General features: G+C 60.1%; 74 protein-coding genes and 1 pseudogene. 39 read left to right on the top strand and 36 right to left on the bottom strand.

The features are described 5' to 3' along the window. Positions 1 to 562 precede the first annotated feature (562 nt). Together VNV36_RS24005 and VNV36_RS24000 are read right to left on the bottom strand one after the other, a co-directional pair. Positions 563 to 936, bottom strand: a pseudogene (locus VNV36_RS24005) (DUF6124 family protein). Positions 937 to 1,325: 389 nt separating this feature from the next. After that, positions 1,326 to 2,294 (bottom strand): LysR family transcriptional regulator, encoded by a 969-nt coding sequence (locus tag VNV36_RS24000; protein ID WP_325721256.1) that lies wholly within the window; start codon positions 2,292 to 2,294, stop codon positions 1,326 to 1,328. A gap of 280 nt (positions 2,295 to 2,574) precedes the next feature. Here VNV36_RS24000 and VNV36_RS23995 point away from each other — a divergent pair, with 280 nt between their 5' ends. The 4 genes from VNV36_RS23995 (at position 2,575) to VNV36_RS23980 (ending at position 7,472) form a co-directional block, all read left to right on the top strand. Next, a complete protein-coding gene (locus tag VNV36_RS23995) occupies positions 2,575 to 4,074 on the top strand; it encodes an efflux transporter outer membrane subunit (protein WP_325721255.1) in 1,500 nt (499 codons plus the stop codon). A 138-nt stretch (positions 4,075 to 4,212) separates the two neighbouring features. After that, a complete protein-coding gene (locus VNV36_RS23990) occupies positions 4,213 to 6,405 on the top strand; it encodes an FUSC family protein (protein ID WP_325721254.1) in 2,193 nt (730 codons plus the stop codon). After that, positions 6,395 to 6,595: a DUF1656 domain-containing protein gene (locus VNV36_RS23985; RefSeq protein ID WP_039759248.1), complete on the top strand. Its 201-nt coding sequence runs from the start codon at positions 6,395 to 6,397 to the stop codon at positions 6,593 to 6,595. Before VNV36_RS23990 ends, VNV36_RS23985 begins: the two co-directional genes overlap by 11 nt. Positions 6,596 to 6,605: 10 nt before the next feature. Then, positions 6,606 to 7,472 (top strand): efflux RND transporter periplasmic adaptor subunit, encoded by an 867-nt coding sequence (locus VNV36_RS23980; protein WP_325721249.1) that lies wholly within the window; start codon positions 6,606 to 6,608, stop codon positions 7,470 to 7,472. A 107-nt stretch (positions 7,473 to 7,579) separates the two neighbouring features. Here VNV36_RS23980 and VNV36_RS23975 read toward each other — a convergent pair whose 3' ends face one another. Beyond that, positions 7,580 to 8,404 carry an SDR family oxidoreductase gene (locus tag VNV36_RS23975; protein ID WP_325721247.1) on the bottom strand — a complete coding sequence of 275 codons (825 nt, stop codon included), beginning with the start codon at positions 8,402 to 8,404 and terminating at the stop codon, positions 7,580 to 7,582. A 37-nt stretch (positions 8,405 to 8,441) separates the two neighbouring features. After that, positions 8,442 to 8,906, bottom strand: coding sequence for a multidrug transporter (locus VNV36_RS23970; protein ID WP_325721246.1), 465 nt, complete (start codon positions 8,904 to 8,906; stop codon positions 8,442 to 8,444). 165 nt (positions 8,907 to 9,071) lie between these two features. Between VNV36_RS23970 and VNV36_RS23965 the strand changes: the two genes are divergently transcribed. After that, entirely contained in the window at positions 9,072 to 11,903 is a 2,832-nt protein-coding gene (locus VNV36_RS23965; protein WP_325721244.1) for an RHS repeat domain-containing protein, read from the top strand. A gap of 177 nt (positions 11,904 to 12,080) precedes the next feature. Here the strand turns inward: VNV36_RS23965 and VNV36_RS23960 are convergent, their stop codons facing one another. The 13 genes from VNV36_RS23960 to yaaA all read right to left on the bottom strand — a co-directional run bounded on the left by VNV36_RS23960 (position 12,081) and on the right by yaaA (position 30,393). Beyond that, complete coding sequence (locus VNV36_RS23960; protein ID WP_325721242.1) at positions 12,081 to 13,532, bottom strand: mannose-1-phosphate guanylyltransferase/mannose-6-phosphate isomerase; 1,452 nt, start codon at positions 13,530 to 13,532, stop codon at positions 12,081 to 12,083. A 208-nt stretch (positions 13,533 to 13,740) separates the two neighbouring features. Beyond that, positions 13,741 to 14,397, bottom strand: coding sequence for an alginate O-acetyltransferase AlgF (locus tag VNV36_RS23955; RefSeq protein ID WP_325721240.1), 657 nt, complete (start codon positions 14,395 to 14,397; stop codon positions 13,741 to 13,743). 15 nt (positions 14,398 to 14,412) lie between these two features. Then, the gene (locus VNV36_RS23950) at positions 14,413 to 15,585 is read right to left on the bottom strand and encodes an alginate O-acetyltransferase (protein WP_325721239.1); all 1,173 of its coding nucleotides are present in this window, start codon (positions 15,583 to 15,585) and stop codon (positions 14,413 to 14,415) included. Between the two features lie 10 nt (positions 15,586 to 15,595). Then, positions 15,596 to 17,161, bottom strand: a complete 1,566-nt coding sequence (locus tag VNV36_RS23945; protein ID WP_325721238.1) for an MBOAT family O-acyltransferase — start codon at positions 17,159 to 17,161, stop codon at positions 15,596 to 15,598. A gap of 209 nt (positions 17,162 to 17,370) precedes the next feature. After that, on the bottom strand, positions 17,371 to 18,495 hold the full coding sequence (locus tag VNV36_RS23940) for a mannuronate-specific alginate lyase (protein ID WP_325721236.1): 1,125 nt from the start codon (positions 18,493 to 18,495) through the stop codon (positions 17,371 to 17,373). Between the two features lie 8 nt (positions 18,496 to 18,503). Then, complete coding sequence (locus VNV36_RS23935; RefSeq protein WP_325721234.1) at positions 18,504 to 19,970, bottom strand: alginate O-acetyltransferase; 1,467 nt, start codon at positions 19,968 to 19,970, stop codon at positions 18,504 to 18,506. Between the two features lie 11 nt (positions 19,971 to 19,981). After that, positions 19,982 to 21,553: a mannuronan 5-epimerase AlgG gene (gene algG, locus VNV36_RS23930; protein WP_325721232.1), complete on the bottom strand. Its 1,572-nt coding sequence runs from the start codon at positions 21,551 to 21,553 to the stop codon at positions 19,982 to 19,984. Positions 21,554 to 21,579: 26 nt separating this feature from the next. Next, positions 21,580 to 23,061, bottom strand: coding sequence for an alginate export family protein (locus VNV36_RS23925; protein ID WP_325721230.1), 1,482 nt, complete (start codon positions 23,059 to 23,061; stop codon positions 21,580 to 21,582). After that, complete coding sequence (gene algK, locus VNV36_RS23920) at positions 23,058 to 24,563, bottom strand: alginate biosynthesis TPR repeat lipoprotein AlgK (protein WP_325721227.1); 1,506 nt, start codon at positions 24,561 to 24,563, stop codon at positions 23,058 to 23,060. Before algK ends, VNV36_RS23925 begins: the two co-directional genes overlap by 4 nt. Positions 24,564 to 24,572: 9 nt before the next feature. Beyond that, on the bottom strand, positions 24,573 to 25,742 hold the full coding sequence (locus tag VNV36_RS23915; protein WP_325721225.1) for a PilZ domain-containing protein: 1,170 nt from the start codon (positions 25,740 to 25,742) through the stop codon (positions 24,573 to 24,575). 35 nt (positions 25,743 to 25,777) lie between these two features. After that, positions 25,778 to 27,259: a mannuronan synthase gene (gene alg8 / locus VNV36_RS23910; RefSeq protein WP_414705540.1), complete on the bottom strand. Its 1,482-nt coding sequence runs from the start codon at positions 27,257 to 27,259 to the stop codon at positions 25,778 to 25,780. Positions 27,260 to 27,487: 228 nt separating this feature from the next. After that, positions 27,488 to 28,804, bottom strand: a complete 1,317-nt coding sequence (locus VNV36_RS23905) for a nucleotide sugar dehydrogenase (protein ID WP_325721223.1) — start codon at positions 28,802 to 28,804, stop codon at positions 27,488 to 27,490. 809 nt (positions 28,805 to 29,613) lie between these two features. Next, entirely contained in the window at positions 29,614 to 30,393 is a 780-nt protein-coding gene (gene yaaA / locus VNV36_RS23900; RefSeq protein ID WP_325721221.1) for a peroxide stress protein YaaA, read from the bottom strand. A 231-nt stretch (positions 30,394 to 30,624) separates the two neighbouring features. Here yaaA and VNV36_RS23895 point away from each other — a divergent pair, with 231 nt between their 5' ends. The 6 genes from VNV36_RS23895 to aotJ all read left to right on the top strand — a co-directional run bounded on the left by VNV36_RS23895 (position 30,625) and on the right by aotJ (position 35,891). Continuing rightward, positions 30,625 to 31,749: a polysaccharide deacetylase family protein gene (locus VNV36_RS23895; protein WP_325721219.1), complete on the top strand. Its 1,125-nt coding sequence runs from the start codon at positions 30,625 to 30,627 to the stop codon at positions 31,747 to 31,749. Between the two features lie 339 nt (positions 31,750 to 32,088). Then, complete coding sequence (locus tag VNV36_RS23890; protein WP_042607708.1) at positions 32,089 to 33,483, top strand: PhoH family protein; 1,395 nt, start codon at positions 32,089 to 32,091, stop codon at positions 33,481 to 33,483. Between the two features lie 225 nt (positions 33,484 to 33,708). Beyond that, a complete protein-coding gene (gene moaC, locus VNV36_RS23885; protein WP_325721216.1) occupies positions 33,709 to 34,182 on the top strand; it encodes a cyclic pyranopterin monophosphate synthase MoaC in 474 nt (157 codons plus the stop codon). Beyond that, positions 34,179 to 34,421 (top strand): molybdopterin converting factor subunit 1, encoded by a 243-nt coding sequence (gene moaD, locus VNV36_RS23880; protein ID WP_325721215.1) that lies wholly within the window; start codon positions 34,179 to 34,181, stop codon positions 34,419 to 34,421. The genes moaC and moaD overlap by 4 nt, the downstream gene beginning before the upstream one ends. 2 nt (positions 34,422 to 34,423) lie before the next feature. Next, positions 34,424 to 34,876: a molybdopterin synthase catalytic subunit MoaE gene (gene moaE / locus VNV36_RS23875; protein WP_325721213.1), complete on the top strand. Its 453-nt coding sequence runs from the start codon at positions 34,424 to 34,426 to the stop codon at positions 34,874 to 34,876. 238 nt (positions 34,877 to 35,114) lie between these two features. Beyond that, positions 35,115 to 35,891 carry an L-arginine-binding protein AotJ gene (gene aotJ / locus VNV36_RS23870; RefSeq protein ID WP_325721211.1) on the top strand — a complete coding sequence of 259 codons (777 nt, stop codon included), beginning with the start codon at positions 35,115 to 35,117 and terminating at the stop codon, positions 35,889 to 35,891. Between the two features lie 83 nt (positions 35,892 to 35,974). On the opposite strand, the gene VNV36_RS23865 is transcribed toward aotJ, so the two are convergent. The 5 genes from VNV36_RS23865 to VNV36_RS23845 form a co-directional block, all read right to left on the bottom strand. After that, the gene (locus VNV36_RS23865; protein WP_325721209.1) at positions 35,975 to 36,601 is read right to left on the bottom strand and encodes a helix-turn-helix transcriptional regulator; all 627 of its coding nucleotides are present in this window, start codon (positions 36,599 to 36,601) and stop codon (positions 35,975 to 35,977) included. A 91-nt stretch (positions 36,602 to 36,692) separates the two neighbouring features. Further along, positions 36,693 to 37,820, bottom strand: a complete 1,128-nt coding sequence (locus tag VNV36_RS23860) for an NAD(P)/FAD-dependent oxidoreductase (protein ID WP_325721207.1) — start codon at positions 37,818 to 37,820, stop codon at positions 36,693 to 36,695. Positions 37,821 to 37,955: 135 nt separating this feature from the next. Next, complete coding sequence (locus VNV36_RS23855) at positions 37,956 to 38,900, bottom strand: ornithine cyclodeaminase family protein (protein WP_325721205.1); 945 nt, start codon at positions 38,898 to 38,900, stop codon at positions 37,956 to 37,958. Positions 38,901 to 39,017: 117 nt separating this feature from the next. Continuing rightward, entirely contained in the window at positions 39,018 to 40,508 is a 1,491-nt protein-coding gene (gene rhlB, locus VNV36_RS23850) for an ATP-dependent RNA helicase RhlB (RefSeq protein WP_325721203.1), read from the bottom strand. A gap of 96 nt (positions 40,509 to 40,604) precedes the next feature. Beyond that, positions 40,605 to 41,261, bottom strand: a complete 657-nt coding sequence (locus VNV36_RS23845; RefSeq protein ID WP_325721201.1) for an alpha/beta hydrolase — start codon at positions 41,259 to 41,261, stop codon at positions 40,605 to 40,607. A 468-nt stretch (positions 41,262 to 41,729) separates the two neighbouring features. Here VNV36_RS23845 and VNV36_RS23840 point away from each other — a divergent pair, with 468 nt between their 5' ends. The 4 genes from VNV36_RS23840 to VNV36_RS23825 all read left to right on the top strand — a co-directional run bounded on the left by VNV36_RS23840 (position 41,730) and on the right by VNV36_RS23825 (position 45,892). Next, entirely contained in the window at positions 41,730 to 42,761 is a 1,032-nt protein-coding gene (locus VNV36_RS23840; RefSeq protein ID WP_325721199.1) for an amino acid ABC transporter substrate-binding protein, read from the top strand. A gap of 66 nt (positions 42,762 to 42,827) precedes the next feature. Beyond that, the gene (locus VNV36_RS23835; RefSeq protein WP_325721197.1) at positions 42,828 to 44,009 is read left to right on the top strand and encodes an amino acid ABC transporter permease; all 1,182 of its coding nucleotides are present in this window, start codon (positions 42,828 to 42,830) and stop codon (positions 44,007 to 44,009) included. A 10-nt stretch (positions 44,010 to 44,019) separates the two neighbouring features. Then, positions 44,020 to 45,114: an amino acid ABC transporter permease gene (locus VNV36_RS23830; protein ID WP_325721194.1), complete on the top strand. Its 1,095-nt coding sequence runs from the start codon at positions 44,020 to 44,022 to the stop codon at positions 45,112 to 45,114. A gap of 13 nt (positions 45,115 to 45,127) precedes the next feature. Then, the gene (locus VNV36_RS23825; RefSeq protein ID WP_007957337.1) at positions 45,128 to 45,892 is read left to right on the top strand and encodes an amino acid ABC transporter ATP-binding protein; all 765 of its coding nucleotides are present in this window, start codon (positions 45,128 to 45,130) and stop codon (positions 45,890 to 45,892) included. 55 nt (positions 45,893 to 45,947) lie between these two features. Here VNV36_RS23825 and VNV36_RS23820 read toward each other — a convergent pair whose 3' ends face one another. Together VNV36_RS23820 and VNV36_RS23815 are read right to left on the bottom strand one after the other, a co-directional pair. After that, positions 45,948 to 46,436 carry a type II toxin-antitoxin system MqsA family antitoxin gene (locus VNV36_RS23820; RefSeq protein ID WP_325721190.1) on the bottom strand — a complete coding sequence of 163 codons (489 nt, stop codon included), beginning with the start codon at positions 46,434 to 46,436 and terminating at the stop codon, positions 45,948 to 45,950. Continuing rightward, positions 46,433 to 46,744 (bottom strand): type II toxin-antitoxin system MqsR family toxin, encoded by a 312-nt coding sequence (locus VNV36_RS23815; protein ID WP_325721188.1) that lies wholly within the window; start codon positions 46,742 to 46,744, stop codon positions 46,433 to 46,435. Before VNV36_RS23815 ends, VNV36_RS23820 begins: the two co-directional genes overlap by 4 nt. A 166-nt stretch (positions 46,745 to 46,910) precedes the next feature. Here VNV36_RS23815 and VNV36_RS23810 point away from each other — a divergent pair, with 166 nt between their 5' ends. From VNV36_RS23810 to VNV36_RS23790, 5 genes are all read left to right on the top strand, one after another. Continuing rightward, positions 46,911 to 47,570, top strand: a complete 660-nt coding sequence (locus tag VNV36_RS23810) for a FadR/GntR family transcriptional regulator (protein ID WP_325721185.1) — start codon at positions 46,911 to 46,913, stop codon at positions 47,568 to 47,570. Beyond that, positions 47,560 to 48,864 (top strand): CynX/NimT family MFS transporter, encoded by a 1,305-nt coding sequence (locus VNV36_RS23805; RefSeq protein ID WP_325721183.1) that lies wholly within the window; start codon positions 47,560 to 47,562, stop codon positions 48,862 to 48,864. The genes VNV36_RS23810 and VNV36_RS23805 overlap by 11 nt, the downstream gene beginning before the upstream one ends. 190 nt (positions 48,865 to 49,054) lie before the next feature. Beyond that, positions 49,055 to 49,525, top strand: a complete 471-nt coding sequence (locus tag VNV36_RS23800; protein ID WP_325721181.1) for a nuclear transport factor 2 family protein — start codon at positions 49,055 to 49,057, stop codon at positions 49,523 to 49,525. A gap of 40 nt (positions 49,526 to 49,565) precedes the next feature. Continuing rightward, positions 49,566 to 49,868 (top strand): GIY-YIG nuclease family protein, encoded by a 303-nt coding sequence (locus VNV36_RS23795; RefSeq protein WP_325721179.1) that lies wholly within the window; start codon positions 49,566 to 49,568, stop codon positions 49,866 to 49,868. An 84-nt stretch (positions 49,869 to 49,952) separates the two neighbouring features. Continuing rightward, entirely contained in the window at positions 49,953 to 50,888 is a 936-nt protein-coding gene (locus VNV36_RS23790) for a glutathione S-transferase family protein (protein WP_325721178.1), read from the top strand. Positions 50,889 to 51,057: 169 nt separating this feature from the next. Here the strand turns inward: VNV36_RS23790 and yejK are convergent, their stop codons facing one another. Then, the gene (yejK, locus tag VNV36_RS23785) at positions 51,058 to 52,062 is read right to left on the bottom strand and encodes a nucleoid-associated protein YejK (RefSeq protein ID WP_016771572.1); all 1,005 of its coding nucleotides are present in this window, start codon (positions 52,060 to 52,062) and stop codon (positions 51,058 to 51,060) included. Between the two features lie 395 nt (positions 52,063 to 52,457). On the opposite strand from yejK, the gene VNV36_RS23780 reads away from it, so the two are divergent. Continuing rightward, positions 52,458 to 52,739, top strand: coding sequence for an HU family DNA-binding protein (locus tag VNV36_RS23780; protein ID WP_003221909.1), 282 nt, complete (start codon positions 52,458 to 52,460; stop codon positions 52,737 to 52,739). 191 nt (positions 52,740 to 52,930) lie between these two features. Here the strand turns inward: VNV36_RS23780 and rlmF are convergent, their stop codons facing one another. From rlmF to VNV36_RS23755, 5 genes are all read right to left on the bottom strand, one after another. After that, complete coding sequence (gene rlmF / locus VNV36_RS23775; protein WP_325721175.1) at positions 52,931 to 53,950, bottom strand: 23S rRNA (adenine(1618)-N(6))-methyltransferase RlmF; 1,020 nt, start codon at positions 53,948 to 53,950, stop codon at positions 52,931 to 52,933. A 224-nt stretch (positions 53,951 to 54,174) separates the two neighbouring features. Beyond that, a complete protein-coding gene (locus tag VNV36_RS23770; RefSeq protein ID WP_325721173.1) occupies positions 54,175 to 57,021 on the bottom strand; it encodes a valine--tRNA ligase in 2,847 nt (948 codons plus the stop codon). A 196-nt stretch (positions 57,022 to 57,217) separates the two neighbouring features. Further along, positions 57,218 to 57,607, bottom strand: a complete 390-nt coding sequence (locus VNV36_RS23765) for a DNA polymerase III subunit chi (RefSeq protein ID WP_325721171.1) — start codon at positions 57,605 to 57,607, stop codon at positions 57,218 to 57,220. An 8-nt stretch (positions 57,608 to 57,615) separates the two neighbouring features. Further along, on the bottom strand, positions 57,616 to 58,044 hold the full coding sequence (locus VNV36_RS23760; protein WP_325721169.1) for a DNA polymerase III subunit chi: 429 nt from the start codon (positions 58,042 to 58,044) through the stop codon (positions 57,616 to 57,618). A gap of 58 nt (positions 58,045 to 58,102) precedes the next feature. Further along, a complete protein-coding gene (locus VNV36_RS23755; protein ID WP_325721167.1) occupies positions 58,103 to 59,593 on the bottom strand; it encodes a leucyl aminopeptidase in 1,491 nt (496 codons plus the stop codon). A 576-nt stretch (positions 59,594 to 60,169) separates the two neighbouring features. Between VNV36_RS23755 and lptF the strand changes: the two genes are divergently transcribed. From lptF to pdxJ, 8 genes are all read left to right on the top strand, one after another. Continuing rightward, positions 60,170 to 61,291, top strand: a complete 1,122-nt coding sequence (gene lptF, locus VNV36_RS23750; protein ID WP_101159337.1) for an LPS export ABC transporter permease LptF — start codon at positions 60,170 to 60,172, stop codon at positions 61,289 to 61,291. Then, entirely contained in the window at positions 61,284 to 62,345 is a 1,062-nt protein-coding gene (gene lptG, locus VNV36_RS23745; RefSeq protein WP_325721164.1) for an LPS export ABC transporter permease LptG, read from the top strand. Before lptF ends, lptG begins: the two co-directional genes overlap by 8 nt. A 173-nt stretch (positions 62,346 to 62,518) precedes the next feature. Then, positions 62,519 to 64,315 carry a translation elongation factor 4 gene (lepA, locus tag VNV36_RS23740; RefSeq protein ID WP_016771564.1) on the top strand — a complete coding sequence of 599 codons (1,797 nt, stop codon included), beginning with the start codon at positions 62,519 to 62,521 and terminating at the stop codon, positions 64,313 to 64,315. Positions 64,316 to 64,324: 9 nt separating this feature from the next. Next, the gene (gene lepB, locus VNV36_RS23735; protein ID WP_325721160.1) at positions 64,325 to 65,179 is read left to right on the top strand and encodes a signal peptidase I; all 855 of its coding nucleotides are present in this window, start codon (positions 64,325 to 64,327) and stop codon (positions 65,177 to 65,179) included. A 169-nt stretch (positions 65,180 to 65,348) separates the two neighbouring features. Continuing rightward, positions 65,349 to 66,038: a ribonuclease III gene (rnc, locus tag VNV36_RS23730; protein ID WP_024011703.1), complete on the top strand. Its 690-nt coding sequence runs from the start codon at positions 65,349 to 65,351 to the stop codon at positions 66,036 to 66,038. After that, positions 66,031 to 66,933, top strand: a complete 903-nt coding sequence (gene era / locus VNV36_RS23725) for a GTPase Era (RefSeq protein ID WP_016771562.1) — start codon at positions 66,031 to 66,033, stop codon at positions 66,931 to 66,933. Before rnc ends, era begins: the two co-directional genes overlap by 8 nt. A 118-nt stretch (positions 66,934 to 67,051) precedes the next feature. Next, positions 67,052 to 67,741 carry a DNA repair protein RecO gene (gene recO / locus VNV36_RS23720; protein ID WP_325721157.1) on the top strand — a complete coding sequence of 230 codons (690 nt, stop codon included), beginning with the start codon at positions 67,052 to 67,054 and terminating at the stop codon, positions 67,739 to 67,741. A gap of 39 nt (positions 67,742 to 67,780) precedes the next feature. Further along, positions 67,781 to 68,527 carry a pyridoxine 5'-phosphate synthase gene (pdxJ, locus tag VNV36_RS23715; protein WP_325721155.1) on the top strand — a complete coding sequence of 249 codons (747 nt, stop codon included), beginning with the start codon at positions 67,781 to 67,783 and terminating at the stop codon, positions 68,525 to 68,527. Positions 68,528 to 68,607: 80 nt separating this feature from the next. Here the strand turns inward: pdxJ and mltF are convergent, their stop codons facing one another. Then, positions 68,608 to 70,068 carry a membrane-bound lytic murein transglycosylase MltF gene (gene mltF / locus VNV36_RS23710; RefSeq protein WP_325721153.1) on the bottom strand — a complete coding sequence of 487 codons (1,461 nt, stop codon included), beginning with the start codon at positions 70,066 to 70,068 and terminating at the stop codon, positions 68,608 to 68,610. Positions 70,069 to 70,353: 285 nt separating this feature from the next. On the opposite strand from mltF, the gene purL reads away from it, so the two are divergent. Beyond that, complete coding sequence (purL, locus tag VNV36_RS23705) at positions 70,354 to 74,253, top strand: phosphoribosylformylglycinamidine synthase (RefSeq protein ID WP_325721151.1); 3,900 nt, start codon at positions 70,354 to 70,356, stop codon at positions 74,251 to 74,253. A gap of 6 nt (positions 74,254 to 74,259) precedes the next feature. Next, on the top strand, positions 74,260 to 74,571 hold the full coding sequence (locus VNV36_RS23700; protein ID WP_172610866.1) for a YqfO family protein: 312 nt from the start codon (positions 74,260 to 74,262) through the stop codon (positions 74,569 to 74,571). A gap of 54 nt (positions 74,572 to 74,625) precedes the next feature. On the opposite strand, the gene VNV36_RS23695 is transcribed toward VNV36_RS23700, so the two are convergent. After that, a complete protein-coding gene (locus VNV36_RS23695; protein ID WP_325721148.1) occupies positions 74,626 to 75,189 on the bottom strand; it encodes a L,D-transpeptidase family protein in 564 nt (187 codons plus the stop codon). Positions 75,190 to 75,239: 50 nt separating this feature from the next. Then, positions 75,240 to 75,791 (bottom strand): NUDIX hydrolase, encoded by a 552-nt coding sequence (locus VNV36_RS23690; RefSeq protein WP_172610868.1) that lies wholly within the window; start codon positions 75,789 to 75,791, stop codon positions 75,240 to 75,242. Between the two features lie 154 nt (positions 75,792 to 75,945). On the opposite strand from VNV36_RS23690, the gene VNV36_RS23685 reads away from it, so the two are divergent. From VNV36_RS23685 to purT, 4 genes are all read left to right on the top strand, one after another. Beyond that, positions 75,946 to 76,557: a CoA pyrophosphatase gene (locus VNV36_RS23685; RefSeq protein ID WP_172610869.1), complete on the top strand. Its 612-nt coding sequence runs from the start codon at positions 75,946 to 75,948 to the stop codon at positions 76,555 to 76,557. 48 nt (positions 76,558 to 76,605) lie between these two features. Then, positions 76,606 to 77,130: a gamma carbonic anhydrase family protein gene (locus VNV36_RS23680; RefSeq protein ID WP_325721144.1), complete on the top strand. Its 525-nt coding sequence runs from the start codon at positions 76,606 to 76,608 to the stop codon at positions 77,128 to 77,130. Then, positions 77,130 to 77,393: a DUF1289 domain-containing protein gene (locus tag VNV36_RS23675; RefSeq protein ID WP_325721142.1), complete on the top strand. Its 264-nt coding sequence runs from the start codon at positions 77,130 to 77,132 to the stop codon at positions 77,391 to 77,393. Before VNV36_RS23680 ends, VNV36_RS23675 begins: the two co-directional genes overlap by 1 nt. A 117-nt stretch (positions 77,394 to 77,510) precedes the next feature. Continuing rightward, a complete protein-coding gene (gene purT / locus VNV36_RS23670; RefSeq protein ID WP_172610874.1) occupies positions 77,511 to 78,692 on the top strand; it encodes a formate-dependent phosphoribosylglycinamide formyltransferase in 1,182 nt (393 codons plus the stop codon). 80 nt (positions 78,693 to 78,772) lie between these two features. On the opposite strand, the gene VNV36_RS23665 is transcribed toward purT, so the two are convergent. The 3 genes from VNV36_RS23665 to VNV36_RS23655 form a co-directional block, all read right to left on the bottom strand. Beyond that, positions 78,773 to 80,095 (bottom strand): MFS transporter, encoded by a 1,323-nt coding sequence (locus tag VNV36_RS23665; RefSeq protein WP_325721140.1) that lies wholly within the window; start codon positions 80,093 to 80,095, stop codon positions 78,773 to 78,775. Positions 80,096 to 80,396: 301 nt separating this feature from the next. Continuing rightward, positions 80,397 to 81,635: a CNNM domain-containing protein gene (locus tag VNV36_RS23660; protein WP_325721139.1), complete on the bottom strand. Its 1,239-nt coding sequence runs from the start codon at positions 81,633 to 81,635 to the stop codon at positions 80,397 to 80,399. 12 nt (positions 81,636 to 81,647) lie between these two features. Beyond that, positions 81,648 to 82,460 carry a cytochrome C assembly family protein gene (locus VNV36_RS23655; RefSeq protein WP_122623423.1) on the bottom strand — a complete coding sequence of 271 codons (813 nt, stop codon included), beginning with the start codon at positions 82,458 to 82,460 and terminating at the stop codon, positions 81,648 to 81,650. Between the two features lie 290 nt (positions 82,461 to 82,750). On the opposite strand from VNV36_RS23655, the gene ffh reads away from it, so the two are divergent. The 4 genes from ffh to trmD form a co-directional block, all read left to right on the top strand. Then, complete coding sequence (ffh, locus tag VNV36_RS23650; RefSeq protein ID WP_172610879.1) at positions 82,751 to 84,127, top strand: signal recognition particle protein; 1,377 nt, start codon at positions 82,751 to 82,753, stop codon at positions 84,125 to 84,127. Positions 84,128 to 84,373: 246 nt separating this feature from the next. Next, positions 84,374 to 84,625, top strand: a complete 252-nt coding sequence (rpsP, locus tag VNV36_RS23645) for a 30S ribosomal protein S16 (RefSeq protein WP_325721133.1) — start codon at positions 84,374 to 84,376, stop codon at positions 84,623 to 84,625. A gap of 5 nt (positions 84,626 to 84,630) precedes the next feature. Continuing rightward, positions 84,631 to 85,167, top strand: coding sequence for a ribosome maturation factor RimM (rimM, locus tag VNV36_RS23640; RefSeq protein ID WP_037012440.1), 537 nt, complete (start codon positions 84,631 to 84,633; stop codon positions 85,165 to 85,167). 3 nt (positions 85,168 to 85,170) lie between these two features. After that, on the top strand, positions 85,171 to 85,648 hold a 478-nt coding region (gene trmD / locus VNV36_RS23635; RefSeq protein WP_325721130.1), incomplete at its 3' end, for a tRNA (guanosine(37)-N1)-methyltransferase TrmD.

Here is an 85,648-nt window from a genome sequence, read left to right as displayed (position 1 = left end):
ACCAAAAAGGCTTTGCCCCGGCGTACGGCCCGCTCGCTGGGGCTCGGGGTACCTTCGTTACGGGACCGATCCGGGCGCAGCGGCTCCGGTTGGCTTCGCTGCACCTACACTCGCTGTGTACGACTGCGTCGTACGGTCGCTACGCTCCCACGCCCGGATCAATCCCTCCGCTCAGCCTTCCGACGTCGCCGGTGGATCAAGATCAAAATCAAAAGCACTCGAGCTTGCGCTCATTGTGGAGTGGGGCGGCTTCGCCGCGGGCAGCTGCGCTGCTTTGCGTTTCTGTGCGAGCCTGCTCGCGAAGGCGGCCCGCTAGTCAACAAATTACTATCGAATTCACGCGATCCAACGGTAGGAGCTGCCGAAGGCTGCGATCTTTTGATCTTGCTTTTGCTTTTCTGTGGGGCTGGTTTGCCAGCGAAAGCGGCCTGACAGCCGACCTGTTTCTCACTGGTGCACGCATTCCAACTGTGGGAGCGAGCTTGCTCGCGAAAGCGGTTTATCTGACACCTCGAATGTTGAATGTGCCGAAACCTTCGCGAGCAGGCTCGCTCCCACGGGGTCAGCTGTGTGTCGGGGATTGGTGGATTTCGTAATTATCCAGCACCCGGTTCACCGCCAGTTCCGCCAGCATGATCACCTGCTGGATGGCCAATATCGTGTGCCGCTGGGGGCTGTCGACGCAGGCGGCGATGTCGCTGCTCATGATGCTGGCCGAGGCGAGGGATTCGCAGGCGTGAGCCAGCAGGCTTTCATTGTCCTGGTCGGGGGCGACCTGGAACATGGTGCTGGGTCTGTGGCTTTGCTGCACGGTGGCGGGCGGTTTGAGGTAGTGGTTCAGCGCACGCTCGGCGGCGTCATGGAGTTTTTTGGAATCGGGGGATTGGTAGGGTGAGGTGCTTGCGGATTCGGGGGATTGGGTGTGGGTTTGAACATGGTGAAACTCCATTCTGGAAGTGGAGTTCGCCACTGACTGCGACCAAGCAATCGGGTGGCGAACCGTACGCGGGTTGGTCGACCAGGGAATGGAAAGCCGGCAGGGCCAAAGCCCTCCCACGCACAGCTCGCCATTAAGCAAGCTTGAAAATGTGCGCCATTCTAAACCCGGACGACCAAGTCCGGTCGCTGATTCGTCAGCAACCACCAGATCCTAGCCAGCGCACTTCCGACGGACAACCTGCAAAACCTGTCGGAAAGTTCCTTGTAAACGCGTCCATGTAGGAGCTGCCGTAGGCTGCGATCCGTTGATTTTTAAACAGCAAGATCAAAAGATCGCAGCCTCGTTGCACTCGTCAGCTCCTACACGAAGTCAGCGGTGTTTAAAGTCAGGTCGCAACGCGGACGCCTGCCAGGCTCCCGGTCAGTTCATACGCGACCAATTCCGCCTGATGCGCTGCCAGTATCTCCGGCAACGATCCGCGCAAGTACTCCACCCAGGTTTTGATCTTCGCATCCAGGTATTGCCGCGACGGGTAGATCGCGTACAGGTTGAGTTCCTGCGAGCGGTAGTTCGGCATCACGCGCACCAGGGTGCCGTTGCGCAGGCCTTCGATGGCGGCGTAGACCGGCAGGACACCGACGCCCATGCCGCTGGTGATCGCGGTTTTCATGGCGTCGGCGGAGTTCACCAGAAAAGGTGAGCTGTTGATGGTGACCATTTCCTGACCGTCCGGGCCGTCGAAGGTCCATTTCTCCAGCGGGATCACCGGGCTGACCAGGCGCAGGCAGGCGTGGTTGAGCAGGTCGCTGGGTTTCTGCGCGGCGCCGTTGGCTTTCACGTAGGCCGGCGAGGCGCAGACGATGCTGTAGGTGATCCCCAGGCGCTGCGAGACGAAACCGGAATCGGGCAGTTCACTGGCCAGCACAATAGACACGTCGTAACCCTCGTCGAGCAGATCCGGCACGCGGTTGGCCAGGGTCAGGTCGAAGGTCACGTCGGGGTGAGTCTTGCGGTAGCGGGCGATGGCGTCGATGACGAAGTGCTGACCGATGCCGGTCATGGTGTGCACTTTCAGCTGCCCGGCCGGGCGCGCATGGGCGTCGCTGGCTTCCGCTTCGGCTTCTTCAACGTAGGCGAGGATCTGCTCGCAGCGCAGTAGATAGCGTTTGCCGGCCTCGGTCAGGGCGATACGCCGGGTCGTGCGATTGAGCAGGCGGGTTTGCAGGTGGGCTTCCAGGTTGGAGACCGCGCGCGAGACGTTGGCCGTGGTGGTGTCGAGTTGCACGGCGGCGGCGGTGAAGCTGCCTGCTTCGGCAACACAACTGAAGGCGCGCATGTTTTGCAAAGTGTCCATGGGGTGCTCTCAAGGGAGATGGCAAATTGTGACACGAAGTTTCAAGGGCTGAGACCCCCGACCAAGGGATTATCTCGTTAACCGTAACAAAGATTCACAGAAATCCCAGCTTATCGTCGCAAAGGCAGCTCCATAGAATTGCGCCGGTCCCTGTAGGAGCTGCCGAAGGCTGCGATCTGTTGATTTTGTTTTAAGGGAAGCAAGATCAAAAGATCGCAGCCTTCGGCAGCTCCTAAAGGGACCCCGACCCGCCTTATCCTCTTCTCAGGAATTCGCAGCTGTGCCGCGTCGCATCAACAGAGCGCTTTTGCCGCTCAGTGTTCTGGCTTTTACCCTGGCTCTCGGCGGCTGCATCTCAACCCAAGGCATTGCCCCTCACGGCGAGGCGCTGCAGGTCAATTCACTGGCCACCGACGCCGCCATCGCCGAGGCCGCCAGAGACGCCCACTGGCCCTCTGCACAATGGTGGAAGGCATTTGGCGATACCCAACTCGATCGCTGGATCGACCTCGCCGTGCAAGGCAGCCCGAGCATGGCCATGGCCGCCGCACGCGTGCGTCAGGCCAAAGCCATGGCCGGTGTCACCGAAGCGGCCGAGTCGTTGCAGATCAATGGCGAGTCGACGCTCAAGCGCCACAACTGGCCGACCGATCAGTTCTACGGCCCTGGCGATCTGGCCAACACCACCACTTGGGACAACAACGCTGCGCTGGGTTTCAGCTACGCCCTGGACCTCTGGGGCCGCGAGCGCAATGCCAGTGAACGCGCGGTGGATCTGGCGCATGTGAGTGTCGCCGAAGCGCGACTGGCGCAGCTGGAGTTGCAGAGCAATATCGTCCGTGCCTACATCGAGCTGTCGCTGCATTACGCCCAGCGCGACATCGTCGCGGCAACGCTCAGGCAGCAAGAGCAGATTCTCGAACTGGCGCAGAAACGCCTGAATGGTGGCATCGGCACGCACTTTGAAGTCAGTCAGGCACAAACGCCCCTCCCGGAAACCCACAGGCAACTCGACGCGCTCGACGAAGAAATCGCCCTGAGCCGCAACCAGATCGCCGCGCTTGCCGGCAAAGGGCCGGGCGCTGGTGCGCAGTTGCAACGCCCGACACTATCGCTCGACGCGCCGTTGAAGTTGCCCTCGGCCTTGCCCGCCGATCTGCTCGGGCAGCGTCCGGACGTGGTCGCCAGTCGCTGGCAAGTGGCGGCGCAGGCACGCGGAATCGATGTGGCCCACGGCGGTTTCTACCCCAACGTCGATCTGGTCGGCAGCCTCGGCTACATGGCCACCGGCGGCGGTGCGCTGGAGTTTTTGACCGGCAGGAAACTCAACTACAACGTCGGCCCGGCGATCTCGTTGCCGATCTTCGACGGCGGCCGACTGCGTAGCGAATTGGGCGAAGCGTCGGCCGGTTATGACATTGCCGTGGCGCATTACAACCAGACGCTGATCAATGCGCTGAAGAACATTTCCGATCAGTTGATCCGCCGCGAATCGATGGACAAGCAACAAGCGTTCGCCAGCGAATCCGTAGCGGCGGCACAGAAGACTTACGACATCGCGATGATCGCCTATCAACGCGGACTCACCGATTACCTCAACGTGCTGAATGCGCAGACCTTGCTGTTCAGGCAGCAGCAGGTGCAGCAACAGGTCCAGGCGGCGCGGCTGAGTGCGCATGCCGATCTGGTGGCGGCGCTGGGTGGCGGCCTCGGCGCCGGCAATGACGTGCCGACTTCTGAGCAGACCCAAGCCCCGAAAACCCCGGCGCTGTTGAAGTGAACCCATAACCAATGTGGGAGCGAGCTTGCTCGCGAAGAAGGTGTGTCAGCCAGCGAACAGGTTGACTGACACACCGCATTCGCGAGCAAGCTCGCTCCCACAGGATTGCTGTCCGACCCGACCTTTTGAGCAGAATTCATGACCTCCTTGCCCGCCCCACTGCGCTGGCTCCACTCCCTGGAATGGCGTCGCGGCTTCTTCGACTGGGCACGCAGTGACGGCGTGACCTGGGTGTATATCTTCAAGGTGTTGCTCGCTGCGTTCCTCACGCTGTGGCTGGCGATGCGTCTGGAGTTGCCGCAGCCGCGAACCGCGATGATCACCGTGTTCATCGTCATGCAGCCGCAGAGCGGCCAGGTGTTTGCCAAGAGTTTCTATCGCTTGCTCGGCACCCTGGCCGGGTCGGCGATGATGGTCACGCTGATCGCCTTGTTCGCGCAGAACACCGAGCTGTTTCTCGGCTCGCTGGCGATCTGGGTGGGTCTCTGCTCGGCCGGTGCCGCGCGTAGCCGCAACTTTCGCGCCTACGGTTTCGTCCTCGCCGGTTACACCGCAGCGATGGTGGGTTTACCGGCACTGGCGCACCCGGACGGTGCTTTCATGGCGGCGGTGTGGCGGGTGCTGGAGATCTCGCTGGGAATTCTCTGCTCGACGCTGATCAGCGCCGCGATCCTGCCGCAGACCGCCAGCGCGGCGATGCGCAACGCCTTGTATCAGCGCTTCGGCGTATTTGCCTTGTTCGTGACTGATGGCTTGCGCGGACGCAGCAAAACCGAGGCGTTCGAAGCCAGCAACGTGCGCTTCATCGCTGAAGCGGTGGGCCTGGAAGGGCTGCGCAGCGTCACCGTGTTCGAAGACCCGCACATGCGTCGGCGCAACGGTCGCTTGAGCCGCTTGAACAGCGAGTTCATGGGCATCACCACGCGCTTCAACGCCTTGCATCAGTTGCTTGAGCGCCTGCGCGGCAACGGCGAAGAACACGTCGTGGCAGCGATCAGACCGGGTCTGCAGGATCTCGCCGAAGTGCTGGACGGCTTCAGCGGCCGCGCCCTGACCAGCCCCGATGCCGACCGTTTGGCCACGGCGCTCTCGACCTACAAGGAAGGCTTACCGGCACGTGTTCGAACCCTGCGCGGGATCTTCCAGGAAACTGATCCGAGCGATGTCGAACAGCTGGATTTCCACACCGCGTACGAATTGCTCTATCGCTTCGTCGACGACCTGCACAGTTATGCCCAGACCCACGCCTCGCTGACCGATCACCGTCACGAACGCGAGCGCTGGGACGAGCCCTTCACCCCGCAAACCAACTGGTGGGCGGCGGCCGCTTCGGGGATTCGAGCCTCGTTCATTCTGATCGTGCTGGGCAGCTATTGGGTCGCCACCGCATGGCCAAGCGGGGCGACGATGACCCTGATTGCCGCCGCCACCGTGGGCCTTTCCGCGGCCACACCGAACCCGAAACGCATGGCCTTTCAAATGGCCTGCGGGACTTTTCTTGGCGCGTTGATCGGCTTCGTCGAGATGTTTTTCATCTACCCGTGGATCGACGGTTTTCCGTTGTTGTGCGTGATGCTCGCACCGGTGATCGTGCTCGGTTCGTTCCTTGCCTCTCGACCGCAATTCGCCGGTGTCGGATTGGGCCTGCTGATTTTTTTCAGCACCGGTTCAGTGCCGGACAACCTGACGATCTATAACCCCTACGCCTTCATCAACGACTACATCGCCATGGTCATGGGCATGCTCGTGTGTGCTGCCGCGGGGGCGATTATTCTGCCGCCGAACAGTCGCTGGTTATGGCAGCGTCTGGAGCAGGACCTGCGCGGGCAAGTGGTCTACGCAATCAGTGCCAGGCTCAAAGGTCTGGCCTCGAGTTTCGAAAGCCGCACCCGCGATCTGCTGCATCAAGCGTACGGTCTCGCCACAGGGCAGCCGAAGGTGCAGAAGAATCTGCTGCGCTGGATGTTCGTGGTGCTCGAAGTCGGCCACGCGATCATCGAGTTGCGCAAGGAACAGGCGATCCTGCCGGTGCATCCGGCGTATGCCGAATCGCAGCCGTGGCGCCAGGCAATCCGTGTGATGGGCCGGGCGCTGGTGCGACTGTTTCTGCAGCCCAACGCGAGCAATCTGGAGCGCGCACTGGTCGCGGTCGATCACGCCATCAGCCGCGTCGCCGCCACCGATGAACCGTTTGCGCCGCATTTCGACACCTCCGCGTTGCGGCGGGTGAAAAGCTATCTGCACTTCATCCGCACCTCGCTGCTCGACCCGCAATCACCACTCGCCCAATTCGCTCCAGCCAGGCCCGAAGGACTTGCCCATGCCTCGTGAAATCGCCTTCCACGGCGTGTACATGCCGACCATGACCCTGATGTTCTTCATTGCTGCGGGGTTGGCCTGGGCGCTGGATCGCTTCCTCTCGGGCTTTGATTTGTACCGCTTTTTCTGGCATCCGGCGCTGCTGCGTCTGAGCCTGTTTACCTGTCTGTTCGGCGCCATGGCGCTGACTGTCTACCGTTGAGAACATCCTGATGAAAAAGTTTTTCAGCCTGCTCGCGACCTTGCTGGTGCTGGCCCTGGCATTGTGGATCGGCCGTACTTTGTGGGAGCACTACATGAACACGCCGTGGACTCGCGATGGTCGCGTGCGTGCCGACATCATCAACGTCGCCGCCGACGTCACGGGCGAAGTGGTCGAGGTGCCAGTGCGTGACAATCAGTTGGTGAAGAAGGGCGATCTGCTGATGCGCATCGACCCCGAGCACTACCGCATCGCGGTCAAGCAGGCGCAGTCGCTGGTCGCTTCGCGCAGGTCGACCTGGGAAATGCGCAAGGTCAATGCCCATCGCCGCGCCGACCTCGACAACCTGGTGATCTCCAAAGAGAACCGCGACGACGCCAGCAACATCGCCGACGCGGCACTGGCCGATTACCAGCAAGCCCAGGCGCAACTGGAAGCCGCCGAGCTCAACCTCAAACGCACCGAAGTGCGCGCAGCGGTGGACGGCTACGTGACCAACCTCAATGTGCATCGCGGCGACTACGCGCGCATCGGGGAGGCGAAGATGGCCGTGGTCGACATGAACTCATTCTGGGTCTATGGCTTCTTTGAAGAGACCAAGCTGCCGCATGTGCGCGTTGGAGACACGGCTGATATGCAATTGATGAGCGGCGAAGTGCTCAAGGGCCATGTGGAAAGTATTTCCCGTGGCATCTACGACCGCGACAACCCGGAAAGCCGCGAGCTGATCGCCGATGTCAACCCGACGTTCAACTGGGTGCGCCTGGCCCAGCGGGTGCCGGTGCGCATTCATATTGATGAAGTGCCGGAGGGGGTGTTGCTGGCGGCGGGGATTACTTGCACGGTGGTGGTGAGCCCGACCGCGGCGAACCTCTGACAGACCGCGTCGTCCCCTTCGCGAGCAGGCTCGCTCCCACAGGGATCTTCGGTGTGACGCAGAACCAGTGTGGGAGCGAGCCTGCTCGCGAAGGGCGCGACTCGGTCTTACAGTTTTGCGCGCAGGCCGAAGCGCTTCATCAACGTTGATTCCAGCAACCCTTTCGGCAACAACGCAGCCAGCAACGGCAACGCCCGGCTGCCATTGCCAATGCGAATCAGCCGGGGCGGCTTGCTTTGTTGCACAGCCTTCAACAACTGGACGGCAAACTCGCGGGCCGGCGTCGGTTTGTCCTGCGACGCTCTGGCCCGTGCACGAATGCCTTCGCGCAACGGAAACCACGGCGACTGGTCGTTGATCAACTGCTCGGCCTGATGCCCGGCGTTCTTCGCGAAGCTCGACTCGATGGCGCCGGGCTGGGCTTCCATTACGCGGATGCCGAACGGTGCCAGTTCCATGCGCAGAGCATCGCTCACGGCATGCACCGCCGCTTTCGAAGCGCAGTAGGCACCGGCGAATGGCGTGACCAGTACGCCTGAAACACTGCCGATGTTGACCACCAGTCCCTTGGCCCGGCGCAGCGCCGGGAACAGTGCGCGAGTGACGCCGACTATCGAAAACACATTGGTTTCAAACTGGCGCTGCATGGCGGGTACGCCGCCGTCCAGGAGCGGTCCCATCGCACCGTACCCGGCGTTGTTGATCAGCACGTCGAGGCCTGCGTGTTGCTGGTTGAGGCGCTCGCCGAGTTGCTGCAGCGCGTTGACATCGTTGACATCCAGCTCGATCGCGGTGAAACCGGCGGCACTGAGTGCGGCCACATCTTCCACCTTGCGTGCGCTGGCCCATACTTCGTAGCCGGCCGCTTTGAACGCATCGGCGAGGGCGCGGCCGATGCCGCTGGAACAACCGGTAATCAACGCAACGGGCATGGCGCATTCCTTGTGCAAGAAAAAAGAGGGGAGGGCATCAGTCGGAGAAACTACCCTGCAAATGCTCGGCGCGAAACTCCAGGGTTTGCGGGCGATAGCCGGGCCTTAGCGGTGGCAGTGGCAAGCAGTCTTCCCATGTCGCGCCGGCCTGCAGTTCGCCGGGGCCGCGATAGCGTGGCGCGGTGTATTGATTGTCGGCCAGGTTGACCGTATCGCCCGGCGCATAGGCTGCAATGCGCCAACGCAGTTCGGTCAGCGGCACAGCGTTGCCGTTGTTCATTTTCAAATGCAGCGGACGGTCGGCCGGGCATTGCTCGGGCGCGTAGGCAATGCGCAACTCCAAGCGCGCCAGTTGCTTGATCTCGCGGTTGTCGAGCCAGAGCACCCACATCGCCACAAATCCCAAGCCGATCGCAGCGGCCACCGACACCGGCAGGGCCTTGGCCGGGTAGCGCACGAGCAGGATCAGCCACGTGATGACCAGCAAAACGCCAATGAACATGCGTGAACGCTCCATGGGTGAATGTGCCCCATCCTACCGAAGGCGTCGCCCAATGGATATTCGTGGCGCCGATACACCGTTGGTCGGGACTGTAATTTCTGACAGTGGCCATCCGGCCTTTCTCTTGCTCAGATGAACAGAAACACACACGGACGTTGACTGACCATGAGCATCCACTGCAAAACGCCAACGCTTGCGGTGAACGATCCGCGCGGCCTGGCCATTCGCACAGTCAATTACTGGCGGGCTGATGCTCGGGCAGCTGAGCCGCGCATCGAGCGAACTCTTCGCGACGCTGACGGGCGTGCGGTCAAACACTGGGATGCTCGACTCTGGACGCTGCAAGCGACTGATCCGCAGACGCCTGCCAGTCTCACGAGTGTCCATGCCCTGAACGATATCCTGCTGCGCTCGGACAGCACCGATGCGGGAATTCAAGTCCAGCTGCCGGGGTTGGCTGGCGAGAGGCTGTTCGACTGGGATGACCGGGGCACATGTCGCGAGCTTGAGTACGATGACTTGCTGCGGCCGGTCGCCGTGTTCGAAGAGGGCAGCGATGTGCCTCGCCGGTGTGCCGAGCGTTTTGCCTATGGCCGCCCCGACGCAGGCGACCCGCTGCGCAATCAGCTGGGCCAGTTGATCCGTCATGACGATCCGGCCGGCAGCGTCCTGTTGGAGCAGTTCGCAATCACCGGGCAGTGCAACCAGAATACCCGGCACTTCACGCTGGAGCCGGTTGCCCCGGATTGGCCGAAAGCCCGTGTTGATCGGCACAAACTGCTCGAACCGGGCGCTGGCGCAACCACGCAATGGCGCTATGCCCCGCTGGGAGCCGTGCTCGAACAGCTCGACGCCGGTGGCCATCAGCAGGCGTTCGCACTGACCCTGGATGGCCGGTTACGCGGGGTTGATCTGCGGATCAGGCTTCAGACGGAGTGCCACCCCGTAGTCAGCGATATTCGCTACAACGCCGAAGGGCAGATCACCCAGGAACTGGCGGGCAACGGTGTGTTGACAACGTTGAGCTACTGTCGCGAAGACGGTCGACTGGTCACTCGGCATGCCCGGGATCGGCTGGGTACTGTTTTGCAACATCTGCTGTATGACTACGACCGGATGGGCAATGTACTGAGTATCGAAGACAAGGCATTACCCGTACGCTGGTTCGCCAATCAACGCATCGATCCGATCAGTCGTTTCACCTACGACAGCTGTTATCAGTTGAGGAGCGCAACCGGCTGGGAGGCGGGCACTGCGAGCCAAGGGCCAGCGTCCATCGATCGTGTCGATCCGGCGGCGGTGACCAACTACAGCCAGACCTACCGCTACGACGAATCCGGCAATCTGCTTGAATTGACCCATGTGGGCGCGCGCAATGGCCGCAGGCTGAAAGCCGCTCGGTTCAGCAATCGCTGTCTGCCCTACTTCGATGACGTACCGCCCACTGAAGAGGCAATCGCGGCGGCATTCGATCCCAGAGGCAACTTGCGGGCGCTGAAGGGGGGACGGGCACTGATGTGGAATCTGCGAAATCAACTGCAGTCGGTGGCTCCCGTGGTGCGGGTTGATGGGGGCAATGACGTTGAGCAGTACTGTTACGACGGCGCCGGCCTGCGTGTGCGCAAGACTTGCTCAATGCAGACAAACAGCCGTGGCCTGGTTAACGACGTGCACTATTTGCCAAGGCTGGAACTGCGCAGCTACACCGGCACCGCAGAACAGTTGCAAGTGATCATCGCCGATGGCGGGCTCAACAGTGTGCGCGTGCTGCATTGGGAGAGTGCACCGCCCAGCGGTTCCAATGACCAGTACCGATACACCCTCTGCGATCATTTGGAATCGACCAGTCTGGAACTGGGCGAGGATGCCCGGATCATCAGTCAGGAAACATTTCTCCCGTTCGGTGAAACGGCGTGGAGCAAGGACACTGAAGTCAGTTACAAAACCATTCGTTATTCGGGCAAGGAACGGGATGCGACAGGGCTGTACTACTACGGTTATCGCTGTTACCTGCCCGACTTGCAGAGATGGCTTAACCCGGATCCGGCGGGTGCCATCGACGGTCTTAATCTGTACCGGATGGTTCGCAACAATCCGATGACTTATCTGGATGCGGACGGGGCTGAAACCCGAAAGAAACAGGCCAACGGTTTATGGACGCCTGTGCTCGCGGTAGGCGCGGATCGGGACATTCCGGGTGCTGTTCCTGTTGATGCAGGGAAGCCGCACAACAGCGTGCCGTTCACCGCTAAAGCAACCGATATTCGCGCGGCGTTGACGGTACCCCAGTTCAGTCAACAGACGATCAATACTGACTTGTTCATGCCTCAAAAGACTGGGTATTCCAGGGAGATCACGTCGCAACTCGCGAACAGGCAGGGTGGCGGCAGCTTCATATTCTCCATGCTGCGAGTGAGTTACAGCGGCTCTGTACGCGGTGAGTTCAATGCGATCAAGGTTGTCGATATTCCTGGCGGGGAAATACCTGACCAATCCAGCTCCGTGTCAGGTTACTGGGCGGCTCAGGGTGGTTATGTCGACATACCGATGCATCCCAAGGGTACAGAGCCCGAATACGTTTTCACGCCCGGGTTCAGTGGTTGCTCGCTGACCGTCGATCAGCTGAATGACAACGTTCTGAGGGTCAGGCATGTCGAGGGTAATAAAGAGGCAGATCAATACAATCGGTTGCCGTCAGCCGAACATGGAATGGGTATGAGTGTGGCCATGGAATTCGTGGATTACGGCTTCGATGACGAAGGTGGCAAGGTTGTAAATCAATTGACCGGTTTCGCTTTCATGAAGTACGAACACAAGACCAAGACTTGGGATATCCACTATCAGAGCAATCAGGGGGCGGCAACGATCGGGGTTTATTCCAAAGAGCGAAAACTGTTCGGAGGATCGAAATCCTTTGCCAGTGTGATGGAGAAACCGAAGGTTCGAAGGACGATGAGCAAGCGAGCGGTTACCGTCTCCGCACGTCCACACGGTTAATAACTGTCCGCATTGCTGCGGACAGGGTACGCAACGGGGGTGGCGAGGTGCCTGAGGAATCATTCCGGCCAATACTGACCTGACAACATTCGTTCAGTTGAAAAAAAGCCCCCGCCCGGCCCGCTGCGGATAGGGGACGCAACGGGCCGGACGAGGGCTTCTTGTTTCAGCGAGCGATCACTGCGCGATGGTTTTCACCGACACGCCGCGTTCGATCGGGGTGGAGCGCCCGTAGATATCTTCGAAGCGCTCGATATCGTCCTCACCCAGATACGAACCGGATTGCACTTCGATGATTTCCAGCGGGATCTTGCCCGGGTTGCGCAGGCGATGCACCGAGGCGATCGGGATGTAGGTCGACTGGTTTTCGGTGAGCAGGAACACGTTCTCGTCGCAGGTCACTTCGGCGGTGCCGCTGACCACGATCCAGTGCTCGGCGCGGTGGTGGTGCATCTGCAGCGACAGGCACGCGCCCGGCTTGACCGAGATGTGCTTGACCTGGAAACGCCCGCCCATGTCCACCGAGTCGTACGAGCCCCACGGACGATAGACTTCGCAGTGGTTCTGGGTTTCGCTGCGACCCTGGGCATTGAGGGTGTTGACCATCTGCTTGACGCCCTGGACCTTGTCCTTGTGAGCAATCATCATCGCGTCCTTGGTTTCGACCACGACGATGTTTTCCAGACCGATCACCGACACCAGTTTGCCGTTGCCGTGGATCATGCAGTTCTTGCTGTCCTGGATCACCACATCGCCTTTGCTGACGTTGCCGTTGGCGTCTTTTTCGTTGACTTCCCACAGCGACGACCAGCAACCGACATCGCTCCAGCCTGCAGTCAGCGGCACTACGCAGGCGCGCTGGGTTTTTTCCATCACCGAGTAGTCGATGGAGTTGTCCGGGCAGCAGGCGAAAGTGGCTTCGTCCAGAGTCACGGTGTCGGCATCCTGCTGGCTGCGCTCGAGGGTCAGCAGGCAGGTGTCGTAGATGTCCGGATCATGCTTTTTCAGCTCTTCGAGGAAGCGGCTGGCGCGGAACAGGAACATGCCGCTGTTCCAGTAGTAACCGCCGGACTCGACGTATTCGGTAGCGCGCTGGACGTCAGGTTTTTCGACGAAATGCGAGACGCGGCTGACGCCTTCGGGCAGCAGCGAGTCAGCGGTGGATTTGATATAGCCGTAACCGGTTTCCGGTTTGGTCGCCGGTACACCGAACAGCACCATTTCGCCGTTTTCCGCAGCGACAGTGGCCAGGGCCAGTGCGCGTTGCAGGGCTTTCTGGTCTTCCAGCACGTGGTCGGCCGGCAGTACCAGCATCAGTTCGTCACGGCCTTCGTTGACCAGCATCATCGCGGTCAGGGCCACCGCCGGCGAAGTGTTGCGGCCGAACGGTTCCATCAGGATGCGCTGGCATTCCAGATTGCGCGCGGCCAGTTGCTCGTTGACGATGAAGCGATGTTCCTTGTTGCAGACCACGATCGGCGTGTCCATGCCTTCGAACACCAGGCGCTCGAGGGTTTGCTGGAACAGCGTGTGTTCGCCGGTCAGGGCGAGGAATTGCTTGGGGAACTGCTTGCGCGAAAGAGGCCACAGACGCGAACCGCTACCACCTGACAAGATCACCGGAATCATAGTTTTTACTCCATAAAATCAATTTGGTTAGAGCAACGAACGTTGTGTCGTTTCACTCTTGTTTTTGTCTCGTGTGCGAAGACGCCGCATCCCCTGTAGGAGCTGCCGAAGGCTGCGATCTGTTGATCTTGATCTTCAGAATCAAAAGATCGCAGCCTCGTTTCACTCGACAGCTCCTACAGGGATCAGCGTCTCTGCGGAAAATGGATTAGCGAGTCGACACCGGGCGTTTCACCCAGACTGGCGACAGGTTGCTGCCGTTGCCGGTGACGTACAGCACCGCTGCCTCACCACGCTCCAGCGCGACCGGTTTGACGTCGCCGACTTTCTTGTCGCCTTCGTACAGTGCCAGGCTGACTTTCACCGGGTTGATTTCACGTTCGCCACGACCCTTGGCCGCGACGTTCGGCACCACGTCGGTCTTGCCGTCGGCGGTTTTCAGGGTCAGCGATTTGTCGCTGAGGTTCTGCACGCGCACCAGGGATTTCTGCTTGTTCTTGAACGGTGGTTCTTCGATGAGTTGCGGCGCGCCGGAAGCGTTGTTGACCAGGGTGTAGTAGTGATCACCGGCCAGTTTCACCGGCAGGGTCTGGCTGCCGACTTTGGCGCTGTAGTCGCCGCCCGGCATGAAGCTGAAGTCGCTGCTGGCCAGTGGCGCAATGTCGCTCAGGCTGGTGCTGCCGACCGTGGCGCTGACTTCAGCGTTGCTGGCGTTGTAGACACGCACAAAGGTCGAGCCTTTCGGTGCGGTCGGGCCGTACAGCGCGGCGTCGCCGCCGGCGAAGGCCGGGACGGAAAGGACGCTGAGGCCAGCAACCAGTGCGAAGCTTTTAGCGAGACGACGAGGAGTTGTAGTGAAAGTCATGGTGTTACCTCTCTTTCAGTTTTGCGCCCGATCGGGCGTCTCGGATTTAGTGTTGATGGCTACGTTTTGTTGGCGGGCGCCGGCTTGTTTGAGCTCTGCGACCCACTGCGGGTCGGCGTCGCCGATTTCGTTGTTCACAGGCAGATATCGTTCAGGAAACTCCCAGATCAGCACCTGTGGCGGGCTGTTCTTGAAGTCGTCGCTTTTCAGGTAGCTGAGCATTGGCAGAATCGGGCCGTGGCCGTCTTCGGCGTAGTTGACGACGTCGCTGTGCAGGGCTTGCTTGAGCGCACCGACGAAGTTCCAGTTGGGGTTGGCGCTGTAGCTGGTGCCGATCAGCGCGACCGGCACTTCGCTGTTGGCGAACAGGGCGTCGTCACCGGCAGGTTGCTCGGCGGCCACGGTGTTGCGTTTGAGCAGTGGTTCAGGTGCCGGCATCATGTTTTCGAACAGCGGATCCAGCGGCAGGAACAGACGCAGATCGCCCTTGTGCGTGACCTTCTCCGCAGGCGTGGTGACGAAGCGCTGTGGCTCGCCGCTCAGCGGGAATTTCTCGGCAATGGTTTTCGCCAGGGTGTTGGCCGCGATCTCGGCGCCTTCCGGAGTCCAGTGGGTGTCGGTGCGCAGGAACACTTGCTGACCGTTCTGCTTGGCCTGTTGCAGCGGGCCGAGCAGGTCAGGGGCGAGGATCTTGTCGGCGGCGACACGGGCGTGGAAATCCTGGTAAAGGTTCTGGTGAATGCTCGAAGGCTTCACCTCATCCAGATGCTCCGGGTACAGACGCACCTTGGCCGGCACGATCGCCATCACCAGTTTCACGCCTTTCTCTTTCAGGGTCTGGCGCACGCCTTCGACCAGCGCGTAGTTGCCTTGCAGGTTCTGCTCTTCGTTGACGATCGGGTTGAATTCCTCATCGCTGTACAACCACTGGTCGCGGCCGAGCACGACGCCCGGACGACCTTCGTTGAACAGTTTGAAATCCAGCGCGGCCCAGAGATTGGTACCCAGACGCTTGATCGGGAATTGATCGTCGTAATGGGTTTCCACAGCCTTGGTCCAGCGGCCGTTGAGCACCGTCGCGTCGGCGTTGGTGCTGAAGCCGAAGAAGCTGCGAACCGACCACAGACCCAGGACCAACAGCGTCACCAGGAACAGGGCGATGTAGAAGATGCGTAATGAGCGGGTCATGTCAGATCCCTCAGAACTGGAAGTAAAGGAACGGCGAGAAGCTTTGCGCCGAGAGTTTGAGAATCGAGGCGATGAACAGCAGCAGAATCAGCCCGCGCATCACGTAGCGCGACCAGTCTGCGGTCCAGTAGGCCGGTTGCACCTGGGCTTCGACGCCAACGGTGTAGCCAGGTTCATGGATGCTCGCCGGATTTTCACCAGGCGCCGCCTTGATCATTCCTGGGGTCGCGGTGGCAGGGCCATCGGCCTCGACGTTGACTTCAGGTTTGGTCTTGGCTGGCGGCTGATTGGTGTACAGATCACGCAGGCCGAAGAACGCCAGGGTCACGTAGGCCACCACCAGAGTTGCCACTTGCAGACCGGTGAGGCTGGCCTGATTGAGTTCCGACAGCGACCAGTCACCGAAGCTGAACATTGCGCCGTACATACGCCCGGCGACGTGCAGGTTCTCGGCCCGGAAGATCACCCAGCCCATCACCACCAGCAGGAAGGTCAGTGCCCAGCGGATCGGGTTGAGGCTGCGCGGCGAGGTGTTCAGGCCGAGCATCTTCTCGATCGCCAGCCACATGCCGTGCCAGGCGCCCCAGACGATGTAGGTGATGTTCGCGCCGTGCCACAGACCACCCAGAAGCATGGTCAGGAACAGGTTGCGATAGGTCATCAGCGTGCCTTTACGGTTGCCGCCGAGGGTGATGTACAGGTAGTCACGCAGCCAGGTCGACAGGCTGATGTGCCAGCGACGCCAGAACTCGGTGATCGATTGGCTGATGTACGGCTGCTTGAAGTTTTCCATGAAGCGGAAACCCATCATCAAGCCCAGGCCGATGGCCATGTCGCTGTAGCCGGAGAAGTCGAAATACAACTGCGCGGTATACGCCAGCGCGCCGAGCCAGGCATCGCCGGTGGTCGGGTTCTGCAGGGCGAAGCAGTGGTCGGCAACGACGGCGAGGGTGTCGGCGATAAAGACCTTTTTGATGAAACCCTGCATGAACCGCGTGCAGCCCTCGGAGAACTTGTCGAGGGTGTGGGTGCGATTGTTGAACTGATCGGCGAGGTCGCGGAAACGCAGAACCGGGCCGGCAATCAGGTGCGGGAAGATCGCCACGAACGCTGCAAAGTCGATCAGGTTGCGCGTCGCCGGAGTGTCGCCACGGTACACGTCGATGATGTAGCTGATCGATTCGAAGATGTAGAACGAAATGCCGATCGGCAGCAGCACGTGAGTCAGGATGAACGGCTCGAGACCGAACGAGGTCATGATCGCGTTGATGCTGTCCACGCCGAAGTTGGCGTACTTGAAGTAGCCGAGGATGCACAGGTCGACAGCCACGCCGAGCAGCAGCCAGCGCTGCGCCGGTTTGGTGCGAACGCCGGCGGCACCGACTTTCAGGCCGATCCAGTAGTTCCACAGCGTGACCGCTGCGAACAGCGCAAGGAAGTCCACCCGCCACCAGGCGTAGAACACGTAGCTGGCGATCAGCAGCAGCAGGTTGCGATAGCGTTGCCCGCTCAAGTAATACAAGCCGAGAAAGATCGGCAAGAACAGAAACAGGAACACGTTGGATGAAAATACCATCCCGATCTCTCCATGTTTGAATCAACAGTCAAGGGCCAAAGCCCCCCCAAACCCCCCACGAAAAACCGGAGGGCCAACTCACAAATCTCACACCTGACACCGATCCCTGGAGGAGCTGCCGAAGGCTGCGATCTGTCGATCTTGATCTTCAAAAACCAGATCAAAAGATCGCAGCCTTCGGCAGCTCCTACAGGGTTTCGCGCTCGTTCTTACGAACCCTTGTTACCCTTTTCATGCGACGGGTCGTAGACCTTGGTCAGATCCCCGCCGAGGCGGAAGGTCTTGAACGGTTGCATGTCGCGCTTCTTCTCAATCACATCAGGAGCGCAGGTGTAGAGCGTGCAGAACGGTTCGAGCCAGGCGAATTTCATGTCCTCTTTAAGGTCGGTCATGTCCTGCTCTTTGCCGTTCTTCTTCTCGAATTCGTCCGGGTCTTTGACCCCCGACAACACCCGGTCAGCCAGGCGCTTGAGCGCGCCGTTGTTTTCCTGACGCAGATCCACACCGTTGACCTGGGCGAAACTGGCGATCATCGCCAGCGGCGGCAGGGCATAGTTGTGATAGGCGAGGGCGCGTTGCTGGCGCTTGAGTTCGTTGGGCAGGAAGCCGTCGGCGTCGACTTGATTGACGCCGACCTTGTATTCCTTCACCGCCCAGTCGAACAGGTCGCGGCGGTTGGTGGCGACGGCGGTGGCCATTACCGACCAGGCAGCCCAGTACGAGTGGTTGTTGGTTTTTTCCAGTGGCAGGTTGTCCCAGTCGCTGACCACCTGATCGGCCATCTTGCTGAACCAGGCCTCGATCAACTGCGCTTGCTGCTGGTGTTGGGCCAGTGGATGCGAGTCGGAAAACTTCAGGCGAATGTACGACGAGGCCATGCTGCCCAGCGCCCATTTGCGCATCGACTTGCCGGTATGGTTGAAGTCTTTCGACATCAGCGCATCGGCCTTGGCCCACGCGGTCAGCCAGTTGAGCGTGCATTCGAGCTGCTCCGGGCGACCGTCGCGCATGAACTGCATGACGCGCTTGGCGGTGCCGCGCTCCAGCGTGGTGATGTCCTTGGTGGTGTCGCGAAAGGCTTTTTCCGATTGCACGTTCAGCGTCGCGCGGGCCTTGTCCGATCCTTCGTACTTGCTGCGAAATTGCAGCGGGCCGGTGTACGGCGCCGGCATCGCATCGCAGCCTTCACTCTTGTCGCCCGTCTTGAATTTATCCACCGGCGCAAAGTAGCCCTGCGGTGGACGCAGTGGCGCGGCGGCCTGGGTGGCGCCAGCGAACATCGCCAGGCTCAGGAGCGTCGGTGCCAACAGATTTTTCAATTTCGGATTTCGCATAGCAGACCTCATTGCCCGAGTTGCGCGGTCTGTTGACCAGCGCCCGGGAATACGTTGCGTTTGCAGATTTTCGCTTCGACTTTTTGTGGCGCGGCGCCAGGTCCGGCTTCAGGGCCCTGGACCTCAACGGCCAGCAGGTTTTGCGAGGCCCAGTCTTCGTCCGTGCGCAGTTCAAAGGCGAAACGACCGTCGGTGTCGGAGGTTTCCGGTTTCTCGATCTTGATGTCCTCGTGGCGACCGTTCATGTACCAGAGGGTGGCCTGCAGGGTTTTCACCGAGGTGTCGGCGAAGCGGATGTCGACCTGATGGCTGGCGTTCTGCAGGTTCAGGTTCTTGCTGTTGACCAGCAGTTCCTGCTTGCTGCCCGGCTTGAGCGTGGTGCTGGCGGACATTTGCGCGTCTTTGCCTTCGCAACCGTTATCGAGCAGCGCCATCATCTGGCGATAGATGGTTTCCTGATCGAGGCGATACAGCGGCGAGAATTCCCAGATGAGAATCTTCGGCGGGGTTTTCTGGAATTCTTCGCTGCCCAGATACTGCAGCATCGAACCTTCGAAACCGCCGCCGGGGAAGGCCACGTTGAGAATGTCGGCGCCGATGGCTTCTTCGAGGAAACCGGCAAAGTTGTAGTTCTTGCCGCTGTGCGACGTACCGACCAGGGTGATCTGCGGATTGCCGGAATCGCCGAACAGATCGCCGTCGCCTGCCTCGCCTTTCGGTTCGGTGGTGAACTGGTCCATGTACTGGATCGCGTAGCTGGTGCCGCACAGCTGCCCGGCCATGTTGTGCAGGGTTCCGGTCTTGCCCATGCGCCCGGAGCGCTTGGTTTCGAATTCACGCTTGGGAATGTCGGCGAAGGCCGGGATCTGCTTGACCTTCTCGGCGACGATTTTCGCTGTGCGCTGGGCGCCGTATGGCGTCCAGTGCTGGTCGCCACGGAAGTAGAAATCGTGCGCGGGCAGAGTCTCCGGCAGCGATTCGTTGGTCAGCGGCGACAGGTCTGGCACCACGTAGCCCATCTTGGCGAAACGGCCGAGCATGGTCTTGTAGTTGCCCAGCGCTTTCTCGTAATCGAACGCGGCTTTTTCCTGCGGGTTGAGCTTGTTGCGGTTCACCAGGCCACGGGTCGGCTGATAGACGATCACCAGCTCCACGCCTTTGCTCTTGAACGCATCGTGCAACTGTTGCAGGCGTTTGTAGCCGGCCGGCGTGGTGTTGAATTCGGTGCGCAAATCTTCCTGAGTACGGAACAGCCAGTCGCCCTGCGCCTGCACCAGGGTGGTGAAGTTCTGCTGGTAACGCGTGGTGTAGTTCTTCGCGTCATGGGCAGCGGGGCACAGGTTGCAGCACGGCTCGGCGGTGAATTTCGGTGGAGTCGCAGCGGCACCGTCGGCGTCGGCGCGGGCGTTGCCGGCAGCGAGAATGCCGAGGGTCAGGGCCGAGAGGCTGAGCAGTTTGATCATGTGTGGGTGCATAAAAATTATCCTCAGTCCTGCAATTCGGTCTGGCGTTCGACAGGGTCGATCAGCACGGCTTTCTGCTGGCGCACCAGCAGGTCGAGAATTTCATCCTGGCGCTCGCCGAGGATGCCGTTGAAGCTGATACCACTGGATTTGGTCGGCGCCAGCATCGACACGCGATACAGCTCGACACTCAGCGGCGAGTCGATCGACAGCGGGCCGCTGCCGTTGGCCGCCAGTTCACCGCCAACCACGATCAGCGACACCTGGGCATCGAACGGGTCGAGCTTGATGTCCCGGTCGGTGTCGGTCAGGTCCTTGATGTGGCCGTAGATGCCGGTCAGGCCGTTGGTCATGGCAACGTTTTCGTAGAGGCGGATGTTCACGCTGTTACGAATACGAATGCCGTGACGGGTATTGCTGATGACCTTGTTGCCCCACAGCAGGTTGTCGGCGGACTCGTAAAGCGTGATGCCGTCGGTGTGGTTCTTGTAGATCTCGTTGTAGGCAATGATGTTGTTGACGCTGTTACGGTCGATCACCAGGCCCGACAACTTGTTGTCGAAACTCTTGTTGTTGAAGATGAAGCTGTCGTTGACCTCACGGGAAATAATGATCCCGTGCTTCTTCTTCGTGCCGTAGACGGTGTTCTCGGCAATGATCAGACGGTGCGAGCGGTCATGCGGGTCGATGCCGTAGACGATGTTGTCTTTGTAGGTGTTGCCCTTGACCACGAAGTCGCGGGTTTCGTAGCAGTAGAAGCCGTACCACATGTCCGAGAACTCGGAGCCGACGATCCAGCCGGTCGGCTCGGGACGCTTGAGCACCTTGGCCATGTTCGGCGTGTACTGGGAAATACTCACCCCGTACGACTTACTGTTGGCGTAACCGAAACTGGCCATCTTGCTGTTGACGATGTAGGTCTCGGTGCCACCCCAGGCGAGCAGGAACGGACGGAATTCCTTCGGCGAACGGAAGGTTGCCGGGCCGTTGTCCTTCTCGCGCCAGCCAGTGACTTTGGTGTCACGCACAAACAACTGGCCATCGTTGACCAGGAACGAACCGGCCTCTTGCGACAGGCGCAGTTCCTGGGTCTGACCGTCGATTTCGAGGATGCCCTTCTCGCCGACCACGATCGGCAATTTGGCCAGGTACACGCCCGGGGCGGTCTCGCTGAAATACTGCTTGGGCAGTTTTTTCGCCAGATCCTTGAGGTTCATGTAGCCGTCGTCGATGAAGATCGCCTGCGGGATGCCGTGCTGACGCACCACCCATTCAGCCATCTTGTTATCGCCGCCGATGAAGTCCTTCAGAGCGTTTTCCTGCATCATCCGCCGCACGCTGATCTTGCCCGGCTTGCTGCGCACGATCTTCGCGGCAGCGGCTTCGGCGGTGAAGCCGGAGAGGTCGGGCAGTTTCGGCTTGGCCAGTTGCAGCGCCTCGGTCGGCGCGCTGCTGACGGTGTAGGTCTTGGCCTGTTGCAGTTCCTTGGCCACGGTCGCAGGTTTCGCCGGTTCAACATTGGCGAAGGCGCCGGCGCTGGCCAGCAGCATCGCGCCGGCCAGCAGGCTGAGTGAGCCTGTTCTGGTGCTGATCATGTCGGGCACTCCCTTGGCGGTTTGCATCAGAAGCGCCAGATCACGTCAATGAATGCGCGGTGCATGTAAGAATCAACCTGGCTGCCGTAGGCATCGCCCGGTTTGAACACACCGCCACGGAAACGCACCAGTGCCGAAGGCTCGTCGATCGACTGACTCAACGCCGCCGGCAACAGACCTTGCTTGAAGTACTTGGTGACCACCAGGTCCATCTCCTGACCCAGATCCTTATTGCCATCTTCAAGCGGCAAGGAGGTGCTGGAGAGGATCGCGCCGGTGACGTCGTCGGTGTTGTTCTCCACGGCATTGATGCCGTTACTGCCGACCGGCTTGTTGCCGTCGACACGCCAGAACTTGTGGTAGATCAGGCTGGCGTCGTACTCGTCGTTGACCATCCACGAACCGAACAGGGTAGCGGTCTGCATGTTGTTCATTTCGCCACGGAACGCTTCGCCGAAACGGTGCACGCGCGAACGGGTGCCGGTGTAGTTGGAGCGGTTGCTCTCCAGACCGTTCTGTTCGTAATCGGCACTGGCGCGGGCGTAGGCACCGCCGACTTGCCATTGCGGATCGAGGCGCAGACGCACGCCGATATCGGCAGCCCAGCCACTGATGTCGTCGCTGCGCTTGGCTTGTGTCGGACGCGTGCCATCGGCGTTCAGCGCGTTGACCGTGTCGCGGTCGCCGCTCATGCCGGTGATGCTGCCCCAGTAGTTGACGGTGTTGGTGTTGCGCCAGTTGTAGGCGTCGCTGTCGGCGGTCAGGCCGATCCAGCTGATGTCGCCGTTCTGGGTCTTGTCCAGCGAATCGCGCGGGACGCCCGGCTCGGCGTAATCGAGTTTGCCGTCATCGTGAGCGTGGTGACCGCGAATACCGACCCACTGCCCCGGTGTCCACTGGTAGGCGGCATCGGCGTAGGCGTGCAGGCGATCCTTGTCTTTGGGCGCCAGCTCTTTGAGGTCGGTGCGGTACTCGCTGAAGCGCTCGGCGACACCGGCGTTGGCCCGCAGCAAGGTGGTGTCGAAGGTCCAGTTCAACGCTTCGATGTTGGTGTCGCGCCATTGGCCGTCATCATTGCGCAGACGCTGGCGACCGAACTTGAGGATCTCGCCAGGGTAGGGCGTGAAGCCGCTGTAGCCGACCCAGAATTCGCGCATCGCCAGGTAGTTTTTCTTGGTTTCGCGATCGCCGCTGTCGGTGGTCTGTGCACCGTCGGACTGCTGCAGGGTGTCGGTCTCGATGATGTCGGTCGAGGTCACTGCCTGACCCATGGCGTAGGCGCTCCACGCACCGCTTTCACCGTAGATCCACGGACGCAGGTCAAGGCCGACGCCGTTGACGTCGCCGCCACCGGCGGTGCCGAGGTCGCGGTCGTCTTCGGACTGGCCGGTGAGTTTCACTTCCAGGCCGAAGTTCTTGCTTTCAGTCATCGCAGCCAGTGTCGGGCAAGACCAGATCAGCGCGAAGGTGAGGCCAATACCGGCCTTCACGAATGGGTTCAACTTCATAATTTTTCCTCGCCGTCTTCTTCTTGCAGGGCGTGCAGTTGCAGCGTGTTCGAGTTCAGGGCGCCACGGCTGGCCTGTTCCTGTTGCAACAGGCGGCGGGCTTCGGGCAGGCGCTCGGGCGGCAATTGCGCCTCGAGGGTCGCTGCCAGTTCATCGGCTTGCGGGGTGTTTTGCGCCTTGGCCAGCTGGCTGAATACGTAGGCATTCAGCGGGTCGGGCTTGGTGCCCTTGCCTTGGGAAAACAGCTGGGCGATGGCGAAGTCGGCACTGTTCTGGCCGTTGCGCGCAGCGGTCAGCAGGTGGTCGAGGGCCTTCTGCGGATAGACCTTGCCCAGGTAGCCACGGCGATAGATCTGCCCGAGGTAGTAATCGGCGGCGACTTCGCGGCCAACGGCTTTCTGGAAATGCTCCTCGGCAACTTTCGCGTCGGCCGGAACCAGTTTGCCTTCGTAGTAAACCTTGCCCAGCAGCAGCTCGGCGCGCGGCTGGTCGGCGGCGCGGCCGTTGTCCAGGTACTTCATCATCTGATCGACGTCGCCCAGTTCAGGGAAGTCGTAAAGCAGTTGGGCGAGGGTGACCCACGACGCCGGATAGCCCGGAGCGATCGGCTCGAGCAGCGCCTGCGCGGTTTTTTCGTCGGTCTTGCCCAGGGTCGAATCGGCCAGCACGCGGGCCACCGAGTCGACGCGCTGGGCGGTGACGGTGCCACGGCTGTAACCGGCCTGCATCTGCTTGATCAGCTCGGCCTGTTGGTCCGCCTGGCCACGTTTCTGGTAAACGGTAGCCAGTTCGACGTAGCAGATGTCAGTGGTGTTGAGCGCGGCCTTGCAGATTTTCTCCACGTCATCCAGATGCTGGTCGTAAGTGCCCTGGGTGCGATACAGCAGCACCTGCGCCAGACCGGCTTCCGGGTAACCCGACTTGCGCCACTGATCGATCTGCTGCTGAGCGTTGATATTCGGGAAGCTGTGCGGGTATTGCAGGTAGAGCATCGCCAGCGGGATCAACGTATTGCCTTCGCCATTGGCGGCGGCTTTTTTCAGCAGGGTTTCGGCTTCATGATGCTCGGCTTCGGTGGAGCCCGGCTTGGCCACCAGCAGGCGACCGAGACGTGCCTGGGCACGCGGCGAAACGCTGGCCGCTGCGCGGTAAGTCGCCTCGGCCTGTTTCATCTGCGCCGGGTCGCGGCTGTCGACCTGGATATCGGCCAGGCCGACTTGCGCCTCGCTGTAACCCAGATCGGCCAGTTGCTGGTAATTCTGCGCAGCGGTGGCGGTGTCGCCACGCTTGAGCGCTTCGTTGGCCAGACGCTGATCGGGCAGCCCGGCGCAACCGGCCAGACTCACCGCCAATGCCAGGGCACACACTGTTCCCATGTAGGAGTGAGCCTGCTCGCGAAGCAGTCGACTCGGTACTTCAGACAGACCGCGCTGGCCCTTTCGCGAGCAGGCTCGCTCCCACAGGGTCGGCGGTGTGTTCAAGTTATGCGTAGTCACAGGCATGTCCTCGACTTAAAGACCGGCAGCCATGGCTTTGTCGATCAGCCAGTTCAGGTTCGGGCCACGGTCGCTGTTCACTTCCACCGGGCGGCCGGCCAGGCTGCTGTCGAGCGGCTCGTCAGGCTGGATCTGGACGCGGATGTCGGAGGACAGGTCGGCGCTCTTCAGGCTGGTGCTGCTGACGATCTTGCCGGTGCGGGTCTTGTCTTCGCCGGCGATCTGGAAGCTGACCGGAGTACCCGGACGCACGTCGCCGAACTGGCGATAGGAGAAGCGCGCATCAACGGTGGCCTGGGTGTTGCGCGGCACCAGTTGGAAGATCACATCGCCCTTGCTCGCGTACTGACCGTCAGCCACCAGTTGCTGGGCCACGGTGCAGTCGCACGGCGAAGTCAGGGTGCCGGTCATTTGCTTGCCGAACAGTTCTTCAACCTTGGCCGGGGCCAGTTGATCTTCGGCCAGATGGCCCTTGAGCACGTCGAGCATGCTGGTGCTGAAGGTCGCCAGCGGTGCGCCCTTGGCGGCGACGCCGTCGGACTTGACCAGGCTCTGCACGGTACCGTCGCGCGGCATGGTGATGTTCATCCCCGGCACGCTGACCAGACCGGCCTGGGCGTGGCTGACGAAGTACATGCCGTACACCGATTTGAAAATGAAGCCCGCAGCAACCAGACCGACGGCGAAGATGCCGGCGCTGAAGGTTACGGCTTTCAGACGGCCGAACGGGGTCATGCCGGTGTCGTTGGTCTTGTTCTTGCGCGCCTTGGTGAAGTTGTCGCGCTGCAGGGTCGCCAGCACCTCGCCGATGCTGACGATGTCGCCGGCCAGGTGCGAAGTGATCAGGTGGCGCAGGGTGGAAATGTCCTGCGGCTCAAGGTTCTGGAACTGGCAGCCAGCGCGGCCGGTGGCGCGATCGAAGGAACGCACCTGCAGTTCGACGTCCATGGCCAGGCCGAGGTTGTCGATGACAAATTGCAGGCGCGCCTTGTACACCTCGCCGATGGTCAGCGGCATCTGTCCGGCGTTGAACGCCAGACCGCCAGCGGACAGGTCCAGGACCCGCGCTTCGAGCGGAGTCCGGTCAGGGCCGAAGAAACGCAGCTTGGCCGGGATTTTCACGCGAGCGTGCTGGCGCTGGGCTTCGGATTCATGCACTACGTTGACGTTGACGGCGGTATTCATAGGGGCGATTTCCTTGTTAATTCAATAGGGGCGGGTCAGACCATCATCAGCAGCACGGCGACAAAGATGCTGCCGGCGGAGAAGGTCATGGTCCGAGACGACCAAGTGTTGAACCAACGTTGAAAGCTGGCGAGATCACGGGTCAGGGAAGTGGGCTGGCGAGTCCAGGATTGTTGGTCGAGGCGGAAGAACACGTAGATCTTCACCAGGGCGCCAACGATCTGGTTGTAATACAGGATCGCCGGGTAAGCCGGGCCGATGCGGTGGCCGGAACACGACAGCAACAGCGTCAGGATCAGGCGAGTGATGCCGATCCACAGCAGGTACACCAGGATGAATGCGGTGCCGTACTTGAAGCTGGCGATCAGTGCCACGGTCAGGCCGAGCAGCGAGGTCCACATCGACACGCGCTGGTCGAACAGCACCACCGAAGTGAACGCGCCGAGGCGGCGGATACCCAGACCTAAAGCACGCGAGTTCTGGCGCAGGTTGTTGCCGTACCAGCGGAACATCAGCTTGCGGCTGGCCTTGATGAAGCTCTTTTCCGGCGGGTGCTCAACGGTGTTGATCGCAGCGTCCGGCACGTAGAAGGTGTCGTAACCCAAGCGCATCAGGCTGAACCAGCTCGACTTGTCGTCACCGGTCAGGAACTTGAAGCGGCCCAGACGCCAGTGCTGCAGCGAGTCGCTCTCAACGTCGGCGATGAATTCCGGATTGGTCACCACGGAGGCTTTGAACACCGACATCCGCCCGGTCATGGTCAGTACGCGCTTGGACAGGGCCATGGAGCACATGTTGATGTGACGCTGGGCGAAACGCAGCTTGTGCCATTCGCTCATGATGTAGCCGCCGCGCACTTCGCAGAACTCGTTGGTGGTCAGGCCGCCGACATTGCCGAACAGCTGGAACCACGGCACGGTCTTGCGCACGACGCCTTCGCCAAGCACGGTGTCGCCGTCGATCACGGCCACTACGGCGCGGTCGTCCGGCAGGTGACGGGAGATCGCGCGGAAACCGAACGCCAGACCATCGCGTTTGCCGGTGCCGGGAATGCGCACGAAGTCGAGCTTGACCCGATCCGGCGGATTCATCCGCGCCCACAGCGCCTTGACCAGCAACTCGTCGGACATTTCCACGATCGAGCAGACAATGGTGGTCGGCAGTTCGCAGTCGATGGCTTCGCGGATCACCGAGCTGTAGACCTGCGCGGTTGTCAGCGCGTCAATACGAAAGCTGGTGACCATCAGAAACACATGCGACGGGTCGGCCGCTTTACCCAGCTTGCGTACTTTGCGACGCAGGTGCGGGTAAACGATGTAGAGAAAAATCATGCCGCGCACGAAGTGCGTTGCACCCATCGAGTAGCGCCAGATACCCACGGCGCCAATCAGGAAAATGAAGTCCTTCGACTCGGAGTCGAATGTGGACGTGGGCAGCATCAAGGCCAGGCCCATCAACAAACTTAGGTAAAACAGCCAACCGGCGGCCTGAAGTAGGCCGTGTTTTAGCCTGTGCATAATCTGCATCCGTCTCTATCTCGGGCTGGGCCCGATGGGGTTAAGGCAGGCTCGTCAATGGCCCGCTGTAGGAGCTGCCGAAGGCTGCGAACTTTTGATCTTTGGGTGTTCACTCGGGACTCAAGTGAGCCGGTAAAGATCGCAGCCTCGTTTCACTCGTCAGCTCCTACAATGGGTTCACACAGTTGGTGCGCGGTGCCGCGTTTGCGGTACCGCGCACTGACTGTGTTACCAGCAGATCCCTTCGGTGCGGCTACCGGCGCTGGTGGCCTTGGACATGAAGCCCACCAGGTCGATGACTTGCTTGCCCTGCGGCGCTTCCTGGGCCAGCGAACGGAATTTCTCGTCGCGGTTGCCGAGGATGATCACGTCGGAGTTGTTGATCACCGAGTCGAAGTCCGAGTTGAGCAGGGACGACACGTGTGGAATCTTCGATTCGATGTAGTCCTTGTTCGCACCGTGGACACGGGCGTACTCGACGTTGCTGTCGTAGATGCTCAGGTCGTAACCCTTGCCGATCAGCATTTCCGCCAGTTCTACCAGTGGGCTTTCGCGCAGGTCGTCGGTGCCGGCCTTGAAGCTCAGACCGAGCAGGGCGACTTTGCGTTTGTCGTGGCTTTCAACGATGTCGAAAGCGTTCTGCACTTGCGATTCGTTACTGCGCATCAGCGAGTTGAGCAGCGGCGCTTCGACGTCCAGGGAACCAGCGCGGTAGGTCAGCGCACGCACGTCTTTTGGCAGGCACGAACCGCCGAAGGCGAAGCCCGGGCGCATGTAGTACTGGGACAGGTTCAGTGTCTTGTCCTGGCAGACCACGTCCATCACTTCACGGCCATCGACGCCGACCGCTTTGGCAATGTTGCCGATCTCGTTGGCGAAGGTCACTTTGGTCGCGTGCCAGACGTTGCAGGTGTACTTGATCATCTCGGCAACGGCGATGTCCTTGCGGATGATCGGTGCGTCGAGTTCTTCGTACAGCGATTGCAGAACGTCACCAGACGCGGTGTCGAACTCGCCGATAACGGTCATCGGTGGCTGATCGTAGTCAGCGATGGCGGTGGATTCACGGAGGAATTCCGGGTTGACCGCAACGCCGAAATCGACGCCGGCTTTCTTGCCCGAGCAGTCTTCCAGAATCGGGATTACCACGTTGGCCACGGTGCCTGGCAGCACAGTGCTGCGCACGACGATGGTGTGACGGGTGGTTTTTTCACGCAGGACAAAACCGATCTCGCGGCACACGGCCTCGATGTAGTTCAGTTCCAGGTCGCCGTTCTTTTTGCTTGGCGTGCCGACGCAGATCATCGACAGGTCAGTATCACGAATCGCCTCGGCGAAGTTGGTCGTGCCGCGCAGACGACCAGTCTGGATACCCTGTTGCAGCAGTTCGCCCAGGCCTGGTTCAACAATCGGCGATTTGCCGGCGTTAATCATGTCGATCTTGTCTTTGGCAACGTCGACGCCAACTACGTCATGGCCCCGTGCAGACAGGCAACCGGCACATACTGCGCCAACGTAACCCAAACCAAATATGCTGATGCGCATCGCAATTACCTCTGTATATATCTGGCCTTAGATGGCCGGAGTTAATGGTGTTCAGCGGTCACTAGTGCACTCGAAAGTGCGGCTTACAGGCGCCACAATGCCGTGTGCAGGCATACAAAGTTCCGAGTGTCTAATAAGTGCACTCAAGATGTGCGCAACTAGGCCTTGTTGTTATGACTTGCCCTGTTATGCAGCCGATCTTCCGTGCGGGAAGACTCTTGTGCAGTCGTATTGCCTGCTCGACGTCGGGTAGGGAGCCCGTAAATCAAGCAGTTAGGTGCTCAGGCGAGCACGTTTATAGGGGCGCGGCCTTGGCCTTTGTAGGGGATATTAATGGTGCGTATCTCCTGTCCATCGATTGTTTTGAGACTGGTTAGTCATCTAGGCAAGTTGCTGTGACAACTTGGTTACATGGCTGTCTGGTCTGCGTAAGTTATCTCGTACAAACTCGGCGAGAATCGTTACCGGTGGTATGAGCAACGCATTTGGACATAGTTCCAGCCCGCTCATCGTGCCGGCTGAAATTTTTTGAAATATGGACAAAGATGGCACTGGTTTCAAACTGATAGCACTTGGGGCTTGGCCCTTTATTAATCGGGGGCTAAACGGGGTCGATAGTTTTGTGCCACTACGGTTGAAAAATTTACGTGCCACTACTGAAAAAAAACTTCGACGTCGAGTGAAACTAAAATTAGAAAAGAAGGTGTTGATTTATTGGCGCCATGAAATTGGCGAGAGGCGGGGAAGTTATTTTGACTTCGGGCGGACTGCACGACTCTTTGCGCCAAGAGTCGTGCAAAGGGCATGCTTTATTCTGGAGCGTGGTCGCGCAAAAACACCAGATTGTCGCGTTTCGATTGTTCGGCGCTGTAGCGGTACCCCTGCACGTCGAATTGCTTGAGCTGCGCCGGATCGTTGATGCGTTCCTGAATCACGAAGCGGCTCATCAGGCCACGCGCTTTTTTGGCGTAGAAACTGATGATCTTGTACTGGCCGTTCTTCTGATCCTTGAACTCGGTGTTGATGATCCGCCCATTCAAAGCGCTGCGCTTGACCGCCGAAAAGTATTCGTTGGACGCGAGGTTGAGCAGCACGTCATCGCCCTGGTCGGCCAGCGCTTCGTTCAGCCATTCACTGATCCGCGTGCCCCAGAACGCGTACAGATCCTTGCCGCGGGCGTTGGCCAGTCTGGTGCCCATCTCCAGGCGGTAGGGTTGCATGAGATCCAGCGGCCGCAGCAGGCCATACAGGCCGGAGAGCATGCGCAGATGCTTCTGCGCGTAATCGAAATCCGCTTCGCTGAACGACTGCGCGTCCAGCCCGGTGTAGACATCGCCCTTGAACGCGAGGAGGGCCTGCTTGGCGTTCTCTGGTGTGAAGGCCGGCGTCCAGCTGCCGAAGCGTGCGGCATTGAGGCCACCGATCTTGTCGGACACGTGCATCAACTCGCTGATTTGCGCCGGGCTCAGCTCGCGCAGTTGCTGGATCAACTCCTGGGAATGGTCGAGGTACTGCGGTTGGGTGAAGCGCTGGGTCGCCGGCGGTGTTTCGTAATCGAGGGTCTTGGCGGGGGAAATCACCATCAGCATGAAGTCGTCTCCTTTAATCGTGGGGGCGATTCTAGGGGGTTGTCCTTGTTGACTCCAGCTATGAGCGTGATAGGTGATCGGTGGTGTCATGTAACAAGCTCGCAGCCTCGCTGGAGCTCGACAGCTCCTACAGACTGCGCTCGAGATGAAATGTGGGAGCTGCCGAAGGCTGCGATCTTTTGATCTACCCGCGATATAGTGCCGCGCGGGTTTTGTTATGGAGACATCCCTTTGCGCATTGTTCTTTTCTTCACCGCATGGCTGCTCGGCTTCGGTGCCGTCGCGGCGCCGGGTGACGTGGCGACGCTGGATCGCACGACCTGGCCGGAACAGCTGAGCAATCCGACCCTGTTCGACGTTGCGTCGCGGGCGGAGATCCTCATGTTCGCCCGAGGCCTGCTCGGTACCGAATCCATTGATGAACCGGCACTGGCCCAGCGTCTGGGCCTGCGCACGGTCAATATCGATGCGGTCAATCAACTGCGCCAGCGTCTCTGGCAGCGCTTGTTGATCAACTACAACCACGCCCAGCAAAGCTGCGATCAGGACGCCTCTTTCTGTTTCCTTGTCGAAGATTTGCCGACCCTGCGCGAGCAGGCCGCGAAATTCGTTGTCAGCGACGACAGTTATTACACCAGATGGGCCGAGCCGAGCCGGATCTTCCATTTGCAGTACCTGGACGAGCTGATGCGCAAGGCCGCGCTGTTTCCCCAGACCAGCAGCGAAGTCGATCGATTCGGCGACTACGAACGCAACGGCGAGGACATGCATGATCGCCTGTTTCTGCTGACCTTCGACAGCGCCGCCAACGTGCAACCGGACAACACCGACTGGCTGACCGAATACCTGCGCAAGAGCAACCTGAGCGGGACATTCTTCGTGCTGGGCAAGGACATTCAGGCGCGGCTCACCGGCCGCTCGGTCAGCAGTGTGCAAGCGAGCTTTTCGCAGCAGTGCGTAGGCGTGCAGGGCTGGGAGTTCCGCTCGCACAGCCATTGGCAGGACTGGCAGGATTCGGTGCGGCGCAGCGCCGATCTGGTGAAGAACAAATTGCCGGAAAACTACGTGCCGCTGTTCCGCCCGCCGGAAGGCCAGCGCCGCAGTGATGCGCAAGGATTCTTCAATACTCAAGGCCTGCAGGTGGCGCTGTGGGATATCGATGCCCAGGACGGCGCCGGCAAACTCAAGGGTCCGGCCAGTGCGCAACGGGTGCTGACCCTGATGCTGTTGTGGCGTCACGGAGTGATCAATTTCAACATGAAACAGGATGCGGTGAAGACGTCATTGCCGTGGCTGATCACCCAGACTGCGCAGAGCGGCATCGGCTGGGAAGACTGTCAGGACGCGTTTCGTTGAGAACCGCCAGAAAGCCCGGAAACATTGGGCTTGGGCTGATTTTCGGAAGGATTTCGATGCAGGCGGACTTCCGACTTTAGCGGGGTCTGGGCAGTCCGCCAAGGGCTTTTCGTCACTCTGCAAAATAAACTTAAAAAAACCGTCAAAGTACTTTTTTATGTCATCGGTTTTGGAGTATTACGAAGACAGACCGCCGAAACCTGCAACACAGGTGGCGTCTTCCCAGACTCCTATTTGTGTGCAGTTCATCCAGGCCCTCATGGATGAATTCGGCAGTCACTTCGAGGCGCAGCACTGTCACGGTATTGCGTCGAATGGCTCCCACAAAGGTGACCGAGTATGGATGATCACGGACGCAGCCCTTCCTCCAACCAGCCAATCCTTTATGTACTCGATACCAACGTATTGATTCACGATCCAAACGCCCTGCTGAATTTCGAAGAACACCACGTCGCCATTCCGATGACCGTGCTGGAAGAGCTGGACAAGCTCAAGAGCGGGCATCACAGCGTGGCCGCCGAATGCCGTCAGGCGATCCGCCTGATCGACAAGACCCTGGGCGATGCCTCTCCCGAAGACGTCGAGCTGGGCGTGCCGATCCAGCGCGGCAAGGGTGGTCCGAAGGGCTTGCTGTCAATTCTGATGAGCAAGCAGGCCGAGTCGAACCTGATTCTGCCCGAGCATCTCAATGACAACAAAATCATCAACCAACTGATCGATCTGCATACCCGCGATCCGCAAAAACCGGTGGTGCTGGTCACCAAAGACATCAACATGCGTCTCAAGGCGCGCGCCTGTGGCATCGATGCCGAGGATTACAGCACCGACCAACTGGTCGATGACGTGTCCCTGCTGCCCAACGGCTACCACAACATGACCGGCTCCTTCTGGGACCGGGTGAGCAAGGTCGAAACCCGCCAGGATCACGGCCGCACCTGGCATCAGGTGCAACTGATCGACAACCTGCCGGCGGTGCACATCAACGAGTTCATCATCGACGAACAGGGCTTTGTCGGCTGGATCAAGGAGATCCAGGAAGACAAGCTGCTGATCCTCGACCTGCATCAGGAGCCGCTGCTGCATCAGGAAGCCTGGGGCCTGAAGCCGCGCGACATCTATCAAAGCCTGGCGCTGTATGCGTTGCTCGATCCGGACATTCACCTGGTCAACCTGTCCGGCGCTGCCGGCTCGGGTAAAACCATCCTGGCGCTGGCCGCTGCGATCGAGCAGACCATGGTCAGCAAGCGCTATCGGCGCATCATTGCTACCCGAAGCGTGCAGGGCCTTGACCAGGAAATCGGTTTCCTGCCCGGTACCGAAGCGGAAAAGATGGAGCCTTGGCTGGGCGCAATTACCGACAACCTCGAAGCCTTGCACATGGATGACGAAAACACCCATGGCAGCGTCGACTACATCCTCAGCAAAGTGCCGCTGCAGTTCAAATCGCTCAACTACATTCGCGGACGCAGCTTCCAGCAAAGCCTGATTCTGATCGACGAATGCCAGAACCTCACGCCGCACCAGATGAAAACCATCATCACCCGTGCCGGCGCCGGTTCCAAAGTGGTGTGCCTGGGCAACCTCGCACAGATCGATACCCCTTACCTGTCCGCGACCAGCTCCGGGCTGACCTACCTGACCGAACGCTTCAAGGATTTCCCCAACGGTGTGCATATCACCCTGCAAGGGGTGCCTCGCTCGATTCTGGCCGAATACGCCGAATCGCATTTGTAATCCTTCCCACAAGACCGGGCGGCCAATCGGCCGCCCGGTTTTTTATGCCGAACACAAAACCCCTGTAGGAGCTGCCGAAGGCTGCGATCTTTCGATCTTGCTTTTCAAGAGTAAAGTCAAAAGATCGCAGCCTTCGGCAGCTCCTACACGGTTTGCGTGATAATCAAACTCGCGGATAGCTGACCCACAGGTTTACAATCCACGCTCCTGATCAGGAGTAATCCCGTGCTGACCCATCTCGATTCCCAAGGTCGCGCCAACATGGTCGACGTTACTGAAAAAGCCGTGACGTTCCGTGAAGCGACGGCCCAAGCGCTGGTGCGCATGCTCCCCGAAACGTTGCAAATGATCGTCAGTGGCGGCCATCCCAAGGGTGACGTATTCGCCGTGGCGAGGATTGCGGGCATTCAAGCAGCGAAGAAAACCAGCGATCTGATTCCCCTCTGCCATCCACTGATGCTCACCGGCGTCAAAGTCGAACTCAGTGCCGACGGTGAAGACACCGTACGCATCGTCGCCCGCTGCAAACTGTCCGGGCAGACCGGTGTGGAAATGGAGGCGCTCACTGCCGCCAGCGTCGCCGCCCTGACCATCTACGACATGTGCAAAGCCGTTGATCGTGGCATGACCATCGAGAGCGTGCGCCTGCTGGAGAAAGTCGGCGGCAAGAGCGGGCACTTCCAGGCGGCGCAGTCATGAAACTGACCGTGAAGTTTTTTGCCCGTTACCGTGAGGCGCTGGGCATGGATTCGGTAAAGGTTGAGGGTGATTTCGCCACCGTCGAGGACGTGCGCGCACTGCTCGCGCAACGTGACGGTGCCGAGGTGTTGAGCGAGCAGAACCTGATGTGCGCGCGAAACGAGGACCTCTGTCAGCTCGACGAGCCGGTGGCCGATGGCGACGAAGTAGCATTTTTCCCCACCGTGACCGGAGGCTGAGCATGGCGATTCGCGTCCAGGCCACGCCGTTCGATCCGGGTGCTGAAGTCAATGCGATGCACGCGGCCAACGTCGGCGTTGGTGCGGTGGTGAGCTTTGTCGGTTACGTGCGCGACTTCAGCGACGGGCTCGACGTGGCGGGGATGTTCCTTGAACACTATCCGGGCATGACCGAAAAAGCCCTCGGCAAAATTGCCAGCGAAGCCGAACAGCGTTGGCCGCTGCTGAAGCTGGAAGTGCTGCACCGCATCGGCGCGCTGGAACCGGGCGAGCCGATCGTCTTCGTCGGCGCCGCCAGCGCCCATCGCCAGGCCGCGTTCGACGCCTGCGCCTTCGTCATGGATTACCTGAAAACCCGCGCACCGTTCTGGAAGAAAGAAAACACCAGTGACGGCCCGCGTTGGGTTGAAGGGCGCGACAGTGATCATGCGGCTGCCGATCGCTGGAAGAAATAATCCCCGCTGTCAGCAAAAAGATCGCAGCCTTCGGCAGCTCCTGCATTGGGTCGGCGTACACCCTGTATGAGCTGCCGAAGACTGCGATCTTTTTGCTTTTCCCACCGATTGACGGGTTAAACATTAAAGTCCAGTATGGATTTACAAGTACAAAAAAAGCTTCTGTCTTGCCGCTTCCAGCTTGCCGCTTGTAGCTGCTCTTCTTGCCAAGCCAACAACAACCTGCGAGAGAACGAACATGAAGAAATTCCCCCTCGTCACCGGTCTTGCCCTCAGCCTGCTGGCCTGCTCCAGCGTATTTGCCGCCGAGAAAACCCTGCGCATCGGCATCGAGGCGGCTTATCCACCGTTCGCGTCGAAAACCGACAAAGGTGAAATAGTCGGTTTTGACTACGACATCGGCAATGCCCTGTGCGCGCAGATGAAGGTCAAGTGCGTGTGGGTCGAAGGCGAGTTCGACGGGCTGATTCCTTCATTGAAAGTGAAGAAGATCGACATGGCGCTATCGTCGATGACCATCAACGAAGACCGCAAGAAGTCGGTGGACTTCAGCCACAAGTATTACTTCACCTCTTCACGCCTGGTGATGAAGGAAGGCGCCAGCGTCGACGATCAGTACGCCAGCCTCAAAGGCAAGAACGTCGGCGTGCAACGTGCGACCACCACCGACCGTTACGCCACTGAGGTGTTCGAGCCCAAGGGCATCAACGTCAAGCGCTACAGCAACAACGAAGAGATCTACATGGACCTGGCGGCAGGGCGGCTCGACGCGATTTTCGCCGACACCATTCCGCTCAATGACTTCCTGTCGATGCCGCGCGGCAAGGGCTACGCGTTCGTCGGGCCGGAGTTGAAGGATCCGAAGTATGTCGGCGAGGGCGCCGGGATAGCGGTGCGCAAGGGCAATACCGAGCTGGTCAACCAACTGAACAGCGCCATCGACGGGATTCGCGCGAGTGGGGAATATCAGAAGATTTCCCAGAAGTATTTCAAGACCGATATTTACGGCGACTGATAAAAAGATCGCAGCCTTCGGCAGCTCCTACATGGGAATGCGTTCTCCTGTAGGAGCTGCCGAAGGCTGCGATCTTTTGATTTTCAGCCCTTCAATTCCTTCAAGTGCTTGTACACCGTCGCGCGCCCCATGTTCAGCACATTGGCCACGTAGTTCGACGCGCTCTTGCCCTTGAACGCGCCCTCGGCGTGCAGCGCCAGCACCAGTTCGCGTTTGTGATCGCGGGTCAGCAGGTTCAGGCTCAGTTGCCGCTCACGCAGCCAGGCGTGGAGGAAAGTATTGATGCGTTCCTGCCAGTCATCGCGAAACAGCGAGTCCGGCTGCGGGATCAGTTTGCTCGGTGACAGAAACAGATCCAGCGCCGCTTTGGCGTTCTCGAACAGCGAAATGTTCAGGTTGATGCACAGCACGGCCAGCGGCCGACCTTCGCTGTCGCGCAGCACGCTGCTTAGGCTGCGAATCTTCTGGCCGTCCCAGTTGAGCTTTTCATACGGGCCGATATTCCTGTCGCTGAGATCCTCGCTGAGCATGTCTTCGAGCGACGAGTCGTCGCCGATCTCGCGCTTGGACAGATTGTTGGCGATATAGTCGACCTTCTGTGTGCGCAGGTCGTGCAGCACCACCTCGGCATGGGGAAAGAACAGCGTGGCGATGGCGTCGGCGATGGCGCGGAAGTTATCCAGCGCCGGGTCGAATTCAGGGGCAGTCATGACAGTGGAGCTCCAGGCAGCGTCAGCGCCCCTTGTGCCGGGGCGCTGCGAGTTTGCCGCAATCTTTTCGGCGAGTCATCCGCCGGTACGCTCAGGCGAGTCGGGCAGGGGAGAGCATGGCGCTGTCGAGGCCGAACTTCTGCAAGTGCTCGGGTAGCGGCTCGCCGCGCACCAGCGCAGCACTGGCCTGGCCCATCGCCGGCGAGGTCTGAATACCGTAGCCCCCTTGCGCGGCGACCCAGAACAGCCCCGGCACCTGCGGATCGAAACCGCTGAGCAGATCGCCGTCGGCGACGAAACTGCGCAGCCCGGCCCAGGTGCGGGTCGGCCGGCGGATGGTCAGCGTGGTGGCTTCTTCGATCTGGTAGATGCCCATGGCGATGTCGAGCTCTTCCGGCTGCACATCGTGAGGTTCGACCGGATCGGCGTTCGCCGGCGAGCCGAGGAACATGCCGGCGTCGGGCTTCATGTAGAACGATTCGTCGAGACTGACCAGCATCGGCCAGTGGTGGATATCCACGCCTTCGGGGCCGGCGAAGATGAACGCGGCGCGGCGTTTCGGTTGCACGCCCAGCGGTTGCGCGCCGGCCAGTGCGGCGATCCTGTCGGCCCAGGCGCCGGCGGCGTTGATGATCACCGGCGCGCTGAACGTTTCACCAGTGGTCTGCACCTGCCAGAGGCCATCGGCGTCGCGGCTCAGGCCGAGCACTTCGCAATCGGTGTGCACTTGGCCGTGATTGCGCCGGATGCCACGCAGGTAACCCTGATGCAGCGCGTCGGTGTCGATGTCAGAGGCTGACGGATCATAGATCGCGCCGTGGACTTTTTCCCGGCGCAGGACAGGCAACCGCGCACAGGCTTCTTCGGCGCTGAGCAGTTGCATCTCGGGCACCGTGGCTTTGGCGCTGAGGTATTGGTTGTTCAGTTCGGCCGGGTCACCGACGAAGTCCACGGTCATTTCGCCGCGCGGGGTCAGCAGCGGGTGCTCGCAGAAACCTGCCGGTGGGTGATCGAAGAAGGCGCGGCTGGCCTGGGTGAGCGCGCGTACCTGTGCGGTGCCGTAGGCGGCAGTGAACAGTGCGGCAGAGCGGCCGGTGGAGTGATAGGCCGGGTGCGATTCACGCTCGAGCACGATCACTTTGCCGTGGGGTGCCAGCCAGAATCCGGTGGACGCGCCGGCAATCCCGCCGCCGATGATGATGAAATCTGCGTGGTTCATGAAACTCTCCCAAGTGATCGAGGACTCTGTAGGAGCTGTCGAGTGAAACGAGGCTGCGATCTTTTGATCTTGACCTTGAAAAAACAGGATCAAAAGATCGCAGCCTTCGGCAGCTCCTACAGGGGATGTGTGGCGTCAGTGGTGCAGGTGATAAACCGCATTGGCCAAAGCAATGTCTTCCAGCCCCAGACCAATCGAGCGGAAGAACACGTGCCGCTGGTAATCCGGGCGCGGGACTTTCGCGCTGAGCAAGTCGGCGAGGTCACCGGCGATCGAGTCCTTGTCCCAGCCATGCTGCTCGGCCGCAATCAACATCTCGCCCGCCGACCCCGGCGTAGTCAGACGGTAGTCGCAGAACACCTGCATTTCGTTGAGGCTGCCCGGCGGCACTTCGTGGGCGCGTGGGGCGTTGGTACTGATCGAGGTGATCAGCGCCGGTTTGTGCAACTGCGCCGGATCGATCACCGGCCCGGCAGACGACGTGCAGAGCATGATCACGTCGGCATCGGCGATGGCGGCCTCACGGCTGTCGGCAATCTTCAGTGCCGGCGCGATGGCTTTCAACACCGCTTGTGTTTCAGCATCTTCGCGCAGGGACGGCGAGTACAGGCTGACGCTCTGCCAGTCACGCAACGACTTCACGTAGTGCAGATGCGCCTGGGCGATCTTGCCGCTGCCTATGATCGCCAGTCGTCGGGCATTCAACGGGGCGAGGGCGTCGACTGCGACAGCCGTGGTCGCGGCGGTGCGGGCGGTGGTCAATTCACCGGCATCACAAAGCAACAGCGGCTGACCGGTTTTCATCGACATCAACAATGTCCACGCCGTCACCAGAGCACCCTGCTCGCGCACGATATACGGCGAGGTCTTCACACCGTAGACGCCGTCTGCGGCCAGCACCCCGAGATAATTGATGAAGTCGCCGGCACCTTGCGGGAATTCCACCAGTTGCTGCGCCGGTTGCACGGCGGTGCCTGCCGCGAGATCGCGAAACAGCTTGCGCAGGATTTGCGGCACGTCGATGCGGGATAGCAGTTCACGGGCCTGCGCTGAGTTGATCACATAGGGCGTAGTGGACATTTCGCGCTCCAAAACTAAACTTATTTTTCCATTATGGACTTTTAGTTCTGGCTGGCAACCGCCGGGCAAAAAAAAAGCGCAGTCCGTGTCCGGCTGCGCTTTTCTGTGTCGCGGTACTTACTGCGGGCGCTTGCGCTCTACCGCCCGCAGCAGATGCGTTGGTGGCGTTTCGCAGCTGATCTTGCGACCGAGCTTTTCTTCGATGGACGGCAACTGGTAGGAGTCGTCCTCGCCGGCGAAGCTGATCGATACACCGTCGGCGCCCGCGCGACCGGTGCGGCCAATGCGGTGCACGTAGTCGTCCGGGACTTCCGGCAGGGTAAAGTTGATCACGTGGCTGATGCCGTCGATGTGGATGCCGCGACCGGCAACATCGGTGGCCACCAGCACGCGAATCTTGCCTTCGCGGAAACCTTCCAGAGTCTTGATGCGCTTGTGCTGCGGCACGTCGCCGGACAGCTGCGCAGCGTTGATGCCGTCACGCACCAGGCGCTCTTCGATGCGGCGCACTTCGTCCTTGCGGTTGGCAAACACGATGACCCGCTCCCAACCGTTATCGTTGACCAGGTTGTAGAGCAACTTGTACTTGTCGGCAGCGGCCACCGCATAGATGTGCTGCTCGACGTTTTCGTTGGCGACGTTGGTGATTTCGATTTCGACGATGGCCGGGTCGGTGGTCCACTGCTTGGCGAGGTTCATCACGTCTTCGGTGAAGGTCGCGGAGAACAGCAGGGTCTGGCGCTCGGACTTCGGCGGTGTCTGGCGAATGATCTGCCGCACCTGCGGGATGAAACCCATGTCGAGCATGCGGTCGGCTTCGTCCAGCACCATCACTTCGACCATGTCCAGGTGCACGTCGCCGCGCTGGTTGAAGTCGAGCAAGCGCCCCGGTGTAGCGACGAGAATGTCGCAGTGGCGTGCTTCGAGGTGCTTGAGCTGTTTATCGAAGTCCATGCCACCAACGAACGTCATCACGTTGAGGCCGGTGTACTTGGTCAGGTCGGCCGCGTCCTTGGCGATCTGCACCACCAGCTCACGGGTCGGCGCGATGATCAGCGCGCGCGGTTCGCCCATGTAGCGCTCTTTCGGCGGCGGCGTCTGCAGCAGCTGCGTGATGATCGAGATCAGGAACGCGGCGGTCTTGCCGGTGCCGGTCTGCGCGCGGCCGATGGCGTCTTTGCCGGCGAGGGTGAAACCCAGCACCTGCGCCTGGATCGGCGTGCAATACGGAAAGCCCAGGTCCTGAATGGCGTGCATCAGTTCCGGGGCGAGCTTGAAATCGTGAAAACGGGTTTTGCCTTCCTGGGGTTCGACGACGAAGTCTTCGAGTTTCCACGGAATAACGGCAGCCTTGGGCTTCGGTTCGCGACGTGGGCGGGCCGGTTTCGGTGCTTCGCCGCGCGCCGATTCGGCGGCAATTGGCGCGGCAGGAGCCGGTTTCGGCGGTTGTTCTGGTGCTGGCTTGGGGGCCGCTACACGAGCGGGGCGGTCGGCCTGCGGGGCATCGGTGCGATGACCGGGGGCGTGCGACGGCGCGCTGGAAACTGGCGCGAGCTGCTCAGCCTCGCTTTTACCGAACATTTTCTTGAGTGCTTTGAGCACGGTCATCTCATCAATTGGTTAAGGAATGTACGCCGGCCAGTGTAATGCAAGAAACGGGCGCGGCGTAGTGGGAGGGATCAATGGGCAGACGTCGGCCGACAATCAGCGCAGGCGTTCGCTCAGCCAGACGCCGATGTCGCGAATCTCTTCAGGTAACACTTCGTGCTCCATTGGGTATTCCTGCCATGTCACGGTGACACCATGCTGCTTCAAATGCTCGTAAGCGCTGCGGCCCATCGAGTTCTGCACCACGTTATCGAACTGACCATGCAGAGAGAGCACCGGAATGCGCTGCTGGCTGGCGGATAATTGCAGTTCGTCGCTGAAAGTCGGTGCGTAAGTCGACAACGCCAGAACGCCACCCAATGCTCCCTGCCATTTCAGAAATGCGGTGTGCAAAACCACCGCGCCGCCCTGGGAAAACCCGGCGAGAAAAATCCGTGAGGCGTCTATTCCGCTGGCGCGCTCGCTATCGATCAGTTCGATGATGCGATCAGCGGAGGCTTCCAGCTCGTCGCGGTCGATCGCCCGGGCCGGGCTCATGGCCTTGATGTCGTACCAGCTGGGCATGGCATATCCGCCATTTATCGTCACCGGACGAGTCGGCGCCTGTGGGAGTACGAAACGTGTGCTCAGCAGGCTTTCCTGCAACGCCTCGGCCACCGGCAGGAAGTCGTAACGGTCGGCGCCGAGGCCGTGCAGCCAGATCACGCAGGCGTCCGCGGGCTTAACAGGCTGAAGAATCAAGGGCTCGGTCATGTCTGCTCCAAAAAAGTGCGGGCGCTCTCATTGAGTGCGTGATTGAAGTGCGCGCCCGGTTGATCCGTTAAGAAGATGTCGCAAGGTTACAAGTTTTGCTATTGACGTGTCGCGCAATCGCTTTCGCAAGCGGTGTGGTACGGGCTTTGCTATGCAGGTCTGCGTACGAAGCATCCGTTGCGTGGCGGTAACACTATCAGTGTAAGCCGCGCGGCGGGATTGCAACGAATCCGGTGATGGATGTTCGCCAATGGCCGCTACGGGCTTAGCGAACGTGAAAGGGCTACAGCCCGTTCGGCCGATTGGTGAGAAGTGAGTGATCCATGCTGTGGATTTTCTCCCAATAGACTCATAGCGAAGGTCTTGCGTCGGTTGACCCCAAAAAAAGCCAACACGGGTCAACAACGCCTCAAAAGGGTGCGACTGGACTCAAGCTCCGACACAACAAGAGCAAAACTGGAGGTTTGAATGAAGATGTTGAAATCCACTCTGGCGGTCGTGACTGCTGCCGCGGTACTCGGTGTCAGCGGGTTCGCTCAGGCGGGTGCAACCCTGGATGCGGTACAGAAAAAAGGTTTCGTGCAGTGTGGCGTGAGCGACGGTCTGCCGGGCTTCTCGGTACCGGATGCAACCGGCAAGATTCTCGGCATCGACGCCGACGTTTGCCGCGCTGTGGCAGCAGCCGTTTTCGGCGACGCCAGCAAGGTCAAGTTCAGCCAGTTGAACGCCAAGGAGCGCTTCACCGCGCTGCAGTCCGGCGAGATCGACATCCTGTCGCGCAACACCACCATGACCAGCTCCCGTGACGCGGGCATGGGCCTGAAATTCCCGGGCTTCATCACCTACTACGACGGCATCGGCTTTTTGGTGAACAACAAGCTGGGCGTGAAGAGTGCCAAGGAACTCGACGGCGCAACCATCTGCATCCAGGCCGGTACCACCACCGAGCTGAACGTGTCCGACTACTTCCGTGGCAACGGTCTGAAATACACCCCGATCACGTTCGACACCTCCGATGAAAGCGCCAAGTCGCTGGAATCCGGTCGTTGCGACGTGCTGACCTCCGACAAGTCCCAGCTGTTCGCCCAGCGCAGCAAGCTGGCCTCGCCGAAGGACTACGTGGTTCTGCCGGAAACCATTTCCAAAGAACCACTGGGTCCGGTCGTGCGTAATGGCGACGACGAGTGGCTGGCCATCGTGCGTTGGACTGGTTACGCGCTGCTCAATGCCGAAGAAGCCGGCATCACTTCGAAGAACGTCGAAGCTGAAGCCAAGTCGACCAAAAACCCGGACGTGGCCCGTATGCTCGGGGCTGACGGCGAGTACGGCAAAGACCTGAAACTGCCGAAGGACTGGGTTGTGCAGATCGTCAAGCAAGTCGGCAACTACGGTGAAATCTTCGAGAAAAACCTCGGCAAGAGCACTCCGCTGGAAATCGACCGTGGCCTGAACGCCCTGTGGAACAACGGCGGCATTCAGTACGCACCACCAGTGCGCTAATGGTTCTATCGCCCGGCGGGCCAACCGCCGGGTGATGTTCTTGTTCCATTTCTTGCGGGGCACTTCATGCAAAATTCTATCGGCGCACCAAAGCAGAGGCTCAGCCTCAGCGATCCACGAGTGCGTGCGTGGCTATTCCAGATCATCACCGTTGTGGCGGTGGTCTCGCTTGGCTGGTACCTGTTCGACAATACGCAAACCAACCTTGAACACCGCGGCATCACGTCCGGTTTCAGCTTTCTGGAGCGCAGTGCCGGGTTCGGCATCGCTCAACACCTGATCGACTACACCGAAGCGGACAGCTATGCCCGAGTGTTTGTCATCGGCCTGCTCAACACCCTGTTGGTGACCTTTATCGGCGTGATCCTGGCGACGATCCTCGGGTTCATCATCGGCGTGGCACGGCTGTCGCAGAACTGGATCATTGCCAGACTGGCGACAGTGTATGTGGAAGTGTTCCGCAATATTCCGCCGCTGCTGCAGATCCTGTTCTGGTACTTCGCGGTGTTCCTGACCATGCCGGGGCCGCGCAACAGCCACAACTTCGGCGACACGTTCTTCGTCAGCAGTCGTGGCCTGAATATGCCGGCCGCTCTTGCCGCCGACGGCTTCTGGGCGTTCGTGATCAGCGTCGTCTTGGCCATCGTCGGTATCGTGCTGATGTGCCGCTGGGCCAACAAGCGCTTCGAAGAAACCGGCGTACCGTTTCACAAGTTCTGGGCCGGCCTGGCGATTCTGCTGGTGATCCCGACTTTGTGCGCGCTGATCTTCGGTGCTCCGCTGCACTGGGAAATGCCTGAGCTCAAGGGTTTCAACTTCGTCGGCGGCTGGGTGCTGATCCCGGAACTGCTGGCATTGACCCTGGCCCTCACCGTGTACACCGCAGCGTTCATTGCCGAGATCGTGCGTTCCGGGATCAAGTCGGTCAGCCACGGCCAGACCGAGGCGGCGCGTTCGCTCGGCCTGCGCAACGGCCCGACCCTGCGCAAGGTGATCATTCCGCAAGCCCTGCGCGTGATCATTCCGCCGCTGACCAGCCAGTACCTCAACCTGGCGAAAAACTCCTCGCTGGCGGCCGGTATCGGTTACCCGGAAATGGTTTCGCTGTTCGCCGGCACCGTGCTCAACCAGACCGGTCAGGCCATCGAAGTGATTGCCATCACGATGAGTGTGTACCTGGCGATCAGTATCAGCATTTCCCTGCTGATGAACTGGTACAACAAGCGCATTGCGCTGATCGAGCGGTAAGGAAAAGCGCATGAGTACTCATACTTTCAAACCCGACATGCCCCCACCCAACAGCAGCATCGGCGTGGTGGCGTGGATGCGCGCGAACATGTTTTCCAGCTGGCTCAACACCCTGCTGACGCTGTTTGCGTTCTACCTGATTTACCTGGTCGTGCCGCCGATCCTCAGTTGGGCCATCGTCGATGCCAACTGGGTAGGCACCACCCGCGCCGACTGCACCAAGGAAGGCGCCTGCTGGGTGTTCATTCAGCAGCGTTTCGGCCAGTTCATGTATGGCTATTACCCGACCGAACTGCGCTGGCGCGTCGACCTGACCGTGTGGCTGGCGGTCATCGGCGCGGCGCCACTGTTCATCTCGCGCATGCCGCGTAAAGCGGTCTATGGCCTGAGCTTCCTGGTGCTGTACCCGATCATCGCTTTCACCTTGCTGCACGGCGGTTTCGGTCTGAGCACCGTGCCGACCAGCCAGTGGGGCGGCCTGATGCTGACGCTGGTGATCGCCACCGTCGGCATCGCCGGAGCGTTGCCGCTGGGTATCGTGCTGGCGCTGGGGCGGCGGTCGAACATGCCGGCGATTCGCGTGGTCTGCGTGACCTTCATCGAGTTCTGGCGCGGCGTACCGTTGATCACGGTGTTGTTCATGTCCTCGGTGATGCTGCCGTTGTTTCTGCCCGAAGGCATGAACTTCGACAAACTGCTGCGGGCGCTGATCGGCGTGATTCTGTTCCAGTCGGCCTACGTCGCCGAAGTGGTGCGTGGCGGTCTGCAAGCGATCCCCAAGGGTCAGTATGAAGCGGCTGCGGCGATGGGCCTCGGCTACTGGCGCTCGATGGGCCTGGTGATTCTGCCGCAAGCCCTGAAGCTGGTGATCCCCGGCATCGTCAACACCTTTATCGCGCTGTTCAAGGACACCAGTCTGGTGATCATCATCGGCCTGTTCGACCTGCTCAACAGCGTCAAGCAAGCTGCTGCCGACCCGAAATGGCTGGGCATGGCCACCGAAGGCTACGTGTTCGCCGCCCTGGTGTTCTGGATTTTCTGTTTTGGTATGTCGCGCTATTCCATGCATCTGGAACGCAAGCTCGACACTGGCCACAAGCGTTAGGAGTTCTCTGTAAATGAGCGAAGCAATCAAAAAGCCTGTGGGTCCGGAAGGCATCATCCAGATGCAAGGCGTGAACAAGTGGTACGGCCAGTTTCACGTGCTCAAAGACATCAACCTCAACGTCAGACAGGGCGAGCGTATCGTCCTGTGCGGCCCCTCGGGCTCCGGCAAATCGACCACGATTCGCTGCCTCAATCGTCTGGAAGAACACCAGCAGGGCCGCATCGTCGTCGATGGCGTGGAACTGACCAACGACCTCAAGCAGATCGAAGCGATCCGCCGTGAAGTCGGCATGGTCTTCCAGCACTTCAACCTGTTCCCGCACCTGACGATTCTGCAGAACTGCACCCTGGCGCCGATGTGGGTGCGCAAGATGCCCAAGCGCAAGGCCGAAGAAATTGCCATGCACTATCTGGAGCGCGTACGCATTCCGGAGCAGGCGCATAAATATCCGGGACAACTGTCCGGCGGTCAGCAGCAGCGCGTGGCGATCGCCCGCGCCCTGTGCATGAAGCCGAAAATCATGTTGTTCGACGAACCGACATCAGCGCTCGATCCGGAGATGGTGAAAGAGGTGCTGGACACCATGATCGGTCTGGCCGAAGACGGCATGACCATGCTCTGCGTAACCCACGAAATGGGCTTTGCGCGCACCGTGGCCAATCGCGTGATCTTCATGGACAAGGGCGAGATCGTGGAACAGGCGGCGCCGAACGACTTCTTCGACAATCCGCAGAATGATCGGACCAAGTTGTTCTTGAGTCAGATTTTGCATTGATGGTGGTTGCGTAAAACCAACCCGGCGATGTGCCGGGTTGGTTTTTTTTGGGGGGTCAGGAGACGGAGAGGAATTCGTGTTCTTTATGGACGATGTGCTCGAAACCTCTCAAATCTGCACCTTCGCCGAGAGTCTTCACATCGGTTAGCAAGTACGGGTAACGATCCAATAAACGCATCAACAAAATGAGCGCCTTGGGCGGCAATACATCGCCGCGTTCATAGCGAGAGAATGCGTTATGCCCACCCCCAGACAGCAGTTGCACCGTCTCTTTTTGCGTCAGGTGCAATTTGCGACGGATACGCTTCATCTCGTCACCCATCATTTGCCTCGCAGCGATAACCAACTCATCACCTGCGTTGCAATACCGCTGCGCACTATCGGTGTCGGGGTCCCATTCGATCTCGCCGCACTTCTGGCATTCCCAGCCAGAAAGATTATCGACACGACGCTCCATGCCTTTGACTCTCAGGGTTTCGCCGCGCCCCTGAAAATGCCTCATTTCCTCACGCGCACCGCAGCTGACACATTGCTGGGTTTTCATGGGTTTTTCTCCTTAAAGGAGATCACCGGTGGGCTGCCGCCGGGGCGGTATGTCACCTTGATGTAAATCTCCTGATCTCGTGAATTGATGTGATACACGTCTTGCCAGATTCGATGATCGTCATAAGTAGTCATCGATTTGTACAACATCCTGGTTTGTAGCTCGAAAACAATCTCCTGCATTTCGCTGGTGGTGAAGCCGAGCTTCTCAGCTGACCTTACTGAAGTTTTGGTGAAAGCATTTGGACCCAGTCGCCTCACTTCAGACTTGATCACCGCCAAGTCGTAATGGGGTGTGTTCTTTTCCATAAGAAGCCAAAACCCTGTCCCTGAAATTACCCTTAAAGGGTAATTTTGACCAATCGAAAATGCCGCTCCATGTGTCTCCGATTGACCCTAGGTGGTTGCCGTCCTACATGGGTCTGACTAACATGTCGGAAAATTCATCCTATGATTGGATGAAAAGGTGAGGCTCATGTCCGAAATTTCCCCTTTGATCAAGCGATCCCTGGTCGATCAGGCTTTGGACCAACTGCGTCAGCGCATCAACAACGGTGCGTGGCAGGTAGGTGAACGTCTGCCGACCGAGCCCGAGCTGTGCGCCGAGCTGGGCATCAGCCGCAACACCGTGCGCGAAGCCATGCGCGTGCTGGCATTTTCGGGACTGATTGAAATTCGTCAGGGGGACGGCAGCTATCTGCGCGCGGTGGTCGATCCGCTGGATACGCTGAAGGCGTTGTCTCGTTGTTCTCTCGATCAGGCCCGGGAAACCCGGCACATCCTCGAAGTCGAGGCCATCGGCCTGGCGGCGTTGCGCCGTACCGATGAGGATCTGGCGGCATTGCGTGAAGCGCTCGGCACCAGCGGCAGCCACTACCACGGTGATCTCGACACCTACATTGCCTGCGATCTGGTGTTTCACCGGCGTTTGGTCGACGCCGCGCACAACCCGACCCTCAGCGAGCTGTATCGCTACTTCTCCAGCATCGTCGGCGCGCAATTGCGCCAGACCCTGAATATTTCCCCGCGCCGTCAGGAAGTGTTCGACCTGCACATCGACTTGCTCGATGCGGTCGAGCAACGCGACCCGGAACGGGCCAAAGCCTTGTCGAGGCAGTTGATCAATGAACCTTGAAACCGAGAAAACCATGTCCTGCAGTGAATTACCCACAGCGCCGAAACCTACGGCAGAGCTTGACCAATTGCTGATCGATGCCGAGGCGGATGACGAGCAAGTGCAGCACAGCCAACCACTGGTGAAACGTCCGTGGCTGTTGCTGCTCGGGCTGATCCTGGTGGCGCTGAACCTGCGCCCGGCGCTGTCGAGCATGGCGCCGCTGCTCAGCGAGGTCTCCAAAAGCCTTGGTCTGTCCGCAGCGCAGGCAGGATTGCTGACCACGTTGCCGGTGCTGTGCCTGGGCTTGTTTGCGCCATTGGCGCCAATTCTGGCGCGGCGTTTCGGCGCTGAGCGGGTGGTGCTGGGGATTGTGCTGACGCTGGCCGCTGGCATCATCCTGCGCAGCAACTTCGGCGAGATCGGCCTGTTCGCCGGCAGCGTGCTCGGTGGCGCCAGCATCGGTATCGTCGGCGTTCTGCTGCCGGGTATCGTCAAACGCGATTTTGCCAAACAGGCCGGCACCATGACCGGCGTCTATACCATGGCCCTGTGCCTGGGCGCGGCGATGGCTGCGGGCTCGACAGTGCCGTTGAGTGAACACTTCGATAACAGTTGGGCGATGGGCCTGGGTTTCTGGGTAATTCCGGCGTTGGTGGCCGCGGTGTTCTGGCTGCCGCAAGTCGGCTCGAAGCACGGCGCGCACAACGTCGCTAATCGCGTACGCGGATTGCTGCGTGACCCGCTGGCCTGGCAAGTGACCTTGTACATGGGCCTGCAATCGTCGCTGGCCTACATCGTGTTTGGCTGGTTGCCGTCGATCCTCATCGGGCGCGGGCTGACGCCGACCCAGGCGGGGCTGGTGCTGTCCGGTTCAGTGATCATTCAACTGGCCAGTTCGCTGGCCGCGCCGTGGCTGGCGACGCGTGGCAAGGATCAGCGTCCGGCAATCGTTGTGGTGATGGCGCTGACCCTGGCCGGTCTGTTCGGTTGTCTGTACGCGCCGATCGAAGGCCTGTGGGGCTGGGCGATTCTGCTCGGGCTGGGGCAGGGCGGTACGTTCAGTCTGGCGTTGACCCTGATTGTGCTGCGCTCGCGCGATTCCCATGTCGCGGCGAACCTGTCGAGCATGTCCCAGGGCTTTGGCTATACGCTGGCGTCGATGGGACCGTTCGCCGTGGGCGTGGTGCATGACTGGACCGGCGGCTGGAATGCACTGGGCTGGATTTTCGGCATTATCGGGGCCGGTGCAATCCTTGCCGGGCTGGGGGCGGGACGGGCGTTGTACGTGCAGGTGCAAAGCGAAAAGATCTGAATGCGTTGATGGCAATTGTGGGAGCGAGCCTGCTCGCGAAAGCGGTATTTCAGTCAATACAGATGTTGAATGTTAAATGGCCTTTGCGAGCAGGCTCGCTCCCACCAGGGTTTTGCGTATTGCCGATAGTGTTTCTGCACGCGGCGGATTATGGTGCTGGCAATCTGTACCTATTTCTTTGGAGATTGCCTTGAGTGAAGCCCATAGCGCCCTGATCATCCGCTTCTACCAGGCCTTTCAGCGCCTCGATGCCGAAGCCATGGCCGCCTGCTACACCGACGACGTGGTCTTCAGCGATCCAGCCTTTGGCGAGTTACGCGGTCGCGATGCCGGCGACATGTGGCGCATGCTCACCACCCGGGCCAAGGATTTCTCCCTGACCTTCGACAACGTCCGCGCCGACGAGCGCACCGGTGGCGCGCATTGGCTGGCGACTTATCTGTTCAGTCAGACCGGCAATGTCGTGGTCAACGATATCCAGGCCCGTTTTGTCTTCCGTGACGGGAAGATCTGCGAGCACCACGACCACTTCGATCTGTGGCGCTGGTCGCGTCAGGCACTGGGCTTGAAGGGGCTATTGCTGGGCTGGACGCCGCTGGTGCGCAACGCCGTACGTGCTCAGGCGCGCAAGGGACTGAAGGCATTTCAGGCCGGTCGCTGATAAGATCAGCGGCCTGTTTCCAACGCCTCCAGATCCCGAAGTGACCAGCCTTAGCGAAAAAACTGTCGATGTTGTCGAACCGGTGAGCAAGTCCTGGTTCGTCTATCTCGTGCGTGCAGCCAATGGCTCGCTGTACTGCGGGATCAGTGACGACCCGGTGCGTCGTTTCGCCAAGCACCAGAGCGGCAAAGGCGCGCGATTCTTTCTTTCCAGTCCGGCCATGGCACTGGTCTACACCGAGCGCTGCCTGGACAAGAGCGACGCGCTACGCCAGGAACGGCTGATCAAAAGGCTCAGAAAAAGCGCCAAGGAATGCCTGGTCGCGTCTTATCAATCTGACTGATTGGTTCCCATCAGGCAGATCTGTAGGCCTGTCAGGCAATGCACGCTAAGCTGCGGATTCACTTTTCCAGCGGCGGAGCCGAGCATGTCCGAGTTGATTCTGCACCATTACCCGACCTCTCCGTTTGCCGAGAAGGCCCGCCTGCTGCTGGGCTTCAAAGGCCTGTCCTGGCGTTCGGTGCATATTTCTCCGGTAATGCCCAAGCCTGATCTGACGGCCTTGACCGGCGGCTATCGCAAGACGCCGGTGCTGCAGATCGGTGCGGACATTTATTGCGACACAGCGTTGATCGCTCGACGCCTTGAGCAGGAAAAAGCCCTGCCGGCGTTCTTCCCCGAAGGCCAGGAAATGACCAGCGCCAGTTTTGCCGCGTGGGCCGATTCGGTGGTGTTCCAGCACGCGGTGAGTCTGGTGTTCCAGCCAGAATCGGTGGCGGTGCGTTTCGGCAAGTTGCCGCCGGAAGCGATCAAGGCGTTTCTGGCTGACCGTGCCGGGTTGTTCAGCGGCGGCAGCGCCACGCGTCTGTCTGCCGAGCAGGCCAGGCATCAATGGCCGACGATCATGGTGCGGCTGGAGCAACAGCTGCAGCGCGAACAGGGCGATTTCCTGTTTGGCGAACCATCGATTGCCGACTTCGCCCTGGCGCATCCGCTGTGGTTTCTCAAGGCTACTCACGTGACGGCACCGCTGGTGGATGAGTATCCCGCGGTGACGGCGTGGCTGGGGCGGGTGCTGGGTTTCGGCCACGGCGCGGCGAGCGAAATGTCTTCCACCGAGGCACTGGAGGTAGCGCGCAACGCGACCCCGGCAGCATTGCCGGATGAGCAGTTCGTTGATCCGAACGGGTTCAAGGCGGGTCAGCAAGTGGCGATTGCCGCGACGGATTACGGGGTTGATCCGGTCGTAGGTGAGTTGCTGTTTGCTGGCAGTGAAGAGTTGATCATTCGTCGTGAAGACGAACGTAGCGGTGTGGTGCATGTGCACTTCCCGCGTTTTGGTTTCCGGATCGAAGCCAGATAAAAGCAAAAGATCGCAGCCTTCGGCAGCTCCTGCATGAGACTTGTGTAGGAGCTGCCGAAGGCTGCGATCTTTTGATCTTGATGTTATTTCAAGGCGGCGAGGATTTCTTCGAGGTCGAATCCGATCACCAACAGCACCAAGGCAACCTTCTTCAGCGCATTGCCGTGCATCAGTTACGCCGCTTCAACTGATCAGTCAGCGAAGTCGGCAGACCCTTGATGATCAGGGTACCGTTCTCTTCGTCGTACTCGATTTTCGAACCCAGCAGGTGCGCTTCGAAGCTGATCGACAAGCCTTCGGCGCGGCCGGTGAAACGGCGGAATTGATTGAGAGTGCGTTTATCCGCCGGAATCTCTGGCGACAGGCCGTAGTCCTTGTTGCGGATGTGATCGTAGAAGGCTTTCGGGCGTTCTTCGTCGATCAGCTCCGACAGCTCTTCAAGGCCCATCGGTTCGCCGAGCTTGGCCTGGCTGCTGGCGTAGTCGACCAGGGTCTTGGTTTTCTCCCGTGCGGAGTCCTCCGGCAGGTCCTCACTCTCGACGAAATCGCTGAAGGCTTTGAGCAGGGTGCGGGTTTCGCCGGGGCCGTCGACGCCTTCCTGGCAGCCGATGAAGTCGCGGAAGTATTCCGAGACCTTCTTGCCATTCTTGCCCTTGATGAACGAGATGTACTGCTTGGATTGTTTGTTGTTCTGCCACTCGGACACATTGATCCGCGCCGCCAGGTGCAATTGACCGAGGTCGAGGTGGCGCGACGGAGTCACGTCCAGCTCGTCGGTCACCGCCACGCCTTCGCTGTGGTGCAGCAGGGCGATCGCCAGGTAATCGGTCATGCCCTGCTGATAGTGGGCGAACAGCACATGGCCACCCACTGACAGATTGGATTCTTCCATGAGCTTTTGCAGATGCTCGACCGCGACTTTGCTGAATGCGGTGAAGTCGCGGCCGCCGTCCATGTATTCCTTCAGCCAGCCGCTGAACGGGAACGCGCCGGATTCCGGATGGAACAGGCCCCAGGCTTTGCCCTGTTTGGCGTTATAGCTTTCATTGAGGTCGGCGAGCATGTTTTCGATGGCTGCGGACTCGGCCAGTTCGGAGTCGCGTGCGTGCAGAACTGCGGGCGTGCCGTCGGGTTTTTTGTCGATCAGGTGGACGATGCAATGACGGATCGGCATGGGCTTCTCGGCTGTTGGAAGGGAGGAGGGCAGGCTCCCCCGAAAAAGCGCCCAGTGTACCGCAACCACTGGTTTTGGCGCGGGTTGTAGGGCAAAACCGGGGCACGCGCCCGTCCTTATGCAGTTTTTTACCGATTTAGAGCAATAAAGCTGACCAAATGGGTAGCTAGAGGCGGATATTTCCTTGGCGCTGTGCTAGTTTTGCCCGGTCTTGCGCGAAGTCACTGCGTTAAGCGTGCATTCAGCATTTGTCAGGTCGAACCAAACCCTGATTTCGGCATCTATAACCCGACTCGTCGTGGTTATCGCCGAGGGTGCCAGATCCAGAAGATCGGGCTCGATGGCTGACACTGCACTCTGCAATCCATATGAATTTGATAGGGAAGGAACACTACATGGCTCTTACTAAAGACCAACTGATCGCCGACATCGCTGAAGCTATCGACGCGCCGAAAACTACCGCGCGTAACGCTCTGGACCAACTGGGCCAAATCGTTGCCGATCAGCTGGAAAACGGCGGCGAAATCACCTTGCCAGGTATCGGCAAGCTGAAAGTGACCGAGCGTCCTGCCCGCACCGGCCGTAACCCTTCGACTGGCGCTGCCATCGAAATCCCTGCCAAGAAAGTGATCAAGCTGGTTGTGGCCAAAGGCCTGACCGACGCTGTGAACAAGTAAGACGCGGCGATAAAAAGCCGTGCTTCGGAGTGATCCGGGGCACGGTTTTTTTGTGTCTGCAATTTGATGGTCAAGTTGCGGGTCAATGTGGGAGCGAGCCTGCTCGCGAAAGCGGTGGGTCAGTCACCTTCAATTGCGACTGACATATCGCTTCGCGAGCAGGCTCGCTCCCACAGGGGATCTGCTGACGCTTAGCGCACCCAACGCTCACGCCGCCAGATCTGCTGCTCGGACTTGGTCTGGAAGGTCCACGCGACAAAGCGGCTCTGCTTCTGGCCCTGCGACATCTCCACGACCTGGCTCTCCAGCACGCCAGCCTTCTTCAGTGCCGTCTCGATGGCCGGCAGATTCGAAGCTTTCGATACCAGCGTGCTGAACCACAACACCTTGTGCTGGAAGTTCGCGCTCTCGGCAATCAACTGCGTCACAAAGCGCGCTTCACCGCCTTCACACCACAGCTCCGCCGATTGCCCGCCAAAGTTCAGCACCGGCAGTTTGCGTTTGGGGTCTGCCTTGCCCAGGGCGCGCCATTTACGCTCGCTGCCTTTGGTCGCTTCCTCCATCGACGCGTGGAACGGCGGGTTGCACATGGTCAGGTCGAAACGCTCGCCCGGCTCCAGCAAGCCAATGAGGATGTGCTTGCGGTTCTCCTGCTGGCGCAGCTGGATGACCTTGCTCAGATCGTTGGACTGCACGATGGCTCGGGCCGCCGCCACGGCTGTCGGATCGATCTCCGAACCGAGGAAGTGCCAGCGGTATTCGCTGTTGCCGATCAGCGGATAAACGCAGTTGGCGCCCATGCCGATGTCCAGCACATTGACGATCGCGCCGCGCGGGACCTTGCCGTCGTTCATGCTCGCCAGCAGATCCGCGAGAAAGTGCACGTAATCGGCGCGGCCCGGAACCGGTGGGCAGAGGTAGTCCGCCGGGATGTCCCAATGCTGGATGCCATAAAACGCCTTGAGCAGCGCCCGGTTGAACACCCGCACCGCATCGGGGCTGGCGAAGTCGATGCTTTCCTTGCCGTACGGGTTGGTGATCACGTACTGCGCCAGTTCCGGCGTGGTCTTGATCAGCGCCGGGAAGTCGTAACGACCCTGATGGCGATTGCGCGGGTGCAGGCTGGCCTTCGCGCGCGGCTCGACGGCTTTGCTCGGGGAGGCGGCGTCAGGCTTCTTGCGCGCAGGTTTGGGTGTGCGGGGGGCGGTCATGGGCGTGGTCGATTCGGGTATGGCTGAAAGTGGCGGGTATTGTCCCACATTGACGTCGAATACGCCGAACCCATGTAGGAGCTGCCGAAGGCTGCGATCTTTTGATCTTGATCCTGAAAAACAAGATCAAAAGATCGCAGCCTTCGGCAGCTCCTACAGGGGAAATGTGGTGGGCATAAAAAAGGGAGGCCACATGGGCCTCCCTTTTTCAGTGCGATCTGCCGTTACAGACTGGCAATCCGCGCATGCTGCTCGGCCAATTTGCCCAGAGCCTGTTCGGCCTCGGCCAGTTTGGCGCGTTCCTTCTCGATGACTTCGGCCGGGGCCTTGTCGACGAAACCGGCGTTCGACAGCTTGCCGCCAACCCGCTGGACTTCGCCCTGCAAGCGCAGGATTTCCTTGTCCAGACGCGCCAGTTCGGCGCCCTTGTCGATCAGGCCGGCCATCGGCACCAGCACTTCCATCTCGCCGACCAGTGCGGTGGCGGACAGCGGTGCTTCTTCGCCAGCGGCCAGGACGGTGATCGATTCCAGACGCGCCAGCTTCTTCAGCAGCGCTTCGTTCTCGCTCAGACGACGCTGGTCTTCAGCGCTGACGTTCTTCAGGAAGATCGGCAGTGGCTTGCCCGGGCCGATGTTCATCTCGCCACGAATGTTACGCGTGCCGAGCATCAGTTCCTTGAGCCATTCGATGTCGTTTTCTGCCGCCGGATCGATGCGCTCTTCATTGGCCACCGGCCAAGGCTGCAGCATGATCGTCTTGCCCTGAACGCCGGCCAGCGGCGCGATGCGCTGCCAGATTTCTTCAGTGATGAACGGCATGAACGGATGCGCCAGACGCAACGCCACTTCCAGCACCCGCACCAGCGTACGGCGGGTACCGCGCTGACGTTCGACCGGCGCGTTCTCGTCCCACAGCACAGGCTTGGACAGTTCCAGATACCAGTCGCAGTACTGGTTCCAGATGAACTCGTACAGCGCTTGCGCGGCGAGGTCGAAACGGAACTGATCCAGTTGCCGGGTCACTTCGGCTTCGGTGCGTTGCAGTTGAGAGATGATCCAGCGATCAGCCAGCGACAGCTCGTAGGCTTCGCCGTTCTGGCCGCAGTCTTCGCCCTTGTCCAGAACGTAGCGCGCGGCGTTCCAGATCTTGTTGCAGAAGTTGCGATAGCCTTCGACACGGCCCATGTCGAACTTGATGTCGCGACCGGTCGAGGCCAGCGAGCAGAAAGTGAAGCGCAGGGCGTCGGTGCCGTAGCTTTCGATACCGTTGGCGAACTCTTCGCGGGTCTGCTTCTCGATCTTCTTCGCCAGTTTCGGCTGCATCAGACCGGAGGTACGTTTCTGCACCAGCGACTCGAGGTCGATGCCGTCGATGATGTCCAGCGGGTCAAGGACGTTGCCCTTGGACTTGGACATCTTCTGGCCTTGGCCGTCGCGTACCAGACCGTGCACGTATACGGTCTTGAACGGAACCTGCGGCGTGCCGTCCTCGTTCTTCATCAGGTGCATGGTCATCATGATCATCCGGGCAACCCAGAAGAAAATGATGTCGAAACCGGTGACCAGCACGTCGGTGGAATGGAATTTCTTCAGGAACTCGGTCTGCTCAGGCCAGCCCAGGGTCGAGAAAGTCCACAGGCCGGAACTGAACCAGGTGTCGAGTACGTCGTTGTCCTGTTGCAGCGCTACGTCCGGGCCAAGGTTGTGCTTGGCGCGCACTTCGGCTTCGTCGCGGCCGACGTAGACTTTTCCCGACTCGTCGTACCAGGCCGGAATGCGGTGGCCCCACCACAGCTGACGGCTGATGCACCAGTCCTGGATGTCGCGCATCCACGAGAAGTACATGTTTTCGTACTGCTTGGGCACGAACTGGATACGGCCGTCTTCAACGGCGGCAATTGCAGGTTCGGCCAGCGGTTTGGTCGATACGTACCACTGGTCGGTCAGCCACGGCTCGATGACTGTGCCGGAGCGATCACCCTTCGGCACCTTCAGGTTGTGATCGTTGATGCTCACCAACAGGCCAGCGGCGTCGAATGCGGCGACGATCTGCTTGCGTGCTTCGAAGCGCTCCAGGCCAGCGAACTCCGCCGGAATCTTGCCGTCGATGCTGTCGTTGAGCGTGCCGTCGAGGTTGAACACCTGAGCGGCAGGCAAGACGTTGGCGTTCTTGTCGAAGATATTCAGCAGCGGCAAATTGTGACGCTTGCCGACTTCGTAGTCGTTGAAATCGTGAGCCGGGGTGATTTTCACGCAGCCGGTGCCGAATTCAGGGTCGCAGTAATCGTCGGCGATGATCGGGATGCGGCGACCTACCAGCGGCAGCTCGACGAATTTGCCGATCAGCGCTTTGTAGCGTTCGTCGTTCGGGTTAACCGCGACAGCGGAGTCGCCGAGCATGGTTTCCGGACGGGTGGTCGCGACGATCAGGAAGTCATGGCCCTCGGCGGTTTTCACGCCGTCGGCCAATGGGTACTTGAGGTTCCACAGGAAACCTTTCTCGTCGTGGTTTTCCACTTCGAGGTCGGAAATCGCCGTGTGCAGTTTGGTGTCCCAGTTGACCAGACGCTTGCCGCGGTAGATCAGGCCGTCTTCATGCAGACGCACGAACGCTTCTTTCACCGCTTCCGACAGACCGTCGTCCATGGTGAAGCGCTCGCGGCTCCAGTCGACGGACGAGCCGAGGCGACGGATCTGCCGGCTGATGTTGCCGCCGGACTGATCTTTCCACTCCCAGACTTTCTCGAGGAATTTTTCCCGGCCCAGATCATGACGATTCTGGCCTTGGGCTTCGAGTTGACGCTCCACCAGCATCTGCGTGGCGATACCGGCGTGGTCGGTGCCCGGCTGCCACAGGGTGTCGCGACCCTGCATGCGACGGAAACGGATCAACGCGTCCATGATCGCGTTATTGAAGCCGTGACCCATGTGCAGGCTGCCGGTGACGTTCGGCGGCGGAATCATGATGGTGTAGGACTCGCCCGCGCCTTGCGGGGCGAAGTAGTTCTCGGACTCCCAGGTCTTGTACCAGGAAGTTTCAATGGCGTGCGGCTGGTAGGTCTTATCCATGCGCGGCGGGACCCTATTGGCATTTATTCAGGAAAAGCCGGGAAGTATAGCGGGGCATGGTGCCGAGGGCGAGCGGGGGAGGTCCGGAGGAGATCTGAATGTAGGAGTGAGCCTGCTCGCGATGCAGGCACTGCGGTTTTCAGGAAAACCGTGGTGATGCTATCGCCAGCAGGCTGGCTCCCACAGGGGATTGGGTTTATTCGTACTGGCCGAGCAGCCGCTCCATTCGCGCATCGAGGCGCCGTTTGATTTCGGTTTCGATGTGCGGGGCGAAGTCGTCGATCACGTCCTGCATGATCAATTGCGCGGCGGCGCGCAGTTCACTGTCCAGATGGAGAAGGGCGTCCGGGCCTTTGTCGACCGGTGCGGTAGCCTGGGCAGCCGGGGTCGGCGCGGGTGGTGGCTCGACGGCCGCCGGCTGGTTGCCGACGGAATCGAACAGCATCGGAATCTGTTCCTGTTCGCTGTCATCGACCGTATCGGTCAACAGCGGCGGTTGCAGGTTGTCATCGCCGAGCAACTGCCGGATCGATTCAAGATCGTCCAACAGGTGTGCGGACTTCTGTTGCGGTTTCGGAGTGTCCATTGGAGTGCTCAGAGTCGCTGTAAACGGTGGTCTTGCAGAGAATAGCCCTGTTCGCGGTAGAAACGGAAACTCTCCCGCGCCGCTGCTCGGATGGTCGGATCTTCCACCACCACTTCCGCCACACGGGCGAACTGGCTGGCGAAGGTCGGGACTTTCAGATCGAGATTGACCAGCAGATCCTGATGCTCGCCGCAGTCGTCCCCGAGTCCCAGTACGATCAAGCCGTCCGGTTCACTGTCGGCAGGGCCGTGGGGCACGAAGCTTTCGCCCTTGAATGCCCACAGACGTGCGTCGAGATCGTCACGCTGCGCTGAATCGCTGCAGTGCAGGTAGATGCGGTGGCCCATGCGCCAGGCTTTTTCGGTGAGCTTGCAGGCAAAATCCAGACGAGCCGAAGGATCGGCGCTGGGCAGGATATAGAAGTCGACTTGGGTCATTGCGGTTCCAGAGCGGCAGGCGGCGTCACCGAAAAAGTGACGCCGCCCATCAGCAGGTTCAGGCCTTGGCGCGATCCAGCAGGTACTGGGTCAGCAACGGCACCGGACGGCCAGTGGCGCCCTTGTCCTTGCCGCCGCTGGTCCACGCGGTGCCGGCGATGTCCAGGTGCGCCCAGTTGAGGTTCTTGGTGAAGCGCGACAGGAAGCACGCAGCGGTGATGGTGCCGGCTTTCGGCCCGCCAATGTTGGCGATGTCGGCGAACGGGCTGTCCAGTTGCTCTTGATACTCGTCGAACAGCGGCAGTTGCCAGGCGCGGTCGTCGGCAGCCTTGCCGGCGCTGAGCAACTGGTCGATCAGTTCGTCGTTGTTGCCCAACAGGCCAGAGGTGTGGGCGCCCAGGGCCACCACGCAGGCACCGGTGAGGGTAGCGATGTCGATCACCGCTTGTGGCTTGAAGCGCTCGGCGTAGGTCAGTGCATCGCACAGCACCAGACGGCCTTCGGCGTCGGTGTTGAGGATTTCCACGGTCTGGCCGCTCATGGTGGTGACGATGTCGCCCGGACGCGAAGCGTTGCCGCTTGGCATGTTTTCGGCGCAGGCGAGGATGCACACCAGATTGATCGGCAGTTTCAGCTCAAGCACTGCACGCAGCGTACCGAACACGCTGGCCGCGCCGCCCATGTCGTACTTCATCTCGTCCATGCCGGCGCCCGGCTTCAGGCTGATGCCGCCGGTGTCGAAAGTGATGCCCTTGCCGACCAGCGCGTACGGCTTCTCGGATTTCTTGCCACCGTTGTATTGCATGACGATCAGGCGCGGCGGCTGGGCGCTGCCCTGACCCACGGCGTAGAACGAGCCCATGCCCAGGGATTTGATCTTCTTTTCGTCGAGTACTTCGACTTTAAGATCCTTGAACTCTTTGCCGAGGTTCTTGGCCTGTTCGCCCATGAACGTCGGGTGGCAGATATTCGGCGGCAGATTGCCCAGATCACGGGTGAACGCCATGCCGTTGGCAATCGCTGTAGCGTGATTCACGGCGCGTTGCACTTCAGCCTGCGCAGCCTTGATGGTCAGCAGAGTGATTTTTTTCAGCGCGCGTGGTTCGGCTTTCTGGCTCTTGAACTGGTCGAAGGTGTAGCTGCCATCGATCAGGGTTTCTGCCAGCAGGCGAGTCTTGCCGTAGCTGTCACGGCCCTTGACGATGACTTCATCGAGCGCCAGCACGGCGTCGGCACCGCCCAGGCCTTTGAGGGTATTGAGGATCCCGGCAACGATTTTGCGCAACGGACGGTCGCCCAGTTCTTCGTCCTTGCCCACGCCGACCAGCAACACGCGCTCGGCTTTCAGATTGGCCGGGCTGTGTAGCAGCAGGCTCTGACCGACCTTGCCGGCCAGATCGCCACGCTTGAGTACGGCGCTGATCGCACCGCCGCTCAGCTCGTCGACCAGTTTGGCGGCGACACCGAGTTTGCGGCCTTCGCCGACGGCAACCACCAGGGTGGCGGTTTTCAACGTTTCTGGGCTAACGCTTTTTACAACCAGTTCCATGTCCGGATCCCTGAATGAATGGTCAACACGCAGGCGTTCGACGCTGTCCGCAGTCGCCTGCTTTTAAGTAGAAGAGGCGCAGGCCGAAGCCTGCGACAAGGGCCGCAGTTTGAACCTCGCTCCCCGCGCCTGACAACCCTAGGGGGCGTTCTCAATTAGTTTTCACACCGCGTTGTCGCCTTAAAGCCAGCCAGGCAAGGCGCAGGCCGCTGGGAATGGTTGTTCCCTTTCCAAGGCCTGCAACGCAGACTGGCCGGCTTTAAGGCACAACCCGAAGGGCCGGGCCTGCTGTTGTGCAGGGCTGCGTTGCTCGAAGCTTATTTGGAATGACCAAACCACGCTTCTCGCGCCTTGTCCTGCACAACAGCAGACCCGGCGCGGTGTGAAAACTAATTGAGAACGCCCCCTCGGTTGTAGGATCAGCAAAGGATTACAGAGATGGATGAGTGTGCGCAGTGACAGGCGCCCCCAATCACAGGATAATGCCGCATCTTTTTTCGACCGCTCTGCATGGCGGGCCGGTCGATGTGATTGCTTGTTTGGCCGCCTTAGCCTGACAACCCTGGAGTGTCTGGTTTGATCGTCTTCCGTTATCTGTCCCGCGAAGTCCTGTTGACCCTCAGCGCCGTAAGTGCCGTGCTGCTGGTCATCATCATGAGCGGTCGTTTCATCAAATACCTGGCGCAGGCTGCGGCCGGTCAGCTCGATCCGGGCTCCTTGTTCCTGATCATGGGCTTTCGTCTGCCAGGGTTCCTGCAACTGATTCTGCCGCTGGGCCTGTTCCTCGGGATCCTGCTGGCTTACGGTCGCCTGTACCTCGAAAGCGAAATGACCGTGCTCTCGGCCACTGGCATGAGCCAGCAGAAGCTGTTTCGCATGACCCTGTTTCCGGCGACGCTGGTGGCACTGGTGGTGGCGTGGCTGAGCCTCGGACTGGCCCCGCAGGGCGCCAACCAGTTTCAACTGCTGCTGAACAAGCAGGACGCGCTGACCGAGTTCGACACCCTTGAGCCGGGCCGCTTCCAGGCGTTGCGCGACGGCACTCGGGTGACCTACACCGAAACCCTGAGCGACGATCGGGTCAATCTTGGCAGCGTATTCATCTCGCAGAAGAACCTCGGCGCCGATAAAAAGGATCGCGGGATTTCCGTGCTGGTGGCCGAATCGGGCCGTCAGGAAATACGCCCCGATGGCAATCGCTACCTGATTCTCGACAACGGTTACCGCTATGACGGCAGCCCGGGCCAGGCCGATTACCGCGCCATTCATTACGAAACCTACGGCGTGCTGCTGCCCAAGCCGGACGTCAGTGAAGAAGTCACCGACCGCGATGCGATGCCGACCTCGTCCCTGTGGGGCAGTGATGACATTCGTTCGAAAACCGAGCTGCAATGGCGCATGTCGCTGCCATTGCTGGTGTTCATCGTGACCCTGATGGCGGTGCCGCTGTCGCGGGTGAATCCGCGTCAGGGGCGTTTCCTCAAGCTGCTGCCGGCGATTCTTCTTTATATGGCTTACCTGACCATCCTGATTGCCGCCCGCGGCGCCCTTGAAAAAGGCAAGATCCCGCCGGCCCTCGGCCTGTGGTGGGTGCACGCGATCTTCCTGGTCATCGGCCTCGGCCTGCTCTACTGGGAGCCGATGCGCCTGAAGCTGGCCAGCCGTCGCAGCGCTGCGCTGGAGGTGGCCCGTGGTTAAACTCGACCGCTACATTGGCAGCAGCGTCTTCATGGCGATCATCGCCGTGCTGGCGATCATCCTGGGTCTGGCGACGCTGTTTGCCTTCATCGATGAAATGGGTGACGTCAGCGATACCTACACCCTGGTCGACGTGCTCAGCTTTGTATTGTTGACCGCACCGCGCCGTCTCTACGAAATGCTGCCGATGGCAGCATTGATCGGTTGTCTGATCGGCCTCGGCAGTCTGGCCAGCAGCAGTGAGCTGACGGTCATGCGCGCTGCCGGTGTGTCGATAGGCCGTATCGTCTGGGCCGTCATGAAGCCGATGCTGGTGCTGATGCTCGCCGGCGTGTTGATCGGCGAATACGTGGCCCCGGCCACCGAAAGCATGGCCCAGGCCAATCGCTCGCTGGCACAAGGCAGCGGTGACGCGCAAAGCGCCAAGCACGGTATGTGGCACCGTCAGGGTGAGGAATTCATCCACATCAACGCGGTGCAACCGAACGGTCTGTTGTACGGCGTGACGCGCTATCACTTTGACAAGGAGCGTCATTTGCTCAGTTCGAGCTTCGCCAAAAAGGCCGAGTTCGACGGCAATAAGTGGCAGCTCACCGACGTTGCCACCACGCTGTTCCGTGAGCGCAGTACGGAAGTCGTCAATACCCCGAGCGAGGAGTGGGACGTGGCGTTGAGCCCGCAACTGCTCAGTACCGTGGTCATGGCGCCGGAATCGCTGTCGATCAGCGGTCTGTGGGGGTACATCCACTATCTGGCGGAGCAGGGCCTGAGCAACGGCCGTTATTGGCTGGCATTTTGGGTCAAGGTGTTGCAGCCGCTGGTGACGGCGGCGCTGGTGCTGATGGCGATCTCGTTCATCTTCGGCCCGCTGCGTTCGGTGACCCTCGGTCAGCGGGTCTTCACCGGCGTGCTGGTGGGGTTCACCTTCCGCATCGTCCAGGATTTGCTGGGGCCATCGAGTCTGGTTTTCGGTTTCTCGCCGCTGTTCGCGGTGCTGGTGCCGGCCGGCGTGTGTGCGCTGGCGGGTGTCTGGTTGCTGCGCAGGGCCGGTTGATGAACATCTGTTCATCTTCGCTCTGAACCTCGAAAACGCCTCGGTCGCCAGACCGGGGCGTTTTTGCATGCCATCCGGGTGACAGGCGAACGTGACGCTTGCGCCGTGTATCAGGTACAATTCCCGGCTATTTTTCGGCGGGCCAAGCCTGCAGCCTTTTTGAGTGTTGATCCGTGAGTGATTTGAGTCATATCCGCAATTTCTCCATCATCGCCCACATTGACCATGGCAAGTCGACGCTGGCTGACCGTTTCATCCAGATGTGCGGCGGCCTGGCCGAGCGTGAAATGGAAGCCCAGGTACTGGATTCCATGGATCTTGAGCGTGAACGCGGGATCACCATCAAGGCCCACAGCGTTACCCTCTATTACAAAGCCAAAGATGGCATCACCTACCAGCTGAACTTCATCGACACCCCGGGCCACGTCGACTTCACCTACGAAGTCAGCCGTTCCCTGGCCGCGTGCGAAGGCGCCTTGCTGGTGGTCGATGCGGGGCAGGGCGTAGAGGCCCAGTCCGTGGCCAACTGCTATACCGCCATCGAGCAGGGCCTGGAGGTCATGCCGGTACTCAACAAGATCGACCTGCCCCAGGCAGAGCCGGACCGCGTCAAGGACGAGATCGAGAAGATCATCGGCATCGACGCCACCGACGCGGTGACCTGCAGCGCCAAGACCGGTCTGGGCGTTGACGAAGTACTCGAGCGTCTGGTGCACACCATTCCTGCGCCAACCGGCAATATCGAAGATCCGCTGCAAGCGTTGATCATCGACTCCTGGTTCGACAACTACCTGGGTGTTGTTTCCCTGGTACGCGTGCGCCATGGCCGGGTGAAGAAGGGCGACAAGATTCTGGTCAAGTCCACCGGCAAGGTGCACCTGGTCGACAGCGTCGGCGTATTCAACCCGAAACACACAGCCACCGTTGACCTCAAGGCCGGCGAAGTGGGCTTCATCATCGCCAGCATCAAGGACATCCACGGTGCGCCGGTCGGTGACACCCTGACCCTGAGTTCGACCCCTGATGTTCCGGTGCTGCCGGGTTTCAAACGCATTCAGCCACAGGTTTACGCCGGTCTGTTCCCGGTCAGTTCCGACGACTTCGAGGATTTCCGCGAAGCGCTGCAGAAGCTGACCCTGAACGACTCGTCGCTGCAGTACACCCCCGAAAGCTCCGACGCCCTGGGCTTCGGCTTCCGTTGCGGCTTCCTCGGCATGCTGCACATGGAAATCATCCAGGAGCGCCTCGAGCGCGAATACGACCTGGACCTGATCACCACCGCGCCGACGGTAATTTTCGAGCTGGTGCTGAAAACCGGTGAAACGATTTACGTCGACAACCCGTCGAAGCTTCCGGATGTTTCGGCCATCGAGGACATGCGCGAGCCGATCGTGCGCGCCAATATCCTTGTGCCGCAGGAACACCTGGGCAACGTCATCACCCTGTGCATCGAGAAACGCGGTGTTCAGGTCGACATGCTGTTCCTCGGCAACCAGGTGCAAGTGACTTACGACCTGCCGATGAACGAGGTGGTGCTGGACTTCTTCGACCGTCTCAAATCCACCAGTCGCGGCTATGCTTCGCTGGACTACCATTTCGATCGTTACCAATCGGCTAATCTGGTGAAACTGGACGTGCTGATCAACGGCGACAAGGTCGATGCCCTGGCATTGATCGTGCACCGTGACAATTCGCACTTCAAAGGTCGCCAGTTGACCGAGAAGATGAAAGAACTGATTCCTCGTCAGATGTTCGACGTGGCGATTCAGGCCGCCATCGGTGGTCAGATCGTTGCCCGGACAACCGTCAAGGCGCTCAGAAAGAACGTATTGGCCAAATGCTACGGCGGTGACGTCAGTCGTAAGAAGAAACTGCTCGAGAAGCAGAAGGCCGGTAAGAAACGCATGAAACAGGTCGGCAACGTGGAGATTCCACAGGAAGCCTTCCTCGCCGTGCTCAGGTTGGAATAATCAGGTCCTATGTCGCTAAATTTCCCGCTGTTGCTGGTCATCGCCGTGTTCGTCTGCGGCCTGTTGGCGTTGCTCGATCTGCTGTTCCTGGCGCCGCGTCGGCGTGCTGCCATTGCCTCTTATCAGGGCAGCGTCAGCCAGCCTGAACCCGTGGTGGTCGAGAAACTGAACAAAGAGCCGCTGCTGGTCGAATACGGCAAGTCGTTCTTTCCGGTGCTGTTCATCGTGCTGGTCCTGCGTTCGTTTCTGGTCGAGCCGTTCCAGATTCCGTCCGGCTCGATGAAACCGACCCTGGACGTCGGCGACTTCATTCTGGTGAACAAGTTTTCCTACGGGATCCGTTTGCCGGTGATCGACAAGAAGATCATCGAAGTCGGTGACCCGCAGCGCGGCGATGTCATGGTGTTCCGCTACCCGAGCGACCCGAACGTCAACTACATCAAGCGTGTGGTCGGCCTGCCGGGCGACACGGTGCGTTACACCGCCGACAAGCGCCTGTTCGTCAATGGTGAGTCGATTGCCGAGAAGATGGTCGGCGCCGAGCCGGGCACGCTGGGCAGCGCGGAGCTCTATCAGGAAAAACTCGGCGCGGCCGAGCATCTGATCCGCAAGGAAATGAGCCGCTACCGCGCCACTCCGGATCGCTCGTGGACGGTGCCTGCCGGGCACTACTTCATGATGGGCGACAACCGTGACAATTCGAACGACAGCCGCTACTGGGATGATCCGAACATTCCCAAGGATCTGCTGGGCATGGTTCCCGACCGCAATATCGTCGGCAAGGCCTTCGCGGTATGGATGAGCTGGCCGGAGCCAAAACTCAGCCATCTGCCGAATTTCTCGCGGGTCGGCCTGATCAAGTAATTACACACGGCGCTGTTGACCACAGCGCCGAATGCATTTCTGGAGCCGGCACAATCGGCTTCGCAATCGCCAGGATCTAATTTTTGAACACAGCGTTAATTGTCCCAGGCCTGCGCCGTATCCAGGCGATGGCAGTGGAATCCAGCCACGAACTCAGCGTGGGTAAACCGTGAGCGTTTCTCTAAGCCGTCTCGAGCGCCAGCTCGGTTACACCTTCAAGGACCAGGAGCTGATGCTGTTGGCCCTCACACACCGCAGTTTTGCCGGACGCAATAACGAGCGTCTGGAATTCCTCGGTGATGCCATCCTCAATTTCGTCGCCGGCGAGGCATTGTTCGATCGTTTCCCGCTGGCCCGCGAAGGCCAGTTGTCGCGTTTGCGCGCACGGCTGGTGAAAGGTGAGACGCTGGCCGTGCTGGCTCGCGGTTTCGACCTTGGCGATTACCTGCGCCTGGGCTCGGGCGAACTGAAAAGCGGTGGGTTCCGTCGCGAATCGATTCTCGCCGATGCCCTCGAAGCCCTGATCGGGGCGATCTATCTCGACGCTGGCATGGACGTCGCCCGCGAGCGCGTGCTGGCGTGGCTGGCTGGCGAGTTCGAAGGCCTGACGCTGGTCGACACCAACAAGGACCCGAAAACCCGCCTGCAGGAACACCTGCAATCGCGCGGTTGCGAACTGCCCCGCTACGAAGTAGTGGATATCCAGGGCGAGCCGCACTGCCGAACCTTCTTCGTCGAGTGCGAAGTGGTCTTACTGAATGAAAAAAGCCGAGGTCAGGGTGTCAGCCGTCGTATTGCCGAACAGGTAGCGGCCGCCGCAGCACTGATTGCCCTGGGCGTGGAGAATGGCAATGACTGATACAAACGCAACTCGCTGTGGCTACGTTGCCATCGTCGGCCGTCCCAACGTCGGCAAGTCGACGCTGCTCAACCACATCCTCGGGCAGAAGCTCGCGATCACCTCGCGCAAGCCGCAGACCACCCGCCACAACATGCTCGGCATCAAGACCGAGGGTGACGTGCAGGCGATCTACGTTGACACCCCCGGCATGCACAAGGGTGGCGAAAAGGCTCTGAACCGGTACATGAACAAAACCGCTTCGGCAGCGTTGAAGGACGTCGATGTGGTGATCTTCGTCGTTGACCGCACCAAGTGGACCGACGAGGACCAGATGGTTCTTGAGCGTGTGCAGTATGTGACCGGCCCGCTGATCGTCGCGCTGAACAAGACCGACCGCATCGAAGACAAGGCCGAGCTGATGCCGCACCTGAGCTGGTTGCAGGAGCAGCTGCCGAACGCGCAGATCATCCCGATTTCGGCGCAGCACGGGCACAACCTCGAGGCACTGGAAAAGGTTATCGCCGATCATCTTCCGGAGAACGATCACTTTTTCCCCGAAGACCAGATCACCGACCGCAGCAGCCGTTTCCTTGCCGCTGAACTGGTGCGCGAGAAAATCATGCGCCAGATGGGCGCCGAGCTACCGTACCAGATCACTGTCGAGATCGAAGAGTTCAAGCAGCAAGGCAAGACCCTGCACATCCACGCGCTGATCCTCGTCGAGCGTGACGGCCAGAAGAAAATCATCATTGGCGACAAGGGCGAGCGCATCAAGCGCATCGGCACCGAAGCGCGCAAGGACATGGAGCTGCTGTTCGACTCCAAGATCATGCTCAACCTGTGGGTCAAGGTGAAGGGTGGCTGGTCCGACGACGAGCGCGCTCTGCGTTCGCTGGGTTACGGCGACCTGTAAACGACTCGAAGATCAAAAGATCGCAGCCTTCGGCAGCTCCTACAATGTCTTGTGTGCACTTGTAGGAGCTGCCGAAGGCTGCGATCTTTTTTGCAATCCCAACCGGGAAACAACATTCATGTCGCAAGCCCCGCCACCAGCCCAACCCGCCTACGTCCTGCATTCGCGCGCGTATCGGGAAACCAGCGCTTTGGTCGACTTCCTCACGCCGCAAGGTCGGTTGCGGGCGGTGTTGCGCAGTGCGCGGGGCAAGGCCGGGACGCTGGCGCGGCCGTTCGTGGCGCTGGAGGTCGAGTTCCGTGGCAAGGGCGAGCTGAAGAATGTCGGACGCATGGAAAGCTCCGGGACCTCTGCCTGGCTCAACGGCGAGGCACTGTTCAGCGGCCTCTATCTCAATGAATTGTTGATTCGCCTGTTGCCCGCCGAAGATCCGCATCCTGCTGTTTTCGATCACTACGCCGCGACCCTGCTGGCGCTCGCCGAAGGTCGACCACTGGAACCGTTGTTACGCTCGTTCGAGTGGCGCCTGCTCGACGATCTCGGTTATGGCTTCTCCCTGAATACCGATGTGCACGGCGAGCCCGTCGTGCCGGACGGTCTCTATCGTTTGCAAGTGGACGCCGGGCTTGAGCGCGTTTATCTGTTGCAGCCGGGGTTGTTCAACGGCACTGAATTGCTGGCGATGGCCGATGCCGACTGGTCGGCGCCCGGTGCACTTTCGGCGGCCAAGCGTCTGATGCGTCAGGCGCTGGCCGTGCATTTGGGCGGACGTCCTCTTGTCAGTCGCGAGCTGTTTCGCAAGCCCTGATATGCTGTGCGCCGAATCTCTCAACTCAGGAGCGCATCCGTGACCACCAGCAATCGCATTCTTCTCGGCGTGAACATTGACCACGTCGCCACCCTGCGTCAGGCCCGTGGCACCCGTTACCCGGATCCGGTCAAGGCGGCGCTGGATGCAGAAGAGGCGGGCGCCGATGGCATCACCGTGCACCTGCGTGAAGATCGCCGGCATATCCAGGAACGCGATGTACTGCTGCTCAAGGATGTGCTGCAAACGCGCATGAACTTCGAAATGGGTGTCACTGAAGAAATGATGGCGTTCGCCGAGCGCATTCGCCCGGCGCACATCTGCCTCGTTCCGGAAACCCGTCAGGAACTGACCACTGAAGGCGGTCTGGATGTCGCTGGGCAGGAAGAACGGATCAAAGCAGCAGTCGAGCGCTTATCGAAAATCGGCAGCGAAGTGTCGCTGTTCATCGACGCCGACGAGCGTCAGATCGCTGCCTCCAGGCGCGTAGGTGCGCCGGCCATCGAGCTGCACACCGGGCGTTACGCCGATGCCGAAACACCGACGGAAGTGGCTGAAGAGCTCAAGCGTGTCGCTGACGGTGTCGCGTTTGGTCTGGCCCAGGGGCTGATCGTCAATGCCGGGCACGGCCTGCACTACCACAACGTCGAGGCGGTGGCTGCGATCAAGGGCATCAACGAACTGAACATCGGCCACGCGCTGGTGGCGCATGCGTTGTTCGTGGGCTTCAAGTCGGCAGTGGCGGAAATGAAAGCGCTGATTCTGGCTGCAGCTCTAAAGGGCTGAAAATCAAAAGATCGCAGCCTTCGGCAGCTCCTACAGGTGTACACATGGCCCTGTAGGAGCTGCCGAAGGCTGCGATCTTTTTAGAGAGGGGCAGGCTCTTGCGCTGGTTTCGACTTGTCGATCGCCGGCACATGCAGATTGCCCTCGGCGACCTGATCGCCCTCAAGCTGCGGCTGGGTCACCCAGGTCAGGATGTCGTAGTAGCGACGGATGTTCGCCACAAAGTGCACCGGCTCGCCACCTCGGGCGTAGCCGTATCGGGTCTTGCTGTACCACTGCTTCTGCGACAGGCGCGGCAGGATCTTTTTCACGTCCAGCCACTTGTCCGGATTCAAGCCTTCCTTCGCCGCCAGCTTGCGCGCGTCATCCAGATGGCCACTGCCGATGTTGTACGCCGCCAGTGCAAACCAGGTGCGGTCCGGCTCCTGGATCGAATCATCGAGCTGCTCTTTCATATAAGCCAGGTATTTGGCACCGCCCATGATGCTTTGCTTGGGATCGAGGCGGTTGGATACGCCCATGGCCTGCGCGGTGTTCTGGGTGAGCATCATCAGCCCGCGTACACCGGTTTTTGACGTCACCGTCGGTTGCCACAGCGATTCCTGATAACCGATGGCAGCGAGCAGACGCCAGTCGACTTTTTCTTTCTTGGCGTAGTTCTTGAAGTGCTGTTCGTATTTCGGCAGGCGCTGCTGCAGGTGCTGAGCGAAGGTGGTGGCACCCATGTAGCCGAGCACGTCGACGTGGCCGTAGTAGCGGTCTTTGAGGCGCTGCAGAGTGCCGTTCTTCTGCACCTTGTCCAGATACGCGTTGATTTCATTGAGCAGGCTGTTGTCTTCGCCCGGCCCCACGGCCCAGCTCTGGCTGCGCGCGTCGCCGAGGTCGAAGGCCACGCGGATATTGGTGAAGTAGACCTGGTTCATTGCCACTTCGTTGGAATCGACCAGCGTCAGGTCAATCTGCCCTTCATCGACCATGCGCAACAGGTCGACCACCTCGACGGCGTCAGACTCTTCGTACTCGATGGCAGGAAGTTTCTTTTTCAGCTCGGCCAGTTGCTCGGCGTGGGTGCTGCCCTTGAGCACCGTGATCTTCTTGCCCACCAGATCCGCCGGATCGGTCGGCCGCGACTGGCCATTGCGATAGATGATCTGCGGGGTGACTTCGAGATAGGAGTGGGAAAACCGCACCTGCTTCCTGCGTTCATCGCTGCTGACCAGACCGGCCGCCGCGAGTACCGGGCCATTCGGTTTGCCGACCTGGTTGAACAGATCATCGAGATTGTCGGCGGTCTCGATCTTCAGTTCGACGCCCAAATCGTCGGCGAAGCGCTTCACCAGCTCGTATTCGAAGCCGGTTTCACCGCTGCGATCCTGAAAGTAGGTGGCGGGGCTGTTCCGGGTGATCACCCGCAGCACACCGTCCTCCTTTACGCGCTCGAGGGTGTTGGGTTTATCAACACAGCCACCGAGCATCAGGAAGAGTCCGGTTGCGATCAGCCATTTGGCGTACCGCGGACGCAAAGCCATTGGGAAAAACATCTGCGCAGTATACGCAAACGGCCACGGGCGCCATATCTCGACAGCGCAGGGCTAGTCTGCTAGCCATCACAAAACCAAACGAAAGCCCTTGAAAACGGGCCTTGAGGGCATTTTGTTACAGTAAAAATAAGCGGCGCTTGAACGCATGATTTACCTGACTCAGGAGGCAGAAACACAGATTGCTACCCGAGTGCAACCATGCGTAGCGTTTCGGGTGATGTTGAGGTCGGTTTAGGCTAGAATGCACGGCCTCAAAGCACACCCCTTCCCGAGGCTGTCCCGACGATGTTGATCCTGCGTGGTGCTCCCGCCCTTTCCGCCTTCCGCCACAAGAAATTACTTGCGCAGCTGAACGATAAAGTTCCGGCTGTCAGTGGCCTGTACGCTGAATTCGCCCACTTCGCTGAGGTCAATGGCGTCCTGACCGAAGACGAGCAGCAAGTGCTTGCCCGCCTGCTGAAATACGGCCCGAGCGTACCGGTTCAGGAGCCTGCGGGCCGCCTGTTCCTGGTCCTCCCGCGTTTCGGCACCATTTCGCCATGGTCGAGCAAGGCCACCGACATCGCGCGCAATTGCAGCCTGACCAAGATCCAGCGCCTTGAGCGCGGCATTGCCTTTTATGTAGAAGGCCAGTTCAGCGACGCCGACGCACAGCTGATCGCCGACGCGCTGCACGACCGCATGACCCAGATCGTGCTGGGCGCGCTGGAAGAGGCCGCCAGCCTGTTCAGCCACGCCGAGCCCAAGCCGCTGATTGCCATCGACGTGCTGGGTGGCGGCCGCGCGGCCCTGGAAAAAGCCAACGTCGAACTGGGTCTGGCCCTGGCCGAAGACGAAATCGATTACCTGGTGAACGCGTTCACCGGGCTCAAGCGCAACCCCCACGACATCGAATTGATGATGTTCGCGCAGGCCAACTCCGAGCACTGCCGTCACAAGATCTTCAACGCCAGTTGGGATATCGACGGCCAGAGCCAGGAAAAAAGCCTGTTCGGCATGATCAAGAACACCTACCAGATGCACAACGAAGGCGTGCTGTCCGCTTACAAGGACAACGCCTCGGTGATCGTCGGCAGCGTGGCCGGCCGCTTCTTCCCGAATCCTGAAAGCCGCGAGTATGGTGCTGTTCAGGAGCCGGTGCACATTCTGATGAAGGTCGAAACCCACAACCACCCGACGGCGATCGCTCCGTTTCCGGGCGCAGCCACCGGTTCCGGCGGCGAGATCCGCGACGAGGGCGCGACCGGCCGCGGTGCCAAGCCGAAAGCCGGCCTCACCGGTTTTACGGTGTCCAACCTGAACATTCCGGGTTTCGAGCAGCCTTGGGAAAAGCCGTACGGCAAACCCGAGCGCATCGTGACGCCGCTGGACATCATGATCGAAGGCCCGCTGGGTGGCGCGGCGTTCAACAATGAGTTCGGTCGCCCGGCGCTGACCGGTTATTTCCGTACCTTCGAGCAGTCGATCAGCACGCCACACGGCGATGAAGTTCGCGGCTACCACAAGCCGATCATGCTCGCTGGCGGCATGGGCAACATCCGCGAAGAGCACGTGCAGAAAGCCGAAATCACCGTTGGCGCCAAGCTGATCGTGCTCGGCGGCCCGGCGATGCTGATCGGTCTGGGCGGCGGCGCGGCTTCTTCCATGGCGACGGGCACCAGCACGGCTGACCTGGATTTTGCCTCGGTGCAGCGTGAAAACCCGGAAATGGAACGCCGTTGCCAAGAGGTCATCGATCGCTGCTGGCAGCTGGGCGACGCCAACCCTATCGCGTTCATCCATGACGTCGGCGCGGGCGGTCTGTCCAACGCTTTCCCTGAGCTGGTGAACGACGGCGGTCGTGGTGGCCGCTTCGAGCTGCGCAACGTGCCGAACGACGAGCCGGGCATGGCCCCGCTGGAAATCTGGAGCAACGAGTCCCAGGAACGTTACGTCCTGGCCGTCAGCGCCCCTGACTTCGAACGGTTCAAAGCGATCTGCGAACGTGAGCGTTGCCCGTTTGCGGTCGTAGGTGAGGCGACTGAAGAGCCGCAACTGACCGTCACCGACAGTCACTTCGGCAACAGCCCTGTCGACATGCCGCTGGAAGTGCTGCTGGGCAAGGCCCCGCGCATGCACCGGTCGGCCGAGCGTGAAACAGAGCTGGGCGACGACTTCGATCCGGGCACCCTCGACATCGAAGAAAGCGTGCAGCGCGTGCTGCATCACCCGGCCGTGGCGAGCAAAAGCTTCCTTATTACCATTGGCGACCGCAGCATCACCGGTATGGTCAATCGCGACCAAATGGTTGGCCCGTGGCAAGTGCCGGTGGCGGACGTCGCCGTCACGGCAACCAGTTTTGATGTGTACACCGGCGAAGCCATGGCGATGGGCGAGCGCACTCCGCTGGCGTTGCTGGACGCTCCGGCGTCCGGCCGCATGGCGATTGGCGAGACCCTGACCAATATCGCAGCGTCGAGCATCGGCAAGCTTTCCGACATCAAGCTGTCCGCCAACTGGATGTCCGCTGCCGGCCACCCGGGCGAAGACGCGCGTCTGTACGACACCGTGAAAGCCGTGGGCATGGAGCTGTGCCCCGAGCTGGGCATTACCATTCCGGTGGGCAAGGACTCAATGTCCATGAAGACCCGCTGGAGCGATGAGGGCACCGAGAAAACCGTGACCTCGCCGCTGTCGCTGATCGTGACCGGTTTCGCGCCGGTCACCGACATTCGCAAGACGTTGACCCCGCAACTGCGCATGGACAAGGGCCTGACCGATCTGATCTTGGTCGACCTGGGCCGTGGTCAGAACCGCATGGGCGCGTCGATTCTCGCCCAGACCCACGGCAAGCTCGGCAGCGTTGCACCGGATGTCGATGACGCCGAAGACCTGAAAGCCTTCTTCGCCGTCATTCAGGGCCTCAACGCCGACGGCCACCTGCTGGCCTATCACGACCGTTCCGACGGTGGCTTGATGGCGACCGTGCTGGAAATGGCGTTCGCAGGCCATTGCGGCCTGAATCTCGAACTCGACACGCTGACCGCCAAGCGCGAAAAAGTCGCAGCCATTCTCTTCAACGAAGAGCTGGGTGCGGTGATCCAGGTTCGCCAGGACGCCACGCCGCTTGTGCTCGCACAGTTCAGCGCTGCCGGCCTGGGCGAAGATTGCGTTGCGGTGATCGGGAAGCCGATTAACAACAGCGATGTCATCATCAGCCTGAGCGGCGACACCGTGTTCAAAGGCGATCGTCGCCTGCTGCAGCGTCAGTGGAGCGAAACCAGCTATCAGATCCAGCGCCTGCGTGATAACGCCGATTGCGCCGATCAGGAATTCGATGCGCTGCTGGAAGAAGACAACCCGGGCCTGAACGTGAAGCTGGGCTACGACGTCAACGACGACATCGCTGCGCCTTACATCAAGAAGGGCGTGCGCCCACAAGTGGCGGTGCTGCGTGAGCAGGGCGTCAACGGTCAGGTTGAGATGGCGGCTGCGTTTGACCGCGCCGGCTTCGCCTCGGTTGACGTGCACATGAGCGACATCCTCGCCGGTCGCGTCGACCTCAACGACTTCAAAGGTCTGGTGGCGTGCGGTGGTTTCTCCTACGGCGACGTGCTGGGTGCCGGCGAAGGGTGGGCCAAGTCGGCGTTGTTCAATACCCGTGCACGGGATGCGTTCCAGGGCTTCTTCGCCCGCAGCGACAGCTTCGCGCTGGGCGTTTGCAACGGTTGCCAGATGATGTCCAACCTGAGCGAGCTGATCCCGGGCAGCGAGTTCTGGCCGCACTTTGTGCGCAACCGCTCGGAGCAGTTTGAAGCGCGCGTGGCGATGGTCGAAATCCAGAAGTCGGCGTCGATCTTCCTGCAAGGCATGGCTGGCTCGCACATGCCGATCGCCATTGCCCACGGTGAAGGTCACGCTGAGTTCAAGACTCCTGAGTCGCTGATTGAAACCGATCTGTCCGGCACTGTTGCCGTGCGTTTCGTCGACAACCACGGCAAGGTCACCGAAACCTATCCGGCCAACCCGAACGGTTCGCCCCGTGGTATCGCGGGTCTCACCACCCTCGACGGTCGCGTGACGATCATGATGCCGCACCCTGAGCGCGTGTTCCGCGCCGTGACCAACTCGTGGCGCCCGGATGAGTGGGAAGAGGACGGCGCGTGGATGCGCATGTTCCGCAATGCGCGCGTTTGGGTGGACTGATCGCTGATGTACAAGCTGGCCTTCTTTGTGCCACCAAGCCATGTGGAGCAGGTCAAAAACGCGTTGTTCGCCGCCGGTGCGGGGCGAATCGGCGCGTATGACTGCTGCTCATGGCAGGTGCTCGGGCAAGGCCAGTTTCGTCCGCTGGACGGAAGTCAGCCGTTCATCGGGCAGGCCGGCGAGGTCGAGCAGGTTCAGGAATGGAAGGTCGAACTTGTCGTGTCAGATGAGCTGATCAGGCAGGCGGTTGCTGCGCTGAAGAACAGTCATCCCTATGAAGTACCGGCTTACGATGTCTGGAAGCTGGAAGATATCTAGCTTCCCAGCAGCATGGCTCGAGATTGGAGCGATCTGCATCACCCCCGCAAAATCTTACGGCCGAATCTCTATCATCGTGCCGTCCTTCACCAGATCCCACACCTCGCGAATGTCGCTGTTGCGCATGGCAATGCAGCCGTTCGTCCAGTCCAGCGTGTGGAAATACCACTCCGGGTAATCGTCGTTGATCGGCGTGCCGTGGATCATGATCATGCTGCCCGGTTTCACGCCTTCGCGGCGGGCGCGTGCGGCATCGGTAATGTTGGGGTAGGAAATGTGCATCGACAGGTTGTAGGCGTCGCTGGCCTTGCGCCAGTCGAGCCAGTAGAAGCCCTCCGGCGTGCGCTGGTCGCCTTCCTGCAGCTTGGGTCCGTTAGGCGCTTTGCCCAGTGAGATCCGGTAGGTCTTCAGCGCCTCGCCACGGCTGATCAGCTGCAACTGATGTGCGGATTTGAGGACCAACACCTTATCGATGGTGCGGTCCGCGATGTTCTGGGTGTCGACGACCTTCCCGCCAACGAACTTCTGTTCGCTGCCTTTGGGCACGATGGTCTGAGTGAACGCAGCCTGGGACAGCGGCACCACCGACAGGCATAAAACGGCAAGCAACCAACGCATGAAAAGGGTATCCCTGAAGCCTGCGCGGCAATCGCGCAGCATCGTTTCGATCAAAGGGTCTTGAGCGGCGGTGTGACAGACAGACAATCGGTGCGTACCTGGAAATCTTGATGCCGCCGGTCGCGGAAAAAACACTCCAGGGTTCGCCTGACCGTATTGAACGCCAGCTCCGACCACGGGATATCCGCTTCGTCGAACAACTTCACTTCAAGGCTTTCGATACCGGCAGCGTACTCCGGTTTGACCAGATTCGAGCGGTAGAAGATATGCACCTGATTGATGTGCGGCACGTCGATCATCGAATACAGCTGCAGGTCCTCGACCTCTGCACACGCCTCTTCAAGGGTTTCCCGGCGGGCGGCCTGCTCGACGCTTTCGCCGTTTTCCATGAACCCTGCGGGCAGCGTCCAGTAGCCCATTCGTGGCTCGATGGCTCGACGGCACAGCAACACCTTTTCGCCCCACACCGGCACGACGCCGGCCACGATGTTGGGGTTCTGGTAGTGAATGGTGTCGCAATGTTCACACACGTAACGCAGGCGGCTGTCGCCCTCGGGAATACGCTGGATGACCTGTTTGCCGCAGTTGCTGCAGAATTTCATGATCGAATCGGGTTCCTGTTGGCAGCGGCTATCTTGAGCTGTAGCGCGGGTGGACGGCAAGAGGCGTCTTGCGCGCGCGGGGTTGTCCTACAAGACTTGGGCGCGTCGTCGCTTTGGTGCATGATGCCGGGCAGGCAACCGATCGAGAATTCCCATGCTGGATGAGCTACTTCACCGTATGAGCAGCTACACGCCGGTGATGCTGGAAACGGACGCGCGCTTCCCCGAGGCCGCCGTGCTTCTACCCATTACCCGCAACGCAGAACCTGAACTGGTGCTGACGCTGCGCGCCAGTGGCCTGTCGACCCACGGCGGCGAGGTGGCCTTCCCGGGCGGGCGGCGTGATCCGGAAGACCCGGACCTGATCTTCACGGCGCTGCGCGAAGCCCAGGAGGAGATCGGTTTGCCGCCTGGTCTCGTCGAAGTGGTCGGTCCCCTGAGTCCGTTGATCTCCAAACACGGCATAAGGGTGACGCCCTATGTCGGCGTTATTCCTGATTTCGTCGAATACACACCCAACGATGGCGAAATCGCGGCCGTGTTCAGCGTGCCACTGGACTTCTTCCGTCAGGATGCGCGCGAACACACCCATCGCATCGACTATGAAGGGCGCAGCTGGTACGTGCCGAGTTATCGCTTTGGGGAGTACAAGATCTGGGGCCTGACCGCGATCATGATCGTCGAACTGATGAACCTGCTTTTCGACAGCGGCATCGACCTTAACGAGCCGCCCAAACGATCGATCATCCACACGCTGAAATCCTGACCCGCAGCCGCCGCGCGAGCATGAGGACTGAGTCATGAGGAGCAAATCATGAAATACCGTCTGGGCGACGCCCGCGTCGATGCGCACGCCAGCAGCTGGATTGCGCCGACAGCCACCGTCATCGGCAATGTGCGTTTGCAGGCCAATGCCAGCGTCTGGTTTGGCGCTGTGTTGCGTGGCGACAACGAGCTGATCGACATCGGCGAGAACAGCAACGTGCAGGACGGCACGGTGATGCACACCGATATGGGTTCGCCGCTGACCATTGGCCGCAACGTGACCATCGGGCACAACGCGATGCTGCATGGTTGCAGCGTGGGTGACAGCACGCTCATCGGCATCAACTCAGTCATCCTTAATGGCGCGCAGATTGGCAAACATTGCATCATCGGCGCGAATTCGCTGATCGGCGAAGGCAAAGTCATCCCTGACGGTTCGCTGGTCATGGGGTCGCCCGGCAAAATCGTCCGCGAGCTGACAGATGCCCAGAAGCAGATGCTCGACGCCAGCGCCGCCCACTACGTCCACAACGCCCAACGCTACGCGCGTGACCTGGCCCCACAGGAAGATTGATGTCCAGCGCCAACCCCCCCATCCATGCAGCACCCGTCGATGAAGCGCCGATCCATGAAAAGCCGGTCCGCTCGCCCTGTGTGAGCATTTGCGCACTGGACGACGCCGACATCTGCACGGGTTGCCAGCGCACCGTGGCCGAGATCACCGGCTGGAGCCGAATGGACAATCAGCAACGCCGCGCTGTCTTGATCGCCTGCGATGAACGGGCGAGGGCCGGCGGGATGATGTTTCAAGTCAGCGGCAACAGCCCTCGACGGTGAATCAAGCCCGCGCCGCTGCATCCCATTTCCCGGCCTTCATGTTAAATTGCGCGCCTTTCTACCTGCGGTTGCTTGCACACGCCGAGCGACCCTCGACCTGCTCCACGAGGACCTGAGATGACTCAAATCGGAACTCCACTGTCGCCGACCGCGACCCGCGTTTTGCTCTGCGGTTGTGGCGAGCTTGGCAAGGAAGTAGTGATCGAGCTTCAGCGCCTGGGCGTTGAAGTGATTGCTGTCGACCGTTACGCCAATGCTCCGGCGATGCAGGTCGCGCACCGCAGCCACGTCATCAATATGCTCGACGGCGCCGCCTTGCGTGCGGTGATCGAGTCCGAGAAGCCCCATTACATCGTCCCGGAAATCGAAGCCATCGCCACTGCGACCCTGGTGGAGCTGGAGTCCGAAGGCTTCACGGTCATTCCGACGGCCCGTGCCGCGCAGTTGACCATGAACCGCGAAGGCATTCGTCGTCTGGCCGCTGAAGAACTGGACCTGCCGACCTCGCCCTACCACTTCGCCGACACCTTCGAAGACTACAAAAAAGCCGTCGAAGACCTTGGCTTCCCGTGCGTGGTCAAGCCGGTGATGAGCTCGTCGGGCAAAGGCCAGAGCCTGCTGAAAACCGACGCGGATATCCAGAAGGCCTGGGATTATGCCCAGGAAGGCGGTCGTGCCGGCAAAGGCCGGGTGATCATCGAAGGCTTCATTGATTTCGATTACGAAATCACTTTGCTGACCGTGCGTCACGTCGGCGGCACGACCTTTTGTGCGCCGGTTGGCCATCGTCAGGAGAAGGGCGATTATCAGGAATCGTGGCAGCCCCAGGCCATGAGCCCGGTGGCATTGGCCGAGTCCGAGCGCGTCGCCAAAGCGGTGACCGAGGCGCTGGGTGGCCGCGGTCTGTTCGGCGTCGAGTTGTTCATCAAGGGCGATCAGGTCTGGTTCAGTGAAGTCTCGCCACGCCCCCACGACACCGGTCTGGTCACGCTGATCTCTCAGGACCTGTCGCAGTTCGCCCTGCACGCCCGCGCCATTCTCGGTCTGCCGATTCCGTTGATTCGCCAGTTCGGGCCATCGGCGTCGGCGGTGATTCTGGTAGAAGGCCAGTCGACCCAGACGGCGTTCGCCAACCTGGAGCAGGCCCTGAGCGAACCGGACACCGCGCTGCGCCTGTTCGGCAAGCCCGAGGTCAATGGACAGCGCCGCATGGGCGTTGCCCTGGCGCGCGACGAGTCGATTGAAGCGGCCCGTCGCAAGGCCACTCGCGCGTCGATGGCGGTGAAGGTTCAGTTGTAAGCGTCACGTTGAATGAAAAACGGCGCCTTCAGGGGCGCCGTTTTTGTTTCGCGATCACGCACCGTCTATATCCGGTTTGATCAGGCAATCGTATCCAGGTCCGCGTGCCGGGTTTCTTTCAGGCACAGCACGGCGATCACGCTGATCAGTGCCGCCGCCGAGACATACCCACCGACCCAGCTCAACCCGCCCATCTCCACCAGCTTCTGTGCAAAGAACGGCGCGACCGAGGCACCGACGATGCCGCCGATGTTGTAGGCCGCCGACGCGCCGGTATAACGCACCCGCGTAGGAAATAGCTCCGGCAACATCGCCCCCATCGGCGCGAACGTGACGCCCATGAGGAACAGCTCGATCGACAGAAACAGCGTCACCGCCCAGGTCGTGCCGTGGGTCAGCAAGGGCTCCATCAGGAAGCCCGACAGGATCGCCAGCACGCCGCCGATCACCAGCACCGGCTTGCGACCGAATCGATCACTTGCCAACGCGGAAAGCGGTGTCGCCAGGGCCATGAACAGCACGGCAAAACACAGCATCGCGAGGAACGACTCGCGGCTGTAACCCAGGGTTTTTACGCCATAGCTCAGCGAAAAGACGGTGGAGATATAGAACAGCGCGTAGCACACCACCATCGACGCTGCGCCCAGCAGCATCGGCTTCCAGTATTGACCGAACAGCTCGGCAATCGGCAATTTCACACGCTCATGGCGGGCGATGGCCTTGGCGAAAACAGGCGTTTCCTCAAGCTTCAGGCGCACATACAAGCCAATGATCACCAGCACGGCGCTGAGCAGAAACGGCACGCGCCAGCCCCAGGAGCGGAATTGCTCGTCATCCAGCGTCATCGCCAGTGTCAGAAACAGCCCGTTTGCCGCGAGGAAGCCGATCGATGGGCCCAGCTGCGGGAACATGCCGAACCACGCCCGTTTGCCCCTGGGGGCGTTCTCGGTCGCCAGTAATGCGGCCCCGCCCCATTCGCCGCCCAGTCCAAGGCCTTGGCCGAAGCGCAGTACGCAGAGCAGGATCGGCGCCCACGACCCGATGGCGTCGTAACCCGGCAGTACGCCAATCAGCGTGGTGCAGACGCCCATGAGCAGTAGCGAGGCCACCAATGTCGATTTGCGGCCGACACGGTCACCGAAGTGACCGAACAGCGCCGAGCCCAACGGACGTGCGAGAAAGGCGATCCCGAATGTCAGAAACGCCGAGAGCATCTGTGCGGTACTGGACGTCTGTGGGAAGAACACCGGCCCGATTACCAGTGCGGCGGCGGTGGCGTATACGTAGAAATCATAGAACTCGATGGCGGTGCCGATGAAGCTGGCCGTGGCGACGCGGGCCGCCGAGTTGGCGGGGCGGGCCTCGCTCTCGTCACGGGTTGGACAGGCAGAAGTCGTGGTCATGGGAAATCCCTGGCAGTCGTATCGCCTGTCAGCGAGAGACGAAGATTCGTACGCGCGCTGCGGCAATCGTTAATTGTTTTTTTGGTCCAGCGCTGAACAGACTAGCCCGGATGCGGGCAAGGCGCGTGGCGTGCTCGGGATGGGAGCGAAGGCCAGGGTGTCGCTTGAGCGGTCAGGCTGTGTGACTGGCCGGATCGCGCATTGTGCGGGTAGCACGCGGATCGGCGGGGCTGGGTAAGCGGATCGATTATAGGAAGGGGATTGGCGCGGAAACAAGTGTTTCAGGGCGCCGCCTGCCTTCTCAGATCACGTCTTTGGTGCGGGTGTTCAACCACACCAACACCCGGCTGACGCGGTTGTCCTCGGTCTCGAGGATTTCCAGGCGGTAGGGCCCGATCTTCAGGCAGACCGCGCTGTTGGGGATCGTCTCCAGCGCTTCGGTGATCAGCCCGTTGAGGGTTTTAGGGCCATCGGAGGGCAGATGCCAGGCGAGGCTTTTATTCAGATCGCGAATCGACGCCGCGCCGTCGATCACCAGCCGCCCGTCAGGCTGCGGGTGAATGTGCGGGTTATCGAGGGCTTGCTCGCTTTCGAACTCGCCGACGATCTCTTCAAGAATGTCCTCAAGGCTGACGATGCCCAGCACCTCGCCGTATTCATCGACAACCACGCCCATGCGCCGCTGCTGCTTGTGGAAGTTGAGCAGCTGCATCTGCAGCGGCGTGCTCTCTGGTACGAAGTACGGTTCGTAACAGGCGGCCTGCAGCGCCTCTTTGGTCAGCTCGTTGCGCGGGAGCAGGTGGCTGATCATCCGCGTGTTGAGCACGCCTTCCACCTGATTGATGTCGTTGTGGTAAACGGGCAGACGGGTGTGGCGGGAAATGATCAGCTTGTCGACGATCTCCTCAATGGTGTCGTCGAGGTTAATGCCGTCGACTTCGCTGCGCGGCACGAGGATATCGTTCACAGTCATGCGATCCAGCGCGTAAATCCCGGAGATCACATGGGCGCGGCCATACTGGCTTTCGTTGTCCTGATAGACCGTCGGGTGCGTGTCGTCTTCGTCATCGTGGGTGTCAGGCCGACGCTTCGACAGAAAAGGGCGCAACAGCGTTTTGGCGATGTTCTTGTAGATCCAGGTCAGCGGCTGCAACAGCCGAACCGGGATACGCAGCACGTTGTTGCCCAGCAGCAGAATGGATTCGGGGCGACGCGCCGCCAGCTTTCGCGGGATGAACTCGGTTATCACGACCAGCACGCTGGCAACACCCAGCCAGGCAATCAGCGGCCCGTGGAAATACCAGTGCCCGATGGCAAGAAGAGTGGCGAGGACGGTAATCAGCGTCTTGAGCAGCGTATTGCCGAGGATAAGGCTGTTGAGGTTGAACGCGAGCACCGGCTTCAGTGGCTCGTTGGAGCGGGGATTGACCGGCATCGCCCGAAGATTGTGGTGCGCAGCCTCGACCGCGCTGAACAGCCCCGACCACAGCGTCAGCAGGGTCAGGAGCGTAAGCATTGTGCCGACCGGCAGGTTGTCCATGATGAGCGCTCGTCAGATATGCAGGATGTATTCACGAACGAGCTTGCTGCCGAAGTAGGCCAGCATCAACAGCAGAAATCCGCCCAGTGTCCAGCGAATCGCTTTGTGACCCCGCCAGCCCAGATGATGGCGGCCCCAGAGCAGCACACTGAAGACGATCCACGCGAGAATCGACAGCAAGGTTTTATGCACCAGATGCTGGGCAAAGAGGTTTTCGACGAACAACCAGCCGGAAATCAGCGACATCGACAGCAACACCCAGCCGGCCCAGAGAAAACCGAAGAGCAGGCTTTCCATGGTTTGCAGCGGCGGGAAGCTTTTGATCAGGCCAAGGGGATGCTTGTTTTTCAGTTGATGATCCTGCAGCAACAGGAGCAAGGACTGGAAGACCGCGATGGTGAACATCCCGTAGGCGAGAATCGACAACAGGATGTGGCTGATAATGCCGTGTTCTTCAATGATCGGCTGCAGTGTGCCGGAAGGCGCGAACTGCGCCATCAGGGTCGTGAGCAGGCCCAGTGGGAAGAGGAGAATCAGGAGGATTTCCACCGGCAGGCGAATGCACGCGAGCATGGTCACGATGATGACTGAAACAGCGATCAGGCTGGCGGCACTGAAAAAGTCCAGACCCAGGCCGATAGGGCGCACCAGTTGGCCGAAAAGCGCACTGGCCTGGCAGGCGACGGCAAGGGTGCCGATCAGGCACAGCAGCCATTTGTCGGCCTTCTGGCCCTGACGCAGGCGCATACCCTGGTAGACGGTCGCAGCGGCGTAGAAGACAGCGGCGGCGAGGCTGAAGAGCAAACTCGGTGACAAAGGGAACATAGATCCTGTTGGGCATGCCCGAAAGCCGGTGAGTTTGGCATAAAACGCGCATTTCACGAAAGACTACAGAAGCAGACGCCGTGGTGTCCGTGCGCCGGAGTCTTCGCTATAATCCGCGACCTGCTCAAGCCACAGGCTTGCCGATCGCTGTTTCAGCCGCTTTTATAGCCTCACTATTATCAATAGCGATGCTGTAAAGAGCAGGCGTCGCGAATTCGGCAGCCGACTGAACGGCCGCTACGGGCCGGGCCGCATCAATCGGGGTTCAGCACGAACCCAAAGGATCACGCATGTTTGAAAATCTGACAGATCGTCTCTCGCAGACGCTGCGCCAGGTCACTGGCAAAGCCAAGCTGACCGAGGACAACATCAAGGACACACTGCGTGAAGTGCGTATGGCGCTGCTTGAAGCCGACGTCGCCTTGCCGGTTGTCAAAGACTTCGTCAATCGCATCAAGGAACGCGCCGTCGGCACCGAGGTGTCGCGCAGCCTGACGCCGGGCCAGGCGTTCGTGAAGATCGTCCAGGCCGAGCTGGAAGAGATGATGGGGGCGGCCAACGAAGAGCTGACCCTCAACGTCACGCCGCCTGCGGTCATTCTGATGGCCGGTCTGCAAGGTGCGGGCAAGACCACCACTGCCGGCAAGCTCGCCCGATTCCTGAAAGAACGCAAAAAGAAAACCGTGATGTTGGTGTCGGCGGACGTCTATCGTCCGGCCGCGATCAAGCAGTTGGAAACACTGGCCAACGACATCGGCGTGACGTTCTTCCCGTCCGACATCAGCCAGAAGCCGGTCGACATTGCCGAAGCGGCTATTAAAGAAGCCAAGCTCAAGTTCATCGATGTCGTGATCCTCGACACCGCCGGTCGTCTGCACATTGATGCCGAGATGATGGGCGAGATTCAGGCGCTGCATGCGGCGGTCAAGCCGGCCGAGACGCTGTTCGTCGTCGACGCCATGACCGGCCAGGATGCCGCCAACACGGCCAAGGCGTTCGGTGATGCGCTGCCGCTGACCGGCGTGATCCTGACCAAAGTCGACGGCGACGCCCGTGGCGGTGCTGCGCTGTCGGTGCGCGCCATCACTGGCAAGCCGATCAAGTTCATCGGTATGGGCGAGAAGAGCGAGGCGCTGGAGCCGTTCCATCCGGACCGTATCGCATCGCGCATTCTCGGCATGGGCGACGTTCTCAGCCTGATTGAGCAGGCTGAACAGACTCTCGACAAGGACAAGGCCGACAAACTGGCCAAGAAGCTGAAGAAGGGCAAAGGCTTCGACCTCGAAGACTTCCGCGATCAGCTGCAGCAAATGAAGAACATGGGCGGCCTGGGCGGGCTCATGGACAAACTGCCAAGCATCGGCGGCGTCAACCTGTCGCAGATGGGCAACGCACAAAACGCCGCCGAAAAGCAGTTCAAGCAGATGGAAGCCATCATCAACTCGATGACCCCGGCCGAGCGTCGCGACCCTGAGCTGATCAGCGGTTCACGCAAGCGCCGCATCGCCATGGGTTCGGGGACCCAGGTGCAGGACATCGGTCGTCTGATCAAGCAACACAAACAGATGCAGAAGATGATGAAGAAGTTTTCGACCAAGGGCGGCATGGCCAAAATGATGCGCGGCATGGGCGGAATGTTGCCCGGCGGCGGTATGCCCAAAATGTAAATCGCAACGCGCGGGCGCTATTCCCGCGCGTTCTTCATTGGGGCAACCGTCCCGGTGGCCTGCTCAGGCAGGCACTCAACGCCGTCATCGCTGACGGCTCCATGGCAGATCTAGGTGGCCCGACGGCGTACGCCGGAAAAAGTCATTTGCAAAAATCCGGATATTCCTTAGAATATGCGGCCTTTCGGGCACCCATGCCCGCTGTGCATCTTAGATTTGCAGCACCGACTACAGGAAAATTGTTCAATGCTAACAATCCGTCTTGCCCTTGGCGGCTCTAAAAAGCGCCCGTTCTACCACCTGACTGTCACTGACAGCCGCAACCCACGTGACGGTTCCCACAAGGAACAAATCGGTTTCTTCAACCCGGTTGCCCGTGGTCAGGAAATCCGTCTGTCCGTGAACCAAGAGCGTCTGGCCTACTGGCTGAGCGTTGGTGCACAACCTTCTGAGCGTGTTGCTTCGCTGTTGAAGGAATCTGCCAAGGCTGGGGCCTGAGCAATATGAACGCGACGCCAGCTTCCGCCGACGATCTGATCGTCATCGGCAAGATTTATTCGGTACACGGCGTTCGCGGCGAAGTGAAGGTGTATTCCTTTACTGATCCAACCGAAAACCTGTTGCAGTACAAAACCTGGACGCTCAAGCGCGAAGGGAATGTGAAACAGGTCGAGCTGGTCAGTGGACGCGGGAACGACAAGTTCCTGGTCGCCAAGCTCAAGGGTCTTGATGATCGTGAAGAAGCTCGTCTTCTGGCCGGTTACGAGATCTGCGTGCCACGCAATCTGTTCCCTGAACTGACCGACGGCGAATACTACTGGTATCAGCTTGAAGGTCTGAAGGTCATTGACGGTCTTGGGCAGTTGCTCGGGAAGGTCGATCATCTTCTGGAAACCGGCGCCAACGATGTAATGGTGGTCAAACCCTGCGCAGGCAGTCTGGACGATCGTGAACGCCTTTTGCCCTATACGGAGCAATGCGTGTTGGCAGTTGATCTGGTTGCAGGCGAGATGAAGGTGGAATGGGACGCGGATTTCTAAGCAATGGCCAGCCTGCGCATAGAAGTCATCACGCTGTTTCCCGAGATGTTTTCCGCCATCAGCGAATACGGCATTACCAGCCGTGCGGTGAAACAGGAGCTGTTGCAGCTCACCTGTTGGAATCCGCGGGACTACACCACTGATCGACATCACACCGTAGACGATCGCCCGTTTGGCGGTGGCCCTGGCATGGTGATGAAGATCAAGCCCCTCGAAGATGCTCTGGCTCAGGCCAGGCAGGCGGCGGGGGATGCGGCGAAGGTGATTTACCTGTCGCCACAAGGCCGCAAGCTGGATCAGTCTGCGGTACGCGAACTGGCGCAGGAAGAAGCACTTATCCTGATTGCCGGTCGTTATGAAGGCGTCGACGAGCGTTTCATTGAAGCTCATGTCGATGAAGAGTGGTCGATTGGCGACTATGTGTTATCTGGCGGTGAGCTGCCGGCCATGGTCCTGATAGATGCGGTTACGCGACTGCTGC

The organism is Pseudomonas sp. (assembly GCF_035554175.1).
In the GTDB taxonomy this organism is placed as follows: Bacteria; Pseudomonadota; Gammaproteobacteria; order Pseudomonadales; family Pseudomonadaceae; genus Aquipseudomonas.
Note: the sequence above shows the minus strand (reverse complement) of the source record. Positions and strands in the feature narration are given on the sequence as shown.

Coding starts and splice junctions, on each gene's coding strand:
- VNV36_RS24000 (WP_325721256.1), bottom strand. CDS start 2,294: ATGGACACTTTGCAAAACATGCGCGCCTTCAGTTGTGTTGCCGAAGCA.
- VNV36_RS23990 (WP_325721254.1), top strand. CDS start 4,213: ATGACCTCCTTGCCCGCCCCACTGCGCTGGCTCCACTCCCTGGAATGG.
- VNV36_RS23985 (WP_039759248.1), top strand. CDS start 6,395: ATGCCTCGTGAAATCGCCTTCCACGGCGTGTACATGCCGACCATGACC.
- VNV36_RS23980 (WP_325721249.1), top strand. CDS start 6,606: ATGAAAAAGTTTTTCAGCCTGCTCGCGACCTTGCTGGTGCTGGCCCTG.
- VNV36_RS23975 (WP_325721247.1), bottom strand. CDS start 8,404: ATGCCCGTTGCGTTGATTACCGGTTGTTCCAGCGGCATCGGCCGCGCC.
- VNV36_RS23970 (WP_325721246.1), bottom strand. CDS start 8,906: ATGTTCATTGGCGTTTTGCTGGTCATCACGTGGCTGATCCTGCTCGTG.
- VNV36_RS23965 (WP_325721244.1), top strand. CDS start 9,072: ATGAGCATCCACTGCAAAACGCCAACGCTTGCGGTGAACGATCCGCGC.
- VNV36_RS23960 (WP_325721242.1), bottom strand. CDS start 13,532: ATGATTCCGGTGATCTTGTCAGGTGGTAGCGGTTCGCGTCTGTGGCCT.
- VNV36_RS23955 (WP_325721240.1), bottom strand. CDS start 14,397: ATGACTTTCACTACAACTCCTCGTCGTCTCGCTAAAAGCTTCGCACTG.
- VNV36_RS23950 (WP_325721239.1), bottom strand. CDS start 15,585: ATGACCCGCTCATTACGCATCTTCTACATCGCCCTGTTCCTGGTGACG.
- VNV36_RS23945 (WP_325721238.1), bottom strand. CDS start 17,161: ATGGTATTTTCATCCAACGTGTTCCTGTTTCTGTTCTTGCCGATCTTT.
- VNV36_RS23940 (WP_325721236.1), bottom strand. CDS start 18,495: ATGCGAAATCCGAAATTGAAAAATCTGTTGGCACCGACGCTCCTGAGC.
- VNV36_RS23935 (WP_325721234.1), bottom strand. CDS start 19,970: ATGCACCCACACATGATCAAACTGCTCAGCCTCTCGGCCCTGACCCTC.
- algG (WP_325721232.1), bottom strand. CDS start 21,553: ATGATCAGCACCAGAACAGGCTCACTCAGCCTGCTGGCCGGCGCGATG.
- VNV36_RS23925 (WP_325721230.1), bottom strand. CDS start 23,061: ATGAAGTTGAACCCATTCGTGAAGGCCGGTATTGGCCTCACCTTCGCG.
- algK (WP_325721227.1), bottom strand. CDS start 24,563: ATGCCTGTGACTACGCATAACTTGAACACACCGCCGACCCTGTGGGAG.
- VNV36_RS23915 (WP_325721225.1), bottom strand. CDS start 25,742: ATGAATACCGCCGTCAACGTCAACGTAGTGCATGAATCCGAAGCCCAG.
- alg8 (WP_414705540.1), bottom strand. CDS start 27,259: ATGCACAGGCTAAAACACGGCCTACTTCAGGCCGCCGGTTGGCTGTTT.
- VNV36_RS23905 (WP_325721223.1), bottom strand. CDS start 28,804: ATGCGCATCAGCATATTTGGTTTGGGTTACGTTGGCGCAGTATGTGCC.
- yaaA (WP_325721221.1), bottom strand. CDS start 30,393: ATGCTGATGGTGATTTCCCCCGCCAAGACCCTCGATTACGAAACACCG.
- VNV36_RS23890 (WP_042607708.1), top strand. CDS start 32,089: ATGGATGATCACGGACGCAGCCCTTCCTCCAACCAGCCAATCCTTTAT.
- moaD (WP_325721215.1), top strand. CDS start 34,179: ATGAAACTGACCGTGAAGTTTTTTGCCCGTTACCGTGAGGCGCTGGGC.
- moaE (WP_325721213.1), top strand. CDS start 34,424: ATGGCGATTCGCGTCCAGGCCACGCCGTTCGATCCGGGTGCTGAAGTC.
- aotJ (WP_325721211.1), top strand. CDS start 35,115: ATGAAGAAATTCCCCCTCGTCACCGGTCTTGCCCTCAGCCTGCTGGCC.
- VNV36_RS23865 (WP_325721209.1), bottom strand. CDS start 36,601: ATGACTGCCCCTGAATTCGACCCGGCGCTGGATAACTTCCGCGCCATC.
- VNV36_RS23860 (WP_325721207.1), bottom strand. CDS start 37,820: ATGAACCACGCAGATTTCATCATCATCGGCGGCGGGATTGCCGGCGCG.
- VNV36_RS23855 (WP_325721205.1), bottom strand. CDS start 38,900: ATGTCCACTACGCCCTATGTGATCAACTCAGCGCAGGCCCGTGAACTG.
- rhlB (WP_325721203.1), bottom strand. CDS start 40,508: ATGACCGTGCTCAAAGCACTCAAGAAAATGTTCGGTAAAAGCGAGGCT.
- VNV36_RS23845 (WP_325721201.1), bottom strand. CDS start 41,261: ATGACCGAGCCCTTGATTCTTCAGCCTGTTAAGCCCGCGGACGCCTGC.
- VNV36_RS23840 (WP_325721199.1), top strand. CDS start 41,730: ATGAAGATGTTGAAATCCACTCTGGCGGTCGTGACTGCTGCCGCGGTA.
- VNV36_RS23835 (WP_325721197.1), top strand. CDS start 42,828: ATGCAAAATTCTATCGGCGCACCAAAGCAGAGGCTCAGCCTCAGCGAT.
- VNV36_RS23830 (WP_325721194.1), top strand. CDS start 44,020: ATGAGTACTCATACTTTCAAACCCGACATGCCCCCACCCAACAGCAGC.
- VNV36_RS23825 (WP_007957337.1), top strand. CDS start 45,128: ATGAGCGAAGCAATCAAAAAGCCTGTGGGTCCGGAAGGCATCATCCAG.
- VNV36_RS23820 (WP_325721190.1), bottom strand. CDS start 46,436: ATGAAAACCCAGCAATGTGTCAGCTGCGGTGCGCGTGAGGAAATGAGG.
- VNV36_RS23815 (WP_325721188.1), bottom strand. CDS start 46,744: ATGGAAAAGAACACACCCCATTACGACTTGGCGGTGATCAAGTCTGAA.
- VNV36_RS23810 (WP_325721185.1), top strand. CDS start 46,911: ATGTCCGAAATTTCCCCTTTGATCAAGCGATCCCTGGTCGATCAGGCT.
- VNV36_RS23805 (WP_325721183.1), top strand. CDS start 47,560: ATGAACCTTGAAACCGAGAAAACCATGTCCTGCAGTGAATTACCCACA.
- VNV36_RS23790 (WP_325721178.1), top strand. CDS start 49,953: ATGTCCGAGTTGATTCTGCACCATTACCCGACCTCTCCGTTTGCCGAG.
- yejK (WP_016771572.1), bottom strand. CDS start 52,062: ATGCCGATCCGTCATTGCATCGTCCACCTGATCGACAAAAAACCCGAC.
- VNV36_RS23780 (WP_003221909.1), top strand. CDS start 52,458: ATGGCTCTTACTAAAGACCAACTGATCGCCGACATCGCTGAAGCTATC.
- rlmF (WP_325721175.1), bottom strand. CDS start 53,950: ATGACCGCCCCCCGCACACCCAAACCTGCGCGCAAGAAGCCTGACGCC.
- VNV36_RS23770 (WP_325721173.1), bottom strand. CDS start 57,021: ATGGATAAGACCTACCAGCCGCACGCCATTGAAACTTCCTGGTACAAG.
- VNV36_RS23765 (WP_325721171.1), bottom strand. CDS start 57,607: ATGGACACTCCGAAACCGCAACAGAAGTCCGCACACCTGTTGGACGAT.
- VNV36_RS23760 (WP_325721169.1), bottom strand. CDS start 58,044: ATGACCCAAGTCGACTTCTATATCCTGCCCAGCGCCGATCCTTCGGCT.
- VNV36_RS23755 (WP_325721167.1), bottom strand. CDS start 59,593: ATGGAACTGGTTGTAAAAAGCGTTAGCCCAGAAACGTTGAAAACCGCC.
- lepB (WP_325721160.1), top strand. CDS start 64,325: ATGTCGCTAAATTTCCCGCTGTTGCTGGTCATCGCCGTGTTCGTCTGC.
- era (WP_016771562.1), top strand. CDS start 66,031: ATGACTGATACAAACGCAACTCGCTGTGGCTACGTTGCCATCGTCGGC.
- recO (WP_325721157.1), top strand. CDS start 67,052: ATGTCGCAAGCCCCGCCACCAGCCCAACCCGCCTACGTCCTGCATTCG.
- mltF (WP_325721153.1), bottom strand. CDS start 70,068: ATGTTTTTCCCAATGGCTTTGCGTCCGCGGTACGCCAAATGGCTGATC.
- purL (WP_325721151.1), top strand. CDS start 70,354: ATGTTGATCCTGCGTGGTGCTCCCGCCCTTTCCGCCTTCCGCCACAAG.
- VNV36_RS23700 (WP_172610866.1), top strand. CDS start 74,260: ATGTACAAGCTGGCCTTCTTTGTGCCACCAAGCCATGTGGAGCAGGTC.
- VNV36_RS23695 (WP_325721148.1), bottom strand. CDS start 75,189: ATGCGTTGGTTGCTTGCCGTTTTATGCCTGTCGGTGGTGCCGCTGTCC.
- VNV36_RS23690 (WP_172610868.1), bottom strand. CDS start 75,791: ATGAAATTCTGCAGCAACTGCGGCAAACAGGTCATCCAGCGTATTCCC.
- VNV36_RS23685 (WP_172610869.1), top strand. CDS start 75,946: ATGCTGGATGAGCTACTTCACCGTATGAGCAGCTACACGCCGGTGATG.
- VNV36_RS23680 (WP_325721144.1), top strand. CDS start 76,606: ATGAAATACCGTCTGGGCGACGCCCGCGTCGATGCGCACGCCAGCAGC.
- VNV36_RS23675 (WP_325721142.1), top strand. CDS start 77,130: ATGTCCAGCGCCAACCCCCCCATCCATGCAGCACCCGTCGATGAAGCG.
- purT (WP_172610874.1), top strand. CDS start 77,511: ATGACTCAAATCGGAACTCCACTGTCGCCGACCGCGACCCGCGTTTTG.
- VNV36_RS23665 (WP_325721140.1), bottom strand. CDS start 80,095: ATGACCACGACTTCTGCCTGTCCAACCCGTGACGAGAGCGAGGCCCGC.
- VNV36_RS23660 (WP_325721139.1), bottom strand. CDS start 81,635: ATGGACAACCTGCCGGTCGGCACAATGCTTACGCTCCTGACCCTGCTG.
- VNV36_RS23655 (WP_122623423.1), bottom strand. CDS start 82,460: ATGTTCCCTTTGTCACCGAGTTTGCTCTTCAGCCTCGCCGCCGCTGTC.
- ffh (WP_172610879.1), top strand. CDS start 82,751: ATGTTTGAAAATCTGACAGATCGTCTCTCGCAGACGCTGCGCCAGGTC.
- rpsP (WP_325721133.1), top strand. CDS start 84,374: ATGCTAACAATCCGTCTTGCCCTTGGCGGCTCTAAAAAGCGCCCGTTC.
- rimM (WP_037012440.1), top strand. CDS start 84,631: ATGAACGCGACGCCAGCTTCCGCCGACGATCTGATCGTCATCGGCAAG.